The organism is Catellatospora paridis (genome assembly GCF_009720365.1).
Classification (GTDB): domain Bacteria; phylum Actinomycetota; class Actinomycetes; order Mycobacteriales; family Micromonosporaceae; genus Catellatospora; species Catellatospora paridis.
Map to the genome: position 1 here is coordinate 566,209 of NZ_ML769314.1, position 115,343 is coordinate 681,551.

The 115,343-nt window shown below is 71.8% G+C and carries 93 protein-coding genes, 1 tRNA gene and 2 pseudogenes (2 of these 96 only partly in view); 64 read left to right on the top strand and 32 right to left on the bottom strand.

Translation table 11 applies throughout. The annotated features are described in order from the left end of the window. The 3 genes from F9C41_RS11650 to F9C41_RS11660 all read left to right on the top strand — a co-directional run. Positions 1–7,051, top strand: the 3' portion of a protein-coding gene (locus F9C41_RS11650; RefSeq protein WP_196279719.1) for a toxin glutamine deamidase domain-containing protein. 1,289 nt of this gene lie to the left of the window's left edge; only the last 7,051 of its 8,340 coding nucleotides appear in the window; its start codon lies beyond the left edge, outside the window; it ends in the stop codon at positions 7,049–7,051. Then, positions 7,048–7,617: a hypothetical protein gene (locus tag F9C41_RS11655; RefSeq protein ID WP_155386695.1), complete on the top strand. Its 570-nt coding sequence runs from the start codon at positions 7,048–7,050 to the stop codon at positions 7,615–7,617. Before F9C41_RS11650 ends, F9C41_RS11655 begins: the two co-directional genes overlap by 4 nt. A 143-nt stretch (positions 7,618–7,760) precedes the next feature. Next, positions 7,761–9,014 carry an SUKH-3 domain-containing protein gene (locus F9C41_RS11660; protein WP_155386696.1) on the top strand — a complete coding sequence of 418 codons (1,254 nt, stop codon included), beginning with the start codon at positions 7,761–7,763 and terminating at the stop codon, positions 9,012–9,014. Here the strand turns inward: F9C41_RS11660 and F9C41_RS11665 are convergent, their stop codons facing one another. After that, positions 9,015–10,382 (bottom strand): SUKH-3 domain-containing protein, encoded by a 1,368-nt coding sequence (locus F9C41_RS11665; RefSeq protein ID WP_155386697.1) that lies wholly within the window; start codon positions 10,380–10,382, stop codon positions 9,015–9,017. It abuts the gene before it with no gap. A 123-nt stretch (positions 10,383–10,505) separates the two neighbouring features. Between F9C41_RS11665 and F9C41_RS11670 the strand changes: the two genes are divergently transcribed. After that, the gene (locus tag F9C41_RS11670; RefSeq protein ID WP_155386698.1) at positions 10,506–11,171 is read left to right on the top strand and encodes a DUF2567 domain-containing protein; all 666 of its coding nucleotides are present in this window, start codon (positions 10,506–10,508) and stop codon (positions 11,169–11,171) included. Here the strand turns inward: F9C41_RS11670 and F9C41_RS11675 are convergent. Further along, complete coding sequence (locus F9C41_RS11675) at positions 11,141–11,824, bottom strand: LON peptidase substrate-binding domain-containing protein (RefSeq protein WP_155386699.1); 684 nt, start codon at positions 11,822–11,824, stop codon at positions 11,141–11,143. The genes F9C41_RS11670 and F9C41_RS11675 overlap by 31 nt on opposite strands. A gap of 142 nt (positions 11,825–11,966) precedes the next feature. On the opposite strand from F9C41_RS11675, the gene hisD reads away from it, so the two are divergent. From hisD to priA, 6 genes are all read left to right on the top strand, one after another. Then, positions 11,967–13,307, top strand: coding sequence for a histidinol dehydrogenase (gene hisD / locus F9C41_RS11680; protein ID WP_155386700.1), 1,341 nt, complete (start codon positions 11,967–11,969; stop codon positions 13,305–13,307). A 64-nt stretch (positions 13,308–13,371) separates the two neighbouring features. Further along, positions 13,372–14,448 carry a histidinol-phosphate transaminase gene (locus F9C41_RS11685; protein ID WP_155386701.1) on the top strand — a complete coding sequence of 359 codons (1,077 nt, stop codon included), beginning with the start codon at positions 13,372–13,374 and terminating at the stop codon, positions 14,446–14,448. A gap of 61 nt (positions 14,449–14,509) precedes the next feature. Beyond that, the gene (gene hisB / locus F9C41_RS11690) at positions 14,510–15,136 is read left to right on the top strand and encodes an imidazoleglycerol-phosphate dehydratase HisB (RefSeq protein WP_155386702.1); all 627 of its coding nucleotides are present in this window, start codon (positions 14,510–14,512) and stop codon (positions 15,134–15,136) included. A gap of 67 nt (positions 15,137–15,203) precedes the next feature. Continuing rightward, a complete protein-coding gene (gene hisH / locus F9C41_RS11695; protein ID WP_155386703.1) occupies positions 15,204–15,827 on the top strand; it encodes an imidazole glycerol phosphate synthase subunit HisH in 624 nt (207 codons plus the stop codon). A 119-nt stretch (positions 15,828–15,946) separates the two neighbouring features. Continuing rightward, positions 15,947–16,279, top strand: coding sequence for a hypothetical protein (locus tag F9C41_RS11700; RefSeq protein WP_155386704.1), 333 nt, complete (start codon positions 15,947–15,949; stop codon positions 16,277–16,279). Next, positions 16,279–17,004 (top strand): bifunctional 1-(5-phosphoribosyl)-5-((5-phosphoribosylamino)methylideneamino)imidazole-4-carboxamide isomerase/phosphoribosylanthranilate isomerase PriA, encoded by a 726-nt coding sequence (gene priA, locus F9C41_RS11705; protein WP_155386705.1) that lies wholly within the window; start codon positions 16,279–16,281, stop codon positions 17,002–17,004. The genes F9C41_RS11700 and priA overlap by 1 nt, the downstream gene beginning before the upstream one ends. 105 nt (positions 17,005–17,109) lie before the next feature. On the opposite strand, the gene F9C41_RS11710 is transcribed toward priA, so the two are convergent. Then, positions 17,110–18,018, bottom strand: a complete 909-nt coding sequence (locus F9C41_RS11710; RefSeq protein ID WP_155386706.1) for a LysR family transcriptional regulator — start codon at positions 18,016–18,018, stop codon at positions 17,110–17,112. Between the two features lie 72 nt (positions 18,019–18,090). On the opposite strand from F9C41_RS11710, the gene F9C41_RS11715 reads away from it, so the two are divergent. Both F9C41_RS11715 and hisF read left to right on the top strand, forming a co-directional pair. Further along, positions 18,091–19,047: an EamA family transporter gene (locus F9C41_RS11715; protein WP_155386707.1), complete on the top strand. Its 957-nt coding sequence runs from the start codon at positions 18,091–18,093 to the stop codon at positions 19,045–19,047. Continuing rightward, positions 19,044–19,802: an imidazole glycerol phosphate synthase subunit HisF gene (gene hisF, locus F9C41_RS11720; RefSeq protein ID WP_155386708.1), complete on the top strand. Its 759-nt coding sequence runs from the start codon at positions 19,044–19,046 to the stop codon at positions 19,800–19,802. The genes F9C41_RS11715 and hisF overlap by 4 nt, the downstream gene beginning before the upstream one ends. A gap of 42 nt (positions 19,803–19,844) precedes the next feature. On the opposite strand, the gene F9C41_RS11725 is transcribed toward hisF, so the two are convergent. Next, positions 19,845–20,567: a Bax inhibitor-1/YccA family protein gene (locus F9C41_RS11725; protein ID WP_155386962.1), complete on the bottom strand. Its 723-nt coding sequence runs from the start codon at positions 20,565–20,567 to the stop codon at positions 19,845–19,847. A 234-nt stretch (positions 20,568–20,801) separates the two neighbouring features. Here F9C41_RS11725 and F9C41_RS11730 point away from each other — a divergent pair, with 234 nt between their 5' ends. The 5 genes from F9C41_RS11730 to F9C41_RS11750 all read left to right on the top strand — a co-directional run bounded on the left by F9C41_RS11730 (position 20,802) and on the right by F9C41_RS11750 (position 29,923). Further along, positions 20,802–23,942, top strand: coding sequence for an efflux RND transporter permease subunit (locus F9C41_RS11730; protein ID WP_155386709.1), 3,141 nt, complete (start codon positions 20,802–20,804; stop codon positions 23,940–23,942). 7 nt (positions 23,943–23,949) lie between these two features. Next, positions 23,950–24,411 (top strand): efflux RND transporter periplasmic adaptor subunit, encoded by a 462-nt coding sequence (locus F9C41_RS11735; protein ID WP_230689501.1) that lies wholly within the window; start codon positions 23,950–23,952, stop codon positions 24,409–24,411. A 16-nt stretch (positions 24,412–24,427) separates the two neighbouring features. Then, positions 24,428–27,790 carry an efflux RND transporter permease subunit gene (locus F9C41_RS11740; RefSeq protein WP_196279720.1) on the top strand — a complete coding sequence of 1,121 codons (3,363 nt, stop codon included), beginning with the start codon at positions 24,428–24,430 and terminating at the stop codon, positions 27,788–27,790. Further along, positions 27,783–28,457: a phosphatase PAP2 family protein gene (locus F9C41_RS11745; RefSeq protein ID WP_155386710.1), complete on the top strand. Its 675-nt coding sequence runs from the start codon at positions 27,783–27,785 to the stop codon at positions 28,455–28,457. The genes F9C41_RS11740 and F9C41_RS11745 overlap by 8 nt, the downstream gene beginning before the upstream one ends. Before the next feature lie 182 nt (positions 28,458–28,639). Next, the gene (locus F9C41_RS11750; protein WP_155386711.1) at positions 28,640–29,923 is read left to right on the top strand and encodes an alpha/beta hydrolase family protein; all 1,284 of its coding nucleotides are present in this window, start codon (positions 28,640–28,642) and stop codon (positions 29,921–29,923) included. A gap of 83 nt (positions 29,924–30,006) precedes the next feature. Here F9C41_RS11750 and F9C41_RS11755 read toward each other — a convergent pair whose 3' ends face one another. From F9C41_RS11755 to F9C41_RS11770, 4 genes are all read right to left on the bottom strand, one after another. Continuing rightward, positions 30,007–31,950, bottom strand: coding sequence for a multicopper oxidase family protein (locus F9C41_RS11755; RefSeq protein WP_155386712.1), 1,944 nt, complete (start codon positions 31,948–31,950; stop codon positions 30,007–30,009). A 222-nt stretch (positions 31,951–32,172) separates the two neighbouring features. Beyond that, the gene (locus F9C41_RS11760) at positions 32,173–33,414 is read right to left on the bottom strand and encodes a ketosynthase chain-length factor (RefSeq protein WP_155386713.1); all 1,242 of its coding nucleotides are present in this window, start codon (positions 33,412–33,414) and stop codon (positions 32,173–32,175) included. Further along, the gene (locus F9C41_RS11765; protein ID WP_155386714.1) at positions 33,411–34,679 is read right to left on the bottom strand and encodes a beta-ketoacyl-[acyl-carrier-protein] synthase family protein; all 1,269 of its coding nucleotides are present in this window, start codon (positions 34,677–34,679) and stop codon (positions 33,411–33,413) included. The genes F9C41_RS11760 and F9C41_RS11765 overlap by 4 nt, the downstream gene beginning before the upstream one ends. 80 nt (positions 34,680–34,759) lie before the next feature. After that, positions 34,760–35,572: an AfsR/SARP family transcriptional regulator gene (locus F9C41_RS11770; RefSeq protein ID WP_230689502.1), complete on the bottom strand. Its 813-nt coding sequence runs from the start codon at positions 35,570–35,572 to the stop codon at positions 34,760–34,762. A gap of 352 nt (positions 35,573–35,924) precedes the next feature. Here F9C41_RS11770 and F9C41_RS11775 point away from each other — a divergent pair, with 352 nt between their 5' ends. The 9 genes from F9C41_RS11775 to F9C41_RS11815 all read left to right on the top strand — a co-directional run bounded on the left by F9C41_RS11775 (position 35,925) and on the right by F9C41_RS11815 (position 45,541). Then, positions 35,925–36,857: an SRPBCC family protein gene (locus F9C41_RS11775; RefSeq protein ID WP_155386716.1), complete on the top strand. Its 933-nt coding sequence runs from the start codon at positions 35,925–35,927 to the stop codon at positions 36,855–36,857. Beyond that, on the top strand, positions 36,847–38,778 hold the full coding sequence (locus F9C41_RS11780) for an AMP-binding protein (RefSeq protein WP_230689503.1): 1,932 nt from the start codon (positions 36,847–36,849) through the stop codon (positions 38,776–38,778). Before F9C41_RS11775 ends, F9C41_RS11780 begins: the two co-directional genes overlap by 11 nt. 36 nt (positions 38,779–38,814) lie before the next feature. Next, positions 38,815–39,075, top strand: coding sequence for an acyl carrier protein (locus F9C41_RS11785; RefSeq protein ID WP_155386717.1), 261 nt, complete (start codon positions 38,815–38,817; stop codon positions 39,073–39,075). Positions 39,076–39,142: 67 nt separating this feature from the next. Further along, positions 39,143–40,882, top strand: coding sequence for an acetyl-CoA carboxylase carboxyl transferase subunit alpha (gene accA / locus F9C41_RS11790; protein WP_155386718.1), 1,740 nt, complete (start codon positions 39,143–39,145; stop codon positions 40,880–40,882). After that, positions 40,879–41,475, top strand: a complete 597-nt coding sequence (locus tag F9C41_RS11795; RefSeq protein WP_155386719.1) for an acetyl-CoA carboxylase biotin carboxyl carrier protein — start codon at positions 40,879–40,881, stop codon at positions 41,473–41,475. The genes accA and F9C41_RS11795 overlap by 4 nt, the downstream gene beginning before the upstream one ends. A 9-nt stretch (positions 41,476–41,484) precedes the next feature. Further along, entirely contained in the window at positions 41,485–42,870 is a 1,386-nt protein-coding gene (locus F9C41_RS11800; protein ID WP_155386720.1) for an acetyl-CoA carboxylase biotin carboxylase subunit, read from the top strand. Next, the gene (locus F9C41_RS11805) at positions 42,863–44,131 is read left to right on the top strand and encodes an FAD-dependent oxidoreductase (RefSeq protein WP_155386721.1); all 1,269 of its coding nucleotides are present in this window, start codon (positions 42,863–42,865) and stop codon (positions 44,129–44,131) included. Before F9C41_RS11800 ends, F9C41_RS11805 begins: the two co-directional genes overlap by 8 nt. A 122-nt stretch (positions 44,132–44,253) precedes the next feature. Then, a complete protein-coding gene (locus F9C41_RS11810) occupies positions 44,254–45,021 on the top strand; it encodes a cyclase family protein (protein ID WP_155386722.1) in 768 nt (255 codons plus the stop codon). Positions 45,022–45,076: 55 nt separating this feature from the next. Beyond that, positions 45,077–45,541 carry a nuclear transport factor 2 family protein gene (locus F9C41_RS11815; protein WP_230689504.1) on the top strand — a complete coding sequence of 155 codons (465 nt, stop codon included), beginning with the start codon at positions 45,077–45,079 and terminating at the stop codon, positions 45,539–45,541. Positions 45,542–45,645: 104 nt separating this feature from the next. Here F9C41_RS11815 and F9C41_RS11820 read toward each other — a convergent pair whose 3' ends face one another. Both F9C41_RS11820 and yczE read right to left on the bottom strand, forming a co-directional pair. Further along, entirely contained in the window at positions 45,646–46,794 is a 1,149-nt protein-coding gene (locus F9C41_RS11820; RefSeq protein WP_230689505.1) for a ScyD/ScyE family protein, read from the bottom strand. A gap of 180 nt (positions 46,795–46,974) precedes the next feature. Then, positions 46,975–47,652 (bottom strand): membrane protein YczE, encoded by a 678-nt coding sequence (gene yczE / locus F9C41_RS11825; RefSeq protein ID WP_155386971.1) that lies wholly within the window; start codon positions 47,650–47,652, stop codon positions 46,975–46,977. A gap of 169 nt (positions 47,653–47,821) precedes the next feature. Between yczE and yczR the strand changes: the two genes are divergently transcribed. After that, entirely contained in the window at positions 47,822–49,273 is a 1,452-nt protein-coding gene (yczR, locus tag F9C41_RS11830; protein WP_155386724.1) for a MocR-like transcription factor YczR, read from the top strand. 19 nt (positions 49,274–49,292) lie between these two features. After that, on the top strand, positions 49,293–49,895 hold the full coding sequence (locus tag F9C41_RS11835) for a DUF1349 domain-containing protein (protein WP_155386725.1): 603 nt from the start codon (positions 49,293–49,295) through the stop codon (positions 49,893–49,895). A gap of 76 nt (positions 49,896–49,971) precedes the next feature. Here F9C41_RS11835 and F9C41_RS11840 read toward each other — a convergent pair whose 3' ends face one another. Further along, the gene (locus F9C41_RS11840) at positions 49,972–51,795 is read right to left on the bottom strand and encodes an AMP-dependent synthetase/ligase (RefSeq protein WP_155386726.1); all 1,824 of its coding nucleotides are present in this window, start codon (positions 51,793–51,795) and stop codon (positions 49,972–49,974) included. Positions 51,796–51,955: 160 nt separating this feature from the next. Further along, positions 51,956–52,588: a TIGR03085 family metal-binding protein gene (locus F9C41_RS11845; RefSeq protein ID WP_155386727.1), complete on the bottom strand. Its 633-nt coding sequence runs from the start codon at positions 52,586–52,588 to the stop codon at positions 51,956–51,958. 213 nt (positions 52,589–52,801) lie between these two features. Here F9C41_RS11845 and F9C41_RS11850 point away from each other — a divergent pair, with 213 nt between their 5' ends. Beyond that, complete coding sequence (locus F9C41_RS11850) at positions 52,802–54,589, top strand: ABC transporter ATP-binding protein (RefSeq protein WP_196279737.1); 1,788 nt, start codon at positions 52,802–52,804, stop codon at positions 54,587–54,589. Positions 54,590–54,656: 67 nt separating this feature from the next. Then, positions 54,657–56,459, top strand: coding sequence for an ABC transporter ATP-binding protein (locus F9C41_RS11855; RefSeq protein ID WP_230689506.1), 1,803 nt, complete (start codon positions 54,657–54,659; stop codon positions 56,457–56,459). A gap of 66 nt (positions 56,460–56,525) precedes the next feature. Here F9C41_RS11855 and rpsD read toward each other — a convergent pair whose 3' ends face one another. Beyond that, entirely contained in the window at positions 56,526–57,134 is a 609-nt protein-coding gene (gene rpsD / locus F9C41_RS11860) for a 30S ribosomal protein S4 (RefSeq protein WP_155386728.1), read from the bottom strand. A gap of 79 nt (positions 57,135–57,213) precedes the next feature. Between rpsD and F9C41_RS11865 the strand changes: the two genes are divergently transcribed. Next, positions 57,214–57,675, top strand: a complete 462-nt coding sequence (locus F9C41_RS11865; protein ID WP_155386729.1) for a hypothetical protein — start codon at positions 57,214–57,216, stop codon at positions 57,673–57,675. On the opposite strand, the gene F9C41_RS11870 is transcribed toward F9C41_RS11865, so the two are convergent. From F9C41_RS11870 to F9C41_RS11885, 4 genes are all read right to left on the bottom strand, one after another. Then, positions 57,639–58,304, bottom strand: coding sequence for a TetR/AcrR family transcriptional regulator (locus F9C41_RS11870; RefSeq protein ID WP_155386730.1), 666 nt, complete (start codon positions 58,302–58,304; stop codon positions 57,639–57,641). The genes F9C41_RS11865 and F9C41_RS11870 overlap by 37 nt on opposite strands. Positions 58,305–58,423: 119 nt before the next feature. Next, positions 58,424–59,152 carry an ABC transporter permease gene (locus F9C41_RS11875; protein ID WP_155386731.1) on the bottom strand — a complete coding sequence of 243 codons (729 nt, stop codon included), beginning with the start codon at positions 59,150–59,152 and terminating at the stop codon, positions 58,424–58,426. Further along, positions 59,149–59,910 (bottom strand): ABC transporter ATP-binding protein, encoded by a 762-nt coding sequence (locus F9C41_RS11880; protein ID WP_155386732.1) that lies wholly within the window; start codon positions 59,908–59,910, stop codon positions 59,149–59,151. Before F9C41_RS11880 ends, F9C41_RS11875 begins: the two co-directional genes overlap by 4 nt. 123 nt (positions 59,911–60,033) lie before the next feature. After that, complete coding sequence (locus F9C41_RS11885; protein ID WP_155386733.1) at positions 60,034–61,488, bottom strand: putative sodium/potassium/calcium exchanger; 1,455 nt, start codon at positions 61,486–61,488, stop codon at positions 60,034–60,036. Positions 61,489–61,763: 275 nt separating this feature from the next. Here F9C41_RS11885 and hisI point away from each other — a divergent pair, with 275 nt between their 5' ends. The 9 genes from hisI to F9C41_RS11930 all read left to right on the top strand — a co-directional run bounded on the left by hisI (position 61,764) and on the right by F9C41_RS11930 (position 71,044). Next, positions 61,764–62,144, top strand: a complete 381-nt coding sequence (hisI, locus tag F9C41_RS11890; protein ID WP_230689507.1) for a phosphoribosyl-AMP cyclohydrolase — start codon at positions 61,764–61,766, stop codon at positions 62,142–62,144. 203 nt (positions 62,145–62,347) lie between these two features. Beyond that, entirely contained in the window at positions 62,348–63,904 is a 1,557-nt protein-coding gene (locus F9C41_RS11895; RefSeq protein WP_155386735.1) for an anthranilate synthase component I, read from the top strand. Next, a complete protein-coding gene (locus F9C41_RS11900) occupies positions 63,901–64,224 on the top strand; it encodes a Trp biosynthesis-associated membrane protein (RefSeq protein WP_155386736.1) in 324 nt (107 codons plus the stop codon). The genes F9C41_RS11895 and F9C41_RS11900 overlap by 4 nt, the downstream gene beginning before the upstream one ends. Continuing rightward, a complete protein-coding gene (locus tag F9C41_RS11905) occupies positions 64,208–65,005 on the top strand; it encodes a spermidine synthase (protein WP_155386737.1) in 798 nt (265 codons plus the stop codon). Before F9C41_RS11900 ends, F9C41_RS11905 begins: the two co-directional genes overlap by 17 nt. A 329-nt stretch (positions 65,006–65,334) precedes the next feature. Further along, complete coding sequence (trpC, locus tag F9C41_RS11910; protein ID WP_155386976.1) at positions 65,335–66,192, top strand: indole-3-glycerol phosphate synthase TrpC; 858 nt, start codon at positions 65,335–65,337, stop codon at positions 66,190–66,192. A gap of 59 nt (positions 66,193–66,251) precedes the next feature. Next, entirely contained in the window at positions 66,252–67,469 is a 1,218-nt protein-coding gene (gene trpB / locus F9C41_RS11915) for a tryptophan synthase subunit beta (RefSeq protein WP_155386738.1), read from the top strand. Positions 67,470–67,548: 79 nt separating this feature from the next. Beyond that, the gene (trpA, locus tag F9C41_RS11920; protein WP_155386739.1) at positions 67,549–68,328 is read left to right on the top strand and encodes a tryptophan synthase subunit alpha; all 780 of its coding nucleotides are present in this window, start codon (positions 67,549–67,551) and stop codon (positions 68,326–68,328) included. 429 nt (positions 68,329–68,757) lie between these two features. Then, on the top strand, positions 68,758–69,837 hold the full coding sequence (gene lgt, locus F9C41_RS11925; protein ID WP_196279722.1) for a prolipoprotein diacylglyceryl transferase: 1,080 nt from the start codon (positions 68,758–68,760) through the stop codon (positions 69,835–69,837). 4 nt (positions 69,838–69,841) lie between these two features. Then, positions 69,842–71,044: an FAD-dependent oxidoreductase gene (locus F9C41_RS11930; RefSeq protein ID WP_155386740.1), complete on the top strand. Its 1,203-nt coding sequence runs from the start codon at positions 69,842–69,844 to the stop codon at positions 71,042–71,044. Positions 71,045–71,234: 190 nt separating this feature from the next. On the opposite strand, the gene F9C41_RS11935 is transcribed toward F9C41_RS11930, so the two are convergent. Continuing rightward, positions 71,235–72,089 (bottom strand): mechanosensitive ion channel family protein, encoded by an 855-nt coding sequence (locus tag F9C41_RS11935; protein ID WP_230689508.1) that lies wholly within the window; start codon positions 72,087–72,089, stop codon positions 71,235–71,237. Between the two features lie 717 nt (positions 72,090–72,806). Here F9C41_RS11935 and gltB point away from each other — a divergent pair. Both gltB and F9C41_RS11945 read left to right on the top strand, forming a co-directional pair. After that, positions 72,807–77,396 carry a glutamate synthase large subunit gene (gene gltB / locus F9C41_RS11940; protein ID WP_155386980.1) on the top strand — a complete coding sequence of 1,530 codons (4,590 nt, stop codon included), beginning with the start codon at positions 72,807–72,809 and terminating at the stop codon, positions 77,394–77,396. Then, positions 77,389–78,858, top strand: a complete 1,470-nt coding sequence (locus F9C41_RS11945; RefSeq protein WP_155386741.1) for a glutamate synthase subunit beta — start codon at positions 77,389–77,391, stop codon at positions 78,856–78,858. Before gltB ends, F9C41_RS11945 begins: the two co-directional genes overlap by 8 nt. Positions 78,859–78,930: 72 nt before the next feature. Here the strand turns inward: F9C41_RS11945 and F9C41_RS11950 are convergent, their stop codons facing one another. The 6 genes and pseudogenes from F9C41_RS11950 to F9C41_RS11975 form a co-directional block, all read right to left on the bottom strand. Further along, a complete protein-coding gene (locus tag F9C41_RS11950; RefSeq protein ID WP_155386742.1) occupies positions 78,931–79,476 on the bottom strand; it encodes a DUF6239 family natural product biosynthesis protein in 546 nt (181 codons plus the stop codon). Positions 79,477–79,871: 395 nt separating this feature from the next. Further along, positions 79,872–80,015, bottom strand: a complete 144-nt coding sequence (locus tag F9C41_RS11955; protein ID WP_155386743.1) for a hypothetical protein — start codon at positions 80,013–80,015, stop codon at positions 79,872–79,874. Positions 80,016–80,027: 12 nt separating this feature from the next. Next, on the bottom strand, positions 80,028–80,366 hold the full coding sequence (locus F9C41_RS42005; RefSeq protein WP_330164753.1) for a helix-turn-helix domain-containing protein: 339 nt from the start codon (positions 80,364–80,366) through the stop codon (positions 80,028–80,030). Beyond that, positions 80,359–80,664 carry a hypothetical protein gene (locus tag F9C41_RS11965; RefSeq protein ID WP_155386744.1) on the bottom strand — a complete coding sequence of 102 codons (306 nt, stop codon included), beginning with the start codon at positions 80,662–80,664 and terminating at the stop codon, positions 80,359–80,361. Before F9C41_RS11965 ends, F9C41_RS42005 begins: the two co-directional genes overlap by 8 nt. Further along, positions 80,664–81,143, bottom strand: a complete 480-nt coding sequence (locus F9C41_RS11970) for a hypothetical protein (RefSeq protein WP_155386745.1) — start codon at positions 81,141–81,143, stop codon at positions 80,664–80,666. The genes F9C41_RS11965 and F9C41_RS11970 overlap by 1 nt, the downstream gene beginning before the upstream one ends. Further along, a pseudogene (locus F9C41_RS11975) lies at positions 81,140–81,697 on the bottom strand (sigma-70 family RNA polymerase sigma factor); the annotation flags it as partial. The pseudogene F9C41_RS11975 and the gene F9C41_RS11970, both read right to left, overlap by 4 nt. 538 nt (positions 81,698–82,235) lie before the next feature. On the opposite strand from F9C41_RS11975, the gene F9C41_RS11980 reads away from it, so the two are divergent. The 6 genes from F9C41_RS11980 (at position 82,236) to F9C41_RS12005 (ending at position 87,828) form a co-directional block, all read left to right on the top strand. After that, positions 82,236–82,658, top strand: coding sequence for a helix-turn-helix domain-containing protein (locus tag F9C41_RS11980; RefSeq protein ID WP_155386747.1), 423 nt, complete (start codon positions 82,236–82,238; stop codon positions 82,656–82,658). 133 nt (positions 82,659–82,791) lie between these two features. Beyond that, a complete protein-coding gene (locus F9C41_RS11985; protein ID WP_155386748.1) occupies positions 82,792–83,682 on the top strand; it encodes an LLM class flavin-dependent oxidoreductase in 891 nt (296 codons plus the stop codon). Between the two features lie 130 nt (positions 83,683–83,812). Then, on the top strand, positions 83,813–85,270 hold the full coding sequence (gene pyk, locus F9C41_RS11990) for a pyruvate kinase (RefSeq protein ID WP_155386749.1): 1,458 nt from the start codon (positions 83,813–83,815) through the stop codon (positions 85,268–85,270). 48 nt (positions 85,271–85,318) lie between these two features. After that, positions 85,319–86,197 (top strand): acyl-CoA thioesterase, encoded by an 879-nt coding sequence (locus F9C41_RS11995; RefSeq protein ID WP_155386750.1) that lies wholly within the window; start codon positions 85,319–85,321, stop codon positions 86,195–86,197. Positions 86,198–86,368: 171 nt separating this feature from the next. Next, the gene (locus F9C41_RS12000) at positions 86,369–86,806 is read left to right on the top strand and encodes an RrF2 family transcriptional regulator (RefSeq protein WP_120316041.1); all 438 of its coding nucleotides are present in this window, start codon (positions 86,369–86,371) and stop codon (positions 86,804–86,806) included. 119 nt (positions 86,807–86,925) lie between these two features. Next, positions 86,926–87,828, top strand: a complete 903-nt coding sequence (locus F9C41_RS12005; protein WP_155386751.1) for a sulfite exporter TauE/SafE family protein — start codon at positions 86,926–86,928, stop codon at positions 87,826–87,828. Between the two features lie 127 nt (positions 87,829–87,955). Here F9C41_RS12005 and F9C41_RS12010 read toward each other — a convergent pair whose 3' ends face one another. Together F9C41_RS12010 and F9C41_RS12015 are read right to left on the bottom strand one after the other, a co-directional pair. Further along, a complete protein-coding gene (locus F9C41_RS12010; RefSeq protein ID WP_230689509.1) occupies positions 87,956–88,600 on the bottom strand; it encodes a transcriptional regulator in 645 nt (214 codons plus the stop codon). Positions 88,601–88,730: 130 nt separating this feature from the next. Next, positions 88,731–88,817 (bottom strand) — tRNA-Leu (locus F9C41_RS12015). Positions 88,818–88,891: 74 nt separating this feature from the next. Here F9C41_RS12015 and F9C41_RS12020 point away from each other — a divergent pair. From F9C41_RS12020 to polA, 12 genes are all read left to right on the top strand, one after another. Beyond that, positions 88,892–89,503, top strand: coding sequence for an ANTAR domain-containing response regulator (locus F9C41_RS12020; RefSeq protein WP_155374664.1), 612 nt, complete (start codon positions 88,892–88,894; stop codon positions 89,501–89,503). A gap of 66 nt (positions 89,504–89,569) precedes the next feature. Continuing rightward, positions 89,570–90,739 carry a hypothetical protein gene (locus F9C41_RS12025; protein ID WP_155386753.1) on the top strand — a complete coding sequence of 390 codons (1,170 nt, stop codon included), beginning with the start codon at positions 89,570–89,572 and terminating at the stop codon, positions 90,737–90,739. Between the two features lie 200 nt (positions 90,740–90,939). Continuing rightward, positions 90,940–92,103, top strand: a complete 1,164-nt coding sequence (locus tag F9C41_RS12030) for a branched-chain amino acid ABC transporter substrate-binding protein (protein ID WP_120316036.1) — start codon at positions 90,940–90,942, stop codon at positions 92,101–92,103. Between the two features lie 101 nt (positions 92,104–92,204). Beyond that, the gene (locus F9C41_RS12035) at positions 92,205–93,155 is read left to right on the top strand and encodes a branched-chain amino acid ABC transporter permease (protein ID WP_120316035.1); all 951 of its coding nucleotides are present in this window, start codon (positions 92,205–92,207) and stop codon (positions 93,153–93,155) included. Continuing rightward, positions 93,152–94,354 (top strand): branched-chain amino acid ABC transporter permease, encoded by a 1,203-nt coding sequence (locus F9C41_RS12040; RefSeq protein WP_155386754.1) that lies wholly within the window; start codon positions 93,152–93,154, stop codon positions 94,352–94,354. Before F9C41_RS12035 ends, F9C41_RS12040 begins: the two co-directional genes overlap by 4 nt. After that, entirely contained in the window at positions 94,347–95,126 is a 780-nt protein-coding gene (locus F9C41_RS12045; protein ID WP_230689510.1) for an ABC transporter ATP-binding protein, read from the top strand. Before F9C41_RS12040 ends, F9C41_RS12045 begins: the two co-directional genes overlap by 8 nt. Then, positions 95,116–95,826, top strand: coding sequence for an ABC transporter ATP-binding protein (locus tag F9C41_RS12050; RefSeq protein WP_155386756.1), 711 nt, complete (start codon positions 95,116–95,118; stop codon positions 95,824–95,826). The genes F9C41_RS12045 and F9C41_RS12050 overlap by 11 nt, the downstream gene beginning before the upstream one ends. Before the next feature lie 166 nt (positions 95,827–95,992). Then, positions 95,993–96,880, top strand: a complete 888-nt coding sequence (locus F9C41_RS12055; RefSeq protein WP_155386757.1) for an ABC transporter substrate-binding protein — start codon at positions 95,993–95,995, stop codon at positions 96,878–96,880. Between the two features lie 3 nt (positions 96,881–96,883). Continuing rightward, a complete protein-coding gene (locus F9C41_RS12060) occupies positions 96,884–97,861 on the top strand; it encodes an amino acid ABC transporter permease (protein ID WP_155386758.1) in 978 nt (325 codons plus the stop codon). A 22-nt stretch (positions 97,862–97,883) separates the two neighbouring features. After that, the gene (locus F9C41_RS12065; RefSeq protein ID WP_330164754.1) at positions 97,884–98,696 is read left to right on the top strand and encodes an amino acid ABC transporter ATP-binding protein; all 813 of its coding nucleotides are present in this window, start codon (positions 97,884–97,886) and stop codon (positions 98,694–98,696) included. Positions 98,697–98,844: 148 nt separating this feature from the next. Beyond that, positions 98,845–99,237 (top strand): PPOX class F420-dependent oxidoreductase, encoded by a 393-nt coding sequence (locus F9C41_RS12070; protein ID WP_155386759.1) that lies wholly within the window; start codon positions 98,845–98,847, stop codon positions 99,235–99,237. A 149-nt stretch (positions 99,238–99,386) separates the two neighbouring features. Beyond that, positions 99,387–102,053, top strand: a complete 2,667-nt coding sequence (polA, locus tag F9C41_RS12075; RefSeq protein WP_155386760.1) for a DNA polymerase I — start codon at positions 99,387–99,389, stop codon at positions 102,051–102,053. A 181-nt stretch (positions 102,054–102,234) separates the two neighbouring features. Here polA and F9C41_RS12080 read toward each other — a convergent pair whose 3' ends face one another. From F9C41_RS12080 to F9C41_RS12095, 4 genes are all read right to left on the bottom strand, one after another. Beyond that, complete coding sequence (locus F9C41_RS12080) at positions 102,235–102,741, bottom strand: gluconokinase (RefSeq protein WP_230689512.1); 507 nt, start codon at positions 102,739–102,741, stop codon at positions 102,235–102,237. Between the two features lie 134 nt (positions 102,742–102,875). After that, on the bottom strand, positions 102,876–104,084 hold the full coding sequence (locus tag F9C41_RS12085; RefSeq protein WP_155386761.1) for a S8 family peptidase: 1,209 nt from the start codon (positions 104,082–104,084) through the stop codon (positions 102,876–102,878). Between the two features lie 156 nt (positions 104,085–104,240). Beyond that, positions 104,241–105,704 (bottom strand): amino acid permease, encoded by a 1,464-nt coding sequence (locus F9C41_RS12090; protein WP_230689513.1) that lies wholly within the window; start codon positions 105,702–105,704, stop codon positions 104,241–104,243. Between the two features lie 106 nt (positions 105,705–105,810). Next, a complete protein-coding gene (locus F9C41_RS12095) occupies positions 105,811–106,599 on the bottom strand; it encodes a class I SAM-dependent methyltransferase (protein ID WP_230689541.1) in 789 nt (262 codons plus the stop codon). 379 nt (positions 106,600–106,978) lie between these two features. Here F9C41_RS12095 and rpsA point away from each other — a divergent pair, with 379 nt between their 5' ends. Next, a complete protein-coding gene (gene rpsA, locus F9C41_RS12100; RefSeq protein WP_155386764.1) occupies positions 106,979–108,460 on the top strand; it encodes a 30S ribosomal protein S1 in 1,482 nt (493 codons plus the stop codon). 162 nt (positions 108,461–108,622) lie between these two features. Further along, positions 108,623–109,210, top strand: a pseudogene (gene coaE / locus F9C41_RS12105) (dephospho-CoA kinase); the annotation flags it as partial. Positions 109,211–109,307: 97 nt separating this feature from the next. Here the strand turns inward: coaE and F9C41_RS12110 are convergent. Then, positions 109,308–111,047: a hypothetical protein gene (locus F9C41_RS12110; RefSeq protein ID WP_155386766.1), complete on the bottom strand. Its 1,740-nt coding sequence runs from the start codon at positions 111,045–111,047 to the stop codon at positions 109,308–109,310. A 390-nt stretch (positions 111,048–111,437) separates the two neighbouring features. Here F9C41_RS12110 and uvrB point away from each other — a divergent pair, with 390 nt between their 5' ends. Next, the gene (gene uvrB, locus F9C41_RS12115) at positions 111,438–113,594 is read left to right on the top strand and encodes an excinuclease ABC subunit UvrB (protein ID WP_155386767.1); all 2,157 of its coding nucleotides are present in this window, start codon (positions 111,438–111,440) and stop codon (positions 113,592–113,594) included. 113 nt (positions 113,595–113,707) lie between these two features. Here the strand turns inward: uvrB and F9C41_RS12120 are convergent, their stop codons facing one another. Beyond that, complete coding sequence (locus tag F9C41_RS12120) at positions 113,708–114,352, bottom strand: hemerythrin domain-containing protein (RefSeq protein WP_155386768.1); 645 nt, start codon at positions 114,350–114,352, stop codon at positions 113,708–113,710. A 189-nt stretch (positions 114,353–114,541) separates the two neighbouring features. Here F9C41_RS12120 and F9C41_RS12125 point away from each other — a divergent pair, with 189 nt between their 5' ends. Next, positions 114,542–115,343 carry the beginning of an endo-1,4-beta-xylanase gene (locus F9C41_RS12125; protein WP_230689514.1) on the top strand. Its footprint extends 1,301 nt past the window's final position, so 802 of the gene's 2,103 nt are visible here — the first part of the coding sequence; the start codon lies at positions 114,542–114,544; the stop codon falls past the right edge of the window.

Here is a 115,343-nt window from a genome sequence, read left to right on the forward strand (position 1 = left end):
CAACAACACCGTGATCGCACCGGCGGTCGCGGCAGCGCCGCAGAGCATGGCCGCACCGGCCGCCGCCGCGCCCGCGGCGATGGCCCCGGCGTCGGGCCTGGCCGGGACGTCGGTTCCGTCCGTCGCGCCGTCGGCGGGCGCGTCCACCTCGGTCTCATCCGGGTCCGGCGGCCTGTCCGGCTCGGCCTCCGGCAGCGGTTCGACCTCGGCCGGCGCAAGCCCGGCGAGCACGGGCTCCGCCACCAGCGGCACCGGCTCGGGCGGCCCGTCCGGGTCCACGTCCACCTCGGGTTCGGGCACGGCCTCCGGCTCGACGTCCACCTCGGGCTCGGGCACCGCCTCCGGGTCCGGCACGTCCAGCTCGACCAGTGCCAACCCGGCCACCGGCGCGCGGCCCACCGCGGGCACCAGCGCAACCGGTCCCACGTCGCAGGCCGGGCTGGCCGCGCAGACCGGCACGCCGACCCAGGCCGGACCGTCCGTCCAGGCCAGCGCCTCGACGACCACCCCGTCTGCGCAGACTAACGCCTCGGTGACGACGCCGTCCTCCCAGGCGAACGCCTCCACGACCGCGCCGTCCTCCCAGCCGAACGCCTCCACGACCGCCCCGTCTGGACAGACGAACACCTCGACTACCGGGCCGTCCGTGCAGGCGAGCACCAACGCGCAGACCGGCCCGGCGAACCAGGGCGGCACCACCGCCACCGCCCCGCAGGGCACGACGACGCCGTCGACCAGCACGCAGAACCCGGCGACGACGTCGCAGAACCCGGCGTCGCAGAACCCGGCCAACGCGCAGAACCCGGCCGCCCAGCAGGGTCCGGCCACGTCGCCGCAGAGCCCGTCCACCAACCCGCAGACGGCGACTCCGACCCAGCAGACGCCGGGCGACCCGGCCCGCCCGCAGCCGGTCCCGGCCCAGCAGACCGACCCGGCGACGCCCGTGGTCGCCGTCGTGCCCGGCGCGGACACACGCGGCCCCGGCCCGGACGCCGACACCCGACCCCCGGCCGCCGACGGTCGCCGCGACGGCGAACGCAGCCGGACTGAGGCGCGGCGCTGGAGCGACGCGTACCACGGCGGGCTGCGCGCGCAGCGGCGCGAGATCCTGGCCTCGATGGGCAGGCCCGGCGCGCTCGCCGCGGCCGCCTGGGATGCGTTGAACCGCCACGACGGCGCGGACTTCACCCGCGGCGGCGTCACCACCGACGACGTGTCGGCGCTGACCGGCACCGACCAGCCGCCGTCGGTCGACGCCACCCGCCGCTACGACCAGCGCGGCGGCTACCGGCCGGTGCTCACCCAGCACCAGCTCGACCTCGAGAACGCGGTGCCGCGTGACGAGAACGGCCGCCCGCTGCAGTTCCCGCCGCTGCGCTCCGGCTGGCTGCGCTTCGCCAACGACGGCGGCCCGCAGGCCGACCCGACCCGCGCGGTGAACTGCGTCGACGTGCTGCTGTCGGTGGCCGACACCTGGCTGCACGGACGTCCGCGCTGCGCCGCCGCGCGTACCCTCGACGGTTTTGCCTCCGGCAACCCGGACCAGCCCGCCGGCCCGGAGCCGCGCGGCCCGCACCGCATCGAGGACTTCTTCGGCGGCCGGCTGCAGCAGCTGTGCCCGGACACCCGCGGCCTCGACCGCCAGGCGGCCCGGCAGACCGTGGACGCGTCCTACGCCCGCCTGGCCGACCAGCTGCGCCAGGCCGGTCCGGGCGCGATGGCCGTGGTCATCCACCACTCGTCCGACGGCACCGCGCACACCTGGCCGGTCTTCAACGACGGCGGCGTCATCATGTACGCCGACCCGCAGCAGCCGCCCGGCACGCCGACCACGAACCCGCCCTACACCGACGGCATCGTCCAGATGGACGCCATGGTGATCGGGCCCGATGGCGAGCAGTCCCTGATGGACGGCGCACCGACCGGGGCGTGGTCGCAGTATCAGGGCCAGCCGGACCCGGCAGCCGCCCCGGCCGGGGTGCACGCCACCCAGCTCGACGCGGACATGCAGCGCCCGCTCACCGACGAGGAGATGGCCGACCTCGGCGTCGGCGAGGCGACCCTGGCCGACCTGGGCTTCCCGGACCCGTCGGTGCTCAGCGACGCCGAGCGGGTCCGGCTGGAGGCGCTGCTGCCGCAGACGGCGGTGGTATCCACCCAGGACGTCCGCTTCACGCAGCGCTCGGTCAGCCCGACCAGCGGTGACCTGACCATGGACCAGTTCACGGCGCGGATGGCGCAGACCGGGTGGCAGGGCGGCCCGGCGCACGTCGTCGCCTGGGGTGACGGCTCGCTGTCCAGCATGGACAACCGCCGGATGCGGGCGGCGAACCTGGCCGGACTCGATACCGTGCCGGTCTGCGTGCACCGCCCGGACGAGCCGCTGACCAGCCTGCCCGATGGGGAGGATCCGGACCGCACGAAATACCGGCGGCCGCTGCAGACCGAGATCCGGATGGTCGACGGCCGGCTGGTCGTCGGTGGCGACCGGGGCGAGGTCGTGCACGCCAGGGGCACGGTGCCGACCACGTTCGGCGAGGCCGCCCTGTTCCGTGCGGCGGAGCAGCGCAGCCTGCTGCCCGGTCGGCTGTACGGCGCGGACACGGTCCCGGTGACCATCGGCAAGCCGCCGGAGCCGGACGTGGTCGTCGACGACCTGGAGCTGGACGAGCGCGAGATGCTCACCGGCCTGCACGACGCTGCGGCGGCGAACGCCGACGGGATCCGCGACGACATCGCCCAGCTCGTCTCGGCCTACAACCTCAGCCCGGGCACCGACGGCATCCTGCAGATGCCCGGCATCGACCACCGGGTCAAAGAGCTCGCCTCGCTGGTCCGCAAGTACCTGGTCGAGGGCCGGTTCTTCGGTGTCGAAGGATTCCCTGAGCGGGCCAACGACGCGGTGCGGTTCATGGTTCGCCTACCGGATGGTGAGGGCTACCGGCCGGCCTTCGACGCGGTGCGCAGCGGTCTGGAGGCGCAGGGTTACCAGCTCACCGACATCAAGAACTTCTTCGCGTCCGGCAACCGCTTCCTGGGCCTCAACGTCACCTTCACCAGCCCGACCGGGCAGCTCTTCGAGGTGCAGTTCCCGACCGAGAACTCCGAACGTGCCTGGATTCTCACCCACGACGCGTACGAGGTGCTGCGCCGGGAAGGCAGCCTGGACGACAACGGGGACCGGCAGAACGCCGAGTTGCCGGCGCGGCGGGTCCATGCGTTGCTGTCCATGCTCGCGGTCAACGCGGAGCTGAGCGTCAACGACGTGCCTCCGGGCATCGACACGATCGTGGGACCGCCCCCGGAGTCGGCCCCGGCCGGCGCCAAGGCCACCAACCTGGCGGTCTGGATCACGAAGAACGCACAGATCTGGCAGCAGTACCGGGCATGGTTGGATGATCAGCAGGAGTCCTTCGCGGACTTTGCCGACATCCTCGCCGAGTTCGGCATCGACCCGGCCGACGTGCCGGTCACACCGGAAGTCGCGGAGAAACTGGAGCGGATCGATGGTGAGCTACTACGCGCTCTACGCGGTGAACAAGTCGAAGCCTCCGGCGACGGGGATCGTCGTGACTCACGGCGGGGTGGACGCGATGCTGTGGGACCACCGGCAGAAGGCGTGGGTGTACGACCCGACGACGGTGGCATACGTGATGGATCACCACGAGTACGTGGACCGCACGGAGGAGATCACCAGGGAGCAGGCCGAGGAACTGACCCTGCAGATCACGAAGGGGACCGAACCGCTCCCCGACGAGGAGACGATCCTCTGGATCTTCCAGTGGAAGGGAGCCCCGCCCCAGGACGAGGACTGACGGATCAGGCCGATCCCGAGTCCCCGGCCGACCCGGCCGGGCCGGGGCAGCCTCCGTCGCCGCCGGAGCCTGGCGGCAGGTTCTTCGAGCCGCGCCCGGAAGCCGAGCTGTCGGCGTACGAGACCGCGATGCTCGACGACGTCTACGAGCGCGCGCTGGCGGCCTCCGAGACCGCGCTGACCGACCTGCGCCGGGTGACCGCCTCGGTCGAGCAGGGGCTGGGGCTGCCCGAGGGTTCGCTGCCATTGCGCGACCCCGAGCACCGCGCCAAGAGCCGTGAGTCGCTGCAGCGCAAGTACCTGGCCGAGGGCCGGATCGGTGGGCCGGAGCAGTTCGCCGCGACGGTGAACGACTCCGTGCGCTTCTCGGTCCAGCTGCCCGACGGCGCTGCGTACCGGCCCGCGCTGGATGCGGTGATCGCGCAGCTGGAAGCGGCGGGCTACGAGATGGAGGGCACGCCGAAGAACTTCTGGCGGGCCGGCAACCGCTTCTACGGCACCAACACGACGTTCCGCGCCCCCGACGGCACCCTGGTCGAGGTGCAGTTCCCGACCCAGCTGTCGTACGAGCTCTGGCACGCCACGCACGTCGAGTACGAGGTGATGCGTGACGTCGACGCCGAGCCCGAGCAGCGCATCCGGGCGCTGCTCCGCATGCTGGAGGTCAACCGCGCGGCAGGCATGCTCGACGCGATCCCGCCCGGCATGGTCGGCGACGACGCCAAGGACGCGAGCCTCGCGAAGTGGATCAGCGACAACCCGGAGGTCTGGCGCGCGTTCACCCAGCAGCTGGAGGCGCAGGGCCTGACGCCCGGCGACGTGATCGCCGAATACGATCTGACGCCTGACGACTTCCCGGTCACCCCGAAGGTCGCCGCCCGCCTGGAGGAGCTCGATGTTGTACTACAAGGCCATCTACCGCAAGGACATCGAGGACTTCCCGGACCAGGAACCGACGGGCCTGATCATCTCGGGGCAGGGGTACCGGGAGCACATGATCTGGGACCATCGGGCCCGGAGCTGGCGGTACGACCCGCAGACGGCGGGGTACATCCTGGGCCGGGAGGACTACGACTTCCGACGCAGGCCGGTGACCCGAGCGGAAGCCGAGCGGATCGCGACGCTGATCACGAAGGGGACCGACCCGCTGCCGAGCGAGGAGGAGATCCTCGAGGCGTTCCGGGAGTCCCACCGTCGCCGCGCAGCGGGGACGCTGGACTAGACCCGGCCGGGCCGGACCTGTCCGGCGACGCCGAACCGGCGAGCCCGACGGACCCCGACACCCCGCCGATGCCGGGCAGCACGCCGCCCGGCCCGGTCGGCATGGACCCGGCCGACCCTAACCACCCGCAGTGGCCGTACCGGGCGGGCTTGCAGACCCGGCGCATGTCGCTGGAGTTGCAGCGGCGTCAGCAGGAGGCGGACGCGCTGGCGGCCGAGGCGGCCAAGCACCTCGCCGAGATGCACAAGTACCGGTCGTGGGCGCAGTTCTACTCCGCGCAGCAGCCCGACGCCGAGCAGGCGAAGCTGTGCCAGGAGTGGGCCGACAAGCACCAGCAGTGGGCCGCCGAGTGGGGCACGTTGTCCAAGGCCGCCTACAACGGGACGTACACGGCCAACCAGACGACGACCGTGGACAACGACACGGCCTGGGTCGCGGTCAACACCGACGACGGCGAGCTGCTGGTCAACGTGCCCGCGGCCGACGGGCGGCCCTACCTGTACCGGGGCGGTCTGCGCCCGCCGTTGCAGCAGCACCAGGACGATCTGGCGGCGGCGCTGCCGCGTACGCCCGGCGGGCATCTGGTCATGAACCCGGACCCGCGCGAGGGCACCTGGTTCGGGCTGGCCAACGACGGCGGGCCGGAGCTGGACCCGAGCCGCGGCATCAACTGCGTCGACTGCATGATCTCCGCGTGGCGGACCTGGCGGGGCCGCCCGCAGGTGTCCGCGCCGCGCACCTTCGACGGGTACGCCGGGACGAACGTCAACGCGGTCACGGGCGGTGAGGCGGGCGGCATGGCGCGCGTCGCCGCGGCGGTCGGCGGGGCCTGGCAGACGGTGTTCCCGAACATGTCGCAGAGCCCGGCCGCGCAGGCTCAGCAGTGGTCGGACTGGGGCTTCGCGTCGATCACGCACGAGCTGACCGAGGCCGGCCACGGCGCGGCGATGTTCATCGTCACCGAGTGGCAGGCCGGCACGTCGCACGCCTGGCTCGCGGTCAACCAGAACGGCACCATCCTGTTCCTGGACCCGCAGACGCGCCAGATCAGCGAGAACGTGTCGATGTACGGGCACACCGGCGACCCGTCGAACAACGGCAACGTCGTCGGCATGTACGCGATGATGCTGGACGCCCAGGGCGACCCGCAGCCGATGGGTTCCCTCGCGCAGACCTCCTGGGGCAAGGCGGAACTGGCCCAGCAGCAGCCGTCACCGGCTCCCGAGCCGGACCCGCAGCCCGAGCCCCAGCCGGATCTTCAGCTGGCCCCTGAGCCCAGCCCCGAGCCGGATCTTCAGCACGCGACCGACCCGCAGCCCGCGCCGGAGCCCGAACCCGCGCCGCAACCGGCTCCGCAGCCCGGTCCGGTGGCCGAGAGCGGGCCTTCGGCGCTGCCCGATCCCGGCGGGCGGCCGACCCTGCCCAACCCGCCGCCGGGCAGCGAAGGTCACCACATCGGTGGCGACCAGAACGAGGGCGAAGCGGTGGCGCTGTACGCCGACATCCGCCGCCTGACCGACGACGTGCAGCGCATCGCGGCCAACCAGGGCATTCCGGAGGACGTGGTCGCGCGTGCCCGGCGCAATCTGTTCCTCCAGGTCCACCAGGACGTCGCGACCGGCACCGACCAGCTGGAAACCGGCCTGTTCACGGCGATCCTGAACATCGGCCTCGACTGGCAGGCCGCCTACGAGGGGCCGCTGTCCGGGGCCGACCTGGAGCGGTTCCGGCGCACGCTGGCGCACGAGTACGTCGAGTCGGTGCTGATGGAGCGCCATGGCATGGCCTACCGGCCGTCGGACTTCGACTACTGGGAGAACAACGAGTGGGAGTACCCGACCGCGACGCCGGAGCACTTCGCGGCGCATGACGTGGCTCCCTCGCAGGGGCGGCGCTGGCCGTTCGGCCACTACCATGACATGGGCCTGGAGGAGCCGGACGTCGAGATCGCGCCGGACCTGAGCAACCTGGAACACGTCGTCGACGAGATCATGCGGAGGTTGAGGCACGAATGAGTGCGGACGAACGGACACGCGCGCTCGCGGATCGCCTCGCCCGGGTCGAGTGGCTCGACGACGACCAGCGCGCGCCGTCGCGGGCGAGGCTGATGTCGGAGTACCTGCGCCGGTCGGCGCTGTGGGCGCAGCGACTGGACGCCGCCCGGCTCTGGCCGTTCTTCGACATCGCGCAGCTGGTCGACCCGGGCACGCGGGCCGACCCTGAGCTGGTCGGCGAGGTGTACGCGCAGGTCGCCGAGCGCGGGGCCAACCACCTCGACCGGCGGCTGTGCGAGTACGCCCTGCACTTCGCGGCGCTGGCCGAGCCGGGGTCCGAGCTGCCGGACCCGTTCGCGCCGCTGATCGAGCTGTTCGAGCGCGGCGGGCAGTTCCAGCAGGAGGCGGGCCTGATCTACTTCGGCCCGATGGGCGTGAAGCTCGGCTCGATGGCCGACCACCTGGCCGCGGAACCGGTCGCCGGCACCGACCCGGCGGCCCTGGACGCGCTGGACGCGGCGTGGCAGGCCCGGCGGGAGGAGATGCGGCGGCGGGTCCGCGCCGGCCGCCCGCAGCGCGACGGCTGACGCCGGTGACGGGGCGGGCCGGACTGCGCCATAGGATCACCGGTCTACATTGGACATGTTTTCGGGGATCGCCCCTGGCCGTGGCAGGGTGAAACCCGGTCCGCGCCAGGGCGTGGGCCGGATCAGGCAGGAAGGGAACTCCGATGACCGTCACCGCTCAGGACGCGCAGCGAGTAGCCGAGCAGTTGGCCCGCGGGGCGGGCGGCACGCACCGGCCGTACGTCGCCGAGTTCCCGGAGTGCTTCATCGTCTGGACGCTGCCCGACAGTGCCGGCCCGCCGGAGCCCGGCGCGGGCGCGCGGCTGGTCATCGACCGGCAGGATGCGCGGGTCAGCACGTACCCGTCGGTGCCGCTGGAGCACGTACGCCGCCTGCACCGGCAGCACCGCGCTGCGCAGGAGCCGGCTGCGCAGGTCACCGCGGATCCGGCGGCGGCGCTGCGCCGGCTGGGCGGCGGGTTCGCGCCCGGCGTCGCGGTGCGGCTGGTGCCCGGCGACGGCCTGCCGCGCGAGACCACCGGGGCCAAGGGCGACCAGGTGCTCCACCACCACCCGCTGGTGGTCAAGTGGCTGGCGATGCAGTCGCCGGGTTCGCTGGTGCGCGGCACCCGGCGGCACGCGGAGCTGATCGTGCTGTCGGACTGGCTGCACGAGCTGGAGCAGGCGGCGGTGTCGCGCGGCGAGCCCGGCCTCGGCATCGCGCAGGTGCGGACCGCCGCGCAGCAGGTGCAGGAGCTGCGGCTGACCCTGGTACGCGATCCGGGTGATCCGCTGGCGGGCACGCCGGCCGGGCCGTGCGACACCTGCCTGGCCGCCTGGATCCACTTCGGGCTCGCGCCCGCTTCCGCCGCGGTCGGGCCGGTCGAACCGGTCGCGCCGCCGACGGGCATCCCGGGGCCGCTGGCGAACCTGTCCCCGGACGTCGCGGCGACGCTGGCCGCGGGTGGTTGGGACGTGCCGCTGCGGCTGGACGGGCGGATCGTGTCCGCGACCGAGTGGGCCGAGCTGTCGGTGCGGGCGCTGGGGGAGTACGGCCACCCGCCGCTGGAGCCGCTGCGGGCGGCGATCGAGAAGTTCCCGTACCTGGTCTCGGTGCGCCGCGGACCGGGGGTGGCGCACTGGGTGCGCCCGTTCGAGCTGGGCGGCGACCTGGTCGGCGCGACGGCCGCCTCGCTGGCCGACTTCGGCCGGGTGATCGGCACGGAACTGGCCCCGATCGGCGCCGAGCAGGCCGGCGACGCGATCATCGCCGTGGACGCGAACGGCCAGGTCTGGGTCCTCGACCAGGCCGGAGAGTGGTACGCCGGCCCCGACCTGGACACCGCCTTCGTCGTGCTGCTCCAGGGCCACCCGATGCCCCGCGTACGGGACGACGGCACCCTGGAACCGCCCGCCTGATCACCAGGTGCCGGTGGCCCGCACCCGTGGGGTGGAGCGGCCGATGAGCAGGGTCTGCACGGCGTCGTCGAGGGTGGGGCCGAGGAACCAGGCCCCGGCGTGGTCGACGGCGAAGACGCGGTGGCGCTCGTCGACGGCGAGGATGGAGTGCAGGCCGCCCGCCTCGCCGCCGATCGGGAACAGCGGTGCGCCGAGGCGTCCGGCGAGATCGCCGAGGGTGTCGGCGGTCTGCTCGCGGGTCCAGACGTCCAGCGTGAACGACTCCACGCGCTGCGCCGCGCCGGGCTGGCTCTGCAGCACGGGGTGGAACGGGGCGTACGGCTCCAGCAGGTCGATCAGGAACGGCAGCGTGGGCAGGCGGTGGCGGACGCCGGGCACGGCGATCGTGGCGGCCACGGCCTCGGCGGTGATCGCCCGCAGCGCCGCCCGTCCGGCCACGCCCCGCTGCGGCGGCTCCGGGCGGACCAGGTCGCGGGGCAGTTCGCCCGGCAGGCCCAGGGAGACCAGCACGGTGCCGCAGGTGTGGCAGGTGGCGGCGGGCGCGGGATTGTCGGGGGCGGTGCCCTCGCGCAGCAGGTGCAGCCGCAGCGTGGCCCCGGCGAGCTGCCGGGCGGCCCAGGCGGTGTCCGCGTGCTCGGCGCCGCCGAGTTCGGACAGGGCCTTGGACACGACGATCAGGTCGGGGTGCCGGTGCGCGCCGCGGGTGCGGCTGCCGGGCGGGATCGCGGCCAGCGCCTGCATGACGGCGGGGTGATGGACGGGCTCGGCGTCGACGGTGTGCCCGAGTGCCTGGAACGTCCGGCCGACCACCTCGAGGGTGGCCACCACCTGCGGGAGCGCGGACGCGGACGGGCCGCCGCCGAGCCGGGCGAGCTGCGCCGCGAGCGCGTTCGCGCGCCGGTCCTGCTCGTCGGCGGGCAGCCGGGGCGGGCCGAACGGGGAGGACGCCAGGGCGGCGTTCGGCGGGGGCGGGCCGGGGGTCAGCGCGAGCGGGTCGGCCGCGCCGGAGGTCGTGGGCGGCAGCGGGGGCATCGGCGGCGGCATCGTGCGGACGGCGCCGGGCGGCGGGGTGGGCAGCGGCAGCGCGGGGTATGCGGAATGGGCCGTCGCGGCGGGGCCGGTGTACCGGCTCATGGCGACCTGGGGCGGCAGGCCGGGCACGACGGTCAGCGCGCCGGTCTCCCGATCGATGATCACGGTCTCGCCGCTGCCGGGCTCGGGCACCGTCGCGTCCGCCGGGCGCGGCGACCAGACCACCCAGCCGCCGGGGAACTCGGTGAGCCGGGGCTCGCACTCGTAGCCGCGGCGCAGAGTCTCGGCGACGGCCCAGTGCCGCGCGATCTCCTGCAGCCGTTCCTGTGAAATCATTGCGGCTCCCGCGTTCGGCGATCGGTCTGGACAACTTATCGCAGCAGGGCACGAAGGGAGGTATCCCGCCCATCCGTGCCCGGGCGCGGACCCGGCCACAGCTGAGGGGACTACGGTTCGAACATGCTTTCCGACGACACATCCCAGTACCACGGCCCGATCGAGCCGGGCCGGCCCGCGTCGGCGCCGGGCGGCGGCCGCGGCGCGGACGTGCTCTGGGCGCTGGCGCTGGCGGTCGTGATCGCCGTGCTGGGGCTGGGGCTGGGGCTGCTGTGGCACGCGGTCGCGCCGACCCTGCCACTGCGCATCGTCGAGGAGGGCGCGGTCTACACCTCCCCGGAGCCGGAGGAACTGGCGGCCGCGGAGGGCTGGTTCGTGCTGCTCGGCCTCGGCTTCGGCCTGCTGTGCGCGATCGCGGCCTGGGTGCTGCTGCCCGCCCGCCGGGGGCCGATCCAGCTGGCCGGGCTGCTGCTGGGCACCCTGATCGCAGGCTGGGCGGCGTGGTGGCTCGGCCACGACATCGGGCTGGCCGCCTACCAGGACAAGCTGCACAATGCGCCGGTGGACACGATCATCCAGCGGCCGGTGGACCTGCGCGCGGTGAAGAACCTGACCTTCTTCCCGTACGCGATCGGCGGTGTCCTGCTCATCCCGGCGCTCGGCGCGGTGGTCACCTACGCGCTGGCGGCGGCCTGGTCGCGGTGGCCCTCGCTGCGACGCCACGAGGACGAGCAGGAGTGGGCCGCCTACGACGACGATCAGTTCATCACGGGCGCCGGGCCGAGCTGAGACAGCTGCGCCGGCACCGCCCGTACCTCGCGCAGCAGCGCGGTCTCCCGGGCCAGCATGGTCAGCTCATGGCGCAGCCTGGTCGCCGGGTCCGGCGCGCTGAGCAGCTGCTGGCGGTCGCCGACGGTCAGTGACGCGCTGGCCGCGACCAGGTTCGACAGCACCGTCGGGTCGTCGGGCAGCTGGTCGTCCGGCCCGCCGCGCAGCACGCTGAGGTATTCCCGAAACGCGGCCAGCACCCGCGGGGCGAGCTGGTCGGCCAGCTCGTCGGGGGCGGGGTCGGGCAGCCACTCCACGCCGACCACCGGGTAGGGGTGCGGGCTGGGCACGAAACCGGTGATGCGGAACCGGCGTGCGCCGACGGTGACGATGTCGAACTTGCCGTCGGGCCGCTCGGTGATCTTGCGTAGCTGCGCCACGCAGCCGACCTCGTGCACCACGACCTCGGAGGTGGCGACGCCGTCGTGCGGCGGGGGCATGACCTCCAGGCCGCGTTCGATCGCGACCACGCCGAACTCGCGCGGGGTGCCGTCGGGCAGCTCCATCAGGTTGCGCATCAGCGTGCGCCAGCGCTCCTCGAAGATGTGCAGCGGCAGCACCAGGCCCGGGAAGAGCACCGTGCCCAGCGGGAACAGCGGCAGCGTCCCGGTCATCAGGTGAGCCTAACGCCGGAGTGTGTCAACGGGCAGAGTCCGCCCGCGGTAGCCGGCGGCCATGTTGCAGTGGTCCGGGTCACTGTCCCAGTGCCTGGGCGCATGCACCGGCCCGCGTACGTGCGCCAGTAGACTTTGGGAGGTGTTGACCCGTATCGACCTGCGTGGACGTGACATCGATCCGCGCAACCTGCTGCCCCGTGCCCAGATCGACGTCAGCCAGGCGGTGGAGCAGATCCGCCCGCTGGTCGACGGGGTGCGCGAGCACGGTGTCGAGGCGGTCAAGGAAGCCACCCATCGGCTCGACGGGGTGGACCTGGCCGCGTTGCGGGTGCCGGCGGAAGCGATCAAGGAAGCCGAGCAGGCCCTCGAACCGGAGGTCCGGGCCGCCCTGCTGGAGGTGATCGCGCGCACCCGCAAGGTGCACGCCGACCAGCGCCGCACCGACCACACCACCCAGGTGGTGCCCGGTGGCACGGTCACCGAGCGCTGGTTGCCGGTGGCCCGGGTCGGCCTCTACGTGCCCGGCGGCCTGGCCGTCTACCCGTCGACCGTGGTCATGAACGTGGTCCCCGCGCAGGCCGCGGGCGTGCCGAGCCTGGTGATCGCCAGCCCGCCGCAGAAGGCGACCGGGCTGCCCGACGCGCGGGTGCTGGCCGCCTGCGCGCTGCTCGGCGTCGACGAGGTGTACGCGGTGGGCGGCGCGCAGGCCGTGGCGATGCTCGCCTACGGCACCCGCGGCACCGCGGATCCGGAGCGCGAGCTGCCCGCCCACGACGACTGCGCGCCGGTCGACCTGATCACCGGCCCGGGCAACCTGTGGGTCACCGCGGCCAAGCGCCTGGTGCGCGGGGTGGTGGGCATCGACGCCGAGGCCGGGCCGACCGAGATCGCGATCCTGGCCGACGACACCGCCGACCCGGCGCACGTCGCGGCCGACCTGATCAGCCAGGCCGAGCACGACCCGATGGCGGCCAGCGTGCTGGTCACCGACTCGCCCGCGCTGGCCGACGCGGTCGACGCGGAGCTGGCCGTGCGGGTGGCCCGCACCAAGCACAGCGAGCGGGTGACGATCGCGCTGGGCGGGCGGCAGTCGGCGACCGTGCTGGTCGACGACCTGGCGCAGGGGCTGCGGGTGGTGGACGCGTACGCCGCGGAGCACCTGGAGATCCAGACCCGCGACGCGCGGGAGTGGGCGATGCGGGTGCGCAACGCGGGGGCGATCTTCGTCGGGGCGTACGCGCCGGTGTCGCTGGGCGACTACTGCGCCGGTTCCAACCACGTGCTGCCCACCGCGGGCTGCGCCCGGCACAGCTCGGGCCTGTCCGTGCAGTCGTTCCTGCGCGGCATCCACGTCGTGGAGTACACACAGGACGCGCTGCGCGACGTCGCGCACCACGTGGTGGCGCTGGCCAACGCCGAGGACCTGCCCGCGCACGGCGAGGCCGTGGCCGCCCGCTTCGAGAAGGACGGTGCGGCATGAGCGAGCGCAGCGAGCGAATCATGATGCTGGGAGATGCCGGCAACGAGCGAAGCGAGGCGCCGGCATGAGCGAGTGGGTGCAGGAGCTGCTGCGGGAGGACCTGCGCGGGCTCAGCGCGTACGGCGCGCCGCAGCTGGACGTGCCGGTGCGGCTGAACACCAACGAGAACTCGTACCCGCTGCCCGACGAGGTGGTGCGGGCGGTGAGCCGGGCGATCACCGGCGAGATCGCGGACCTGAACCGCTACCCCGATCGCGACGCCGTGAAGCTGCGCGCCGACCTGGCCGCCTACTGCGGGCACGGGCTGACCGCCGAGCAGCTGTGGGCCGCCAACGGCTCCAACGAGGTGCAGCAGCAGCTGTTCCAGGCGTTCGCGGGGCCGGGGCGCACCGCGCTGGGCTTCGGTCCGGCGTACTCGATGCATCCGCTGCTGGCCGTCGGCACCGCCACCACCTGGGTCGACGGCCGCCGCGACGCGGACTTCGGGCTGACCGCCGAGCACGCGGTCGCCCAGGTCCGGGCACACCGCCCCGCGCTGACGCTGCTGTGCTCGCCGAACAACCCGACCGGCACCGCGCTCGACTTCGCCGTGATCGAGGCGGTGCTCGCCGAGACGAGTGGCCTGGTCGTGGTCGACGAGGCGTACGCCGAGTTCCGGCGGCCCGGCACGCCCAGCGCGCTGGAGCTGCTGGACTCCCACCCGCGGCTGGTGGTCAGCCGCACCATGAGCAAGGCGTTCGCCTTCGCCGGGGCACGGGTCGGCTACCTCGCCGCGCACCCGGCGGTGATCGAGGCGGTCCAGCTGGTACGCCTGCCTTACCACCTCTCGGCGCTCACCCAGGCCGCCGCCCGTGCCGCGCTGGCGCACGCGGACGTGCTGCTGGGCACCGTCGAGGCGATCAAGGCGCAGCGCGACCGCATCGTCGCGGAGCTGCGCGAAAGCGGCTGGACCGTGGCCGACTCGGACGCCAACTTCGTCCTGTTCGGACGGTTCGACGACCAGAAGGCGGCCTGGCAGACTCTGCTCGACCAGGGCGTGCTGGTCCGCGACGTCGGGCTGCCGGGCTGGCTGCGGGTGACCGCGGGCACCGAGCAGGAGACGACCGCGTTCCTGAACGCGATGAAGGAGCTGCGGCCATGAGCGCGCGGCCGATGGGCAATCCCCGCGCGCTGGCCGGGGACGAGCGAAGCGAGGCAGGGGCATGACCAGGACCGGACGCGTCGAGCGGGTCACCAAGGAGACCAAGGTCCTCGTCGAGATCGACCTCGACGGCACGGGCCGGGCCGAGATCGCCACCGGGGTCGGCTTCTTCGACCACATGCTGAACCAGATCGCCCGGCACGGCGGCTTCGACCTCACCGTGCGGACCGAGGGCGACCTGGAGATCGACGCGCACCACACCATGGAGGACACCGCGCTCGCCCTCGGCGAGGCCTTCGCGCAGGCACTGGGCGACAAGGCGGGCATCCGCCGGTACGGCGACGCGGTGGTGCCGATGGACGAGGTGCTGGTGCAGGCCGCGGTCGACCTGTCGGGGCGGCCCTACGTGGTGCACGACGAGCCGGAGAACATCGCCGACTACATCAACCCGGGCAGCGGGCCCGTCTACCCGACCTCGATGACGCGGCACATCTTCGAGTCGTTCGGGCAGACCGCGCGGATCACCCTGCACGTGTCGGTGCTGCGCGCCTCGCGCCCGGGGCAGAAGCCGGATGCGCACCACGTCATCGAGGGCCAGTTCAAGGCGCTGGCCCGAGCCCTGCGCACCGCCGTGGAGATCGACCCGCGCAGCGCGGGCACGGTCCCGAGCACGAAGGGCGTGCTGTGAGCGAGCGCAGCGAGCTCATCCGACGGGCACGGATTCATGCCGCCGACGAGCGCAGCGAGGAGAAGGCATGAGCCCGAAGGTGACGGTGCTCGACTACGGGTCGGGCAACCTGCGTTCGGCGCAGCGGGCGCTGGAGGCGGCGGGCGCGGACGTGGTCGTGACCGCCGACCTGGCCGCTGCGGAGCGGGCCGACGGACTGGTGGTGCCGGGCGTGGGCGCGTTCGCCGCGTGCATGGCGGGCATCGAGGCCGCGCAGGCCGGGCCGGTGATCGCCGACCGGGTGATGGCCGGGCGGCCGGTGCTGGGCATCTGTGTCGGGGCGCAGATCATGTTCGACTCCGGCGACGAGCACGGCGTGGTCACCAAGGGGCTGGGCCTGCTGCCCGGCGCGGTGACCCGGCTGGCCGCGCGCCGGGTGCCGCACATGGGGTGGAACCTGCTCGACGCGCCTTCGGGCTCGACGCTGTTCACCGGGGTCGAGGCGGACGCGCGCTGCTACTTCGTGCACTCGTACGCCGCGCCGCCGAATGCCGAGCTGGACGCGGTCGCGCTGGTCACCACGTCGACCCATGAGCGCGCGACGTTCGTCGCCGCGGCGGAGCGGGGGCCGCTGGCGGTCGCCCAGTTCCACCCGGAGAAGTCCGGCGCGGTCGGCGCGCGCGTGCTGCGGAACTGGATCGCCACGTTGTGAGACCGCTCGTTAGGCTCGCCCCCGACGTCGAGGGCGATGGAGTGGCGCATGAGCGAGCGTCAGCGAGCGAATCCGGGGACTACAGCCCATGCCTTCGACGAGCGTAGCGAGGAGAAGGCATGAGTAAGGAACGCAAGCTCCGCAGGGAAGCGCGCGAGGAGGCGGCCCGCAAGGCCGTGGCGGTCGAGGAGCGCCGGGCGGCCCGCCGTATGGCGCGTCGCGCCGCGTGGCGCCGGATCAGCCTGTATGAACTGCGCAAGCGCCGTACCGGCCGGTTGTCGGCGCGGCGCAGCGCGGCCGAGCGGGCCGGGGTCGCCATCGTGGTCGCCCTGGCGCTGTTCGTGATCTGGACGCTGGTGCCGTCGACGGCGCTGGCCCTGGCGCTGACCCTGCTGCTGGCGCTGACCGTGCCGGTGTTCGTGATCGTCGCTTTCGACCGAAGGAGTTCCTGATGACCCTGGATCTGCTGCCCGCCGTGGACGTCGTCGGGGGGCAGGCGGTGCGCCTGCAGCAGGGTGCCGCCGGCAGCGAGACGTCGTACGGCGACCCGCTGTCCGCTGCGCTGGACTTCCAGGCGGCCGGGGCGCAGTGGATCCACGTGGTCGACCTCGACGCCGCCTTCGGCCGGGGCTCCAACGCGGCGCTGCTGGCCGAGCTGGTCGGGCGGGTGGACATCAAGGTCGAGCTGTCCGGCGGTATCCGGGACGACGCGTCGCTGACCGCCGCCCTGGCCACCGGCGCGGCCCGGGTCAACATCGGCACCGCGGCGCTGGAGGACCCGGCGTGGTGCGACCGGGTCGTCGCCGAGTACGGCGACCGGGTCGCCGTCGGCCTGGACGTACGCGGGCGCGTGCTGTCCTCGCGCGGCTGGACCTCCGACGGCGGCGACCTGTTCGAGGTGCTGGCCCGGCTCGACAAGGCCGGCTGTGCCCGCTACGTGGTCACCGACATCCTCAAGGACGGCATGCTCCAGGGCCCGAACCTGCAGCTCTACCGCGACATCTGCGCCGCGACCCCCGCTCCCGTCATCGCCTCCGGCGGCGTGTCCACCCTGGACGACCTGCGCGCCCTGGCAACCCTGGAGCCGATCGGCGTCGAAGGCGTCATCACCGGCAAGGCCGTCTACTCCGGCGCCTTCACCATCCCCGAAGCCCTCGCCGCCCTCACCCACCCCTGACCCACCCCACCCAGCCGGCGATCTTGCGCGAACTGTGGGTGCGACACGCTCATAACGCCCAAAAAGGCAACAGTTCACGCAAGATTGTCGCGATCTTGGGGTGGGTCAGGAGCCGGTGCGGGCGGTGGTGCGGGTGGACCAGGCGTTGGTGATGGCGTCGATGACGGCTTTGACGGCGGGGCGCTGGTAGTGGGGGGTGCGCCAGGTGACGCTGACGCGGCGGGTGGGGACCGGGTCGACGGGGACCACCACGGTGCCGGGGGCGGTGGACAGGCGGGCCAGGCGGGGGAGCAGGGCGACGCCCAGGCCCGCGGCGACCAGCGCCTGCTGGGTCTCGAACTCGCCCACCAGGTAGGCCGGGCGCAGGCCGGGCAGCGCGCGGACCAGCCAGTCGTGGCAGATGGTGCCCTCGGGCGAGGCGATCCAGCGTTCGTCCGCGGCGCGGTCCAGCGGTCCCGGACCGGCCGTGGCGAGCGGGTGGTCGGCGGGCACGACCAGGTCGGCGGTGTCCTCGCCGAGCACGGTCGACGAGACGCCCGCGGGCAGGTGCAGGCGCACCTCGCGCCAGTCGTCGATCACGGCGACGTCCACCCGGCCGCGGTCGAGTTCGTGCAGCGCCTCGTAGGGGTTGGTCTCCACGACGCGGGGGCGCAGGCGCGGATACGACGAGGTCAGCGCGGACAGGGCGGGTGGCAGCAGGCCCCGGCAGGCGGTGGCGAAGCAGGCGACGGTGACCTCGCCGGCCACCTCGCCGCGGTAGGCGTCGAGCGCGGCCGCGGCGGTGTCGGCGGCCGCGAGCACCAGCGCGGCGTGCTCGGCCAGCAGCCGCCCGGCGTCGGACAGCCGCAGCCCGCGGCCGTCCTTGTGGCACAGCACCGTGCCGGTCTCCCGCTCCAGCTTCGCCAGCTGCTGTGACACCGCGGAAGGTGTGCAGTGCAGGGCGGCCGCGGCGGCGTGCACGGTGCCGTGGCGGGAGAGGGCGTCGATGGCGCGCAGGCGTCCCAGGTCGAGCATGAAGCGATTCTAAACGAATACTGAAGAACTATTCGCTGGTGCTGCACGGTTGTCCGGGCCGATGCTCGGCGTATGAAACCCAGGGACATCATGCTGGCCGTAGCCGTCGCCGCCGCGTGGGGCTGCAACTTCGTGGCGATCGAGGTCGGCCTGGACCGGATGCCGCCGCTGCTGTTCGGCGCGCTGCGCTTCGCGCTGGCCGCGTTCCCGGCGGTGCTGCTGATCGGCGGTCCGCGTACGCCCTGGCGGTGGGTCCTCGGGATCGGCCTGGTGCTGGGCGTGGTCAAGTTCTCGCTGCTGTTCGCGGGCATGGCCGCCGGGCTGCCGGCCGGGCTGTCCTCGCTGCTGCTGCAGAGTCAGGCGATCTTCACGACGGTGTTCGCGGTCGCGCTGCTGCGCGAGCGGCCCGGGCGGCGCCAGTGGGCCGGGCTCGCGGTGGCCGTGGCGGGCGTCGGGCTGGTCGCCGCCCGGCTCGGCGCGGACCGCCCGGTCGAGGGCTTCGTGCTGGTGCTGGCCGCCGCGGTGGCGTGGAGCGTCGCCAACATCATGATGCGCCGGGCCGCCCCGCCGGACATGCTGCGCTTCATGGTCTGGGTGTCGGCGGTGGCCACGCTGCCGCTGTTCGCGCTGTCGCTGCTGTTCGAGGGACCGGCCCGGATCGGCGCGGCACTGTCCGGGCTGGACCTGTCGGGCCTGGGCGCGCTGGCCTACATCGCGGGCATCTCCACGCTGGCCGGGTTCGCCGGGTGGGGCGCGCTGATCAAGCGGTACGGCGCGTCGACGGTGGCCCCGTTCTCGATGCTCGTCCCGTTCTTCGGGATGAGTTCGGCGGCCCTGTTCCTGGGCGAGCCGCTGCGGGCGGGCGACGTGATCGCCGGGGCGCTGGTGATCGGGGGAGTGCTGCTCGGGGCGAGCGGCGGCGGCCGGGCGGCGGCCCCCGCGCTGGGCGGCCCGGCGCGCCACACCGCGTCCCACGAGCCGGACCAGCGGGTCGTCGTGGCGGGCCGGCAGGTAGCGTCGAGCGCATGAGTGTCGCGGTGCGGGTCATCCCCTGTCTGGACGTGGACGCCGGGCGGGTGGTGAAGGGGGTCAACTTCGTCGACCTGCGCGACGCCGGGGACCCGGTGGAGCTGGCGGCGGCGTACGACGCGGCCGGCGCCGACGAGATCACCTTCCTCGACGTGTCCGCCTCCGTCGAGGGGCGCGGCACGATGCTCGAGGTGGTGCGGCGCACCGCGGAGACGGTCTTCATCCCGCTCACCGTCGGCGGCGGGGTGCGCTCGGTCGAGGACGTGGACGTGCTGCTGCGCGCGGGCGCGGACAAGGTCGGCGTCAACACCGCCGCCATCCACCGGCCCGAGCTGATCACCGAGATCGCCCGCCGCTTCGGCAACCAGGTGCTGGTGCTGTCGCTGGACGTGCGGCGGCTCAAGGACGGTAGCGGGTTCGAGGTGACCACGCACGGCGGCCGCAAGTCGGCCGGGCTGGACGCGATCGAGTGGGCCCGCCGCGTCGCCGACCTGGGCGCGGGGGAGATCCTGCTGAACTCCATGGACGCCGACGGCACCAAGGAGGGCTTCGACCTCGAACTGATCAAGGAGGTCCGGGCCGTGGTCGACATCCCGGTGATCGCCTCCGGCGGCGCGGGCAAGGCCGCCGACTTCCCGCCGGCCGTGGACGCCGGGGCCGACGCCGTGCTCGCCGCCAGCGTCTTCCACTTCGGCGAGGTGGCGATCGGCGAGGTCAAGACCGCCCTGCGCACCGCCGGCCACCCGGTCCGCTGATTCTGCGGCGCTGAGGGGGGCCGGGAAGAAGGTGGTCTTCCTTCAGCGGCGGAGGAAGCTGAGGAGGCGGAGGATCTGCCAGTAGAGGAAGATCAGGCCGACCAGCATGCCGAAGGCCAGGTACCAGCCGTAGCGGGGTGGCAGGCCGCCGGCGACGGCGCGCTCGACCTGGTCGAAGTCGATGACGAAGGTCAGCGCGCCGACGATGATGCAGAGCACGGCGAAGAGCACGCCCAGGGTGCCGGCCTGGTAGATCGGCAGGCCGCGGCCGAAGAAGCGCAGGGCCAGGTCGACGAGGCTGAGCAGCAGGATGCCGAGTAGCGCGCCGGTGACGACCTGGGTGAACCGCTTGGTGGCGCGCAGGATCCGGGCGCGGTAGAGCGCGGCCATGGCGAAGAAGACACCGAAGGTGCCGATGACGGCCTGCACGACGATGCCGGGGAACTGCTGCTCCAGTTCCCGGCTGACCACCCCCAGGAAGACTCCTTGCAGCACGGCGTAGCCGCTGATCACCAGCGGATTGGTGATCTGCTTGAAGGTGATCACCAAGGCGAGCACGAGCGTCGCCAGCGTCGAGCCGAGCACGGCGAATCCGGTCCAGGCCGGAGCCTGCAGCAGGTTCCACGCCGCGGCCGCGGCGGCCACGGTGACGGCGATGAGCACCAGCGTGCGCCCGCACACTCCGTCCAGGGTCAGGCCGCGCCGCTGGTCGAGCACCACCGGCGCTTCGATCGGACGGGTGAGCACGGGATTGGAGCTCTGCATCACCACGGACGTCCTCCGCTGACGACGTGAACGGCACTCTCAACCGGACATTAGTCGTCTAAATGCTCTCAGTCTGGGCGTTTACTGGGATATCTCTGAAATACGAATGTGCTTCTCAAATCGGGCAGATGCGGATTACGGTCAGCTTATGCGTGTTGGGCGAACGCTCGTTCGCACCCCATCGGACGGATTCACCTTCCGGTCCGCCGGTCGCTGGAGGAGAGGTCCACGACCATGATCCGCTGGATCGTCGGCACCAGCCTCAAGTTCCGCCTGCTGACCCTGCCGCTGGCCGCGGCCCTGCTGATCCTGGGCGCGGTGCGGCTCGACAGCGCGCCGGTGGACGTGCTGCCCGAGTTCAGCGCCCCCCGCGTGGAGGTGCAGACCGAGGCGCTCGGCCTGTCCGCGGAGGAGGTTGAGCAGCTCATCACCGTGCCGCTGGAGTCCGACCTGCTCAACGGCGTCGCCTGGCTCGACCACATCAACTCCGAGTCGGTGCCCGGACTCTCCTCAGTGGAACTGATCTTCGAGCCCGGCACCGACGTGTACCGGGCCCGCCAGATGGTGCAGGAGCGGCTGACCCAGGCCGGCGCGCTGCCGAACGTGTCCAGCCCGCCGGTGATGCTGCAGCCGCTGTCCTCGACCAACCGGGTCATGATGGTCGGCCTGACCTCGAAGGACGTCCCGCTCACCGAGATGTCGGTGCTGGCCCGCTGGGTCATCAAGCCGCGTCTGATCGGTGTGCCCGGCGTGGCCAACGTGGCGGTCTGGGGCAACCGTGAACGGCAGCTGCAGGTGCAGGTGGACCCGGCGAAGCTGCAGCAGAACGACGTGACGCTCAACCAGGTCATCTCGACCACCGGCAACGCGCTGTGGGTCTCCCCGCTCACCTTCCTGGAGGCGTCGACCCCGGGCACCGGCGGCTTCATCGACACGCCCAACCAGCGCCTGGGCATCCAGCACATCCTGCCCATCCGCACCCCGCAGGACCTGTCCCAGGTGACCATCGAGAGCCAGGAGGGCGACAAGCGCCTGCGCCTGGGCGACGTGGCCACGGTGGTCGAGGACCACCAGCCGCTCATCGGCGACGCGCTCGTGGAGAGCGGTCCGGGCCTGATGCTGGTGATCGAGAAGCTGCCCGGCGCGAACACCATGCAGGTGACCAAGGACGTACAGGCCGCGCTGAGCGCGATGAAGCCCGGCCTGACCGGCATCGAGATGAACACCGACGTGTACCAGCCGGCCGCCTTCATCGACCAGGCGCTGGACAGCTCAGCCCTGGTCGCGCTGCTCGGCCTGCTGCTGCTCGCCCTGGTGCTGGCGCTGTGCTTCTGGGAGTGGCGCACCGCGCTCACCGCGTTCCTGGCGGTCGTGGTGTCGGTGGCGCTGGCCTGGGTGGTGCTGAGCTTCGCCGGGTACGGCGTGAACCTGATGCTGGTGGCCGGCCTCGTGCTGGGGGTGGTGTTCGCGATCGCCGACGCGGTCGGCGACGTCCGGCACATCGCGGGCCGGCTGCGCGAACGCCGGCTGTCGGGCAGCGAGGAGCCGGTGGGGCGGGCCATCTTCCACGCGGCGCTCGAGGTGCGCAAGCCGATGGCGTACGCCACCGTCATCGCCCTGGTGGCGGCCGCACCGGTGCTGCTGCTGCCGGAGCTCACCGGGCTGTTCTTCCGCCCGCTGGCGCTCGGGTTCATCGCCGTCGTGCTGGCCTCGACCGTGGTGGCGCTGACCTTCATCCCGGCGATGTCGCTGGTGCTGCTGCGCAACGCGGCCCTGGAACGGCACTCCTCGCCGCTGATGCGCCTGGCGCAGCGCTGGTACCCGAAGTCGCTGTCGCCCGTGCTGCGCACGCCCGCCATCGCGTACGGGCTGGCCGGGCTGGTGGCGCTGGGCGGTGTGCTGGCCCTGGCCCAGCCGCTGGCCCAGACGGTGATGCCGTCGCTGCGCGAGCGCAGTCTGCTGGTGCACTGGGACACCACACCCGGCACCTCCGGCATCGAGATGACCCGGATCACCGAGAAGGTGAGCAAGGACCTGCAGGCGCTGCCGGGGGTACGGGCCGTCGGCGCGCACCTGGGCCGGGCGATCACGTCCGATCAGGTGGTGAACGTCAACTCCGGTGAGCTGTGGGTCAACATCGATCCGGCCGCCGACTACGGCGCGACCCGTGCCGCCATCGCCTCGCTGGTGCAGAGCTATCCGGGGCTGGACACCGACGTGGTGACCTACCCGGAGGAGCGGATCACCCAGCTGCTCGGCGGCGCCGAGGAAGCAGTGGTGGTGCGGGTGTACGGCCAGGACCTCGACGTGCTGCGGTCCAAGGCGGCCGAGGTGCAGCAGATGCTGGGCTCGATCGACGGCGTGGTCAACCCGACCGCGGACCTGCCGGTGGAGGAGCCGACGGTGCGGGTCAAGGTGGACCTGGCCAAGGCGCAGCAGGCCGGGATCAAGCCCGGTGACGTGCGGCGGGCCGCCGCCGCGATGCTGTCCGGCATCCAGGTCGGCAACCTCTTCGAGGACCAGAAGGTCTTCGAGGTCGTGGTCTGGGGCGCGCCGGCGGTGCGCAACAGCCTGTCCAGCATCCAGGACCTCAGAATCAACACGCCATCGGGGCAGCAGATCCGCCTGGGTGACGTGGCCGACGTGACGATCGCGCCGAGCCCGACCGTCATCGAGCGCGACTCGGTGTTCCGGTACGTCGACGTGAGTGCGGGCATCAAGGGGCGTGACTACCGGGCCGTGGTCGGCGACGTCGAGTCCAAGTTGGGCGCCATCCCGTTCCCGCTGGAGCACCACGCGGAGCTGCTGGGCGCCTACGAGCACCAGCAGGAGAACCAGAACCGGCTGCTGCTGGTCGGCATCGCCGCGCTCATCGCGATCTTCCTGCTGATGCAGGCGGCGATCGGCAGCTGGAAGCTCACCGCGCTGGCGTTCCTGGCGCTGCCGGTGGCGATGGCCGGTGGGCTGGTCATCGGGCTGATCAGCGGCCTGTCGGCGATCACGACACTGACCGCGCTGGTCGCCGTGGCCGCGCTCACGGCCCGGTTCGTGCTCCAGATGATCGGCCACATGCAGGCCCTCGAGCGGCAGGGCACGGAGCCGTTCGGCCCCGGCCTGGTGACGCGGGCGGCCCGGGAGCAGGCCGGCTCGATCCTGGTCACCGCGGTGTGCGCGATCGCCCTGCTGCTGCCGCTGCTGCTGCTCGGTGGCCGGGCCGGCATGGAGCTGCTGCGGCCGATCGTGCTGGTCGTGCTGGGCGGCCTGGTGGTGGCCGTGCTGCTCAGCCTTTTCGCCGTACCCGCGCTCTACCTGCGCTTCGGGGCCGGCTCGCAGCGCGAGGACCTCGCGCTCTACACCGATCCACGGTTGGGGTGACACGACGATGAAGCACCATTTCGGCGAGAGGCTCGACCGGTGGACGGTCGGCGGCCTGCTGGTCGGCCTGCTGGTCGTCGCCGCGCTGGGCGTCGCCGCAGCCAAGGGGTTGCCCACGAGCACCTCGACGCCGGCCAAGCCGGCCAAGGTGGAGGCGATCGAAGGCAGCAAGGTCAAGAAGGTCACGCTCACCGCGGAGGGAGTGGGCCGGCTGGGCCTGACCACGGTGCCGATGGCCGAGGCGGCCGGAGTCAAGACCATCCCCTACTCCGCGCTGATCTACCTGCCGGACGGCACCACGTGGACGTACGTCGAGACGGCGCCGCTGAGCTACCAGCGGGAGCCGATCACCGTCACCAAGATCGAGGGTGACCAGGTCAGGCTGTCCCAGGGACCGGCGGCGGGCGCCAAGGTGGTGTCGGTCGGCGCGGCGGAGCTGTACGGCGCAGAGACCGGCATCGGCAAGTGACGGGGGCGGCGCGGCCATGATGCGGTGGATCGTCGGATCGAGCCTGAAGTTCCGGGCGCTGGTGGTGGCGATCGCCTGCGGCATGATGTTCTTCGGCGCCGGCCAGCTGCGAGACATGCCGGTGGACGTGTTCCCGGAGTTCGCCCCGCCGCGCGTCGAGGTGCAGACACCCAGCCTGGGCCTGTCCGCCGCGGAGGTCGAGGCGCTGGTCACGGTGCCGCTGGAGCAGGCGCTCAACGGCGTGGAGGGCCTCGCCGACATCCGGTCCAAGTCGGTGCCGCAGCTGTCGTCGATCGTGCTCATCTTCAAGCCGGGCACCGATCTGCTCAAGGCGCGCCAGCTGGTGTCCGAGCGGCTCAACGAGGCGTCGGCGATGCTGCCGACCTGGGCCAGCCCGCCGGTCATGCTGCAGCCGCTGTCCTCGACCAGCCGGGTCATGAAGATCGGGCTGTCCTCGGACAGCCGGTCCGTGATGGAGATGTCGATGGTCTCCTACTGGACCATTCGCAACCGGCTGCTGCGCGTGCCCGGGGTGGCCAACGTGGCCATCTGGGGCGAGCGGCTGCAGATGATGCAGGTGCAGGCCGACCCGGCCCGGATGAAGGCGCACGACGTGTCGCTGGACGAGGTCATGGAGGTCACCGCCGACGCGCTCGACGCGGGCCTGCTGCGCTACTCCGACGGCGCGGTGATCGGCACCGGCGGCTTCCTGGAGACGCCGAACCAGCGTATGGCGATCCAGCACGTGCTGCCGATCGTGACGCCGCAGGACCTGGCGCAGGTGCCGGTGGCCGAGCGCGACGGCAAGAAGGTGCTGCTGGGCGACGTGGCCACGGTCAAGGAGGACCACCAGCCGCTGATCGGCGACGCGGTGATCAACGGTGGGCCCGGCATCATGCTCATCGTCGAGAAGCTGCCCTGGGGCAACACGCTGGAGGTGACCGAGGGCGTCGAGGCGGCGATGAAGGAACTCTCGCCCGGCCTGAACGGCATCTCCGTCGACACGACCATCTTCCGGCCGGCCACCTTCGTGGAGACCGCCATCCACAACCTGGGCCGGGCCCTGCTGCTGGGCTGCCTGCTGGTGGTGCTGGTGCTGGCGCTGTTCCTGTTCGAGTGGCGCACCGCGCTGATCAGCGTGGTGGCCATCCCGCTGTCGCTGGTGGGCGCGGGCCTGGTGCTGCACGCGTTCGGGTACGGCATCAACACCATGATCCTGGCCGGGCTGGTGATCGCCGTCGGCGTGGTGGTGGACGACGCCATCATCGACATCGAGAACATAGTCAGACGGCTGCGCCAGGCGCGGCGGGCTGGTGCGGACGACTCCGTGCCCACGACCGCCAAGCTGGTGCTCGACGCCTCGCTGGAGGTCCGGGGGCCGATCGTCTACGCCACGCTGATCATCATCGCGTCGGCTGTGCCGATCTTCTTCCTGGAGGGCCTGACCGGGGCGTTCTTCCGGCCGCTGGCCCTGGCCTACATGCTGGCCGTGCTGGTGTCCATGGTGGTCGCGCTGACCGTCACCCCGGCCCTGGCGCTGATCCTGCTGCGCAAGGCGCCGCTGGAGCGGCGGGAGTCGCCGCTGGTGCGCTGGCTGCAACGGGGTTACCAGTCGGTGCTGGGCCGTATCACCAAGCGGCCGGTGCGGGCGTACGCGATGGTCGCGGTCATGACGCTGGCCGGCATCGCGGTGCTGCCGGGCCTGGGCCAGGCGCTGCTGCCCTCGTTCAAGGAGCGCGACTTCCTGATGCACTGGGTCACCGAGCCCGGCGCGTCGCACCCGGAGGAGGTGCGCATCACCGAGCAGGCCAGCAAGGACCTCATGGCCATCCCGGGGGTGCGCAACTTCGGCGCGCACATCGGACAGGCGCTCATCGCCGACGAGGTGGTAGGCGTCAACTTCGGCGAGAACTGGATCAGCATCGACCCGGACGCCGACTACGACGCGACGCACAAGAAGATCGAAGCGGTCGTGAACAGCTACCCGGGCCTGGTCCGCGACGTGCAGACCTACCTCAAGGAGCGCATCCGCGAGGTGCTCACCGGGTCCGGCAACGCGATCGTGGTGCGCATCTACGGCGAGGACCTGAAGGTCATGCACGAGCAGGCCGACAAGGTGCTCGCGGCGATGGACGGCATCGACGGCGTGATCGACGAGCACATCTCGCTGCAGAAGGAGGTGCCGCAGGTCCAGATCGAGGTCGATCTCGCCAAAGCGCAGCAGTTGGGCATCAAGCCCGGTGACGTGCGCCGCGCGGCCGCCACGCTGATGGCAGGCGAGGAGGTCGGCGACGTCTTCCGCGACGGCAAGTCCTACGACGTGCAGGTCTGGAGCACGCCCGAGACGCGGGCCAACGTCACCGCGATCCGGCAGCTGCCGATCGACGTGCCCGCGGGCGGCACCGTGCCGCTGGGCGAGGTGGCCGACGTGCGCATCGCGGCGACGCCGAACCAGATCGAGCACGACGGCACCCTGCGCAAGATCGACGTCACGGCCAACGTGCAGGGCCGCGACCTCGGCTCGGTCGTCGGCGAGCTCGACGAGAAGATGGCCGGCATCGAGTTCCCGCGCGGCTACTACGCGCAGACCCTGGGCGAGTACGCCGAGCGCCAGGCCGCCGACCGGCGGCTGCTGGTGTACGCCGTGATCGCCGCCGTCGCCATCTTCTTCCTGCTGCAGGCGTGCTACGGCAGCTGGCGGCTGGCGGCGCTGTCCTTCCTCACCCTGCCCGCGGCCCTGGTCGGCGGCGTGCTGGCGGCGTTCCTGAGCGGCCGGGTGATCTCGCTCGGCTCGCTGGTCGGCTTCTTCACGGTGCTGGGCATCGCGGCCCGCAACGGCATCCTGATGATCAATCACTTCCAGCACCTGGAACGCGAGGAGGGCGAGCCGTTCGGGCTCGAACTGGTGCTGCGCGGCGCGCGCGAGCGGCTGTCGCCGATCCTGATGACCACGCTGGCCACCGCGCTGGCACTGGTGCCGCTGGTGGTGCTGGGCAACCTGCCGGGTCACGAGATCGAATACCCGATGGCCGTGGTGATCCTCGGCGGCCTGGTCACCTCGACCCTGCTGAACCTGTTCGTGCTGCCCGCGCTGTACCTGAAGTTCGGCCGTGGCCGCCGCGACGACGCGCTCGACGGGGGACCGACCCCGCCCACCACGCCGTCCGGCCCCCGGCACGCCGGGACCGACCCGCAGCCGGGAACCGGCCCGCAGACCGGGCTCTCGCCGAACCTGGCGATGGACCGCCGCGCCGCGTTTCCCGGCGGCCCGTCACCGGGCGAGGCGACGGCCCGCGCGGCCGCCCGCGGCGGTGTGAGGGCAGGTCCCGCGGCGGCCGCTCGCGTCCGCACGATCAGGGTGAGGCTGCGCGTTGCCTGATCGCGCGTTGCGGGGGTGGCTGGCCTTCGGCGCGGGGGCGACGCTGGTCGGGTTGTGGGTGCTCGCCGGCATCACCGACGACGTGGTCGCGCAGGAGGAGCTGAGCAGGGGTGATCCGCCGGTCGCGAGTTGGCTGGCGGATCACCGCACGCCCTGGCTGACCCGGTGCATGCAGGCCGTGACCTGGCTGGGCAGCGGCTGGGTCACGGTGCCGCTGCTCGTGCTGGCGGCGCTGCTGCTGCCGGTGTGGCGCGACCGGCGGCGCACCGTGGCGCTGGTGCTGGCCGTCTCCCTGGGCAGCGCCCTGCTGGTCACCGTCGGCAAGCTGCTCACGGTGCGGCCGCGGCCCGTCGTCGGCGAGGTGCTGACCACCGCGACCGGGTACGCGTTCCCGTCCGGCCACAGCGCCCAGGCCGCGGCCGCGTACGGGGTGCTGGCCCTGCTGGTCAGCGTCCGCGTCGGGCGCGCGGCGAAGCCGCTGGTCTGGCTGGCGGCCACGACAGTGGTGCTGCTGGTCGGCTTCTCCCGGATGTACCTCGGCGTGCACTGGCTCACCGACGTACTGGCCGGCTACGCCCTGGGCGCGTGCTGGCTCGCCGTCGTGGTGGCGGCCGCGGTGGTGCACGACCGCCTGCGCGCCGCCTCCCGCCCTCGGGTGAACGTCTGACCTGGACTGATTCGGTCTCACGGAGCTCGGCGGTGTGCCAGGGTGCTTACGGGGACGGTGCCGCCTGGCTTCGCGGCGGACACCGTCGGGCAGCCCTGCGGCGCCGCTGCGCGCCATCGGGACGGTGGGCCGGCGTGCTGCGCGCCGGCCGGCGACGGTGTCGCGCGACAAAGGAGATCGTCATGGAGCAGGTCACATCTCGTACGGACACCCGGCCGGCCGCCGCCGCGCCACCGGGCCCCGAGCGGCCCGTCCGGAGCACCCGGCGCTGGCTCGCCGAACGCGACCGGCTGGAGGCGGCGATCGCCGAGACGGGAGTGGACTTCGACCAGCCCCGCTCCATCTACTGGAACGCCGCCTGCGGCGTGGAGGCCGGGGCCGACTTCGCCACCGTGCGCGCCCGGGTGCGCCGGTATGCCGACTTCGCGCCCACCTTCGAAGCGGTGGCCCGCCGCCGCGAGGCCCGGGCGGAGGCGGCCGCCGCGGACGGCCACCAGATCACCGCGCGGGACAACTACTTCATGGCGGCCGTGCACTGGGGCGCGGCGCAGTGGCCCATCCACACCGACGACGAGGTCAACCGCTTCTACCACCGGCGCAAGCGGGCCTGCTACGCGCACTACGCCGAGCTGGCCGACCACCGCATCGAGGCGGTCAGCATCCCGTTCGCGGGCGGCTCGCTGCCGGCCTGGTTCCACCTGCCGCCCGGTTACCACGGCGGGCGGGTGCCGACCGTGATCGCGGTGCCCGGCATGGACAGCTTCAAGGAGGCCACCGTCGCGCTGCACGGCGACCGGTTCCTGGCCCGCGGCTTCGCGGTGCTCGCGATCGAAGGGCCGGGGCAGTACGAGGCCGCCATGATGGGCATCCACACCACCGTGCCCGCCTGGGCGCGTACCGGCACCGCGTGCGTGGACTGGCTGTCCCAACGCGAGGAGGTCGACGCGCAGCGGATCGTGCTCAGCGGCATCAGCTTCGGCTCGTTCGCCGGGACCATCGCCGCCGCGCACGAACCCCGGCTGAAGGCCTGTGCGGTGATGAACACCTGCCACCAGCCGGGCTGGTCGGCGGCGTTCGAGCAGGCCTGGCCGACCTACAAGATGCGCTTCATGTACATGTCGGGGCACACCGACGAGGACGCGTTCGACGACTTCGCCCGGACGCTGACCTGGGAGGGCCACGCCGAGCAGCTGTGCATGCCGTACCTGGTGCTGGCCGGCGACCGCGACGAGCTGAGCCCCCTGGAGTGCACCGAGGCGCTGCTGGCGACCGTGGGCGGGCCGAAGCAGCTGGTGGTGTACCAGGACTCGCGGCACTCCATCGGCGGCGTGCCCGCGGCGAACCTGGGCCCGTTCGCGCCGACGCTGGCCGCGGACTGGCTCGCCGACCGGCTGCGCGGGGTGCCGCTGACCAGCGAGCGCTGGTACGTCGACCACGGCGGCAAGGTGACGAAGACGCCACTCTGACATCGCCGCTCAGCGCCCATAGGACGGAAAGGAAGGGCGCCTTCCACATCGCTCCGCGATGTGGAAGGCGCCCTTCCTTTCACTCACGCGACGAGGATGGGGCGCATCATCTCGTTGTCCTCGTGTTCGAGCATGTGGCAGTGCCAGACGAAGCGGCCGGGGCGGTCGAAGACGGCCTTGACCCGGGTCACCTCGCCGGAGTGGGTGAGCACGGTGTCCTTGCGGCCGGACTCCCAGGCCTCCGCGGGGCGGGGCTTGGGAGGGATGCCGAAGGGCTGCCGGCTGACCACCTCGAACTGCACCTGGTGCAGGTGCACCGTGTGCGAGTGGTCGGTGAAGTTGAGGATCTCCCAGGTCTCGCTGCGGCCCAGCACCGGCTTCTCGGTCGGGGCGTCATGCCAGCGCAGCGGGGTCTGGGTGCGGTCCGGCGCGACCGTGCCGAGCGTCGCGACGCGGTGGTTCACGCCGGTCAGCGTCGCCGACGGCAGGTCGTCGAGCAGCACCCGCCAGGCCGCCGCCGAGTCGGGCAGCTTCGGCGCGGCGGGCAGGGTCAGGTGCTCGGGCGGCACGCTGGTGTCCTGGCCGCGCAGCGGGATGACCAGCAGCTTCATCACCTGGCCGGTGGTGGCGAGGTTCGCCGGCTGGTAGTCGGTGCCGAGCACCCCGGCGGCGTACGGCACGTCGGGGGCCTCATTGATGACGAACAGTTCGGTGCCCTCGGCCAGCCCGGTGAGGTCGACGATCACGTCGGCCCGCTCGCCCGGTCCGATCAGCAGCTGCTCCAGCTTCACCGGCTCGCGCAGCCAGCCGCCGTCGGAGCCGATCTGCCAGAACGGTGCCACCGCGGCGGCCGGGCGCGGCGCGGTCGCGCTGGCCGCGATCTTCAGGATCAGGGAGCGGGAGTTGCTGCCGTTGAGCAGCCGGAACCGGTAGCGGCGGGGCTCCACGGTCAGCTGCGGCCAGGTGCGGCCGTTCACCACGATCGTGTCGGCCATGTAGGCCGGGTTCCAGATCGGGGCGATGTCGCTGGCCGGCACGTACGGTCCGGCGAACGCGTCGTGGAACTGGCTGCGGCTGTCCGGGTAGTACAGCGAGCCGTCGGTGCGGAACGAGCGGTCCTGGATGACCAGCGGGATCTCGTAGTACCGGGTGTTCTCCGGGTCGTCGGGGCCCGGCGCGGGGCCGGGCAGCGTGCCCGCGGGCAGGTCCTGCTCGCCGCCGCGGATCAGGTAGAAGCCGACCGGGCCCGCGTACACGTTGAGCCGGGTGAGGCCGAGGGCGTGGTCGTGATACCACAGCGTGCCCGGAGCCTGGTCGTTGTCGTAGCGGAACACGGCCTGGCCGGGCTTCCAGCGCGGGCCGTAGCTCTCCGCCTTCTCCCGCATCGCGGCGAAGTCCGAGCCGGTGGCGGCGAAGCCGCGCGGCAGCGGGGCGTCGGGCAGGTACCAGGCCGTCGGGTAGCCGTCGGCCTCCTCGGCGGCGTGCGCGCCGTGCACGTGCGTCACGATCGGCACCGGGCCGGTGTAAGGCGCGGGCGGGCCGGTGAAGTGGGCGGGCATGTCCTGGTGCCCGGCGCCGCCGGCCGGGTTGGCCCAGTGCAGGGTCGGGTCGACCGGCAGCAGGTGCGGCCGGGCCCGGCCCCTGGCGTCGACCAGGCCGTTGATCCAGGTGACCTCGACCGGGCGGTCGGCCGTGGCCTCGATGGTGCGGGCCGGGTAGCCGAACGTCTTCGGGTGGGCGGCGGACCCGTATCCCCAGACGGCGGTCTGCGGCATGCCCGGCGGCAGGACCTGCTGGCGGAACTGGCGCACCTCGACGGCGTACCGGTCGGTCTTGCCGTTGGTGGAGATCGCCGGCATGGAAGCCGGGATCGGCAGCCGGGTCTTGTACTTGTGGATCTTCGAGGCGTCGAGCCTGCCGGCGGCGCCCGCCGCGGACGCGGGCCGGGCCGCGCCCGCCGGGGAAGGTAGGAAGACTGCCGCGCCGGACAGCAGTCCGGTGCTCAGAAGTTGTCGTCGGGAAGGCATCGCTGCACCCTTCGGTCGCCGATGTCGGAGGACCTGGCGAGCGGCGCAGAGGCCCGGTTGGACGATTTGTCCAAAATGCCAGGAACTCCGCCAACCTAACCGCCGACCACCACCTGGGCAAACAGGCGCACCGGCCGTCCCGCACACACGAAGATCGCCGTCTGGTGCCGGAACCTCTGGTGTGACCTCGGGTTCTGGCGCCAAACGGCGATCTTCTACCGGCTACGGGGCGGTGACCACGACGGCGGCGTTGAAGCCGCCGATCCCTCGCGCCAGCACCAGCGCGCGGCGCAGCGGCGCGGGGCGGGCGGCATCGCGCACCAGGTCCAGCTCGCCGCAGCCGTCGGCGAGCGGGCCGACGTTGACGGTCGGCGGGATGACCTGGTCGCGCAGGGACAGCAGGGCGGTGGCGACGTCGAGCCCGCCGGCCCCGGCCGCGAGCCGCCCGGTCATCGTCTTGGGCGCGGTGACGGGCACCCGGCCCGCGCCGAACACCCCGGTCAGCGCCCTGGCCTCGGCGAGGTCCAGTTCGGGCACACCCGCGGCGTCGGCGAACACCACGTCGATCTCCGCCGCCGGGCAGCCGGCGTCGGCCAGGGCCAGCTCGATCGCGCGGCGCAGGCCCGGCGGGCGGTCGCGGTCCGGGGCCGGGTCGAAGGTGGCGGCGTAGCCGCTGATCTCGCCGTACACCCGGGGCGCGGCCCGGCGCAGGGCGGCCTCGCGCTGCTCGACGACGAGGATCGCCCCGCCCTCGCCCGGCACGAACCCGTTCGCGTCCCGGTCGAACGGCAGGTATGCGCGCGCCGGGTCGTCGGACTCGCTGATCCGTCCGGTCGCGAGCTGGCCGATCCAGCCCCACGGGCACAGCGAGCCGTCGACGCCGCCGGTGATCGCCAGCGCGGTGCCCGCGCGCAGGTGGCGGCGCGCCTGGCCGATCGCGTCGAGCCCGCCGGCCTGGTCCGTGACCAGCACCCCACTGGGGCCGCGCATGCCGTGCCGGATGGAGATCTGCCCCGTGTTGACCGCGTAGAACCAGGCGAACGACTGGTACGCGCTGACGTGGTCGCCGCCCTTGGACCACAGCTTCTCCAGCTCCTTCTGCCCGAACTCGAACCCCCCGGCCGAGCTGGCGGTCACCACGCCCATGTCGTAGTCGCCCAGCGCCGCCGGGTCGACGGCCGCGTCCGCGAGGGCCTGCGCCGCCGCGGTCAGCGAGAACCGGGTCACGTGGTCGGTCTGGGCCAGCAGCCGGTCAGGCAGGTGGGCGGCGGGGTCGAAGTCACGGATCTCGCCGGCCAGCCGCGACGGATACTGTGCCGGGTCGAAGCGGGCGATGCGGCCGATGCCGCTGCGCCCGTCCAGCGTGGCCTTCCAGTACGTCTCGGCGTCCAGCCCGGTCGCGGCGACCACGCCCAGGCCGGTGACCACGGGCGCATCGGCCTTCTGCCCACCGCGCTCGCTCATCGGGCGTCTCCTTCCGGGCGGGCCAGCAGCATCGCGCTCTGGAAGCCGCCGAACCCGCTGCCTACCGACAGCACCGCGTCCAGCCGCCGGTCACGGGCTTCCAGCGGCACGTAGTCCAGGTCGCATTCGGGATCGGGCTCGTGCAGGTTGGCCGTGGGCGGCACCACGCCGTTCGTGATGGCCAGCGCGCAGGCGGCCACCTCGATCGCGCCGATCGCGCCGAGCGAGTGCCCGACCATCGACTTGATCGAGCTCATCGGGGTGGCGTACGCGTGCTCGCGCAGCGCCAGCTTCACCGCGGCCGTCTCGTGGCGGTCGTTCTGCTTGGTGCCCGAGCCGTGCGCGTTGACGTAGCCGATCGCGGTCGGGTCCATCCGAGCCGTGTCCAGGGCGTTGCGGATCGCCTCGGCCATCTCCCGGCCGTCGGGGCGCAGCCCGGTCATGTGGAAGGCGTTGCAGCGCGAGGCGAAGCCGACGATCTCGGCGTACACCGGCGCGCCGCGGCGGCGGGCCCGTTCCAGGTCCTCCAGCACGAACATGGCCGAGCCCTCGCCGAGCACGAAACCGTTGCGGCTGTTGTCGAAGGGCCGGGACGCGTGCGCGGGATCGTCGTTGCGCGGCGTGGTCGCCTTGATGGCGTCGAAGCAGGCCACCGTGATCGGGGAGATGGGCGCGTCGCTGGCCCCGCCGACCACCACGTCGGCGCTGCCCTCACGGATCAGCTCGGCCGCGTACGCCACGGCGTCCAACCCGGACGTGCAGCCGGTGGAGACCACCGCGGCCGGGCCCTCCGCGCCGATGGACCAGGCCACCTCGGCCGCGAACGAGCCGGGCACGTAGTAGTCGTACAGGTGCGGCGAGGTGCGGGCGTTGTCGACCAGCCAGCGCCGGCCGTGCTCGGAGGCGATGACGTACTCGCGCTCCAGGCTCATGGTCGCGCCGACCGCGCTGCCCACCACCGTGCCGACCCGGTACGGGTCCAGCTCGGCGAGTTCCAGGCCGGCGTCGGAGACGGCCTCGGCGGCGGCGACGACGGCGAACTGGGCCGCGCGGTCCATCCGGATCGTCTGGGCGGGAGTGAGGCCGTGCGCGGCAGGGTCGAAGTCGCACTCGGCGGCGACCTGGGAGCGGAACGGCGAGGGGTCGAAGAAGCTGATGGTGCGGGTCGCGGTGCGTCCTGAGGTCAGCAGCTCCCAGAACGCCTTGGCGCCGATACCGCCCGGCGCCACCACGCCCAATCCGGTGATCACGACACGTCGATGCATGGACGCCTCCTGCGGGGTCGGTGGACCTTCGTCGAGCGTCCCCCGCGCCGACTTGAGCCCTGCTTGAGAAATCGGCCGGATCAGTGCAGGCCGCGGCCGGCGGCGACCAGCTCGGCCCTGGCGGGGCCGGACTCCCACGTCCAGGCCGTGTCCAGGGCGGATGCCGTGTCCAGCACCGGGTCGGCGGTGAGGATGGCGTGCTGCACGCGCTGGATGCGCCGGGAGGGCTCGAGGCCGAGTTCGCCGATGAGCACCTCGCGCAGGCGGCGGAAGGCGTCCAGGGCGTCGGTGCGCCGGCCGGCGCGGTACAGCGCGATCATGAACTGGGCCTGCAGGTCCTCGTGCAGCGGATGACGGGCGGCCAGGCAGCCCAGCTCGCCCAGGATCTCGCGGTGGCGGCCCAGCTCCAGATCGGCGTCGATGCGCTGCTTCCAGGTGGCCAGCCGCGCCTCCTCCAGGCGCTGCGCCTCGACCCGCAGCACGGGTCCGAGCCGGACGTCGACCAGGGCCGTGCCACGCCACACGGCCAGGGCCGCGCCGAGCAGCCGGGACGCGTGTGCGTGGTCGCCGCAGAGCTGGGCCAGCCGGCCCTGGTCGGCGAGGCGCTCGTAGTCGTGCAGGTCCAGGGCCGCGCCGTCCAGGTGCAGCTGGTAGCCGTCGGCGTGGGTGACCAGCAGCTCGCGGGCCACCCGGGCCGGGTCCATGGCGCAGGTGCGGGCCAGCATCCGCCGGATCTGCAGGATGTAGGTCTGCAGCGTGGTCAGCGCGCTCGCGGGCGGCTCGTCGTCCCACAGCTCGGTGGTGAGCAGGTCGATCGGCACCACCCGGTCGGCGTGGACCAGCAGCAGCGCCAGCACCTTGCGCGGCTTGGGCGCGGTCAGGTCACCCGACACCCCGCCGCAGCGTAGGTCCAGCGGGCCGAGAACTCGACATTGCATGTCCACCCCCGAATGGCTCGTCGCGCTCGCAATGTGCGAAAGCCGCCTCCACCACTATTAGTGCTCGCGAGGGGCGATCTGTCCCATTCGCCGGAACTGGTGACGATCTTTCTAATCCGGTCGGCGGCCTGCCCGTGATCGGGTGCCGGCGACCCGCGGTGATCGCGGCGTGGTGGCTTGACCTGGGCATTCAAGCCGATTTCCACCGGTCCTCAAGTGGCCGGCTGCGACGGTTCATGGCAGACCGGTTCGCCGCGGATGACCGCGTGCGGCCGAAATCCCCATCCCGGCCCGTAGAGGAGCGCCGATGTCCAAGAACAAGGTGTACACCGAGACCCAGCGCGCGGAGATCGCCGCGCCGGCCGCGGTCGCCTTCGAGATCATCAACGACCTGCGGCACTGGCCGCAGTTCTTCCCGGACGGCGTGCACGCCGAGCCGGACGCCGACGGCGCGAACGTGCGCTGGTGGGCGCTGGACGGCGACGCCGTACGCCAGTGGAGCACCACCCGCACGGTCGACAAGGCCGGTCTGCGGGTCGTCACGGAACAGGCCGCCTGCGCCGCGCCCCTGGTGTCGGTGCGTACGGAGTGGACGTTCGCGCCGCAGGGCGGGCAGGCCTGCGAGGCCGAGCTGACGGTGACGGTGACCGCCGCGCCGGGTGAGCAGGGCGCGGACGCCGCCGCCGCGCAACTCGAGGGCGCCGAGGAGATCGTCGCCCGGGTCAAGGGCCTGGCCGAGCGCTGGGACGAGCTGGAGCAGCTGGTCATCTCCTTCGAGGACCCGCTGTTCATCGCCGGGCAGCCGCAGCAGGTCTACGAGTTCCTGTACGCGGCCGACAAGTGGCCCGAGCGGGTCCCGCACGTCACCGCGCTGTCGATGACCGAGGACCAGCCCGGCGTGCAGTTCTTCGACATGGACACGGTCACCCCGGAGGGCCGCGCGCACACCACCCGCTCGGTTCGCGTCTGCCTGCCCCACAAAATCATCTACAAGCAGATCGGCCTGCCGAAGCTGCTCGACGCGCACACCGGGCACTGGCACTTCGTGGAGACGCCCGAGGGCGTCACCGTGCACGCCCGGCACACGGCCACCATCAAGCCGTCGGCGCTGAACCTGCTCGGCGAGGACACCACGGTCGCCGACGCGCGGCGCTACCTGCGCCGGGTGCTCAGCACCAACTCGCTGCAGACGCTGCGCCACGCGCAGGCGTACGCCGAGGAGCCGGCCCGTGCCCAGTAGCACCGAGGCCGACACCGTCGCCGCCGAGCGGGCACTGGCCGACATGCTGGCCCGTTCCGGCGGCACCCTCGACGGGCTGCTGCGCCGAGCGGCGGTGAGCGCCCCGCACCGGATCGCGGTGCAGACCGGGTCCCGCGCGATGACGTTCGCGGAGCTCGACGCGGCCGCCGACGGCTTCGCCGCCAAGCTCACCGGGCTGCTCCCGCGGGACGCGGGGCCATCGCGGCCGGGCCTGCCGGGCGCCGTCGTCGGCGTCGCCGCCGCACTGCACCCGGCCTTCGCCGTCGCCTACTACGGCACGGTGCGGGCGGGCCACGTGTGCGCCGTGATCAACCCGCTGCAGGGCGAGGAGGAGCTGGCGTACGCGCTGGAGTCGGCCGGGGTGCAGGTGCTCGTCGGCGTCGCCGACATGGCCGACAAGCTGCAGCGCATCCGGCTCGACCTGCCGCGCCTGGCGCACGTGTTCTACCTGGACCGTCCGGGGGAGCACTGTGTGCCGGCCGCGGGCGCCCCGGCGGGTCGCGCCGCCCGATTCGACTCGCCGGTCGACGACCCGGACGAGGTGGCGGTGCTGCAGTTCACCAGCGGCACCACCGGGCGGCCCAAGGCGGTCCTGCTCTCCCATCGCAACCTGGTCTACAACGCGGCCCAGGTGGCGGGAGTGCACGGGCTCGGGCCGGACACGATCACGCTCAACCACCTGCCGACCTACCACCCGATGCACCTGAACTCGGCGGTCAGCGCCGGGACGACCCAGGTGCTGTGCCCCGACGCCGACCCGACGCAGGCCGTCGCGACGGCGGCCCGCACCGGCGCGACGCACTTCTACAGCCTTCCGGTGCGGCTGGCCCGGATGGCCGCCGACCCGCGGCTGCCCACCTGGCGCATGCCGGGGGTGCGGGCCATCCTCTCCGGAGGGTCCGCGCTGGCCCCGGCCGCCGCGGCCCGGCTCTGCGCCGGGCTGGGCGTCCCGGTTATCCAGGGGTACGGCCTGGCCGAGACCGCGCCGCTGACCCACTGCGACCGGATCGACCGGCCGTCGGCGGGTTCGGTGGGCCGGCCGGTCGTCGGCACCGAGTGCCGGGTCGTCGACCTGGACACCCGGCAGCCACTGCCCGCCGGCACACCCGGCGAGGTGCAGGTGCGCGGCCCGCAGCTGATGGCGGGCTACCTCACCCCGGACGGGGTGCAGCGCCCGTTCGACGCCGAGGGCTGGTTCGACACCGGCGACGTGGGCCGGCTCGACGACGACGGGACGCTGTTCCTGGTCGACCGGCTCAAGGACGTCTTCAAGTGCGACAACTGGCTGGTCTCACCCGTGGAGCTGGAACGGGTGATCATGCGCCATCCGGCGGTGACCGACTGCATGGTCGTCGACATGCCGCACGAATACCGCGGCGCGGTCGCGTACGCCCTGGTCGTCACCGACGACGAGCAGGTCGGCCCGGACGAGGTCGTCGCGTTCGTCAACGCGGGCCTGCCCGAATACCAGCACCTGCACGGCATCGAGCTCGTGCGGGAGATCCCGCGCTCGCCCAACGGCAAAGCCCGCCGCCGGGACGTGCGCACCCATGTACACGCGCGGCACGGCGCCGCGCACACCAGAAGGAGCGACCACATGGTCACGTTCATCAACAAGATCACTGTCAACGGCGACATCGCGCGGTTCGAGCAGGTGCTCGACGAGATCTCGGAGTACATGGGCGGGCAGCCCGGCTTCATCGGCCGCCAGCTCTACCGCTCGCGCCGCCAGCCCGAGGTCTTCATCGAGACCGTGCAGTGGGCCGACGCGGCGGCGCACGCCAAGGCCGTGCAGACCCCCGGTTTCCGGGAGCAGGTCATGAAGCTGGCCGGGCTGGCCGTGCCGGAGCACGACCTGTACGACGCGGTCGACGAGCACGCCCCGCTCGCCGCTCGCTGAGCAGCACGCCGATGCCGAAACGGAAGGGAGCGCGTCATGAACGACTTCACCATCGAGGACGTGCGGCGCATCCTGCGCGATGTCGCAGGGGCGGACGAGAGAGTGGACCTGGACGGGGACATCGCCGACACCAACTTCGCCGACCTGGGGTATGACTCCCTGGCGCTGCTGGAGACCACCGCGCGGCTGCAGCGTGACCTCAGCATCCGGCTGCCCGACGACGCGGTGCTGGCGGTGAGCACGCCTGGACAGCTGATCGACCTGGTCAGCTCCACCCGGACAGGGGTCCTGTCATGAGCGGGCGCAGCGAGCGAATCATGCGGACGGCGCGCCACGACGCTCGCTCGCGAAGCGAGTGTGCGTCGTGACCGGAGACGCGGCCGGACCGGGCAGTTCGCCCGGTCCGGCCGGACCGGCCGCGGAGTGGGTCTCCTGCAGCCGCTGCCAGGCCGTCGTCTACGGCAAGCGGCTGGCCCGCAGCAGTGGCATCTGCCCGCAGTGCGGGCACTGCCGCCCCCTGGCCGCCTGGGATCGGATCGCCCTGCTGGCCGACCCCGGCTCGGTCGAGCCGCTCGATCTCGTCGCCGACGCCGCGGATCCGCTGCGCTTCGTCGACGACAAGCCGTATCCGCAGCGCATCGCCGACGCCCGGCGGACGACCGGGCTGGCCGAGGCGGTGGTGTGCTGCCGGCTGCGGATGGCCGGCACGCCCGCGATCGCCGCGGTGATGGACTTCCGCTTCATGGGCGGCAGCCTGTCCGGCGCGGTGGGCGAGCTGATCACCGGCGCGGCGGAGACGGCGCTGGCGCAACGGCTGCCGCTGCTGCTGGTCACCGCGTCCGGCGGGGTGCGCATGCAGGAGGGCGTCATCGGCCTGATGCAGATGGCGAAGACCGCGCAGGCGCTGCACCAGCTCGACGAGGCAGGGCTGCCCACGGTCTGTCTGATCACCGACCCGACCTACGGCGGGGTGGCCGCCTCGTTCGCGATGCTCGGCGACGTCGTGGTCGCCGAACCCGGCGCGCGGCTCGGCTTCGCCGGGCCCCGGGTCATCGCCCAGACCATCAAACAGGAGCTGCCGGCAGGTTTCCAGACCGCGGAGTTCCTGCTGGCGCGCGGCTTCCTGGATCTGATCTGCCCGCGTCCGGCGCTGCGCCACCGCATCGGCCGGCTGCTGGCCGTCGGCACCCGCCGCGACGCCGTGCCACCCGCGCCGGTCGAGGGCGGCGCGACGACGGTGGTCCGCGATCCCGGGCTGCTGCCCGAGCGGCGGGCCTGGGAGGCGGTCCGCCGGGCGCGAAACATCGCCCGGCCCACCACCTCCGACTACTTCAGCATGATCCTCGACGACTTCGAGGAGCTGCACGGCGACCGGCTGGGCGGCGACTGCCCGGCGATCATCGGCGGGGTCGGTCGGCTGGGCGGCACGCCGCTGGTCGTGATCGGCCACGAGAAGGGCCACACCACCCGCGAGCTGGCCCGCCGCAACTACGGCATGCCGGGACCGGCGGGCTACCGCAAGGCCGCCCGGCTGTTGCGGCTGGCCGCCAAGTGGGGCCTGCCCGTGGTCACGCTGGTGGACACGCCCGGGGCGCACCCCGGGGTGGACGCCGAGGAGCACGGCCAGGCCACCGCCATCGCGGAGAACCTGCGCCTGATGGGCTCGCTGCCCGTCCCGGTGGTCACCGTGATCACCGGTGAGGGGTGCAGCGGCGGGGCACTCGGCATCGCCGTCGCCGACCGCGTACTGATCATGGAGAACGCGGTGTACACCGTGATCAGCCCCGAGGGCTGCGCGGCGATCCTGTGGCACGACTCCGCCGCGGCGCCCGCGGCCGCCCAGGCACTGCGCGTGGACGCCCGTTCCCTGCTCGAACTCGGCGTGGTGGAAGGGGTCATCCCGGAACCGCCGGGGGGCGCCGAGGCCGACCACGCCGCCGCGGCCGCCGCGCTGCGCGCCGCCGTCCATGCCGAGCTGGCCGATCTCGCGGGGCTCGACCAGACCCGCCTCGTCGCGCAGCGGCGTGCCCGCTTCCGGCGCTTCGGCAGCTCGCGCCGGCCCGATGAGGCCGTACTGATCCCGACCGAAGGGAGTTCGTGGTGACCGGTCTGCTGGATCCTTCCCTGCGCGTGCCACCCATTCCGGTGGACACCGCGGATGTCTGCTCGATGCACGGCTCGCTGCCCGACACCGCCCGTACCGTCGCCGACGACCTCGACGACGTGCGCCGCAGCGCCCAGCAACTGCTGTCCGGGGTGGACAGGCAGCCCAGCGCGCTGCGCATCCGGGCCGGCGACGTGCTCGTCGAGCTGGAGTGGGCCGACGAGAACGCCGTCCTGCCGACCGAACCCGCGCCGGTCGCGGCGGCCGCACGGGCGGCGACGTCCGGCGCGGTCGCGGTCGCCACCGCGGCGCCCGCGCCCGCTCCGGCTCCGGCGGCCGACGGTTTCGCCGACATCTGCGCGAACACGGTGGGCACGTTCTACCGCGCGGCGGAGCCGGGCACGGCCCCGTTCGTCAGCGAGGGCGACCACGTCCGGCGCGGCCAGCAGGTCGCGATCATCGAGGTGATGAAGCTGATGATCCCCGTCGAGGCCGAACGCGACGGGCAGATCGTGGCCGTGCACGTCCCCGACGGCACGTCCGTGGAGTACGGCGACCGGCTGCTCACCATCGCCCCGGCGACCGGGCGCTAGGGGGCCGCCGTGTTCACCACCGTGCTCATCGCCAACCGGGGCGAGATCGCCCTGCGCGTCGCCCGCACCTGCCGCGAGCTGGGGCTGCGCGTGGTCGCGGTCTACTCCACCGAGGACCGCGACGCCGCGGTGGTGGACCTCGCGGACGAGGCCGTCTGCATCGGCCCCGGCCCGGCGCGCGCCAGCTACCTGAACATGTCCGCGATCCTGGAGGCCGCCCGGCGTACCGGCGCGGACGCGGTCCACCCCGGATACGGGTTCCTGTCCGAGGTGCCCGACTTCGCGGAGGCCTGCGAGGCCTGCGGCATCACCTTCGTCGGCCCACCGGCGGCGGTGATCGAACGGCTGGGCGACAAGGCCGCCGCCCGCGCCGCGATGGCCGACGCCGGGCTGCCCATGCTGCCCGGCAGCGACGGCCCGGTGCAGTGCCCGGACCTCGCGGTACAGGTCGCCGCCCGGATCGGCTACCCGATCATCGTCAAGGCGGTGGCCGGGGGCGGCGGGCGCGGCATGCAGGTCGTGCGCGAGCCGTCCGACCTGGTCCGGCAGTTCCGGGAGGTGAAGTCGGCGGCGCAGTCGCTGTTCGGCGACGACCGGCTCTACCTGGAGCGCTACCTGCCCGCGGCCCGCCACGTCGAGGTGCAGATCCTCTGCGACCAGTACGGCAACGGCGTCTACCTGGGCCTGCGCGACTGCTCGGCGCAGCGGCGGCGGCAGAAGATCATCGAGGAGACGCCACCGCCGGGCCTGCCCGCCGAACTCGTCCGGCGGATGGGCGAGGCGGCGCTGCGCGGGGCGCTGGCCACCGGCTACGTCGGCGCGGGCACCTTCGAGTTCCTCGTCGACCACGACGGCGGCTTCCACTTCATGGAGGTCAACTGCCGCATCCAGGTCGAGCACCCGGTCACCGAGCTGACCCACGGCATCGACCTGGTACGCGAGCAGCTGCTGATCGCCGCGGGGGAACGGCTGACCCTGCGCCAGGACGACCTGGCGCCCCGCGGCGCGGCCATGGAGTGCCGCATCAACGCCGAGGACCCGTCCCGCGACTTCGTGCCCTCTCCCGGGCGGCTGGCCGAACTGCGGCTGCCCGCGGGCCCGTTCGTGCGCGTCGACACCGACGCCTACCCGGGCGGCCGGGTGTCCCCGGCCTACGACCCGCTGCTGGCCAAGGTCGTGGTGTGGGCGCCGGACCGGCCGCAGGCGCTGCTGCGTATGCGGCGGGCGCTGGGCGAGTTCCACGCCGCCGGGCCGGGCCTGGCCACCAACCGCGACTTCCTGCTCGCGGTGCTCGACCATCCGCAGTTCATCGAGGGAACCCACGACACCTCGCTGGTCGCCGGCATCACGTGCGGCGCGGCGCGGGGTCTGACCGAGGAGGCATCCATTGGCTGACAGGGACAGTGACGTCCTCACCGATGTCTGTGTGATCGGCGGCGGGCCGGCCGGGCTGGTGCTCGCGCTGCTGCTGGCCCGATCCGGGGTCGAGGTCACGGTGGTGGAGAAGTCGTCCAGCTTCGAACGGGCCTACCGCGGGGAGATCCTGCAGCCTGGCGGGCTGGCCGTGCTGGCGGAACTGGGGGTGCTGGCCGCGGCCCGCAACCGCGGCAGCCACGTGCACGACCGCTTCCAGCTGGTGAACAAGGGCAAGGCGGTGCTCGGGGTGGACTACCGGGACCTGCCAGGGCCGTACAACTACATGCTCAGCGTGCCGCAGCAGTACATCCTGGAGGAGCTGCTGGCGGCCTGCCGCCGGGAGCCGACGTTCCGCTACCTGGCCGGGACCCGGATCACCGACCTGGTGCGCGACGGCGGCGCGGTGCGCGGCGCGGTCGTGGCCGGTCCGCGCGGTCAGCGCACCATCCGGTCGCGCTGCGTCGTCGGCGCGGACGGGCGGTACTCCAAGACGCGGCAGCTGTCCGGCATTCCGTACGACCGCCGCGACATGTTCAGCTTCGACCTGCTGTGGTTCAAGCTGCCCGCGGCGGGCGAATCGGTGCGCGACGTGACCATCCGCGGGGGCGGCGGCCGGATGCTGCTGAGCTACAGCAGCTACCCGGAGGGCATCCAGCTGGGCTGGGCGCTGCCGCACGGCGGCTACCGGCAGTTCGCGGCGCGGCCGTTCACCGAGTTCCGTGACGAGCTGTGCCGGGCCGTGCCGGAATACGCCGGGCGGGTGTACGAGAAGGTGCGCGGCCTGGCCGATCTCAGCCTGCTCGACGTGTTCGCCGGGACCGCCCGCGAGTGGGCGCGCGACGGCCTGCTGCTGATCGGCGACGCGGCGCACACGCACAGCCCGCTCGGCGCGCAGGGCCTCAACCTGGCCCTGCAGGACGCGGTGCTGGCCCATCCGGTGCTGGTCGCGGCGCTGCGCAAGACCGGCCCGGTGGACGCGGCGGCGCTGTCGGGGTACACCACCGCGCGTAACGCCGACATCAACAAGGTGCTGAAGTTCCAGCACCTGCAGGCCAAGGGGATGCTGGGCAGCCGCAGCCGGGCCCTGGAGGTCGGCCGGCAGGCGGTGGCCTCGATCGTGCACCGCACCCCGATCGGCCACAAGCTCACCCGGATGGTCGCCTTCGGCAACCCGCGCTGCCGGGTGCGCACCGACCTCTACGCCACCGCGACCGGCACCAGCCCTGCTTCGCCGGGCTGACCGCCATCCGCGACCGGCGCCGCTCGCCTCGGCGGGCTGCCACCCGGTCGGAGGGCGCCGAGGTTCCTGCGCGCGTTCCGCCCGGCCGTTTCGATCCGCCCTTTCCAGCAAGGAGTCCGATCATGCCCATCATCGACCTGTCCACGGCCGTGGACGCCGCGGCCTGGGAGCCCGAGCCGGTCATCCACGACGTCATGACGCCCGCGCAGGGCGCGGTGCACATGGCCGAGGAGATGGCGCTGCACTTCGGCGTCGACTTCGACCCGTCCGTGCTGCCCGACGGCGAGCTGCTGTCGGTCGACACGCTCAAGCTCACCACGCACACCGGTACGCACATCGACGCGCCGTCGCACTACGGCAGCAAGGCCAGCTACGGGGTGCCGCGTCACATCGACGAGATGCCGCTGGACTGGTTCCACCGGCCCGCGTTCCGCCTGGATCTGCGCTCGGCGCCGGGGCCGACCGTCGACGCGGACTTCCTCGACAAGGAGCTGGCCCGCATCGGCTACCAGCCGCAGCCGCTGGACATCGTGCTGCTGCACACCGGCGCGTCGGCCTGGGCGGGCACGCCGCGCTACTTCACCGAGTTCACCGGCCTGGACGCCGGCGCGACGAACTTCCTGCTGGACAAGGGCATCCGGGTCATCGGCACGGACGCGTTCAGCCTGGACGCCCCGTTCGGCGCGATGCTCAAGCGCTTCAACGAGACCGGCGACCGCGGCGTGCTGTGGCCGGCTCACTTCACCGGCCGCGACCGCGAGTTCTGCCAGATCGAACGCCTGGCCAACCTGGACGCCCTGCCGCAGCCGTACGGCTTCACCGTCTCCTGCCTCCCCATCAAGATCAAGGGAGCCGGCGCCGGCTGGACCCGCGCCGTCGCCATCCTCTGATCCCGCCGAGTACACCGACCACCCGCAGTTTCCGCATCACCGAAGGAGAAACACCATGGCGATGACCGCCCTGCCCGAGGTCACGGACACCTCGGCGACGTACCTGTCCGTCCAGCAGTTCTACGCCCGCCACATGCACCTGCTCGACTCCGGCCGCGCCCGCGAGTGGGCCGACACGTTCGCCCCGGACGGCACCTTCACCGCCCCCGGCCTGGACGCCCCGGTACGCGGCCGCGAAGCCCTCGCCGCCGCCGTCGAACAGACCCACGCCCGCCTCGCCGCCACCGGCGAAACCCACCGCCACTGGCACGGCATGGTCTGGGTCACCCCCGCCGCCGACGGCCGCGCCCACGTCCGCTGCTACGGCATGGTCATCGCCGTCACCGCCGACGGCACCCCCCGCATGCACCGCCACTGCATCTGCGAAGACGTCCTCGTCCCCGCCCCCGCCGAACCCGAAGGCTGGCTGGTCCAATCCCGCCACGTCACCCCCGACGCCGCCCCACCCGCCGCCAACTGAAAAGCGACGATCTTGCGCGGACTGTGGGTACGACACGCCCTTGACGGGCATATCGGCAACAGTTCGCGCAAGATCGTCGCGATCTTGGTGCGGTGGGTCGAGCGTCAGGCGGGGAGGCGGAGTTTCATGACGCTTCCCGTGGTGGCGCAGACGGAGCAGGTGGTGATGTAGGCGTTGCGGTTGCGGATGGCGATGCCGCCGGGGTGGTCGACCTTGTCGAGGACCAGTTCGGGGGTTTTGCCCTCGCCGCGGATGCGCATCAGGGCGCCGACGCCTCGGCTGGGGCCGAACATCGAGGTGTGGGTGAACTCCAGGGCGTACAGGGAGCCGTCGGGGCCGAAGGCGATGTCGACGACCGTGGTCAGGCCCTCGGCGTACACCGTGGGTTCCTGGCCCGGCACGACCTTGAAGATGCGGGCCGACCCGGTGGTGAACGGGCGTCCGGTCAGCTCGGCGACGTAGTACGCGCCGTCCTTGTAGACCACGCCCATCGGCACCGACTGCATCGGCAGCATGGTGCCGGGCGGCATGTTGAACGCGGGCGGCGCGGGCATCTGCCGCTCGGGGAACACCGCCAGGGTGCTCACCTGGCCCGCGGGCGTGACGAACAGCAGCGAGTTCGCGCCCGCGTCGACGACCGCGGCCCCGCCCGGCCCGAACGCCACCGACTGCGCGTTGGAGTCCAGCTCACCGCCGTCGGGGTTGTTCGCGGCCTCGTGGCCGGCGATGTCGGCGATGCGCTGGGTGGCCAGGTGCTGCGAGAACCAGTCGCCCGACCAGTCCCGGCGCACCGACACCAGCCGGCCCATCTGGCTGCCCGGCTCGGGCAGCCCGTCCCGGGTGGCCGGGGCCTCGCTCAGGCCCACCGTGAGCAGGGCGCGGTCGAAGCGGTTGAACGCGATGTCGTCGGGCCCGATCGCCTCGGTGCCGTCGGGGCCTGCCAGCGAGGGCAGGCCGGTCAGCACCCGGGTCACGGTGCCGTCGCGGTCGAGGCGGGCCAGCGCGCCGGTGGCGCCCAGGCAGCCGATGCCCTGGGGACGCGGCAGGCAGGTCGGGTTGGCGGCGCCGTCGGCGCCCCGGCCGGCCTCGGTGACGTAGAGGGTGCCGTCGCGGTCGAAGGCGAGGCCGCGTGGGTTGCTCAACCCCGTGGCCAGGACGGTCACGTTCGGCGCCGCCGTGGCGGGCACGCCCTGGGCGACGGCGGACAGGATCACGGCCGACGCGATGGCCAGCCGTTTCATGGATACGAACACGAAGTTGCCTCCGGCGGGCAGGGTCAGGTGTCCGTACCAATAAAACCTATATCGCCCCATTTACCCTGCGTGACGCGCCAACCACGCTGTGCCATCTCGCCCGGACCCCGCTCTCACCCACCCGCCACGCGGCGGCCCCGGCGGCCCGGTGGGCGGGGCGGGGGTGGACCGGGAGGTGGGTCAGCAGGGGGCCGGTTCGGTGGCCGGGGTGGCGGACGGGGCTGGGGTGGGCGGCACCGGGTCGGCGGCCGGAGCCGTGGCGGCCTGGCGGCTGCGGACGGTGAGCATCGGCAGGAAGAACTGGGCCAGCGGGCCGATGGCCAGCGCGTACAGGACGGTGCCGAGCCCGGCCTTGCCGCCCAGCAGGAAGCCCACGGCCACCACGGCGATCTCCAACACGGTGCGCCAGCCGCGCAGCGACCAGGTGCGGGCGGCCAGTCCGGTCATCAGCCCGTCGCGTGGCCCCGGACCGAGATTGGCCCCGATGTAGAGGCCACTCGCGAAGCCGCACAGCACGATGCCGCCGATCATGAAAGCCCAGCGCATGAGCACGTGCGACGGCTCGGGCAGCACCTGGTTGGCGACGTCCACGACCAGGCCGATGACGACGATGTTGGCGATGGTGCCGATGCCGGGGCGCTGGCGCAGCGGGATCCAGCACAGCAGGACGGCCGCGCCGACGATGATCAGCACGGTGCCGACGCTGAGCCCGGCGCGCAGGGCGATGCCCTGGTGGAGCACGTCCCAGGGCTGGTTGCCCAGGTGCGCGTGCAGCATCAGGCTGATGCTGACGCCATACCCGACGAGGCCGGCGAGCAGCTGGAACAGGCGGCGGGGGAGGCGCTCGCGCAGGGGCATGGGCGTGGGGCGGCGGGTGGTCGGGGCGGCGGAGACCCGGCGCTGGGTCGCTCGAAGTGGCATGTGCAGTGGCTTGCGTGCGCCTGTCATGTCTGCCAGTCTGGAGGCCAATCGAAAAGCCAGAAAGGGCCAATCCGGGGGGACTGGCCTTACAACGGGGGGAATGGCGATGACCGTCTCCGTACGCGGTGTGCAGCTGGCCAGACTGCTCGGGCGGTGGCACGCGCTGCCCGCCCGGCGGCGCAGCCCCGACTACGCGGCCCTCGCCTCGTCGGTGCGCGGCCTGCTCGCCGACGGCCGGCTGGCCCTCGGGGTGCGCCTGCCCGCCGAGCGCGAACTCGCCGAGGCCCTGGAGATCTCCCGCACCACGGTCAGCGCGGCCTACCGCGAGCTGCGCGATTCGGGCCACCTGACCAGCCGCCGCGGCGCGGGCAGCTGGACCACCCTGCCCAGCGGGCACCGGGTGGCCAGCAGCGGGCTGTGGATGCCGGATGACGAGCTCGACCTCATCGACCTGAGCTGCGCCGCGCTGCCGGCACCCGAGCCGCTCATGGCCGCAGCCCGCGAGGCCGTCGAGGAGCTGCCGAACTACCTGGGCGGGGCCGGCTACCACCCGAGCGGCATCACCGAGCTGCGTGAGGCCGTGGCCGACCAGTACACCGAGCGCGGCCTGCCGACCAGCCCCGAACAGATCATGATCACGAACGGGGTGCTGCACGCGCTCGACCTGATCCTGCGGCTGCAGGTGCCGGTGGGCGCGTCCGTGCTGGTCGAGTCGCCGACCTACCCGAACGCGCTGGCCGCGTTCGCCGGCCGCCGGGCCCGGATCAGCACGCACGGCCTGGACGAGGGGGGCTGGGACGCCGAGCTGCTGCTCGGCGCGCTGCGCCAGACCCGGCCGAGCCTGGCCTACCTGATCCCGGAGTTCCACAACCCGACCGGCCACGTCATGCCCACCGCGCTGCGCGAGCAGCTCGTCGCCACCGCCCAGCGCACCGGCACCGACCTGGTGATCGACGAGTCCTTCGTGGACCTGCCGCTGGACGGGCAGCCGATGCCGCCCGCGGTCGCCTCCTTCGACCGGCACGGGCGGGTGCTCACCATCGGCGGCATGAGCAAGCCGTTCTGGGGCGGGCTGCGCGTCGGCTGGATCCGTGCCTCCGCGCCGATCGTGCAGCGCCTGGCCGCGGTCCGGGTCGGCGTGGACACCGCCGGGCCGGTGCTGGACCAGCTGGTCGCGGTCCGCCTGCTGACCCGCGCGGCCGAGGTCATCCCGCAGCGCCGGGCGCTGCTGGCCGCGCAGCGCGACGCGCTGGTCGCCGCGGTGCGCGAACACCTGCCCAGCTGGCGGGTGACCGTGCCGTCGGGCGGGGTCACCCTGTGGGCCGAGCTGGACGGGCCGGTCTCCAGCGCGCTGGCGCGCGCGGTGGAACCCCTGGGCGTACGCCTCGCGCCCGGCCCCCGGTTCGGCGTGGACGGCACCCTGGAGCGCTTCATCCGGCTGCCCTTCACCCAGCCCGTCCCCGAACTGGTCGACGGCGTGCGCCGGATCGCCGCGGCCCGCTACGACCTCGACCGCACCGGCCGTCCTCAGTGGAGCGAGCCCGCCCTGATCGCGTGACCCGTGGCAGAATGCGCCGATGGACTCCAAGCTCGGCGGGCTGACCCTGCGCTGGCAACCGGAACCCGCCTCCTGGCACCTGGCGGGCGGCGTGCTCTCCGTCGCGGCCGGGCCGCAGACCGACATGTTCGTCGACCCGGGCGACCCGGCCGCGCCGCCGGTGCTCAACGCGCCCCGCGCGCTGGCCGCGGTGCCCGAGGGCGACTTCCAGTTCGCGCTGCGGGCCCGGGTGGACTTCGGCGAGAAGTACGACGCCGGGGTGATCCTGGTCTGGGCCGGTGAGCGGCACTGGGCCAAGCTGTGCTTCGAGCGCTCCCCGGCGGGCGAGAACACCATCGTCACCGTCATCACCCGCGGCGACTCCGACGACGCCAACGCCTGGCCGGTCGCCGGGGACACGGTCTGGCTGCGGGCCAGCCGCCTCGGCCCGGCCTGGGCCTTCCACAGCAGCCCCGACGGGCAGTCCTGGCAACTGGTCCGCTACTTCAGCCTCGGCCCCGACGCAGGCCCGCCCATGATCGGCGTCGAGGCGCAGTCCCCGGTCGGCGCTGGCTGCACCGTCGTCTTCGACCACGCCCGCCTGACCCCGACCCGCCTGTCCGACCTCCGCGACGGCAGCTGACCGGCACAAAAACGTAGGGGCGGCTTGTGGCCGCCCCTACGTACCTCACTGCGTGGGAAAGTAAGTCCCCGCCGGATCAGATTTCGACGAGGGAGCCCTCGTACATCTTCTCGATATCCGACGCGAAATTGGTCTCCACCGTGCGTCGCTTCAGCTTCATCGAGGGGGTGATCTCCCCGTGCTCAATGGTCAGGTCGCGCGGCAGAATGGTGAACTTCTTGATGGTCTCCCAGCGGTTGAGCTTCGCGTTCAGCTCGTCGATGTGCCCGCTGACCATGGCCTTCGCCTCGTCCGAGGTCACGATCTCCTCGTACGACTTCCCTTCGAGCGGCGTGCCGGCCGCCCAGCCGGTGATCGCCTCGGGGTCGAGGGTGACCAGCATCGAGCAGTAGTTGCGCGAGTTGCCGATCACGAGCACCTGCGAGGTGTACGTGCACAGCGCCTTGAACAGGCCCTCGATGTGGCTCGGCGCGATGTACTTGCCGCCTGACGTCTTGACCAGGTCCTTCTTGCGGTCCGTGATCTTCAGGAAGCCGTCGCCGTCCAGCTCGCCGATGTCGCCGGTGCGGAAGAAGCCGTCCTCGGTGAACACGGCGGCGGTCTCCGCGGGCAGGTTGTGGTACCCGCGCATGATCGGCGCGCCGCGCAGCAGGATCTCGCCGTCGGCGTCGATCCGGATCTCCAGGTCGCCGAGCGGCTGGCCGACCGAGCCGATCTTCAGCGCGCCGGGCCGGTTGACGAACGCGCCCGCGCAGTTCTCGGTGAGGCCGTAGCCCTCGCTGATGGGCAGGCCGGCGGCGGCGAAGAACTCCGCGATCGGCACCGACAGCGCGGCCGAGCCGGACACCATGTAGCGGATGTTGCCGCCCAGCCGGGCGTGCAGCTTGCTGAAGACCAGCTTGTGCGCGATGCCGTACTTGCGCATCAGGCCACCGGGGACCGGCTTGCCGGCCTGCTCCAGCGCGACCCGCTCGCGCCCGACGCGCACCGCCCAGCCGAAGATCTTCGCCTTGAGCCCGCCGGCCTCGGTGGCCTGGCCGACGACCCGGTTGTAGACCTTCTCGAAGATGCGCGGCGCGGCGCACATCAGCGTCGGCTTGATCAGGCCCAGGTTGTCGATGATCTTGTCGACCCGGCCGTCCACGTACGTCGGCACGCCGACGTGGATGATGCCGCAGATGAGGGTCTTGCCGAACGAGTGCGACAGCGGCAGCCAGAGGAACTGCACGTCGGTGGGGAGCAGCACGCCGACGTCCGACTGCGCCACGCCCTCCCAGGTCCAGCCCCGGTGCAGCAGCTCGACGCCCTTCGGGCGGCCGGTGGTGCCGGAGGTGTAGATCAGGGTCGCCAGGTTGTCCGGGCCGATGCCGGCGATCAGGTCGTCGACCAGGCTCGGGTTGGCGGCCAGTGCCTCGGCGCCGCGGCGCTCCAGGTCGGCCAGCGTGAGCTGGGGGAACGCGGCGGCCGGGTCGGCCGCGCCGTCGATCAGCACGATGTGGGTGAGCGTGGGCACCGCGTCCCGGCTCATCTTGGCGGCCTGCGCCGGGTTCTCCGCGATCAGCACCTTGGATCCGGAGTCGGCGACGATGAAGCAGGCCTCCTCCGGCTCGGTGGTCGGGTAGACCGTGGTCGTCGCGGCACTGGAGCACATGATGCCGAGGTCGGCGACGATCCAGTCGAGCCGGGTGTTGGCCAGGATCGCGACGCGATCCTCCTTGCCGATGCCGAGCGTGGTCAGACCGGCGGCGATCGCCTTGGCGCGTTCCGCGATCTGGGCCCAGGTGTACCAGACCGGCGCGTTGTCCGCGTCCGGGCCGCCGAAGGCGCGGGCGTCGGGGGACGCCGCCACTCGCTGCAGGAACATGTCCGGAATAGACCGGTAAGGCACATCAATGGTCATGAGTCGGGGCCGCCTCTGGTAGGCAAGAGTGACGGGGGACACGTTAACTTGGTGTTACCGAAGGGTAATGCTGAGCTGGGGTTGGGGGAACCCCTCGGGAAGATCTTTTCTGCGGGTCAGCAGGCCGCCACCGGCGCGCCGGCTGCTCGCGGGGCCGCACTCAGATGCCCAGCCGTACGCCGCGCAGCCGGCTCGTCTGCTCGGGCGGGCCGTCCAGGCTGGCCCGCGCGTGCCCCTGCCGGCCGGACAGGAACATCAGCAGCTCGCTGGGGGTGCCGGTGAGGTTGAGCGGATGGGTGCCGGGCCGCCCGGTGGTCACCGTGCCATGGCCGGGAGAGATCACCCGCACCTGCACCGGGTAGCGGCGCAGCGCCAGCGACGCGCGCCGCCGGGCCTGCCCCCACAGCGCCTGGGAGAGCCCGGGCTCCAGCTTGCGCGGCGTCCAGTCGGCGACCGCCCGGCGGATGTCCTCGTGGTGGATGAACATCTCGGCCAGGTTGACCAGCTCGTCCAGGGCCCCGAGCCCGGCGGGGCTCCACCGCGGCGGGTGCCGCAGCTCGGTCAGCAGGGTGTCGAAGTCGCGGGCGGCGAAACGCTGCTGCACGGTCGCGGTGCGCCCGGCCAAACGCTTGATCAGGATGCCCGCGGCCGCGTCGGGACGCCGTTCCCGCAGCAGCAGGTGCGCCAGGAGATCGCGCACGGTCCAGTCCCCGCAGAGGGTGGGGGCGCCTGGTCCTACCTCGGCCATCAGGTCGGCCAGAGCTAGCCTTTCAGCGAAGGCGTACCGGGTCATGTCGGCGATCCTACGTACCCTGGAGGCGGTGTGACGCCCCGCACAGGCCATACCCGCTCGCCTGGAGCAGCGGCGTCGGTAAGGATAGGAAGCCAAGCTAATTACTTACCGACCTTGACGACGGGGATACCAGTGGCAGGGCAGACAGCCGGCGCCGAGCCGAAGAGACCGGATATCACCGGGCGTGATGTGCTCGCCCGCGGGGCGCGGGTGATGTGGCGCGGGATCCGGGACGAGCCGCGCCGGTTCACGACCGCCGTGCTGGGCAGCTGCCTGTTCGGCGCGCTGGTCATCGGGCAGGCGATAGTCGTCGGCTGGCTGGTCGACGAGCTCATCGAGCCCGCCACCACCGGGGGCGACGTCCGCGCGGGTGCGATGGCGCTGGGCGCGACGGTGCTGATCGCGATGGGGCTGGGCCGGGTCGCCGGCATCTTCGGCCGCCGGCTGGGCGCGGGCTTCATGCAGTTCGCCCTGCAGGCGAAGTACCGCCACGAGGTGACGCGCCGCTACCTGCAACTGCCCGTCTCCTGGCACCAGCGCCACGCCACCGGCACGCTGCTGTCCAACGCCAACTCCGACGTCGAGGCCGCCTGGTTCCCGGTCGCGCCGCTGCCGTTCGCGGTCGGCACCATGTTCATGCTGGTCGTCGCGGTGGCCGTGCTGTTCGCGGTGGACTGGGCGCTGGCCCTGGTCGGCCTGGTGGTCTTCCCGGTGCTGTTCGTGATGAACGTGGTGTTCTCCCGGCGGATGGCCCCGCGCCAGGCCCGCGCCCAGCACCTGCGCGCCGAGGTCGCCGCGATCGCGCACGAGAGCTTCGACGGCGCACTGGTGGTAAAGACCATGGGCCGGGAGGACCTGGAGACCCGCCGCTTCGCGGCGCGGGCCGGCGAGCTGCGCGACGCGCTGATCAGCGTCGGCCGGCTGCGCGGCCTGTTCGATCCGCTGATGGAGTCGCTGCCGTTCCTCGGCACGCTGCTGGCGCTGCTGGTCGGCGCGTGGCGGATGGACCAGGGCGCGATCGGGCTCAACGAGGTGGTGCAGGTGACCTTCCTGTTCACCGTGCTGGCGTTCCCGGTGCGGGCCATCGGCTGGGTGCTCGGCGACCTGCCGCGCTCGGTCGCGGGCTGGGACCGGGTGGAGCACGTGCTCGAGTCGACCGGGCAGATGCCGTACGGCGCACAGGCCCTGCCGGGTTCCGGCGCTGCCGAGCTGAGCTTCCGCAACGTCGACTTCGCGTACGAGCCCGCGCAGCCCGTGCTGCGCGACGTCACCTTCACCGTGCCCGCCGGGCGCACGGTCGCCCTGGTCGGCCCGACCGGGTCCGGCAAGTCGACCATCGCCACCCTGGCTGCCCGCCTGCTCGACCCCGAACAGGGGCAGGTCGCCCTCGACGGGACCGACGCGCGCGGGCTCAGCTCTGCCTCGCTGGCGCACACCGTGGCGCTGGTGCCGCAGATCGCGTTCGTCTTCGACGACACCGTGCGCGGCAACGTCGCGCTGGACCGGCCCGGCATCGACGACGACCGGGTGCACGAGGCGCTGGCCACCGCGCAGGCCGACACGTTCATCGCGCGGCTGCCCGAGCACCTGGACACCCAGCTCGGCGAGCGGGGCACGTCGCTGTCGGGCGGCCAGCGCCAGCGGGTGACCCTGGCCCGCGCGCTGGCCGGGCAGCCGCGGCTGCTCATCCTCGACGACGCGACCAGCGCCGTCGACCCGCGGGTGGAGGCCCGCATCCTCGCCTCGCTGCGCGGGTCCGCGCAGACCACGACGATCCTGGTCGTCGCGTACCGCCGGGCCACCATCGCGCTGGCCGACGAGGTCGTCTACATCGAGTCCGGCCGCGTGGTCGCCACCGGCACCCACGAGCGGCTGCTGGCCACCGTCAGCGGGTACGCCGACCTGGTCACCGCGTACGAGAAGGCCGAGGAGGAGCGTGAACGCGAGCGGCTCTACGACGACGCCTCCGCTGTCGAGCAGGAAGAGGAGGTCGCCGCGTGAGCGAGCGGAGCGAGCGAACCATGATGCAGATTTTTCACGCCATCGACGAGCGCAGCGAGGAGAAGGCGTGAGCGCGTCCGCAGTCACCGATACGGGCCGCGCCGAGTCGGCCTGGGCCACCTTCCGCCGGGGCGTTTCGCTGTCGCCCGAGCTCAAGGCGGGCCTGGCGGGCACGCTGGGGCTGGCCCTGATCGCGATGATCGGCCGCGCGGCGGTGCCGGTCGCGGTGCAGCAGGGCATCGACCGCGGGCTCGGGGTGGAGACCGGCCACCTGGACATGGGCGTGATCGCCACCATCGTCGCCGTCACCGCGCTGATCCTGGTGGTCACCACGGCCTGCGGCTACTTCATGATGCGGCGGCTGTTCACGGTCAGCGAGACCGCGCTGGCCAACATCCGGGTGCGCACGTTCCGGCACATCCACGATCTGTCCATGCTGCACCAGCAGTCCGAGCGCCGGGGCACCATGGTCTCCCGGGTGACCAGCGACGTCGACTCGATCACGCAGTTCATCCAGTGGGGCGGCGTGATCCTCATGGTCAACGGCGGCCAGCTGGTGGTCACCACGATCGTCATGGCGTTCTACTCGTGGCAGCTCACCCTGGTGGTGCTGGCCGCGTTCCTGCCCGCGGTGGTCGTCATCAAGGCGTTCCAGAAGCGGCTGTCCGGGGCGTACGCCGAGAACCGCCGTCGGATCGGCGTCATGCTCGGCGCGATCTCGGAGTCCGTGGTCGGCGCGTCGGTGATCCGGGCGTACGGCGTCTCCGAGCGCAGCGGCGCGAAGCTGTCCGGGACCATCGACGACTACCAGCAGGCGCAGCGACGGGCCATGCGCATCAGCGTGACCAGTTTCTCCGTCGGTGAGATCGCGGCCGCGGTGGCGCTGGCGTCGGTGGTGCTGGTCGGGGTGCGGATGGGGCTCGCGAACGAGATCACGTTCGGCGAGATGACCGCGTTCCTGTTCCTGGTCACGCTGTTCATCCAGCCCGTCCAGATCGCCACCGAGGTGCTCAACGAGGCGCAGAACGCGGTCGCGGGCTGGCGGCGGCTGCTCGACATCGTCGACCTGGAGCCCGATGTGGCCGACCCCGGCGAGCAGGGCGTGCACCTGCCGGACGGCCCGCTGGACATCAGCTTCGAGCGGGTCAGCTTCAGCTACCCGGTCGACGGCGAGCCCGGCCCGCGGGTGCTGCACGAGGTGCACCTGGACATCGCCGCGAAGACCCGGGTGGCCGTCGTCGGGGAGACCGGCAGTGGCAAGACCACGTTCGCCAAGCTGCTCACCCGCCTGATGGACCCGAGCGAGGGCCGGGTGCTGCTGTCCGGCACGCCGCTGACCGACGTGCGGTTCGCCTCGCTGCGCAGCCGCGTCGTGATGGTCCCCCAGGACGGCTTCCTGTTCGACGCGACGGTCGCCGAGAACGTGCGCTTCGCCCGCCCCGACCTCACCGACGCCGAGCTTGAGCAGGCCTTCACCGACCTCGGTCTGCTCGACTGGGTCCAGGGCCTCGCCCACGGCCTCGACACCCCCGTGGGTGAACGCGGCGAAGCCCTCAGCGTCGGCGAGCGCCAACTGGTCGCCCTGGCCCGCGCCTACGTGGCCGACCCCGACCTGCTGGTCCTCGACGAAGCCACCAGCGCCGTGGACCCCGCCACCGAGGTACGCCTGCAGCGCACCCTCGACGCGGTGACCCGCGGCCGCACCACGGTGGCCATCGCCCACCGCCTCTCCACGGCCCAGTCCGCCGACGAGGTGATCGTCGTGGACAAGGGTGTGGTGATCCAGCGAGGCCCGCACGAGGAGCTGCTCACCGTCACCGACTCCGTCTACGCCAAGCTCTACGCCTCCTGGCTCGAACAGACCCGCTGACACGAAGCACGCGACGACCTGCGCGGCCGGTGGCCACGCAGGGTCGTCGCGCTTTTCGGGTATGGGTCAGCGCGAGTAGAACTCGACGACCAGCTGCTCGTCGCAGATCACGGGGATCTCGGTGCGCAGCGGTTCGCGAGTCAGGGTGGCACGCAGGTCGATGAGGCTGACCTCGAGGTACGGAGCGGTGGGCCCGTCGAGGTGGGCGCCGGCCGCGGCGATCTGGAACGGCGGCTTGGTGCGGCTGCGCTCCCGGACGGTGATGGTCTGCCAGGGCTTCACGCGGTAGGACGGGCGGTCCACCTTCTGGCCGTCCACGGCGATGTGACCGTGGCCGACGGCCTGGCGGGCCTGGTAGATGGTGCGGGCGAAGCCGGCCCGCAGCACCAGCGCGTCCAGCCGGCACTCCAGCGAGACCAGCAGGGTCTCACCGGTCTTGCCTGCGCTGCGGGCGGCCTTGTCGAACTGGTTGCGCAGCTGCGTCTCGCTGATGAAGTACTGGTGGCGCAGGCGCTGCTTCTCCAGCAGCCGGACCTGGTAGTCGGAGGGCTTCTTGCGGGCCCGCCCGTGCACGCCCGGCGGGAACGGGCGCCGCTCGAAGTACTTGACGCACTTGCGGGTCAGCGGGATGCCGAGAGCCCGGGACAGCTTCGCCTTGGGCCGCGCTTGGTTCACGAGGGTGCCTCCAACTTCCGGATGTCATAGGTTAGGCTCGCCTAACGTAGGTAAGCCTAACCGATGTTGGAGGACCGCCGTGCCGCACCCCGCCGAGATCGCCCGCTCCCTGACCGCAGGCCGCCTGCCCGGCGTGGCGCAGGTTCCGTTCCACGCCAGCCCTTACCGGGTGCGCCACGCCACCGACCACGAAGGACGCCCGCTGCTGCTGTGCCGCGAGGGCGGGCAGCTCGACAGCGCGCTGCGCCCGCGGGACGGGGAAGGCGACGACACCGCCGTCGTGCTCGCGGTGGGGGAGTCCCGCGGGGCGCGGGTGTGGGTGTCGGGCTGGGCCAGCGCGCTGGAGGGCATCGAGGCCCGCGCCGCCGCGCTCGAGTTCGCCGCCGTGAACCCGGTCAGCGACCTGCTCGACGTGGACCGCGGCTACCGGCTGTACCGGATGGACGTCGCCGAGGTGCGGCTGGAGTGCCCGACCGGGCACCTGACCGAGATCGACGTCGAGGACTACGCGGCGGCCGAGCCCGCGGCGTCCGTGGCCTGAGCGGCCTGACCGCCGGAACCGGTGACCTCCGTCGGGCCGAGGTCGCCGGTGATGTAGTGCTGCAGGTTCGGCGCGACCGCGGCGACCACCTGGTCGGCGGGCAGCGAGGCCAGCGGTTCGAGCTTCATGATGTATCGCATCAGCGCCAGCCCGCTGATCTGGCTGGCCACCAGCGATGCGCGCAGCGGGGCGTCGGCCGCGTCGAGCTTCAGCTCGGTCTGCACGCGGCGCAGGATCTGCGTGATCAGGAACTCGCGCAGCAGGCGCATTGTCCACTCGTTGCTCATCGCGGACCGCACCAGCGACGCGCCGATCGCCCCGAGCGGCGAGTCCCAGATCGTCACGAAGACCCGCGCCAGGCGTACCCCCGCCTCGTCCTTGCCCCCCGCCACGACCTGGTCGATCAGCTCCCGCGGGTCCATCGGGAACTGCATGGTGGCGACGAAGAGCTGCTCCTTGGTGCCGAAGTAGTGGTGCACCAGGGCGGGGTCGACCTCGGCCGCGGCGGCGATGGCGCGCATCGTGGCGGCGTCGAAGCCCTTCTCCGCGAAGAGCTCGCGCGCCGCGGCGAGGATGGCCTCGCGGGTGTCGGGGTTGCCCGGCCGGCGCCCGGTGCGGCTGCGCTTCATCTGACCCTTCCTCGGTACGCGCGGCGCGTCCCCGGCGCGCTGCCACTACGGCGGCGCGCCGGGGACGTCCGTGCTCGTCGGTCCACGACGATTCTCCCGGATGGGGCCGGGTGTTTCGGTCAGGGGGTGCGGCGGCGCAGCGTGCCCGCCGCGGCGACCAGTGCCACCACCACCGCCCCGGCGACGATGCCGAAGTCACGCCACATGGTGCCGGTCGGCTCGGCGTGCGCGCCGACCTCCTGCAACGCCTCGACGGCGTACGTCAGCGGCAGCACGTCGCTGATCGCCTGCAGCCAGCCCGCCATCAGCTCGCGCGGCACGAACAGCCCGCACAGCAGCAGCTGCGGCACCGCCAGCACCGGCATGAACTGCACCGCTTGGAACTCCGTCTTGGCGAACGCGCTGGCCAGCAGGCCCAGCGCCATGCCCAGCACCGCATTCGCCACAGCGATCATGACGACGTAACCGGCCGCGCCCTGGGTGTCCAGGTCGAGCAGCAGGTAGGCCAGCGCGCTGGCGAAACCCGCCTGCACCGCCGCGGCCAGCCCGAACGCGAGGCCGTACCCGAACAGCAGGTCGGTCTTGCGCAGCGGGGTGGTGAGCAGCCGCTCCAGCGTGCCGGTGGTGCGCTCGCGGAGCATCGCGATGCTGGTGATCAGGAACATGATGATGAACGGGAAGACGCCCAGCATGATCAGTGCGATGTGGTCGAAGACGCCGGGCTGGCTGTCGTACATGAAGTAGAGCAGCGTCAGCAGCAGCGTCGGCACGGCCACCAGCATCGCCACGGTACGGCGGTCGTGGCGCAGCTGGCGCAGGATGCGGCCGGTGGTGTGCAGCAGGATCATGACGGGACCTCGCTCGTCTCGCCGGTGGCGCGCGGGGCGGGGACACCGGACCCCTGGCGCCGGATCAGGGTGAGGAAGGCCTGGTCGAGGTCCTCCGTGCCGGCGGACGCCTTGACCGCCGCGGGGGTGTCGTCGGCGATCAGCAGACCCTCGCGGATCAGCAGCAGCCGGTCGCAGCGGTTGGCCTCGTCCATCACGTGGCTGGACACGACCAGCGTCGAGCCGTGCTGGGCGAGCTCGCGGAACTGCGCCCACAGCTCGTCGCGCAGCACCGGGTCCTGTCCGACGGTGGGCTCGTCGAGGATCAGCACCTTCGGCTTGCTGACGATCGCGCAGGCCAGCGAGGCCCGGCTGCGCTGCCCGCCGGACAGGTTGCCGACCAGCTGCGACGCGGCCTCGGCCAGGCCGACGTCACGCACCGCGGCATCGGCCTCGGCCTGGCCGAGCCCGTAGAGCGCGGCGAAGTAGCGCGCGTTCTCGCGCACCGTCAGGTCGGCGTACACACTCGGCGCCTGCGTGAGGTAGCCGATCTGGCTGCGCAGCTTCGCGTCGCCAGCCGGGCGGCCCAGCACGGTGACCGTGCCCGAGCGCACCAGCTGGACGCCCACGATCGCGCGCATCAGCGTGGTCTTGCCACTGCCGGACGGGCCGAGCAGGCCGGTCACGCTGCCCTCCGGGATGGTGCAGCTCAGGCCGTGCAGCACAGGCCTGGCTCCCCGGTGTACGACGAGGTCGGCGACCTCGATCGCGGATGTCATGGGAGTCCTCCGTAGGAATTCACCGCTTGTTGAACTCAACGGTAGGTGAATTCTGCGCGCCTGGCAATCCGCCTATGTGGATCCCGGTCCCGGAGGGTCGCGCCTCCGGGACCGGGATTCAGCTCAGAGAGCCAGCACGCGGTCGAGGAAGTTCTTGTAACCGCGCATGGCGATGCGCATCGCCTCGGTGTCCGGCGCGGCACCCTGGCGCGGGTCCAGGTCGCCCTGCTCGGCCAGCAGCTGCTCGGCCAGCGCCGACACCGCCTCGCTGACCAGCGCCTGCGCGTCGTTCAGCGCCGACTCCGGCTCGTCCACGAACCGGGTCTGCACCTCGCGCCACGCGTCGCGGAAGCGCTGCGCCTGCTCCGCCTCCCACACCGCGATCGGCGTCTCGGTCACGTCACCCGGCCGCAGCGCGGTCGCGGTCGGCGCCACCTGCTCCACGTCCAGCACCTCGTCCTCGTCGTCGGCTTCGTCGGTCGCGGCGTCGATCCCACCGACCGGCGCCACCTCCTGCGCCTCTTCGTCGACCGCTGCCTCGTCCGCGGCGTCGACGATCTCGGCCGCGGGCGCGTCATCCGTGTCGGCGGCAGGCGCCCCCTCGACGTCTGCCTCCGCCACCTCCCCGGCCTGCTCCATCTCGGCGTCGACGACATCGGCCTCGGCGTCGGACGGCTCGACGTCGGCCTCTGCCGCGGCGTCCTCGGACTCCGCGGCCACGGCTGCGACCTCCACCGCCGCCTCGGTTTCCGCCTCCGGCGCGGCGTCCTCGTCGGCTTCCGCCTCCAGGATCGCGTCCTCGTCGGCTTCCGCCTCGGGGGTCTCGTCGGCGACCGCGTCAGCCGTCAGGTCGCCTTCGGGCGTCCCGTCGGCTTCCACCTCGGCGACGTCCTCCGCGTCAGACTCGTCCAGGCTCGCCTCCGCGGACTCCTCGACGTCGGCCTGCCCGTCGATCGCCTCCGCTTCTTCTTCATCTTCTTCATCATCATCGTCGTCGGCCTGTGCCTCCGGTGCGTCGTCGTCGGCCTCCGCCCCGGGGGCGTCTTCGGCTTCGATGTCGTCGTCGGCTTCCGCCTCGTCGGCCTCTTCGTCGTCGGCCAGGGCCTCGGGCTCCCCGCCGGTGTCGGCCTCCGTCTCGGTTTCGGCAGTGTCCGCCTCGGCCTCGGGCGACTCCTCGGTCTCGGCTTCTGCCTCGGGGGACTCGGCGTCGGCTTCCGTTTCAGGAGACTCGACGTCAGCTTCTGCGTCGGCTTCCGCTTCGGGCGACTCGACGTCGGCTGCTGCTTCGGGCGACTCGGCGTCCGCTTCCGCGTCCGGGGACTCGTCCGCGTCGGTCTGGGCGTCCGGGGTCTCGGCGGCGGCTTCAGCGCCTTCCGGGTCGTCTCCGGCCTGGTCGGCGGGCCGGACGAGGGTGGGCAGCTCGCTGGTGTGTTCCAGCAGCGCGGCCTGCTCGCGCGGGCTCAGCTGCAGGGTGGGCTCGAGCTCGTCGGCGGCCTCGGCCTCGGGCGCCGGCTGCTGGGCCGGTGGGATGAAGGTCGGGATGTGCGCCGGGAGCGGCGCGAAGTGGGGGTTGGTCATGCGATCCTCGGCTCTCGCGGTGGGGGAGAGCGCCCGCGGGCGCTGCGCGCAGATGCCCGTCAAGTTACCGCCGGGCTGCCCGTTCTCGCGTCATACCAGCGTCCATACCTGTGACCCGGGCCACCTCGATCAACCGACTTGCCCGGCAGTCGTGGGAAAACGCGGCCGAGATACGCACGAGTGCCGGGCACGTCGGACGATCTTGGGGCGGCAGCAGGTGAGACGTGGGCCGCACCGGCGCGGCGGTGTGATCGGCGGTGAGGGAGAATTTCGGTGTGTCAGGGACCGAGCAGCTGGATCCGCGGATCGCCGACCGTTTGAAGCGCGACCGCGACGGGCTCGTCGCCGCCGTGGTGCGCCAGCACGACACCGGTGAGGTGCTGATGCTGGCCTGGATGGACGACGAGGCACTGCGCCGCACGCTGTCCACCGGCCGGGCCACCTACTGGTCGCGCAGCCGCGGGGAGTACTGGGTGAAGGGCGCGACCTCGGGCCACCACCAGTTCGTCAAGGCCGTGGCGCTGGACTGCGACGGCGACGCGCTGCTGGTCAGCGTGGACCAGGTCGGCCCGGCGTGCCACACCGGCACCCGCACCTGCTTCTCCGACGAGCTGCCGGTCGAGTCCGGCGAGGTCTTCGAGGAGTCGCACCCGTGACCGGGCAGACGATGGACGGCACGACGGCGCACGCCGCCGGGAAGCGCCGCGAGGAGATGGCATGAGCGAGCATCGCGAGCGAATCAAGAGGACGGCGACTCATGCCGGAGCCGAGCGTAGCGAGGTGAGTGCATGAGCGAGCATCGCGAGCGAATCAAGAGGACGGCGACTCATGCCGGAGCCGAGCGTAGCGAGGTGAGTGCATGAGCAGCAGTGCCGCGAGCAGCGGGGCGGTCAGCCCCGACCTGGCCGGGTTCCGGGCCCGGGCCGCGCGCCGCCGGGTGGTGCCGGTGACCCGCCGGCTGCTGGCCGACGCGGAGACGCCGGTCGGGGTGTACCGCAAGGTGGCCGGCGGCCCGGGGACCTTCCTGCTGGAGTCGGCCGAGCAGGGTGCGGGCGCGGCGGGCACGGCCTGGTCGCGGTACTCCTTCATCGGGGTGCGCAGCCTGGCGACGCTGACCGAGCGCCACGGGCAGGCGCACTGGCTGGGCAGCCCGCCCGACGGGGTGCCGGTCAAGGGTGATCCGGTCGCCGTGCTGCGGGCCACGGTCGCGGCACTGACCGGCCCGGACGACGAGGACGAGGGCCTGCCCCCGCTGACCGGCGGCCTGGTCGGCTTCCTGGCGTACGACCTGGTGCGCCGGTTCGAGCGGCTGCCGCAACTGGCCGACGACGACCTGCACGTGCCGGAGCTGGGCCTGTTCCTCGCCACCGACCTGGTGGTGCTGGACCACTACCTGGGCCAGGCCGTCGTGGTCGCCAACGCGGTGCTGCCCGAGCAGGCCGACGACGACCAGGTCGCGGCGGCCTACCACCACGCGATCGGCCGCCTGGACGCGATGACCACGGCGCTGTCCCGGCCCACCCCGCCGATGATCTCGACGGTGTCCGCGGTGCGCCCCGCGGAGCTGGTGTCGCGCACGCCGTCCGGGGAGTTCGGCAAGGCGGTGGAGGTCGCCAAGGAGGCGATCCGGGCGGGGGACTGCTTCCAGATCGTGGTGTCGCAGCGCTTCGAGACGCGCACCGAGGCCGACCCGCTCGACATCTACCGGGTGCTGCGGGCCACCAACCCCAGCCCGTACATGTACCTGCTGCGCTTCGACGACTTCGACATCGTCGGTTCGTCCCCCGAGGCCCACGTGAAGATCACCAAGGGCGACGACGGCGTACGCCGCGCCCTGCTCCACCCGATCGCGGGCACCCGGCCGCGGGGCGAGTCCCCCGAGGCGGACGCCGCGCTGGCCGCGGAGCTGATCGCGGACCCGAAGGAGCGCTCCGAGCACGTCATGCTCGTCGACCTGGGCCGCAACGACCTGGGGCGGGTGTCGCGGGCGGGCACCGTCGAGGTGCCGGAGTTCGCCATGGTCGAGAGGTACAGCCACGTCATGCACATCGTCTCGACCGTCGTCGGCGAACTGCGCGAGGGCGTCTCGCCGCTGGACGCGCTGGCCGCCACGTTCCCGGCGGGCACGCTGTCCGGGGCGCCGAAGGTGCGCGCCATGGAGATCATCGAGGAGCTGGAGCCGACCCGGCGCGGCCTGTACGGCGGCACGGTCGGCTACTTCGGCTTCGGCGGCGACCTGGACATGGCGATCGCGATCCGCACCGCGCTGCTGCGCGACGGCGTGGCGTACGTGCAGGCCGGGGCCGGGGTGGTCGCCGACTCGGACCCGGCGCTGGAAGAGCTGGAGACCCAGAACAAGGCCATGGCCGTGCTCGCCGCCATCGCCACCGCGCAGACCCTGCAGGCCGCCCGATGACCGCCGGCGAGCAGGTGGAAGGCATGGCGGCCGAGGACGGCGCGGCCGGCGGACGCGCCCGCTCCCGGCGTACCCGCATGATCGTGCTCGGGGTGCTCGCGGCCCTGGTGGTGCTGTGGTTCGTGCCCGGCGGCGCGGTGTCGTGGGTGCGCCCCGCGCTGCTTGCGCTCGCCGCGGGCGTGGTCGCGGTCTGGTACTGGCGGCGCTCCGGCAGCCACGCCCGGCGTGCCGTGCCGGAAGCGCCGCGCGCCGAGGACACCCGTGACGTCTGGGACGCACTCGACCGGGGCGAGGACCTCACCGATGAAACGCGTGTCTGACCGGGCGCTCGTCGTCCGCGTCGACACCGGCACCGCCGAGCTGATCCCCGACCCGGACCTGCCCGACTCGTGGCTGCTGCGGCTCAACGGCACCGCCCAGTCGCACGTCAACCTCAACGACCCGACGCTGATCGCATTCGACTACATCCGCCGCTTCGCCGACGTCATCGACGCGGTCTGCCCGCCCGGCCCACTGGACGTGCTGCACCTGGGCGGCGGAGCGATGACCCTGCCGCGCTGCCTGTCGGCGATGCGCCCCGGCAGCGGCCAGCGCGTCGTCGAACTGGACCGCGCCCTGGCCGACCTGGTCACCACCCGGCTGCCCCTCGACGACCCGGACATCGAGGTGATCATCGCTGACGCCCGCGCCGCCCTGGAAGCCGCCGACCCCGCCTCCGCCGACGTGATCGTCGCCGACATCTTCACCGGCAACAAGGTCCCGCCACACGTCAGCACGGTCGAGTTCGCCCAGGCCGCGCACCGTGTGCTGCGCCCCGGCGGCTGGTACCTCGCCAACATCATGGACGTGGCCCCCCTGACCGTCGCCCGCCGCCAGGCCGCCACCCTGCGCGAAGCCTTCACCCAGGTGGCAGTCGTCGCCGACGCCGCCCTCCTGCGCGGCCGAGGCACCGGCAACCTCCTCATGGTGGCCGGCGACGACCCCGAGGGCATCCGTCGCCTCACCCGCCGCATAGCCGCCGACCCCACCCGCGCCCGCGTCGAACACGGCCCCCGCCTGGCGGAGTTCATCCGCACCGCCCAACCCCAACGCGACGAGTGACCCCAGCGCCGCCCAAGACGGCGCGACAGGTGGCGGCTCCGCAGCCGCGGGGAAACTGCATGAATCGGGCCCGTCATCGCCGCACTTTCCCCGAAACTGCGGACCCCGAGTCGCGCGTGATCACGTGAGTACCCACTGGCGTCGCGGTAGGGACCCCGCCCACCGCCCCGCGATCGGCTGAGAGGCCGATCGCCGCGTCCGCCGGAGGCGGACGCCAGAAGCAGAGCATTATGCACTAGCCCATCAGGTGAGGCACGCCATACCCCGTTCACCTTGCGCAATGGGGCAGTGCCTAGAGTCTGCCCATGGCATCCGACGAGCTGAGCAGCATGGAGCCTGGCGAACCGGCCCCGAGCGCATCGATGCGAGACAGCGGCGGCAGCGTGCTCGACGAGATCATCGCGGGGGTCCGTGAGGATGTCGAGGCGCGCCAGAACCAGGTCTCCATGGACGAGATCAAGAAGCGCGCGGCGGCTGCTGCGCCACCCCTGGACGCGTACGCGGCGCTGCGCCGCTCCGGCGTCGGTGTGATCGCCGAGGTGAAGCGCTCGTCGCCCTCGAAGGGCGCGCTGGCGGAGATCCCGGACCCGGCCGAGCTGGCCGCGGAGTACGAGGCCGGCGGCGCCCGCGCGGTCAGTGTGCTGACCGAGGGCCGCTGGTTCGGTGGTTCGCTGGACGACCTGGCCGCGGTCCGGGCCCGGATCGGCATCCCGGTGCTGCGCAAGGACTTCGTGTGCTCGGCGTACCAGGTGCACGAGGCGCGCGCGTACGGCGCGGACCTGGTGCTGCTGATCGTCGCGGCGCTGGAGCAGAAGGTGCTGACCGGCCTGCTCGACCGCATCGAGTCGCTGGGCATGACCCCGCTGGTCGAGGTGCACACCGAGGAGGAGGCCGACCGTGCTCTGGAGGCGGGCGCCCGCGTCATCGGCGTGAACGCTCGCAACCTGCGCACACTTGAGGTGGACCGGTCGGTGTTCGAGCGGATCGCGCCCGGCCTGCCGAACAGCGTCCTCAAGATCGCCGAGTCGGGGGTGCGGGGGCCGCTCGACCTGATCAAGTACGCCTCGGCGGGTGCCGACGCGGTGCTGGTCGGCGAGGGCCTGGTGACCCAGAAGAGCCCGCGCGACGCGGTCGCCGAGCTCGTCAACGCCGGCAACCACCCCGCGACGCCGCGGCCGACCCGCTGACGCTTCCCCCGCGCTGGACCGCCCTCGTCTGAGGGCGGCTTACGCCGAAGGAGGGGCACATGTTGCCCGACGACAGGGGCCACTTCGGCCCGTACGGCGGCCGCTTCGTCCCGGAGGCGCTGATCGCGGCCCTGGACGAGCTGGACGCGCACTACCGCAAGGCGATGGCGGATCCCGAGTTCACCGGCGAATTCGAGCGGATGCTGCGCGACTACGCGGGCACCCCGTCCCTGCTGTACGACGCCACCCACCTGTCGGCCCACGTCGGCGGCGCGCGCATCCTGCTCAAGCGTGAGGACCTCAACCACACCGGCGCGCACAAGGTGCGCAACGTGCTCGGCCAGGCCCTGCTGACCAAGCGCATGGGCAAGGGCCGGGTCATCGCCGAGACCGGCGCGGGGCAGCACGGCGTCGCCAGCGCCACCGCCGCGGCATACCTCGACCTCGAGTGCGTGGTCTACATGGGCGAGGTCGACACCAAGCGGCAGGCCCTCAACGTGGCCCGGATGAAGATGCTCGGGGCGACGGTCATCCCGGTGACGACCGGCTCGCGCACCCTCAAGGACGCCATCAACGAGGCGCTGCGCGACTGGGTCACCAACGTCGACGACACCCACTACCTGCTCGGCACCGCGGCCGGGCCGCACCCGTTCCCGGCCATGGTGCGCGACTTCGTGCGCGGCATCGGCGTCGAGGCGCGGGCGCAGTGCCTGGCGCTGACCGGCGCGCTGCCGGACGCGGTCGCGGCGTGCGTGGGCGGAGGCTCCAACGCCATCGGCATCTTCCACGCCTTCGTGCCCGACGCCGATGTGCGGCTCTACGGCTTCGAGGCAGGCGGCGACGGCATCGAGACCGGGCGGCACGCGGCGAGCATCACCGGCGGCAGCCACGGCGTGCTGCACGGCTCCCGGTCCTACCTGCTGCAGGACGAGGACGGGCAGACCATCGAGTCGCACTCGATCTCGGCCGGCCTGGACTACCCGTCGGTCGGCCCCGAGCACGCCTGGCTGCACGACCAGGGCCGGGCCCGCTACCAGCCGGTCACCGATGCCGAGGCGATGGACGCGTTCGCGCTGCTGTGCCGCACCGAGGGCATCATCCCGGCGATCGAGAGCGCGCACGCGCTGGCCGGGGCGCTGCGGGTGCTCCCGGCGCTGCGCGAGGAGCTGGGCCACGAGCCGACGGTCATCGTGAACCTGTCCGGCCGCGGCGACAAGGACATGCACACCGCGGGCGAGTACTTCGGCCTGTTCGACAGCGGGGAAGTGATCGGGTGAGCGCGAACAGCGTTTCCGGCTCGGCCTCCGGCCGAGGTGAGCGCGACGAGCCCCGCAGTCGCGAACGAAAGGTGGCACAGTGAGCGCGAGCGTCGCTTTCGAGAAGGCGCGGGCCGAGGGGCGGGCCGCGCTGGTCGGCTACCTGCCTGCCGGGTTCCCGTCGGTGGCCGAGGGCATCGGCGCGGTCAAGGCCATGATCGAGTCCGGGGTCGACCTGGTGGAGATCGGCCTGCCGTACTCCGACCCGGTCATGGACGGCCCGGTCATCCAGCGGGCCACCGAGCAGGCGCTGGCCGGGGGTGTGCGCACCCGTGACGTGCTGCACACCGTCGAGGCGGTCGCCGGCGCAGGCGTCCCGGTGCTGATCATGAGCTACTGGAACCCCGTCGAGAAGTACGGCGTCGACGCGTTCGCCCGGGACCTCGCCGCGGCCGGCGGCGCCGGTCTGATCACCCCGGACCTGATCCCGGACGAGGCGCAGGAGTGGCTGGCCGCCTCCGACGCGCACAAGCTGGACCGGATCTTCCTGGTCTCGCCGTCGTCGACCGACGAGCGCATCGCGATGACCGTGGCGCACTGCCGCGGCTTCGTGTACGCCACCGCGGTCATGGGCGTCACCGGCGCCCGCGACAGCACCTCCAGCGCCGCCCCGACCCTGGTCGCCCGGGTCAAGGCCGCCGCGGGCAACCTGCCCGTCGGCGTCGGCCTCGGCGTCCGCAGCGGCGCCCAGGCCGCCGAGGTCGGCGCGTACGCCGACGGCGTCATCGTCGGCAGCGCCCTGGTCTCCGCCCTCGCCGACGGCGGCCTCCCCGCCCTGCGCACCCTCACCCAGGACCTCCGCTCCGGCCTCACCCCCTAGCGCGTCGATCATGAACTTATGGCACGGCTCGGCGGCGAGTCGCGGCCACAAGTTCATGATCGATTTTGCGCGCGTGTGCTTGCTCGCCCGGTGAGCACACGTGCGGCAGCGAGGTGTGCCGCTTCGCGCGCTGGTTCCTCGGCTGGGCCGAGGACGTCGCCGATCGCGCGTACCACGAGCGCACGGCCCGGCAGAAGCTGCGCGACGCCCTCGCCGTCGCCCGTCGGCCCCCGTGCGACCCGACCTCGACGTGTTGCCCTTCCGGCACCGCCGCAACGCCTACGAGCGGTTCCCACCCGGTTTCAGTGGGTGATCACGCGGTCAGGGTGGGACAGCCCGCCCACCGGGTCGAGAAGTTCGTGATCAACAGGAAATCCGAGGCGGGCAGGGGTGTGGTGTTGGGGGGTGGGGGCGGTAGTGTTCTGGCCCGTGAACCTCGCCTCCATCCCGTCCCCGTCCACGGCGGTCTGGCAACTCGGACCAGTGCCGCTGCGGGCGTACGCGCTGTGCATCATCGCGGGCATCGTGCTCGCCTGCATCGTCACCGACCGGCGGATGCGCAGCCGGGGAGCCCCGCCGTGGGCCGTGCTCGACATCGCCGTGTGGGCGGTGCCGTTCGGCATCGTCGGCGCCCGGATCTACCACGTGCTGACCTCGCCCGAGGCGTACTTCGGGCAGGGCGGTGACCTGGTCAAGGCGCTCTACATCTGGGAGGGCGGCCTCGGCATCTGGGGCGGCGTCGCGGGTGGCGCGGTCGGCGCCTGGCTGGCCTGCCGCCAGCTCGGCATGTCGTTCAGCTTCGTGGCCGACTGCATCGCCGTCGGCCTGCCGCTGGCGCAGGCCGTGGGCCGGCTCGGCAACTGGTTCAACAACGAGCTGTACGGCGGCAAGACCGACCTGCCGTGGGGCCTGCAGGTGCACGTCATGTCCGACACCCAGCCCGGCCAGGCCATGCTCGGCCCGGACGGCCAACCGGAACTGCGCGAGGGCCTCTACCACCCGACGTTCCTGTACGAGCTGGTGTGGAACCTCGGCGTCGCAGGCGTGGTGTACGCGCTGGACAAGCGCTTCAAGTTCGGCCGCGGCCGCGCCTTCGCGCTCTACGTGATGCTGTACACGCTGGGCCGCGGCTGGATCGAGGCGATGCGCACCGACACCGCCACCATGATCGGCGGCATGCGCCTCAACGTCTGGACCTCGATCATCGTCTTCCTGGGTGCGGCGGCGTTCTTCTTCCTCCGCAAGGGCCCGCAGGAGTTCCTGATCCCCAACATCGACGCCGACGGCGAGCCCGCCAAGGGCTTCACCACCGTCACCGAGGCGCAGTACCAGGCCTTCCTGGCCGACGGCACCCGCCCGGACGCCGCCGCTGCCGAGGACGGTGACGGTGACGGTGACGGCGACGGAGCCGGCGACGACACGCCCCGGGCGGTGACGGACGAGTTCGACGACCCCTCCGACGAGGGTTCGGACCTGTCCGCGCAGAAGACCGCCTCGACGAAGGACTGAGGCGATGCGCAGCGCGGTGGTGGTCGGTGCGGGCGTCGGCGGCCTCGCCACGGCGGGCGCGCTCGCGCGCACCGGCTGGCGGGTCACCCTGCTGGAGCGGGCGGACCGGCTGCGTGCCGACCCCGCCGCGCTGCTGCTGTGGCCCAACGCCGTCGCCGCGCTGCGCTCCCTCGGCCTCGGCGCGGGGCTGACCGCCATCGGGACCAGGGTGCCGATGGGCGGCCTACGCCGTGCCGACGGCCAGTGGCTGGCCCAGCCCTCGCCGACCGCGGCGCTGGCCGCGCCCGTCGTGGTGCACGCCGAGGACCTGCACGACACGTTCATCGCCGGGCTCGGCGACCAGATCGAGATCCGCACCGGGATCACCGTGCGCAGCATGCACGCGCGGCCCGGTGACCGGCCCGCGGTCGGCGACGGTCGGCACACCTGGGAAGCCGACGTCATCATCGCCGCCGACGGGGCCGACAGCACACTGCGGGCCCGGCTCGCGCCGCAGTCGATCGCGGTCAGCTCCGGCTACGCCGCCTGGCGCGCGGTCATCCCCTGGTATCGCGCCCCGAAGCTGCCCGACGACCTGGTGCTGGCCGGGGAGACGCTGGGTGGCGGCTACCGCTTCCTGGCCGCCTCGCTCGGCGACCGGGGCAGCTCCGGCGCGTCCAGCCGCGGCGGCATCTACTGGACCGCCACCGTCGCGGGTGCGGCCCGGCCGGAGTCGAAGGCGACCCAGCTGACGCTGCTCAAGCGCTGGTTCGCCGGCTGGCACGCGCCGATCGCCGACCTGCTGGCCGCGACCGAGCCCGACGACCTCGTGCAGCAGGACGGCCGCCAGCTGCGCCCGCTGCCCAACGAGCTGGCCTTCCCGATGGGCACCGGCGGATTCGCGCTGGTCGGCGACGCCGCCCATGCCATGCCGCACCACCTCGCCCAGGGCGCCGGGCTGGCCCTGGAGGACGCGGCCACGCTGCGCTCCCTGCTGCTGCCGGCGATCCCGGGACCGACGTGCAACGCCGCGCTCGCCGCGTATTCGGCTGCCCGCCGAGCCCGCGCGGCGCAGGTGGTCCGACAGACGCAGCGCGTCGGCGCGGTGCTGGCCCCGCGCGGCAACCTGGTCACCAAGGCCCGCGACCGCGCCTTCGGCGCGCTGGCCCCCCGGGTCCTGGACCGAGCCGCCACCGTCGCCGCCGACTGGCAACCCCCCGCCGCCTGACCACCCCGCGCCTGCCCGCCCCACCCCACCTCGTTGATCATGAACTTATGGCACGGTTCGACGGCGCGTCATGTCCACAACCTCATGATCACCTGACGTCCGGCTGGCAGCCGTAATCGATCATGAGGTTATGGCGCCGACACGCCGCTGACCCGTGCCATAGGTTCATGATCAACGCGAAGGCGGGTGGTCAGAGTTCCGGGCCGGATTTCATGTCGTTGCGGAGGGCGGCGGCCTTTTCGGTGAGTTTGTCGGCGGACTCCTTGGCCGACGGCTTGACGTCGGAGGGCTTCTCGCCGGGGTACTTGGCCTGGACCATGGTGTCGCCGCGGTCCTTGGTCAGGCCGGCGGCCTCGGCGGCGCGCTGCTCGGCGGCGCGGGTCTTGAGGTGCTCGGTGACCCGCGTGCTCTCCTCCTCGACCTTGTTCAGCGCGCGCTCCCACCGCTCGCGCATGGGGGCGATGAGGCCGCCGCCGACGCCGACGATGAGGATGCCGGCGATCGTGGCGAGGATGGCGATCAGCACCGGCATGGTGATGGTGGTGGCCACGCCGATCTGGTTGAGCGCGGCGATCGCGCCGAACGCGATGATCACGACCTGGGCGATGCGCCCGATGGCGCGGCCGTACGAGAAGTGCGACAGCGCGTTGGTGATGACGTCGAACACGGCGTTGGCGATGGCGACCGCGACCACCAGGATCACGCAGGCCACGATGAGCCGCGGCAGCCAGCTGATCACGGTGTCGATCAGGTTGCTGATGGGGTTGGGCCCGAACACGCTGAATGCGAGCTGGAACGTGAACAGCAGCAGCGCGTAGTAGACCAGTTTGCCCACCAGGCCGCTGGGTGTGTAGCGGCCGGTCCACCGGTCCATGCCGGTGCGCTGGGCCAGGTGGTTGAACCTGGCCTTGGCCAGGCCCTTGTCGACCAGGCTGCCGATCGCCTTGGCGATGATCCAGCCGATGACCAGGATGGCGGCGCAGGCGAGCACCTTGAGACCGATGTACGCCAGCGCGCTGAACAGGACCTGCAGGGTCGGATTCACTGTCGTCCACCTTCCGCCTGTGCGGAGCCGGTCGTGCTCGCCCCGTTTCGCTCGTCGGACGAGGGGTCGTGCCCCGCGTGCGCGGCCCGCTGACGCGGACCTCCAGCCGCAGACTAAGCCCGATAAGTGCGCTGATCAGCCGAAATGTCGAATCGCTCCGCCCATGCTGGCCGGTGGAGAGGGCAGTGTCGATGGCCCGCGTGGTCGGCGTCGATGTCTCGGCGCGGCGGTCCGCGGCGGGCGGTCGATCCGGCGGCGCCGCGTTAACGTAGGCGACGCGCCCGACACGCGCGGGAAACATGCTCGCCACGGGCGTGAAGACGGGCCGGGCAGGACTCCTGCCGAATTCTCGCTTACTTACTAACTGGGAAGTAGCTTCCCAACATATGGACGTGTGATCAATCTGTGTCTGGTGGACACCCAGGGCGTTTAACGTAGACTCAACACTCACAGACTCGTCCCCATACTCGTGCGACCGCGCGAGGGAGTCCGTGTACCGATGAACCTGCGGGTTCACTCAGGGCCGACGTCGTCCCGCTCGGATAGGCACCGCTAACGAACCCGGCATAGCCCCCGCGCCATCGCTGTCGCGGCATCCAGGCATCCCATCGCGTTCGTGGCCGATACCGATGTTCATTCCCCGTGACGACAGGAGGCCCGGTGGCATCGCCGTACCCGCACCCCCTGCAGCCTGGTGATTCGGCCGCTCCGGCCGCGATGCAGCCTGGTAAGGCGGCCGCACCGGCCGCGACCCGCACCGGCACCTCGGCCGCCCCGGCCGCGGTCGGTCTGTACGACCCGGCCTTCGAGCACGACTCCTGTGGCGTCGCCTTCGTCGCCGACGTGCACGGCCGTCGCAGCCATGACGTGGTGGCCCGCGGCCTGTCCGCGCTGTGCCGCCTCGATCACCGCGGCGCGCGTGGCGCCGAGACCACCACCGGTGACGGCGCGGGCATCCTGCTGCAGGTGCCCGACGCGTTCCTGCGCGAGGTGGTCGACTTCCCGCTGCCACCCGCCGGCCAGTACGTGACCGGTCTGGTCTTCCTGCCGGTCAACGGCGCCGACGAGGCCCGCGCGCTGACCGTGCTGGAGAAGTACGCCCTGGTGGAGGGCGCGCAGATCCTCGGCTGGCGCGACGTGCCGGTGGACGCCGAGGGGCTGGGCGCGACCGCCGACGCCGCGCGCCCGCGCATCCGCCAGGTGTTCCTCAGCGCGCACAGCATCAGCGCGTACCGCTACGGCGAGGCTCTGACCGGCCTGGAGCTGGAGCGCGTGGCCTACTGCGTGCGCAAGCAGACCGAGCGGGAGACCCGCGAGCGCGGCGTCCCGCTGTACTTCCCGTCGCTGTCCGGCCGGACCATCACCTACAAGGGCATGCTCACGCCCGACCAGCTGGCGTCGTTCTTCCCGGACCTGTCCGACGAGCGCGTGGACAGCGCGATCGCGCTGGTGCACTCGCGGTTCTCCACGAACACCTTCCCGAGCTGGCCGCTGGCCCACCCGTACCGGTTCATCGCGCACAACGGCGAGATCAACACGATCCGCGGCAACAAGAACTGGATGCAGGCCCGCGAGGCGCTGCTGTCCAGTCCGCTGTTGCCGGGCAACCTGCGCCGCCTGTTCCCGATCTGCACGCCGGAGGCGTCCGACTCGGCGAACTTCGACGAGGTGCTGGAGCTGCTGCACCTGACCGGGCGCAGCCTGCCGCACGCGATGCTGATGATGATCCCCGAGGCGTGGGAGAACGACCCGGTGATGGACCCCGCGAAGCGGGCGTTCTACCAGTTCCACGCCAGCCTCATGGAGCCGTGGGACGGCCCGGCCAGCGTCGCGTTCACCGACGGCACGGTCGTCGGCGCGGTGCTGGACCGCAACGGCCTGCGCCCGGGGCGCTGGTGGCGCACCGAGGACGGCCTGGTCGTGCTGGGCAGCGAGGCGGGCATGCTCGACCTCGACCCGGCGACCGTGGTGGCCAAGGGCCGGCTGGAGCCGGGCCGGATGTTCCTGGTCGACACCGAGCAGGGCCGGGTCATCTCCGACGAGGAGCTCAAGAGCGACCTCGCCGCGGCGGAGCCGTACACCGAGTGGCTGCACGGCGGGCTGATGCACCTGGAGGGCCTGCCCGAGCGCGAGCACATCGTCTACACCCACGACTCGGTGCAGCGCCGCCAGCAGACCTTCGGCTACTCCGAGGAGGAGCTGAAGATCCTGCTGGCGCCGATGGCGCGGGTCGGCGGGGAGCCGCTGGGCTCGATGGGCACCGACACCCCGATCTCGCCGCTGTCGAGCCGGCCGCGGCTGCTCTACGACTACTTCCACCAGATCTTCGCGCAGGTCACCAACCCGCCGCTGGACGCTATCCGGGAGGAGATGGTCACCAGCCTGGCGTCGACCATCGGCCCGGAGGGCAACCTGCTGGACCCGGGCCCGACCAGCTGCCGGCAGATCGTGCTGCCGCACCCGATCATCGACAACGACGAGCTGGCGAAGATCCTCTCCATCGACGAGGACGGCAACCTGCCCGGGTTCAAGGCGGTGCGGGTCTCCGGCCTGTACCCGCTGCGCGACGGCGCGACCGGCCTGCGGGCCCGGCTGACCGAGATCTGCCGGCACGTGTCCGAGGCGATCGAGGACGGCGTGCGCATCCTGGTGCTGTCGGACCGCGACTCCACCGCCGACCTGGCCCCGATCCCGTCGCTGCTGCTCACCGCGGCGGTGCACCAGCACCTGGTGCGGGAGCAGACGCGCACCCAGGTCGCGCTGATCGTCGAGTCCGGCGACTGCCGCGAGGTGCACCACGCCGCCGTGCTCGTCGGCTACGGCGCGGCCGCGATCAACCCGTACCTGGCCTTCGAGAGCGTCGAAGACCTGATCACCACGGGCATCCTGCCGAACATCGCGCCCGAGAAGGCCGTGCGCAACGTCGTCAAGGCGCTGGGCAAGGGCATCCAGAAGATCATGTCCAAGATGGGCATCTCGACGGTGTCGTCGTACTGCGGCGCGCAGGTGTTCGAGGCGGTCGGCCTGTCGTCGGCGCTGGTGGAGCGCTACTTCACCGGCACGCCCAGCCGCATCCAGGGCATCGGCCTGAACGAGATCCACGCCGAGGTCGCGGCCCGGCACGCGGTGGCGTACCCGACCAACCCGGCGGAGCAGTCGCACCGGCGGCTGGAGGTCGGCGGCGAGTACCAGTGGCGCCGCGAGGGCGAGGTGCACCTGTTCAACCCGGAGACGGTCTTCCTGCTCCAGCACGCCACCCGATCCGGCCAGTACGACGTGTTCCAGCGCTACACCGAGAAGGTCGACGGCCTGGCCGCCGCGGCGGGCTCGCTGCGCGGGCTGTTCCGGTTCAAGGACACGGCGTCGATCCCGATCGAGGAGGTCGAGTCCGCGGCGGAGATCGTCAAGCGGTTCGCCACCGGCGCGATGTCGTACGGCTCGATCTCGGCCGAGGCGCACGAGACCCTCGCCATTGCCATGAACCGGATCGGCGGCAAGTCCAACACCGGCGAGGGCGGCGAGGACGTCGACCGGCTTTACGACCCGGCGCGGCGCTCGGCGGTCAAGCAGGTGGCCTCCGGCCGCTTCGGCGTGACCACCGAGTACCTGGTGCACGCCGACGACATCCAGATCAAGATGGCGCAGGGCGCGAAGCCCGGCGAGGGCGGGCAGCTGCCCGGCAACAAGGTGTGGCCGTGGATCGCCAAGACCCGGCACGCCACGCCGGGCGTCGGCCTGATCTCGCCGCCGCCGCACCACGACATCTACTCGATCGAGGACCTGGCACAGCTGGTGTTCGACGTCAAGTGCGTCAACCCGGGCGCGCGGGTGCACGTCAAGCTGGTCAGCGAGGTCGGCGTCGGCACGGTGGCGGCGGGTGTGGCCAAGCTGAAGGCCGACGTCATCCTGATCTCCGGCCACGACGGCGGCACCGGCGCGTCCCCGCTGAACTCGCTCAAGCACGCGGGCACCCCGTGGGAGCTGGGCCTGGCCGAGACGCAGCAGACGCTGCTGCTCAACGGGCTGCGCGACCGGGTCACCGTGCAGGTCGACGGCCAGCTCAAGACCGGCCGCGACGTGATCGTGGCGGCGCTGCTGGGCGCGGAGGAGTTCGGCTTCGCGACCGCGCCGCTGATCGTCGAGGGCTGCATCATGATGCGGGTCTGCCACCTCGACACCTGCCCGGTCGGCATCGCCACCCAGAACCCGGTGCTGCGCGAGCGCTTCACCGGCAAGCCGGAGTTCGTGGAGAACTTCTTCTGGTTCCTCGCCGAGCAGGTGCGCGAGCAGCTGGCGGCGCTGGGCCTGCGCAGCATCGACGAGGCCGTCGGCCGCGCCGACCTGCTCGACCTGGCCCCGGCGACCGAGCACTGGAAGGCGCACGGGCTGGACCTGTCGCCGGTGCTGACCGTGCCGACCTCGCCCTACGGCGACGCGCCCCGCAAGGTGCGCGATCAGGACCACGGGCTGGAGAAGTCGCTGGACAACACGCTGCTGCGGCACGCCGAGCCGGCGCTGCTGACCGGCGCGCCGGTGCGCTTCGACGTGTCGGTGCGCAACGAGCACCGCAGCGTGGGCGCGATGCTGGGCGGTGAGGTCGTGCGGCGTGCGGGCGGGGCGGGCCTGCCCGACGGCACCATCGACGTGACCCTGCACGGCACGGCCGGGCAGTCGTTCGGCGCGTTCGTGCCGCGCGGCGTGACGCTGCGGCTGCTGGGCGACGCCAACGACTACGCGGGCAAGGGCCTGTCCGGCGGGCGGCTGATCGTGCGCCCGGACGCGCGCAGCCAGTTCGCCGCCGAGGACCAGATCATCGCCGGCAACACCCTGCTGTACGGGGCCACCTCCGGTGAGGTGTACCTGCGCGGCCGGGTCGGCCAGCGCTTCGCGGTGCGCAACTCCGGCGCGACCGCGGTGGTCGAGGGCGTGGGCGACCACGGCTGCGAGTACATGACCGGCGGCACCGTGGTGGTGCTCGGCCCGACCGGGCGCAACTTCGCCGCGGGCATGTCCGGCGGTGCGGCGTTCGTGCTCGACCTGGACCCGCTGCTGGTCAACCGGGAGCTGGTGGACCTCGGCCCGGTCGGCGAGGTCGAGGCGGAGGGCCTGCTGGAGATCGTCGAGCGGCACTTCCAGGAGACGGGGTCGGCGGTGGCGGAGAAGCTGCTGGCCGACTGGGCGGGCAGCGTGGAACGCTTCACCGCCGTGATCCCGCGCGACTACAAGCGCGTGATCGAAGCCATGCGGGCCGCCGAGGCTGCCGGCCGCGACATCGACGCCGCGGTCATGGAGGTGGCACGTGCCTGATCCCAATGGTTTCCTGCGCTTCGGCCGGCGGCTGCCGGCCCGCCGGCCGGTGCCGGTGCGCATCATGGACTGGCGCGAGGTGTACCCCTCCGCCGACGACGAGCTGATCCGCGAGCAGGCGGGCCGCTGCATGGACTGCGGCATCCCGTTCTGCCACGAGGGCTGCCCGCTCGGCAACCGCATCCCGGACTGGAACGACCTGGTCCGCACCGGCAACTGGAACGCCGCGATCCAGTCGCTGCACAGCACGAACAACTTCCCGGAGTTCACCGGGCGGCTGTGCCCGGCGCCGTGCGAGGCCTCCTGCGTGCTGGCCATCGGCGACGATGCGGTCACCATCAAGCAGGTCGAGGTCGAGATCATCAACCGGGCGTACGAGAACGGCCGGGTCCGCCCGCAGCCGGCCGCCGCCCCGTCCGGCAAGACGGTGGCCGTGGTCGGGTCCGGCCCGGCCGGGCTGGCCGCCGCGCAGCAGCTGGCTCGCGCCGGTCACGCGGTCACCGTGTACGAGCGCGACGACGCCATCGGCGGCCTGCTGCGCTACGGCATCCCGGACTTCAAGCTGGAGAAGCAGCACATCGACGCGCGCGTCGAGCAGCTGCTGGCCGAGGGCGTGGCCTTCCGCACCGGCGTGAACGTCGGCGTGGACGTGTCCGCCGCGCAGCTGCGTGCCGAGCACGACGCGGTGCTGCTGGCCACCGGAGCGCTCGCCGGACGCGAGACGGACACCCCGGGCCGTGAGCTGGCCGGCGTCCACCAGGCGATGGCACACCTGGCCGAGGCCAATGTGGCCGTGGCCGGCGGACCCCAGCCGCAGATCACCGCGGCCGGCAAGCACGTGATCATCATTGGCGGCGGCGACACGGGCGCGGACTGCCTGGGCGTGGCCCACCGGCAGGGCGCGGCGTCGGTGACCCAGCTGGACCGGTACCCGCAGCCGCCGGACGCCCGCGACGAGGGCCGGGACCCGTGGCCGACCTGGCCGTGGATCCTGCGCAACTACGCCGCGCACGAGGAGGGCGGCGACCGGGTCTTCTCGGTGGCCGTGCAGCGTTTCGTGGGTGACGAGCAGGGCCGTGTCCGCGCGATCGTGCTGATCGACGTGATCGTCGAGCGGGTCGACGGCCGCGGCGTGGTCACCGAGGTCGCCGGCACCGAGCGGGAGATCCCGGCCGACCTGGTGCTGCTGGCCATCGGCTTCGAGGGCACCGACGCCGCCGATGCGCTGGCGCAGCTCGGCCTGTCCCGCAGCCCGCGGGGCACCGTCGAGTGCGGACCCGACTGGCAGACCCCCACCGACGGTGTCTTCGTCGCGGGCGACGCGCACAAGGGCGCGTCCCTGATCGTCTGGGCGATCGCCGAGGGCCGCAGCGCCGCCGCCGCCATCCACCGCTACCTCGGTGGCGCGGGCAGCCTCCCCGCCCCCGTCGCACCCTCGTCCCGTCCCCTCATCCCCGCCTGACGAAAGAAGGGCACCTTCTACCACGCTAGCGTGGTAGAAGGTGCCCTTCTTATCGCTCCAGGCCGGTCGGCCTCAGCGGCTGGCGGGTCCGCGGCTCTTCGGGTCGCCGCCGCGCCGCACCGGCAGGACGGTGACGTTGTCGGCCTGCATGCGGGTGACCACTTCGAACAGCTCCTCCTGGTCCTCGCGCAGCAGCTCCACCATCGCGCTGAGCTTGCCGAGGTCCTCGCGCACGTGCAGCTGCGGGGTCTCCACCCCGACGGCCCGTCCGGCCGCCTCCTCCAGCGTCTTGCTGTACTGGGCGAGCTGCTGGACGATGTCGCTCAGTGCGGTGATCACGATGCGCATGTGCTCGCCGCGCTGGTGGTCGCGGGCCAGCTGCCGGGTCTCCGCCTCGTGCAGCCGGTTGACGAGGTGTTCGTTGGACAGCGCCACGGCGCCGGCCAGCATGAGCACCACGCCGATCGCGGTCGCGGCGATCACTCTGGCCAGCACACTCGTCTCCCTGGTCACCTCCTGGCCGGACGGCCAGATGACGAGATATGCCGCCAGTACCAGGACCAGGGCGAGGCCGACGATGGAGAGCCAGAACGCCCCGCTTTTGACTTTGACGATCACCTGTCTTCCCTTCCGGGACCGCTGGGCGTCCGGGCGCACACGCCGAATGAACGAACACTCAGCGTGCCTCCAGTGACGCCGACGCGCTAGTAACACAGAGCGAATTCACTTATGACGCCGAATTGTGGACTGCAGGTCAGCCCGCCATCATCCGGTCGTACTGACTCCGGGCGCTGAGGACATCACCGATTCAAAGAAGACGCATGTTGCAATTCGCACGTGCACGGTACGTCTAAAAATGCCGATATCGCAACGTATGAACGGATGATAAGTGCGTCACCGTGAGTGACTGCGATGGGTGGACATCGATGCACATTAACGAGGTGTTACATCGAATCGGGCAGTTGCCTTCAAAGGCAAGCTACGCAGAGTAGTACTCGATCACTCTGTGCTGATCAATGAACCAGGGTGAGCATGGTGGTGAACACTCCGAAGGAGACGAACACCCCCAGCCCGAAGATCACACCCTCGGTGAACAGCAGCAGCAACCCCCGCAGCCGGGCGCTGCCGTGCCTGCGTCGGTAGAGCTCCGAAGCCATCGACCCACTCCTTCAGCGTGGCACCCAGCCGTGCTTGACCAGCAGGGCGGCGACGTCCTCGCGCAGGTACCGGCGGTGCCCGCCGGCGGTGCGGGTGACGCGCAGCAGGCCGCGGTCGGCCCAGCGCTTGACGGTCTTGCGGTCCACCGGCAGCAGCGCGAGCACCTCGGCCGGGGTCATCATGTCGCGGCGGCCGGCGCGCACGCCGGCCCCGTCGCGCAGCCCCGCGGCGTAGACGGCGGCCAGCGCCGTCACCAGCCGTGGGGTCAGCGCATCGCCTTCGCAGGCGCGCACGGCGACCTCGCGTACGTGCGCGGGCAGCCGGGGGACGGGCGTGGGGAGGTCAGACACCGGCGTGCTCCCTCGTGTCCGGGGTGGGCAGTGCGCGTTGGTCGCTCGTCCAGAACGGCCACCCGTTCGAGCCACCGTCGATGAGGTCGCGTACCGCGGCCAGCTCGGCGTGCAGCGCGACCGCCTCAACGCGGTAGCGGTCGCGCTCCCGGCAGGCCCGGCGGGCCAGTTCCTCGGCCCGCCGGGCGAGCACGCTCTCGGCGACCAGCGCCGTACGCAGCGCACTGACCTCCACCCCGGCCCGCATGGCCTCCCGGTCGCACAGCCGGGCCAGCCACCGCCGCCACGCCCGTCGCATCACAGGAATGCCTGCCGGGTCGAGGGGACCTGCGGGTAGGCCCCGGTCGCGGTGTGCCGACCGTGGTAGTCCACGGCCGGATACGGCGGCACCACGTCGATGTACGCGGTGACCTCCGCATCGGCCTCCGGTCGGCGCACCGCCGAGGCCGGACCGACCGCCGAGGCCTGCCCGACCGCGGTCGGCCGGGTCGCGGTGGCGGGGTCGCCGGTCGGTCCGGCGGGTCGCCGCCGGGATCCATCCGACCGGCGCCGGTCCAGGGCGCGCCGCCAGAACGCCACCACCGCGCGCCGACGCGCGGGCTGCGGGCCGTCCTCGACGCCCCACCACTGCCCGTCGGCGTCGTCGACCCGGTCCAGGATCAGCTTCGCCTCCTCGACCAGCGACAGCCGGTCGCGCATCAGGAACAGGGTCGCGGAGAAGCTCACCGCGGCCACCGCCGCCGTGTAGAGCGAGATGAAGGTGGTGGACAGGGTCATGACCTGCCCTCCTCGAACCCGTCCGGCAGCAGGCGGCCGAGCATCCGCACCGCGCGGCACTGCAGCGCCTTGACCGCGCCCTCGCTCTTGCCCATCGACTGCGCCGTCTCCGCGGTGGACAGTCCCACCAGGAAGCGCAGCGCGATGCAGCGCTGCTGCGACGGGTTGAGCTTCTTGACCGCCGCGAGCAGCGCGAGGTTGTTCACATGGTCCATGGCGACCCGGTCCGGAGCGCCGTCGAGGCTGAACTCCTCCTGGTCGAAGTCGAGGACCTCGCCGCTGATCTCGAAGCGGTAGCGGCCCGACTTGTAGTAGTCGGCCACGATGTGGCGCGCGATGGTGATCAGCCAGGCCGCGAAGTCGCGGCCCTGCCAGCGCACGCTGCCGATGCGCTTGAGGGCGCGCAGGAAGGTGTCGGACGTCAGGTCCTCGGCGGTGGGGCTGTGCCGGACCCGGAAGTAGATGAAGCGGAAGACCGCGGGGGCGTACTGCGCGTAGATCTTCCCGAACGCCTCGGTGTCGCCCTGCTGCGCTCGTTCGACCAGGTTCCATACGTACGACTGCTCCTCGGGCACCGACCCGGCGAGGCTGGTGCGGGCTTCCGGCGTGACTGCGGTCTGGCTCATCCGCGCGACACCCGGCCCTTGCGTGACATGAGCACGTAGGTTGCTCCTCTTCTGGCGGGGGGATCCTCGTTCGAGGGCCCGCCGGACCGGGGTTCACGATCCGGCGGGCCCGGGTGTGGCCGCCCAGTGCCTTGGGCGGCCACACCGCGAGGGGGGAGCAGCGGCGTACCGCTGCGGCGCCGGCCGGCCGATCCCGAGACGATGACGCGGTCCGGGCGCGGACCACGTTGTTTGCGGGCGACGCACCGTCATCTGGATCTGTCGGTCTGGCGCTGGACGTCACGATAACCGTCGTCCATACACGACGCAAGCAACGACGTATGGAAACGACTAATACCCCCTAACGGGTGACCGTCAACCGGCTCATCACGCTTCCCACGTCTAGGCCATTACCGGAAGGTGCGTCGCTTGTTAACGACGTGTGGGTGATGGAAGCGCATCGGACGTGCCGGGTAGCCTGTTAGGTATGGGCGACGTATCGGCGGCAGCGGGGGACAGGACGCAGCCGGACACCGAGTGGGGCCGGTATCTGCGCCGCATGACGCGCCGCCCCGGCTGGTCGGTGGCGAAGCTCGCGCGCGACTCGGGCATCGCCCGGCAGACGATCTTCGACTGGATCCGGGACGGCGGCGAATCGGTGACCGTCGGCTCGGTGCGCCGGGTCGCCGAGGCGCTCGGCGACGACGTGGTCAACGCCCTGACGGCGGCGGCCAACGTGGCACACCGCGAGGCCGACGAGGAGATCACGCCGATCCTGCAGTCCGACCTCGACCCGCAGGCCAAGGCCGACCTGGTCGAATACCTCACCGGGCTGCGCGAGGCCCAGCGCCACGCCCGGCGCACCGAGATCACGGCGATGCTCAACCGCCCCCGTCGCGCGGCTGCATAGCTGGCGCCCGCCTTCGCGGGCGCGGGGTTCGGCCTCTCAGCCTCCCTTACCCGCCGGTCGCTCGTCCGCTGCGCGGACTTCCGCTCCTGGTGGATGCGGCCGGCGGCCGAACCCGACTGCTACCGTCGGTGCAATGCGAGTCTCCGCCTTGATCCTGCCTGTGTACCCCTGGCGCGAAGGCCGCCACATCTGGCGGGAGGCCGAGGACCTCGGATTCCACGCCGCCTACACCTATGACCACCTGTCCTGGCGTACGTTTCGCGACGGCCCCTGGTTCGGCGCGGTGCCGACGCTCACCGCGGCGGCCGGTGTCACCGAGCGGCTGCGGCTGGGCACCATGGTCACCTCGCCGAACTTCCGGCACCCGGTCACCCTCGCCAAGGACGTGATGACCCTCGACGACGTGTCCGACGGGCGCATCACGATCGGCATCGGCGCGGGCGGGATCGGGTTCGACGCGTCGGTGCTGGGCCAGGCGCCGTGGTCCACCGCGGAGCGCACCGAGCGCTTCGAGGAGTTCGTGCCGCTGCTCGACCGGCTGCTCACCGACGGCGACACCACCCACCACGGCAAGCACTACTCGGCGTACGAGGCCCGCATGCTGCCCGGCTGCGTCCAGCGGCCGCGGGTGCCGCTCGCGGTCGCCGCCACCGGCCCGCGGGGGCTCGCGCTGGCGGCCCGGCACGGGCAGGCCTGGATCACCACCGGCCCGGCCCGCAAGGGCGACGAGACCGACCCTGAGCTGCTGCCGGGCATCATCGCAGGCCAGCTCGACGGGCTGGCCAGAGCGTGCGCCACGGAGGGCCGTGACCCGGCGGAGCTGTCGCATGTCCTGCTCACCGGATTCACCCAGGAGCAGCCGCTGGCCTCGGTGCAGGCATTCGTCGACTTCGCGGCACGCTACGCCGCGCTCGGCATCGACGAGATCGTCGTGCACCGCCCCGTCCCGGGCACCTGTTTCGACCCTGGCCAGGGCGTTTACGAGCAGCTGCCGGCCGCGGTGGCGGCGGCGTTCGGCGGCTGACGCGGCGCGACGAACGTCCCGTTTCCGCCCACTGAACGATCGGTCAGTCTCTCCCGTGTATCCGGGATTTGTCGAGACGGTGACGCCCCGTTGCAACCTAGGTCACATCAGAGGACTAGGCTTGCCCGTCGTGACACGCCGCGCAAAGATCGTCTGTACTCTCGGCCCAGCCACCTGGTCCCCCGAGCGCCTCCGCGGGCTCGTCGAGGCCGGGATGGACGTCGCCCGCATGAACTTCAGCCACGGCTCCCACGCCGACCACGAGCAGGCCTACCTGCGGGTCCGTGAGGTGTCGGCCGCCACCGGCAAGGCTGTGGCGACGCTGGCCGACCTGCAGGGTCCGAAGATCAGACTTGGTAAGTTCGCGGACGGCCCCCACGAGTGGCGTACCGGTGACAGTGTTGTCATCACCAGCGACGACATCCTTGGCACGGCCGACCGGGTCTCCTGCACCTATCGGAAGCTGCCGGCCGAGGTAAAGGCCGGCGACCGCCTGCTCATCGACGACGGCAAGGTCGCCGTCGAGGTGACGGCCGTGACCGGACCGGACATCCGCTGCCTCGTCATCGAGGGCGGGCCGGTCTCCAACAACAAGGGCGTCTCGCTGCCGAACGTGGCCGTGTCGGTGCCCGCCATGTCCGAGAAGGACGCCGAGGACCTGCGCTTCGCGCTGGCGCTCGGGGTCGACCTCATCGCGCTGTCGTTCGTGCGCTCGCCCGAGGACATCAAGCTGGTCCACGCGATCATGCACGAGGTGGGCGTCGTCCGCCCGGTCATCGCGAAGATCGAGAAGCCCGAGGCGGTCGACAACCTCGAGGCCATCACGGACGCCTTCGACGGCCTCATGGTCGCCCGCGGCGACCTCGGCGTCGAGCTCCCCCTCGACCAGGTCCCCCTGGTGCAGAAGCGGGCCGTCCAGCTCGGTCGGGAGTACGCCAAGCCGGTCATCGTGGCCACGCAGATGCTCGACTCCATGATCGAGAACTCGCGGCCCACCCGCGCAGAAGCCTCCGACGTCGCCAACGCCGTCCTCGACGGCGCGGACGCCGTGATGCTCTCGGGCGAGACCAGCGTCGGCAAGTACCCGGTGCTGACCGTCAGCACCATGGCGAAGATCATCACGACCACCGAGGCCGGGCAGATCGCCGTGCCGCGCCTGCAGCACGACCCGCGGACCCGCGGCGGCGCGCTCACCGTGGCGGCCTCGCAGATCGCCCGCGCCGTCGGCGCCAAGGCGCTGGTCGCGTTCACCGTCACCGGTGACACCGTGCACCGGCTCGCCCGGCTGCACTGCGACCTGCCGCTGCTGGCCTTCACCCCCGAGCCCGCGGTCCGCGACCAGCTCGCGCTCGCCTGGGGCGTGGAGACCTTCCTGATGCCGTTCGTGCACCACACCGACGACATGTTCCGCCAGGTCGACGAGCGCCTGCTCAGCCTCGGCCGGGCCAACGTCGGCGACTACGTGGTGGTCGTCGCGGGCAGCCCGCCCGGCACCCCCGGCTCCACCAACACCCTGCGCGTACACCAGCTCGGCTCGCTGGCCATGCCGCAGACCCTGGCCCAGGCCGCCACGCCGGCCCAGAGCTAGGGTGAGCGCGACGCCGAGCGACGCTCGGCCCGCGCGAACGGAAGTGACATGAGCGAGCCCATCACCGGCCAGGCCGCCGTGGACAGCCTGGTCGAGCTGCTGGACCTGGCCCCGGTCGACGATCTCGTCTTCCGGGGCCAGAACCCGCCGATCGGGCCGCCGCGCGTGTACGGCGGACAGGTCGCCGCGCAGGCCCTGGTGGCCGGCGGGCGCACCGTCGACCCGTCGCGGACCGTGCACTCACTGCACGGCTACTTCGTCCGCGCCGGGAACATGGCCGAGCCGATCGACTACCACGTGGAGAAGATCCGCGACGGGCGCTCGTTCTCGGTGCGCCGCTCGGTGGCGATGCAGCGGGGCAAGCCGATCTTCCTGATGTCGGCCTCGTTCCAGGTGCGCGAGGAAGGGCTGGACCACCACGACCCGGCCCCGGTGGACGTGCCCGGCCCCGACGAGCTGCCGACCATGAGCGACCGGCTGGCGCCGTACCCGGAGCGGCTGGGCATCTGGAAGATCCTGCCCCGCCCCATGGACGTGCGCTACGTCAACGAGCCCGGCTGGGTGCGCCCCGGCAAGCGGGTCGCCAACGACCTGCAGCGGGTGTGGATGCGCCTGGACGGCAAGCTGCCCGACGACCCGCTCCTGCACGCCTGCGCGCTTACCTACCTGTCCGACCTGACCCTGCTCGACGCGGTCCTGTCGGTGCACGGCGAGGTCTGGGGCCCCGGCGGCGTCATCGGCGCCAGCCTCGACCACGCCCTCTGGTTCCACCGCCCGTTCCGCGCCGACGAGTGGTTCCTCTACGACTGCTCCAGCCCGTCGGCCTCTGGCTCCCGCGGCCTCGCCACCGGCCGCATGTTCACCCGCGACGGCCGCCACATAGCCACGGCCTCCCAAGAGGGCCTCCTCCGCCCCGTCGGCGCCTGACCCCTACCCTTACTTCCTCGCGGCGATCTTGCGTGAACTGTGGGTACGACACGCCCAAAACGGGCGAAAGGTCAACAGTTCGCGCAAGATCGTGGTGATCATGGGTGGGGTGGGTCACGGGGTGGGGTCGGTTCGGGTGGGGGAGTGATCAGTTAGGGCGATAATCGGTTCATGCGACTCTCCGCCCGTGTCGATTACGCGCTGCGCGCGGTGATCGAGCTCGCCTCCGGGGGCGACGGCCCGGTCACCTCGGAGCGGATCGCCCGCGCGCAGGAGATCCCGCCGAAGTTCTGCGAGAGCATCCTGCTGCAGCTGCGCCGCGGCGGCATCGTGTTCGCCCAGCGCGGGCCGGAGGGCGGCTACTGGCTGGCCCGGCCGGCCGAACAGATCTCCCTGGTCGAGGTCGTCGAGGTCATCGACGGGCCGCTCGGCTCGCCGCGGGCCGCGCAGGCCGACGTCCCGCTGGGCGCGGCGCAGGCGCTGCAGCAGGTGTGGACCGCGGTGGAGGAGTCGGAGCGGGCAATCCTGACCCAGGTCACCATCGCGCACGTCATCGCCGGGGTGCTGCCGGAGCCGGTCGCCGGTCGCCTGCCGCTGGCCGCCTCCTGACGGATTCCGGACAGGCCAGCTTCACCAACTTTTTCGACAACCGTGTCTTGCCTTCCCTACCTTTCCTATTAAACTGATCGGAAATACCAAGAAGCTGGGATCGGTAGGGGGCGACGGCCGTGCGAAAACTGCTGATCATGGCGTTGGTGGGGCTCGCCGCCCAGCTCGTCGACGGCTCCCTGGGCATGGCATACGGCGTCACGTCCAGCACCCTGCTCCTCATCGCCGGCATCTCCCCAGCCGCCGCGTCCGCCTCCGTGCACCTCGCCGAAGTCGGCACCACCCTCGCCTCAGGCATCTCCCACTGGCGCTTCGGCAATGTCGACTGGCGCGTCGTACGCAACATCGCGCTGCCCGGCGCCGTCGGCGCCTTCGCCGGAGCCACCGTCCTAAGCAGCATCTCCACCGAATCCGCCATCCCGTGGACGGCCGGCATCCTGCTCGCGCTCGGCGCATACCTGCTGTTCCGCTTCGCCCGCCCGCTGCGGCCCACCCGGCCCCGCAACCTGCCCCGCCGCTTCCTCGCCCCGCTCGGCCTGTTCGCCGGCTTCATCGACGCCACCGGCGGGGGAGGGTGGGGCCCGGTCGCCACGCCGACCCTGCTCGCCTCCGGCAGCATGGAACCCCGCAAGGTCATCGGCTCCGTCGGCACCTCCGAGTTCCTCGTCGCCGGCGCCGCCAGCATCGGCTTCCTGATCGGCCTCGGCTCCGAAGGCTTCGTGCTGCCGACCGTCGCCGCGCTGCTCGTCGGCGGCGTCATCGCCGCGCCGATCGCCGCCTGGCTGGTCCGCCACGTACCCGCACAGCTGCTCGGCGCGTTCGTGGGCGGTCTCATCGTGCTCGTCAACATGCGCAGCCTGCTGCGGGTGTTCAAGGTAGAGCCCGAGTTCGGGCCGTACGCCTACCCGCTCGCGGCGGTGCTCTGGGTCGTCGCCATCGGTTTCTCGGTACGGGCCTGGCGCCGCGCTCGCGCCGCGCAGCCCGCCGTCACCGCCGAGCCGGAGCTCGTGCCCGCGGCCTGAGCGGCGACGTCCAGCCCGCGACCGACCGTTGCTGCTGTCAGTTGTGGGCTGGATTCCTAGGACGATGTACGCGACGTGCCGGTGACCGTGGGCGACAGGGCGGCCCTGCGCGGCGGACCGGGAGCGGTCAGGACTTCGGGCCGACGTGCTCGTCGAGCATGGCGACGGCGTCGCGGCGGGCCACCGACAGCGAGTTGCGGCGGTTCAGCCGCCAGGCCACACCGAGCTGGTCCAGCGCCCAGCCGCACAGGGCGAGGATGTCCGCGGACTCGTTGGCGAACAGGTAGCGGGGATACTCGTAGGTCCGGCCTGCCTTGGTGACCCGGTTGAGCACGCGGCATCCGTCCGAGTGGAACAGTCCGCGGAGGAAGGTCCCGGGGTGGTCGGCGACGACAACGCGCTGCCAGGGTTCGAGATCGATCTTCCGCTCGTGCTTCTTGCCTGCGCCGGCCTGCGGGAAGAGGCACGGCCAGTGTTTCGAGTAGCTCTGCAGGCTCACGCATCCCTTCTGCCGGATGCGTTGGACGCGATTCGCCAGTGTGGCGAGCATCGCCGTTTCTGCCTGGTCCAGGAGGGCGGTGTAGGTCGCCGTGCAGTAGATCCGCAGCACCGGAACCTTCGCGGAGGTGACCAGGTGGCCGTCGCCGAGATAGAGGCCAAGCAGGTAGGAGTACTGCTCATGGTCTGCCGGCGCGGAGTCGCGGCATCGAAAGCACCGGTCCTCGGTGAACTGGCTGTCCGGTGCTCCATCGTCGCGGCACCACGTGCGCACCGTCTGATAGGGGAGGCCGAGGCGGGCGGCGATCGAGCTGATCGACGACCCGTTCCGGTGCTCGAGCCGAGCCTGATGGCGAATGGCGAGGGGGTGCACAGCGGTCGATTCTCGAACAGCTGTACGACATTGGTGCCGGGAACGGGATTCGAACCCGCATGCCCTTTCGGGCAATCGTGTTTGAGACGATCGCGTCAGCCTGTTGCGCCATCCCGGCGAGCTTGGGTCATGGTACCCGACTAGGCTGCCGGGTAGGCAAACGGCATTCGTGGTGTGGGGGTTGTGGTTCCGGTGACCGAGAAGCAGGCAGGCGTCGCGCGCAAGCGCGTGCTGATCGCGGAGGACGAGGCGCTGATCAGGCTGGACCTGGCCGAGATGCTCGGCGAGGAAGGCTACGACGTGGTCGGCGAGGCCGGTGACGGCGAGACCGCGGTGAAGCTGGCCGAGGAGCTGCACCCCGACCTGTGCATCCTGGACATCAAGATGCCGATCATGGATGGCCTGGCGGCCGCGGAGCGGATCGCCGGCGCGCGCATCGCCCCGGTGATCATCCTGACCGCGTTCAGCCAGCGCGACCTGGTCGAGCGGGCCCGCGCCGCGGGCGCGATGGCATACCTGGTCAAGCCGTTCCAGCAGAGTGACCTGGTGCCGGCCATCGAGATCGCGCTGTCCCGGTTCGCCGAGGTGGCGGCTCTGGAGGCCGAGGTCGCCGGGCTGAACGACCGGCTGGAGACCCGCAAGGCCGTGGAGCGGGCCAAGGGTGCGCTGATGACGCAGTACGGCATGAACGAGCCGCAGGCGTTCAAGTGGATCCAGCGCACCGCGATGGATCACCGCCTGACGATGCGCGAGGTCGCCGAGCGGATCATCGTCGAGGCGGCGGCCGCGGAGTCCGCCGAGTAAGCAGATCAGGGGCGTGCGCCGCGGCTGGGGTCAGCGCGGTCGCGGCGGCGCGCCTACCATCGGACCATGCTGTCCGGTCGCCGCACGGTCGCGCTGGTGCTCCTGGTCGCTCTGGCGGGCGGGTGCACCGCCGCCGCGCCGTCGCCGATGCCCGCGCCCGAGCTGCGCCCGTCGTGGCGCGAGCTGACGCTGCCGGCGCCGCCCGGTCCGGCGGGCCGGCTGGTGCTGGGTGATGCGACGGTCTGCGACGGCCGGTGGTATCTGTCGGGGGCGCTCGCCGATCCGGCCGGTGTCACCCGGCCCGTGGTGTGGACCAGCTCGGACGGGCAGACCTGGCGGTCGCTGGAGTTCCTGGGCACGAGCTATTACGGCGAGCGGGCCGCGATCTACGCGCTGGGCTGCCGCGGTGACCGGATCGCGATGCTGGGGGCGCGCAGCGGTGGCGCGCACGGCAATCCGCGGGTGACCCAGTGGTACGGCGGCCCGGACGGCCCGCTGCACGAGGTGATCGCCGGGTTCCAGCTGTACGGCGGTCCGGACGCGGTGAACACGGCCCGGCTCGCGGGCGGCCCGCGGGGCTGGGCGATCGCGGGTAACCGGCTGGCGGGGGCGGCGGTGTGGCTGTCGCCGGACGCGACCGGGTTCGCCATCCGGGAGGGTCTGCCGGAGCTGGCGGGCGATGCCCGTGGCGAGACGATGGCGTACGACGTGCTGCCGGTGCCCGACGGCTGGCTGATGGTCGGGGCGCTGAGTCCCGCGGATCGCATCGACCGCGACGCGCTGGCGTGGACCTCGCCGGACGGCGAGCGCTGGACCCGCCTGCCCGCCCCGGCCTCGCCGGAGTACGAGGAGTTCGACCGGGTGGCCGTGGTGGCCGGGACGCCTTATGCGGTGGGCCTGCGCGGGGACCGGTTCGGGGCGTGGCGGCTGGCGGACGGCGCATGGGCGGACGCGGGCGCGTTCGGTTCGACCCGGCCGGGGCCGGTGGCGTGGGTGGCTGGGCTGGCGGTGGCGGACGCGGGTCTGCTGGCTGCCGTCTCGGATGGCGAGATGTACCGGTTGTGGCTCATGTCACCCGATCGGGGCTGGGTGGCGGTGGCTTCGCCCGCTCCGCTGCGCGCGGCCGGGGTCTCCGCCGCGGGGGTCGCCGGGTCGGGCGGGCGGGTTCTGGTGATCGCCGACGACGGGTCCGGGGCGCACGTGTGGATCACGGACCTGCCGGCGAAGCATGGATGATACTCGCAGGTCACCGGGGGGTGCGCCCGAATGGCGCTGCTCACGTAACGGTTGGGTCAACCCTTAGGCGAGGTCTTACCGATCCGGGTGTGAGTGGGATAACGTCCCAGGCCAGATCGTGGTTCACGATCTGTTCCGGTCTTGCTGCACGCACAGTGGCGGCGGCGGGTCCGGATCTCGGATGGAGGAGGGTTCTAGCCTTGAGGCAACGACTCGCGCGGGTGCTCGGAGGCGTCGCCATTTTGGCGCTCGTCGCCGGTGGCGCCGCTGCATGCAAGAAGGAAGAGCCGGCGACCAATGGTGGCAGCACCGTTTCGGGTCTGAAGATCGGTTTCTTCGGCGCCCTCACCGGTGACGCCGCCGGTCTCGTGACGCCGGGCAAGAACGGCGCCGAGCTGGCTATCGCCGAGTACAACGCCGCCAACCCGGGCGCCAACGTCACCCTGGTGCCGTTCGACTCGCAGGGTTCCGGCGACAAGGCCGCCCCGCTGGCCACCGCCGCCGTCGCCGACGAGAAGATCATCGGTGTGGTCGGCCCGGCGTTCTCGGGTGAGTCCGAGGTCGCCAACCCGATCTTCGACAAGGCCGGCCTGCCGATCATCACGCAGTCCGCCACCCGCCCGAGCCTGAACAGCAAGGGCTGGAAGATCTTCCACCGCGGCGTCGGCAACGACCTGTCGCAGGGCCCGGCCATCGGCCGCTACCTGAAGGACGTCGCCAAGGCGGACAAGGTCTACCTCGTCGACGACCAGTCCGCGTACGGCACCGGCCTGCGTGACGAGGTCGAGAAGATCCTCGGCGCAGCCGTCGTCGGCAAGAACAAGGTCACCGAGAAGCAGGTCGAGTTCGGCCCGGTCGTGACGGCCGTCAAGAACAGCGGCGCGACCGCGGTGTTCTACGGTGGCTACACCCCGGAGGCGGCCCCGTTCCTGAAGCAGCTGCGTGCCGGCGGCTTCAAGGGCACCTTCATCGGTGGCGACGGCCTCTACGACGCCAACATGCTGAGCGTGACCGGCAAGGCTGACGTCGAGGGCGCGGTCGTGACCTGCCCGTGTGGCCCGGCCACCGCGGCCAAGGGCAACTTCGTGGCCGACTTCAAGGCCAAGTTCGGCACCGACCCGGGCGTGTACGCCGACGTGGCGTACGACCTGACGAAGGTCTTCCTGGAGGGCTTCAAGGCCGGCAAGACCACGCGTGCCGACATGCAGGCGTTCCTGGGCACCTACAACGGGGTCGGCACCGCCACCGGTGTGACCTACAAGTGGGAGGCCAACGGCGAGCTCGACCCGGCGCAGGTCTCGATCTGGGCGTTCGTCGCCAAGGACGGCGCCTGGGCGAACCCGACCCAGCTCCCGAAGAGCTGATCCTTCCCGATCGGCACGTGATTCGCAGTTGATACCCGGTGCGGCCGGAGGTTCCCCCTTCCGGCCGCACCCGGCTTTTCAGAAACCCTTCGGGAGCCCCCGTGAATTTCGATGACCTGATTCAGGGTTTCCCTGATCTGACCACCACCGGATTGGCCCAAGGGTCGATCTACGCGCTGGTGGCGCTCGGGTACACCCTGGTCTACGGCGTCTTGCGCCTGATCAACTTTGCCCACTCCGAGGTCTTCATGTTCGGCACCTTCGCCGCGCTGTGGACCTGGGGACTGATGGGTTACGACAGCAACTCGGCCCGCCCGGACCTGGGTACGGCACTGTTGCTGGTCCTCGTCTCGCTGGTGGTCGCCTCACTGTTCTCCGGTGGTGTGGCGATGGTCGTCGAGGCGGTGGCCTACCGGCCGCTGCGCAAGCGCAACGCTCCACCCCTCGTCTTCCTGATCAGCGCCATCGGCGCATCGTTCGTGCTGGCCGAGCTGATGGGCGCCTTCACCGAGCGCCGCCAGCAGGGCATTCCCGGCCTGCTGCCGGGTGAGCCGCTGTTCTCGGCCGGTGGCTGGACCGTCTACCCGCTGCAGTTGGCGACCGTCGTGGTCGCGCTCGCCGTGATGTTCGCCCTGGACTGGTTCGTGTCGAAGACCCGCTTCGGGCGCGGTATCCGCGCCGTGGCGCAGGACGCCGACACCGCCGCGCTGATGGGTGTGAACAAGGGCCGCGTGATCGCGCTCGTGTTCCTGCTCGGCGGCCTGCTGGCCGGCGTCGCCGCGGTCTTCTACAGCATGAAGCAGGGCAACACCCGGTTCAACGTGGGCTTCCTGATGGGCCTGAAGGCGTTCTCCGCCGCGGTGCTCGGCGGTATCGGCAACCTGCGCGGCGCGCTGGTCGGCGGCCTGCTGCTGGGTCTCGTCGAGTCCTACGGCGCGGCGCTGTTCGGCTCCAACTGGACCAACGTCATCGCCTTCGTGGTGCTGCTCGTCCTGCTGATGTTCCGCCCCACTGGTCTGCTGGGAGAATCGCTGGGGAGGGCCCGCGCATGACGACCGAGACTGTCAAGAAGCAGCGCTGGAAGCTGAACCTGCGGGACCGCTTCCAGGACATGCCCAAGCCGGCCCGGATCGCCGCCATGGTGGTCTTCGTGGTCCTGCTGTACCTGCTGCCGACGAAGGCGTTCTACGAGAACCTGGGCTTCCCGATCCCGATGGGCAGCGGCTACCTGCCGCTCTACACGACCGGTTCCGACATGGCCGGTGTGCTGTTCCAGTGCGGGTACTACATCCTGCTGGCGCTGGGCCTGAACGTGGTGCTCGGTTACGCCGGTCTGCTCGACCTCGGCTTCTTCGGCTTCTTCGCGGTCGGCGCGTACACCGTGGCGCTGCTGACGTCGCCGGAGAGCAAGCTGATCACCGAGTACAACTGGCTGGAGAGCCCGTGGCCGTGGCTGTTGACGGTGCCGATCGCGATCGCCCTGGCGATGCTGTCGGGTGTGCTGCTGGGCTGGCCGACGCTGCGGCTGCGCGGTGACTACCTGGCGATCGTGACGCTGGGCTTCGCCGAGATCATCCGTATCGTGGCGAAGAACCAGGACTGGATCCTCAACGGCGACCGGGGCATCCCGAGCGTCGGCCACCCGCCGGGCACGTGGCCGGACGGTGAGCCGATCTTCGAGCTCGAGTTCACGCCGTACTACTGGCTCGTGCTGACCGTGATCATCGGAGTCATCTTCCTGATCCGGAACCTGGCCAACAGCCGGGTGGGCCGGGCGTGGGTGGCCATTCGCGAGGACGAGGACGCGGCTGAGCTGATGGGCGTGCCCACGTTCAAGTTCAAGCTGTGGGCGTTCGCGATCGGCGCGGCGATCGGCGGCCTGTCCGGCTCGCTGTGGGCGGGCCAGGCGAACTTCGTCAACTCGGCGACGTTCAGCCTGGAGAACTCGATCCTGGTGCTGGCGGCGGTGCTGCTGGGCGGCGCGGGCAGCATCGGCGGCGCCATCCTGGGCGGCTTCCTGGTGATCTACCTGCCGGAGTGGCTGCGCTCGGTCGGTGACGTGTTCGGCTGGCCGACCCAGGTCCAGGTGGGCAACATCCACATCGACGTCAGCCCGACGTCGCTGCGGTTCGTCATCTTCGGTGCGCTGCTCATCGTCGTGATGATCTACCGCCCTCAGGGCCTGTGGCCCAACCGCCGCCGTGCGGCGGAGCTCAAGGACCGGCAGAAGGAGGTGGCCCCCGTTGAGTGAGCGTAAAGCTCTGCTGGAGGTCGACAACGTCACGCTGCGCTTCGGCGGCGTGGTCGCGCTGAACCAGGTCGACTTCACCCTCTACGAGGGCGAGATCCTCGGTCTGATCGGCCCGAACGGCGCCGGCAAGACCACCTGCTTCAACGCGATGACGGGCGTGTACCTGCCGACCGAGGGCCAGATCCGGTTCAAGGGCGAGCAGGTCAGTGGCAAGAAGCGCAACCAGATCACGAAGATGGGCATGGCCCGGACGTTCCAGAACATCCGTCTCTTCCCGGAGATGACGGCGCTGGAGAACGTCCTGGTCGGCACGGACGCACACAACACCACCAGCGTGCCGACGGCGCTGCTGCGGCTGCCCAAGCACTGGCGCGAGGAGCGCCAGAGCAAGGCACGGGCGCTGGAGCTGCTGTCCTTCGTGGGCATCACGGGTCGCAGCGACGACCTGGCCCGCAACCTGTCCTACGGTGACCAGCGGCGGTTGGAGATCGCCCGTGCGCTGGCCACCAACCCCTCGCTGCTGTGCCTGGACGAGCCGGCTGCCGGCTTCAACCCGGCCGAGAAGGTGGCGCTGCTCGAGCTGATCAAGAAGATCCGCGACTCGGGCGTGACCGTGCTGCTCATCGAGCACGACATGCGACTGGTCATGGGTGTGACGGACCGGATCGTCGTGCTCGAGTTCGGCAGGAAGATCGCTGAGGGGACTCCCGAGGAAGTGCGGGACAATCCGAAGGTGGTCGCGGCGTACCTGGGGGTTCCCGATGCTGCTTGAGATCGATGACATCACGCTGCACTACGGGCGGATCCAGGCGCTGCACGGCATCAGCCTGCACGTCAACGAGGGTGAGGTCGTCGCGCTGATCGGCGCCAACGGCGCCGGCAAGTCGACGATCATGCGGGCAATCTCGGGCCTGCGGGCGGTGTCCTCCGGGGCGATCCGCTTCAACGGCGAGGACATCAGCAAGGTCCGGGCGGACCTGCGGGTGGCCCGCGGCATCTGCCAGGCGCCGGAGGGCCGGGGCGTGTTCCCGGGTATGTCGGTGCAGGAGAACCTGGAGATGGGCGCGTACATCCGGCGCGACAGCGCCGCGATCGCGCAGGACATGGAGCGGGTGTTCGGCCTGTTCCCGCGTCTGCTCGAGCGCCGCAAGCAGGCCGGTGGCACGCTGTCCGGCGGTGAGCAGCAGATGCTCGCGGTGGGCCGGGCGCTGATGGCGCGGCCGAAGCTGCTGCTGCTCGACGAGCCGTCGATGGGTCTCGCTCCGATGATCATCCAGCAGATCTTCACGATCATCACGGAGATCAACCAGCAGGGCACCACGGTGCTGCTGGTGGAGCAGAACGCCCAGCAGGCCCTGTCCCGGGCGCACCGGGCGTACGTGCTGGAGACCGGCAACATCGTCAAGGAGGGCACAGGCGCGGACCTGCTGCACGACCCGGCGGTGAAGGCGGCCTACCTCGGCGTGGCCTGATCGCCGATCGGCTGACGGGCGGCCCGTCGCACGCGTCCTGCGGGGCGTGGGCGGCGGGCCGCCCGCATTCGTGCCGAACGGTGCTCGCGGGGCGATATGGCCGGGTTCAGACCAGGATGTGGCTCACTTTGCGTTACCGTAAATCATCACACGGTACGCAAAGGGGATGGATGTGCTCAAGAGACTGATTCCGGTCGGGGCGTTCGCGCTCGCGCTGGCCGCGGGCGGTTGTGGCGGCGGCGGCGAGCCGTCCGGATCCCCGAGCGCCGGACCCAGCGTGTCGGTCAACCCGACGCTGGCGGCGATGGTGCCCGACGCCGTCAAGTCGGACGGCAAGATCCTGGTGGGCGTCGACGCGACGTACGCCCCGAACGAGTTCCTCGCCCCCGACGGCTCGACCGTGGTCGGCTTCGACGTCGACCTGTTCAAGGCCGTCGCGCAGACCCTCGGGCTGACCGCCGAGTTCCAGCCGTCCACCTTCGGTGACATCATCCCGGGCGTGATGTCCGGCAAGTACGAGGTCGGCGTCTCCTCGTTCACCGTCAACGACGAGCGCAAGAAGCAGGCGCAGATGGTGACCTACTACAGCGCCGGCACGCAGTGGGCGACCAAGACGGGCAACCCGGCCGGGGTCAACCCCGACGAGCCGTGCGGCAAGCGCATCGCGGTGCAGAAGGACACGGTGCAGTTCGAGGACATCACCAAGCGCTCCGAGGCGTGTGTCGCCGGGGGCAAGCCCGCCGTGACCATCCAGCCCTACGCGGGTCAGGACCAGGTCGCCACCTCCGTGGTGTCCGGCAAGGACGACGCCATGCTGGCCGACTCGCCCATCACGGCGTACGCGGTGAAGCAGTCCAACGGCCAGCTGGAGCTGCTCGGCGGCGTCTACGACTCGGCTCCCTACGGTTACGTGGTCGCCAAGGACCAGGTCGAGATGGCCAAGGCGCTGCAGGCCGCGGTCGATGAGCTGATCAAGAACGGCGCGTACGAGCAGATCCTGAGCAACTGGGGCGTGCAGGCGGGCGCCGTGCCCAGCGCGCAGATCAACCCGTAGGCCATGACCATCCCGGACACGTCGGCCACCCCGGTGCCGCGGGACGCCGAACCGATCAAGGCGATCCCGGTCCGGCACCCGGGACGGTGGGTCGCCGTCGCCGTGATCGCGGTGCTGGTGGCGATGTTCGTGCACCTGCTGCTCACGAACGACGCCTTCCACTGGGAATTCATGTTCCGCAACATGTTCACGCCGCCGGTGCTGCGCGGCGTCGCCGGCACGGTCGTGATCACGATTCTGTCGATGATCATCGGTGTGCTGCTGGGCATCGTCGTCGCCGTCGCACGGCTGTCGAACAACCCGATCCTGCGTGGCGTGGCCTGGGCCTACACCTGGTTCTTCCGGGCCGTGCCCCGGTACGTGCTGCTCATCGTCATGGGCAACCTGGGCATCCTGTGGTCGCGGCTGGAGGTCGGCGTTCCGTTCGACACCTATCTCGGCCGCCTGTTCGGCGTCGAGGACGCGCAGTGGCGGCTGTTCGGGCTCGACACCCGCGACCTGCTCAGCGGGTTCACGGTCGGCGTGCTGGGTCTGGCGCTGTCGGAGGCGGCGTACATGGCCGAGATCGTGCGGGCCGGCATGCTCTCGGTCGACCCGGGCCAGGACGAGGCGGCCACCGCGCTCGGCATGAGCCGCGGCCAGGCGCTGCGCCGCGTGGTGCTGCCGCAGGCGATGCGGGTCATCATCCCGCCCACCGGCAACGAGTCCATCGCCATGCTCAAGGACACCTCGCTGCTCATCGCGGTGCCGGTCACCGACGAACTGTTCTTCCAGCTCTCCGCCATCGGCAACCGGTACTTCCTGATCTTCCCGATGCTGGTCGCGGCGATGCTGTGGTACCTGTTCCTGGTCAGCATCCTGCTGGTCGGTCAATACTTCCTGGAGAAGCGCTTCTCCCGCGGCTACGGCCGCGCCGACAAGGCGAAGATGAAGCTCGAAGGCCTGGCCGCCGAGCACGGAGCGAACCCGGAGCTGCCATGAGCGAGCGCAGCGAGGAGAAGGCATGAGCACACCCGCGCGCCATCGCGCTCCGGACGACGAGCCGTCCGCGGACGCCGGGCCCATGGTCCGGGCCGAGAACGTGCACAAGGCGTTCGGCCACGTCAAGGTGCTGCGCGGCATCGACGTGACGGTGCCGCGCGGCAACGTGTGCGTGGTGCTGGGCCCGTCCGGCTCCGGCAAGTCGACGTTCCTGCGCTGCATCAACCACCTGGAGAAGATCGACGCCGGCCGGATCTGGGTGGACGGGAAACTCGTCGGATACCAGCAGAAGGGCGACAAGCTCCACGAGCTGCACGACAAGGCGGTCGCCGCGCAGCGCCGCGAGATCGGCATGGTGTTCCAGCGGTTCAACCTGTTCCCGCACATGTGCGCGCTGGAGAACGTGATGGAGGCCCCGACGCTGGTCAAGGGGCAGAGCAAGGCGCAGGCGCGGCGGCGCGGCATCGAGCTGCTCGACCGGGTCGGCCTGGCCGAGAAGGCGGGCAACTACCCGTCGCAGCTGTCCGGGGGACAGCAGCAGCGCGTGGCCATCGCCCGCGCCCTGGCGATGGACCCCAAACTGATGCTCTTCGACGAGCCCACCAGCGCCCTGGACCCGGAACTGGTCGGCGACGTCCTGGACGCCATGAAGGACCTGGCCCGCTCCGGCATGACCATGGTCGTGGTCACCCACGAGATCGGCTTCGCCCGCGAGGTCGGCGACCAGCTCATCTTCATGGACGAGGGGGTCGTCGTCGAATCCGGCGCCCCCCGCGAAGTCCTCGCCAACCCCCAACACCCCCGCACCCGCGACTTCCTCAGCAAAGTCCTCTGACCCACCCGCCTCTCATGCGTTGATCATGAACTTATGGCACGGCTCGACGGTGTGTCGTGCCCACAACTTCATGATCGACTGGGTGTGGGCCGGCAGGGGTGCGGGTTGCTGGTCGAGTGCCGGGGGCCGCGGCAATTAGGGTGGGCGCATGGCTACCGTCGCGGATCTCGAGTTCGGGAACTATCTGCTGGTCACCACGTTTCGTAAGGACGGGCGGGCGGTGCCGACGCCGGTCTGGGCGGTGCGCGACGGGGCCGGGATCTATGTGTGGACCGTCGCCGACAGCGGCAAGGTGAAGCGGCTGCGGCGCAGCAGCAAGGTCACCATCAGCGACTGCGACCTGCGCGGCAAGGTCACCGGCCCGACCATCCCGGCCCGCGCGAAGCTGCTCGGCGCGGCGGAGACCGAGGCGGTGCGCCACCTGCTGGCCAAGAAGTACGGCATCCTCGGCCGCATCACCCTCTGGGGCAGCCGCATCCGCCGCGGCGCGAACGGCACCGTCGGCGTACGCATCACCGAGCCGGCCGCCCCGAAGGCCTGACCTCGACGTCGGTGATCATGAAGTTGTGGTCGCGACACACCGTCGAGCCGTGCCATAAGTTCATGATCAACGCGGCGCAGGGCGGCGCAGGGGTGGGGGTGCGGCGGCGGGTGGGACGGGGCGTCGGGGGGAGGGCATAAGCTCTTCGGGTGACTGAGACGCTGCTGCTGCTTGACGGGCATTCGCTGGCTTACCGGGCGTTCTTCGCGCTGCCGGTGGAGAACTTCTCGACGTCGACGGGGCAGCCCACCAACGCCGTGTACGGCTTCACCTCGATGCTGATCAACGTGCTGCGCGACGAGAAGCCCACCCACATCGCGGTGGCGTTCGACGTGTCGCGGCATTCGTTCCGCACCGATCAGTACGCCGAGTACAAGGCGGGCCGGTCGGAGACGCCGACGGACTTCAAGGGGCAGGTCAGCCTGGTCCAGGAGGTGCTGGACGCACTGCAGGTCAAGCACGTGGAGCTGGCGGGCTACGAGGCCGACGACATCATCGCCACGCTCGCCCGGCAGGGCCGCGAGGCCGGCATGCGGGTGCTGATCTGCACCGGCGACCGCGACGCGTACCAGCTGGTCACCAAGGACGTCACGGTGCTGTACCCGCGCAAGGGCGTGTCCGACCTGGCCCGCATGGACCCGGCGGCGGTGCTGGAGAAGTACGGCGTCGGCCCCGAGCGCTACCGCGACCTGGCCGCGCTGGTCGGCGAGTCCAGCGACAACCTGCCCGGCGTGCCGGGCGTGGGCCCGAAGACCGCCGCCAAGTGGATCAATCAGTACGACGGCCTCGAAGGCGTCATCGCCCGGGTCGACGAGATCAAGGGCAAGGCGGGGGAGAGCCTGCGCGAGCACCTGGCCGGGGTGATGCGCAACCAGCAGATCAACCTGCTGCGCGACGACCTCGACCTGCCGCTGGAGCTGCCCGCCACGCACTGGACCACCTGGGACCGCGAGGCGGTGCACCAGGTCTTCGACACGCTGCAGTTCCGCGTGCTGCGCGACCGGCTGTACCAGTACCTCGACACCGCCGAGCCGGAGGCTGAGGCCGGCTTCGACATCGACGGCACCGTGCTCACCGAGCCCGGCGCGCTGGCGGCCTGGCTCAGTGAGCAGGTGACGGGCCCGGTCGGCATCGCCGTGGCCGGCACCTTCGGCCGGGGCACGGGCACGCTGACGGGGCTGGCGCTGGCCGCCGACCACGCCGCCGTGTGGGTCGACCCGACCGAGCTGGAACCGGCCGACGACGCGGCGCTGGCGGCCTGGCTGGCCGACCCGGCCAAGCCGAAGGTGCTGCACGACGCCAAGCCCGCGCTGCTGGCCCTGCAGGCCCGCGGCTGGGACCTCAACGGCCTGACCCACGACACCGCGCTCGCGGCCTACCTGGCCCGTCCCGACCAGCGCTCCTACGACCTGGCCGACCTGGCGGTGCGCTACCTGCACCGGGAGCTGCGGGCGGAGGCGAACGACACCGGCCAGCTCGCGCTGGACTTCGGTGACGGCACCGCCGACCACGCCGCCGAGGAGGCGCTGATGCTGCGCGCCCGGGCGACGCTCGACCTGGTCGACGCGCTGGGCGGGGAGCTGGACCGCGGCGACGGCGAGCGGCTGCTGGCCGACGTGGAGCTGCCGCTGGTGCCGGTGCTGGCCGCGATGGAGCGGGTCGGCATCGCCGCCGACACCGACTACCTCACCGAGCTGGAGGCGCAGTTCGCCGGCGAGGTGAAGGCGGCGGCGCAGGCCGCGTACGGTGACGTGGGCCGCGAGTTCAACCTCGGTTCGCCCAAGCAGCTGCAGGAGATCCTGTTCGGCGAGCTGAACCTGCCCAAGACCAAGAAGATCAAGACGGGGTACACCACCGACGCCGACGCGCTGCAGTGGCTGTTCGCGCAGACCGGGCACCCGGTGCTGGAGCACCTGCTGCGCCACCGCGACGTCGCCAAGCTGAAGTCCACGGTCGACGGCCTGCTCAAGTCGGTCAGCGACGACGGCCGCATCCACACCACGTTCTTCCAGACCGTGGCTGCGACCGGCCGGCTGTCCAGCACCGACCCGAACCTGCAGAACGTGCCGATCCGCACCGAGGAGGGCCGGCGCATCCGCCGCGCCTTCGTGGTCGGGCCGGGCTACGAGTCGCTGCTGACGGCCGACTACAGCCAGATCGAGATGCGCATCATGGCGCACCTGTCCCAGGACGCGGGCCTGATCGAGGCCTTCGCCACCGGCGAGGACCTGCACACCACGGTCGCGTCGAAGGTCTTCGCCACCGACCAGGTGTCCGCCGAGCAACGGCGCAGGATCAAGGCCATGTCGTACGGGCTGGCGTACGGCCTGTCCGCGTACGGGCTGTCGCAGCAGCTGGGCATCTCCACCGCCGAGGCGACCGGGCTCATGGAGGACTACTTCGCCCGCTTCGGCGGCGTGCGCGACTACCTGCACGCGGTCGTCGACCAGGCGCGCAAGGACGGTTACACGGCCACCATCCTGGGCCGCCGCCGCTTCCTGCCCGACCTGGTCAGCGACAACCGGCAGCGGCGCGAGATGGCCGAGCGCATGGCGCTCAACGCCCCGATCCAGGGCTCGGCCGCCGATGTCATCAAGCTGGCCATGCTGCGGGTCGACCGGGCGCTGCGGGCCGAGGGGCTGACCTCGCGGATGCTGCTGCAGGTCCACGACGAGCTCGTGTTCGAGGTCGCCGCCGGCGAGCGGGAGACCCTGGAGGCGCTGGTCCGCCGCGAGATGGGCGGTGCCGTCGACCTGTCCGTGCCGCTGGAGGTCTCCGTCGGCGTCGGCCACGACTGGAACGAAGCCGACCACTGACCACCCGCGGGGCCGGCCCTGCCGGCCCCGCCCATCCGCGATGATCATGAACCTATGGCACGGCTCGGCGGCGTGTCGGCGGCACAACCTCATGATCGAGATGGCCGTGCGCGGCCGGGTCGGCGCGGCACGGCCTGAGCCGATCCGGATCGCTGCCCGGCGTGGTGGGCCGGGGCGGGGATCAGGCTCGGGCCAGCGCGGCCACGGCCTGATCGATGATCTCGTCCGGGGCCAGCGTGATCGGGATGACGATCGCCGCCTCGTCGCCGCCGGGCTTCTCCAGGTCGGCGAGCTGGGAGTCGAGCAGGCGCGGGTTGAAGAAGTGCCCGGGGCGGTTCGACAGGCGCGAGGCCAGCAGCTCGCGGGGGCCGTCCAGGTACACGACGGCCAGGCCGGGTGCGGCCTCGCGCAGCAGGTCGCGATAGGAGCGCTTGAGCGCGGAGCAGGCCAGCACCGCGGGGATGCCCTCGTCCTGCTGCTCGGCCAGCCACTGGGCGCACAGCCGCAGCCAGGGTGCACGGTCTTCGTCGGTCAGCGGGATGCCGGCCGACATCTTCATCACGTTGGCCTGCGGGTGCAGGTCGTCGCCGTCGGCGAAGATCGCGCCGAGGCGTTTGGCCAGCTGCGTGCCGATGGTGCTCTTGCCGCTGCCGGAGACTCCCATGACGAGTACGGTCGAGGCGCTCACGATCGTGACACTAGCTCAGCGCGCCGCCGTCGGTCGGCGGACACGGGTGGAGCGCCGCTCCGGCGCGCGGCGGGACCCGCGGCCGGAGCGGCGCGCACCGGGCGGTGGAGGCACACCCGGTGCGCGCGGACCCTTTACAGGGTCCGCTTGTTCAGCAGGCGGTTCGGCGTGCCGGAGAGGCTGCCGGTGACGACGCCCGTGGTGGCGTTGTTGACGACCCAGGCGTGGATGGTCGCCTGGCTGGCGTCGCCGTACGTCGCCTTGTAGAGCACGGCGATGCCGGCGGCGTGCGGGGTGGACATCGAGGTGCCGTTGTAGCTGCCGGTGGTGTTGCCGGGCAGGGTGGACACGATGGCCGAGCCGGGTCCGTAGACGTCGACGCAGGAGCCGGTGGAGGAGTAGCTGGCGCGGGCGTCGGTGGACGTGGTGGCCGCGACCACCAACGCGGCGGTCAGGTTGCGGGGCAGCCGGTCGCACGAGTTGCCGCCGGTGTTGCCGGCCGAGGTGGCCAGGAACACGCCGGCGTTCATCAGGTTGGTCAGCGCGGTGGCCAGCGTCGCGCTGTACGTCATGTTCCACGAGGTGTTGGCCACGGCCGGCTTGACGTGGTTGGTGCGCACCCAGTTGACCGCGGCGACGGCCCCGGACGTGGTGCCGCTGCCGGCGCAGTTGAGCCACTTCACGCCGTGCAGCGTCGCGGACTTCGCCACGCCGTACGAGGTGGAGCCGATGGTGCCCGCCACGTGCGTGCCGTGGCCGTTGCAGTCGGTGTTGTTGCTGTCGATCGCGTTGTAGTTGAACTGGGCGCGGCCGCCGAAGTTCGGGTGGGCGGCGTCGACGCCCGAGTCGATGATGTACGCGTGCACGCCCGCGCCGGTCGCGGTGTACGTGTAGCCGGCCGACAGCGGCAGCGCGTTCTGGTCGATGCGGTCGATGCCCCACGCGGGCGGGTTGGTCTGCGTGGTGTCGAGCACGTGGTGGTGCCAGGCGTCGCGCTCGATGGCCAGCACGTCGGCGCTGTGCGACAGCTCGCGCACCTGGGCGGCGGTCAGCTCGGCGGCGAAGCCGTTGACGGTGGCCCCGAAGTCGAGGCGGGCCGTGGTCTTCAGCGCCCGCAGCGCGACCCCGCGGTCCGCGCCCGCGCGGAAGGTGACCAGGTAGGCGCCGGGGATGACGGTGGTGTCCGCGGCGGCGGCGGGGGCGGTGATCGGGACTGGGGCGGCCCGGTAGGGCGCGCCGGCGGCGAGTGCGGGTGACGGCAGGGCCACGACGGTGGCCAGGGTGGTGGCGGTGATCGCGGCGAATGCCAGCAGGCGGGCACGCCAGGTCCGGTTGGTCGGCACGTGTTCCTCCCCAGAACCGAATGCCGTCCTGTTTGGACGGCAGCTGGCTCGGAGAGTACATAGACATTGTTACAAGAATCAATGTCAGGCGCGCATCGCGGACGCAAAAAGCAGGTGCCGCCCGTATCGGGCGGCACCTGAGGTGCGGTGCGGGTGCTATTCGGCCTTGGGCGGCACGTACGTCTCCTTGGCACGCTCCCGGTCGTACTGCATACCGGGCCGCTCGCGGCTGTGGTGGTAGCTATACACGAAGTAGATGACGAAGCCGATGACCATCCAGATCGCGAAGCGGACCCAGGTGTCGACGGGCAGGTTGAGCATCAGCCACAGGCTGGCCAGTGCGGCCAGGATCGGCACCAGCGGCACCCACGGCACCCGGAACGGGCGCGGCAGGTCGGGCCGGGTCTTGCGCAGCACGATCACGCCGAGCGCGACCACGAAGAAGGCGAACAGCGTGCCGATGCTGACCAGCTCGGACAGCTTCTCCAACGGGATGAACGCGGCCATCAGGGCGACGATGACGCCGACCCCCACGGTGATCAGGTACGGGGTGCCGTAGGTCCGGTGCACCCTGGCCATGCCGACCGGCAGCAGCCCGTCGCGGGACATCGCGAACAGCACGCGGACCTGGCCGAGCAGCAGCACCAGGACCACGGTGGTGATGCCGCAGATCGCGCCCAGCGAGATGAGCTTGGCGACCCAGGGCTGGCCGACCACGTCGAAGGCGTGCGCCAGCGGCGCGTCGACGGCCAGCTCGGTGTAGTGCACCATGCCGGTGATGACCAGGGAGACCAGCACGTAGAGCAGGGTGCAGATGACCAGCGAGCCGATGATGCCGCGGGGCATGTCCCGCTGCGGGTTGCGCACCTCCTCGGCCGTGGTCGCCACGATGTCGAAGCCGATGTAGGCGAAGAAGACGATCGCGGCGGCGGCCAGGATGCCGGGGATGCCGAAGTGCACCGGCTCGATGCCGAGCAGCAGTTGGGACAGCGGGGTGTGCCACACCCCGGCCCCGGTCTGCGCGGCCGGCTCGGCGGGCGGGATGAACGGCTTGTAGTTCGCCATCTTGATGAAGAAGGCGCCCACGACGATCACCAGCACCACCACGGCCAGCTTGACGGCGACCAGCACGCCGGAGACCCGGCTGGACAGCTTCGTGCCGAGCACGCCCACGATGGTGCAGACCGCCACGATGAAGATCGCCCCGAAGTCGGGGATCGCCTTCTCGCCGGCCACCCAGGCGGGCAGGCTGAGCAGGTTCGCCAGGTACGCCGACCAGCCGCGCGCCACCACCGCGGCGCCCAGGCCGAGTTCGAGCACCAGGTCCCAGCCGATGATCCAGGCGACGATCTCGCCCAGGGTCGCGTAGGAGTAGGTGTAGGCCGAGCCGGCCACCGGCACGGTCGAGGCGAACTCGGCGTAGCAGAGCGCCGCCAGGGCGCAGACGATGCCGGCCACCACGAACGAGATCACGATCGCGGGCCCGGCGTTGACCGCGGCCTGACGGCCGGTCAGCACGAAGATGCCGGTGCCGATGATCACGGCGACGCCGAAGATGATCAGGTCGAGGGTGGACAGGTTCTTCTTGAGTCTGTGTTCAGGCTCCACCGTCTCGGCCATCTCGGCTTCGATGCGCTTTGTCCTGAATATCCCCATTGCCACGCCCTGATCATCCGCCCGGCGCAACCCAGTCCGCGCGGTTTCGCGAAAAGTGCAATTGCGGCGGTCAGGCGGCCGGCTTCGCGGCTACGAAGATGGCGGTGCCGGGGAAGAGGCGCCCGCGCAGCGGGGACCACTGGCCCCAGATCTGCTCGTGGCCCTCGGGCCACTCCGGCTCGATCAGGTCGACCAGGGTGAAGCCCGCACCGAGCAGCTCACGCAGCCGGTCGCCCATGGTCCGGTGGTGCTCGACGTAGGTCGCCGCGCCGTGCTCGTCGTACTCGACGTAGGGCCGGCGGTCGAAGTAGGAGTGCACCGCCCGCAGGCCCCCCTCGGTGGGGTCGTCGAGGAAGATCCAGCGCATCGGGTGGGTGACCGAGAAGACCCAGCGCCCGCCCGGCTTGAGCACCCGGTACACCTCGCGCATGACCAGCGCCGAGTCGTCGACGAACGGCACCGCGCCGAACGCGGTGCAGGCGACGTCGAAGGCCCCGTCGGCGAAGGGCAGCGCGCTCGCGTCGGCCTGCACCAGCGGCACCGTGAGGCCGGTGCGGGCGGCGGCCTGCTCGGCATGGCGCAGCATGCCCGCGGACAGGTCCATCGCCACCACCTCGGCGCCCTGCGCGGCCAGCCAGCGGGCCGCGGCCGCCGCGCCGCAGCCCAGCTCCAGCACCCGGCGGCCGGCGACGTCGCCGAGCAGCTTCGCGTCGGCCTCGCGCAGCCCCTCCGGGCACCACACGAAGTCGGCCTCGCCGAGGAACTCGCCGTGCTCGGACTGGTAGTTGTCGGCGTCGGCGTCCCACCAGCCGCGGGAGGCGCGCAGGTTCTCCGCGGCGGTGACCGGGCGGCGGGTCACCCCGGGTCCGGACGCGACGACGTCGGGGTCGTCGTGCTCGAGGTCAAGATCGTCGTCACCGGCAGAATGGATCTCCACCCGGACAGCGTACGAGCCGGTCGTCCGGGGGCGACTCACCGGGTGTGACGCACGGAACAATTCGCCCGCAATCCCCGTGGAGTCCCCCGAATCAGGAAGAGGGGAGCGTCACGGGAGGGGTGGGGTTGCGTCGTGTGGTAATGGGCACGGTAAGCTGTTCGATGCACTCGCACGTCCGCGGTTCTCGGCATGGAGCAGACCCGTAGCGCGCCGGAACTGACCGGAGCGTAGGCGAGCGGGAGCGGCAGTGGAACACCCACTGGGTCACACTGAACATCCATCCGACGGAGCAACAGTCCACATGACGAGCAGCATCGAGGCCACCTCGAGCGCCAACAGGGTCACCATCGACGATCTCGGCTCTGAGGAGGCATTCCTCGCCGCGATTGACGAGACCATCAAGTACTTCAACGACGGCGACATTGTCGAAGGCACCGTCGTCAAGGTCGACCGGGACGAGGTCCTGCTCGACATCGGCTACAAGACCGAGGGCGTCATCCCCTCGCGCGAGTTGTCGATCAAGCACGATGTGGACCCTGCTGAGGTCGTCTCCGTCGGAGATCACATCGAGGCCCTGGTTCTCCAGAAGGAGGACAAGGAGGGGCGTCTGATCCTCTCCAAGAAGCGCGCGCAGTACGAGCGTGCGTGGGGCACCATCGAGAAGATCAAGGAAGACGACGGCGTCGTCCGTGGCTCCGTCATCGAGGTGGTCAAGGGTGGCCTCATCCTCGACATCGGCCTGCGGGGCTTCCTGCCGGCCTCGCTCGTCGAGATGCGCCGCGTCCGTGACCTGCAGCCGTACGTCGGCCGCGAGCTCGAGGCGAAGATCATCGAGCTGGACAAGAACCGCAACAACGTGGTCCTGTCCCGCCGGGCCTACCTCGAGCAGACCCAGTCCGAGGTGCGCACCGAGTTCCTGAACAAGCTCCAGAAGGGCCAGGTCCGCAAGGGCGTCGTGTCCTCGATCGTCAACTTCGGCGCCTTCGTGGACCTGGGCGGCGTGGACGGCCTGGTGCACGTGTCGGAGCTGTCCTGGAAGCACATCGACCACCCGTCCGAGGTCGTCGAGGTCGGCACCGAGGTCGAGGTCGAGGTTCTCGACGTGGACCTGGACCGCGAGCGCGTCTCCCTGTCGCTCAAGGCGACCCAGGAGGACCCGTGGCGTCAGTTCGCCCGTACCCACGCGATCACGCAGATCGTGCCGGGTAAGGTCACCAAGCTGGTGCCGTTCGGTGCGTTCGTCCGGGTCGAGGACGGCATCGAGGGCCTGGTGCACATCTCCGAGCTGGCCGAGCGCCACGTGGAGATCCCGGAGCAGGTCGTTCAGGTCGGCTCCGACGTGATGGTCAAGGTCATCGACATCGACCTCGAGCGTCGCCGCATCTCGCTGTCGCTCAAGCAGGCCAACGAGGGCTTCGTCGAGGGCGAGGAGCACTTCGACCCGACCCTCTACGGCATGGCCGCGACGTACGACAACGAGGGCAACTACATCTACCCCGAGGGCTTCGACCCGGAGACGGGTGAGTGGCTCGAGGGCTACGACAAGCAGCGCGAGGTGTGGGAGGCTCAGTACGCTGACGCCCGCGCGCGCTGGGAGGCGCACACCAAGCAGGTCGTGACCTCGCGGGCGGCCGACGCCGCTGCCGCGTCCGAGGTTCCGTCCGGCAACGTGTCGACCTCGACCCCGGCCCCGGCCAAGGCGGCGGAGGAGCCCAGCGGCACCCTCGCCACCGACGAGGCCCTGGCCGCGCTTCGCGAGAAGCTCGCGGGCGGCAAGGCCTGAGGTTCGCCTCACGCCTGAGTAGCACGCAGGGCGGCCCCCGACTCCGTGGAGTCGGGGGCCGCCCTCTTCGCGTACCCCCGGCATCTGCCAGGCAAGTCGAACGATCTTGGCGGGTGCCGGCCCGGCGCGGCGGGGCGCGCCAGCGGGTGCGAGCATGGGGCGGTGCGATGGGTGGGGCTGACCGGCGGGATCGGATCCGGTAAGAGTGCGGTGGCGGCGCGGCTGGCCGAGCTGGGCGCGGTGGTGATCGACTCCGACCGGCTGGCCCGGGAGGCCGTCGCGCCGGGCACGGACGGGCTGGCCGAGGTGGTCGCGCGGTTCGGGCCGCAGGTGCTCGGGCCGGACGGCGCGCTCGACCGGCCCGTGCTGGGCAAGCTCGTCTTCGGCGACGAGGCGGCCCGCCGTGACCTGGAGGCGATCATCCACCCGCGCGTACGGGCCCGCACCGCCGAGCTCGCCACCGCCGCACCGCCCGGCACGGTGGTCGTCAACGACGTGCCGCTGCTGATCGAAGCGGGCCTGGCCGGGCAGTACGAACTGGTGATCGTGGTCTTCGCGGACGAGGCGATCCGGGTGGCCCGGCTGGTGCGCGACCGCGGCATGACCGAGGCAGAGGCGTACGCGCGCATCGCGGCGCAGGCCACCGACGAGCAGCGCCGGGCCGCCGCCGACGTGGCGATCGTCAACGAGGGCACCCTGGCCGACCTGCGCGCCGCCGTCGACGAGGTCTGGCAGACCCGCCTGCTCCCCTGACCCGGCCCCGGCGAACGACGCCGCCCGCGCCACGCCGCACGGAAGAGGCCCGCGCCGCAGCGGCGGCACGGGCCTCGAGGAGCCGGGGGACCGGCTATTTGACCTTCATCGGCAGGTTCGGCGGCTTCTCGCTCAGGTCCAGGTCGAGCTGGGCGAAACCACCCGTGGCGGTACGCAGCTCCAGCCGCTGGAGCACACCGGCGTTGTCGACCCAGTAGCGCATCCGGGCCTGCCCCGCGGGCACGTTGGTCTCGACCGCACTGGGCAGCTCGAACACGCCCACCGGCACCTTGTTCAGCACGTCGACGCGCAGCCGGCGGCCGTGCTTCTGAATGTGATCGGCGTCGTCCGGGACGTTCGCGGCCAGCGACAGCGCCTCGTAGATCAGGTAGTCCATGTCCGTGATCTCGCCGGAGCTGCCCAGCACCACCCACTCGGCCCGCTCCCACTTGCCCGTCGGCGCGGGCAGCGGCGGCAGCTCGGGTACGCGCTTGCCGGGCTTGCGGATGGCGATGCCGGTGCGGTCGGCGTGCAACAGCACGTCGTAGCTCTCATCGTCGACGTCGCGCACCGCCAGGTAAGCCAGCCGCTTCTGCCAGTCCAGCCAGCCCTTGCCGGTCCGCAGCGCGCCGGGCAGGACCGGCATGGTCACGGTGACCGCGCCACCCCGGACCTTCAGGTTGCGCTGGCGCAGCTGCGACAGCACCTTCGCCTCGGCCTTGGTGATCTCGGTCGGCTTGTGGTCGCGCCCGCCGAGCGCCATCGTGCGCACGAACTCCTGCTGCTGACCGCGCTGCAGATCGAGCACGGACGGCAGGCCGTCGCCGAGCACCGTCTCCAGGCGTACCAGCGAGCCTTTGGCGTCCAGCCAGTAGCCGACCGCGCCGCCGTTGGCCTCCAGGGACTTCGGGTCGGGGGCGGGGGACGGGCTGCCGCTGGCGTTGGCGGGCTGGTCCGTGCCAGCCGAGGCGTCGCTCCCAGGGGAGGCGGCGGGAGACTCGTCGCCCGGGGACGGCGCTGCGGTCGCCTCCGTGCGCGGCGCGGTCGCCGCGGAGGCGGACACCCCGGCCGAGGCGACCGCGGAGGGGGAGGACACGGCGGAGGGGGACGGCGCCGCGCTGGGCGCGGCCTGCGGCAGCAGCGCCGGGCCGAGCAGGACGTCCACCGGGGCGCCCTCGAACGTGTCGCGGCGGACCCACTCGTTGCGCAGCTCGCCGAGTGGACCGGTCGGGTCGGCCTCCTGCTTGGCCAGCAGGAACAGGAAGGCGACCAAGTTGTCGATCGGCCGCTCCTCGTCGCCGCCGAGCTGCAGCGGGCGCACCCGCCAGCCGTCCTCCGGCGCGGTCAGCGGCGGCTTTCCGGCGGGGACCGCGGCCGCGGCGGCGGTTGACGCCACGGCGGCGGGCGAGGCGGACTCGCGGGCCGACTCCGTTGCGGGACCCGATGCCGCGGGCGCGGGCAGCGCGCCGGGGCGCATCGCCACCACCCCGGGCGTGGCCTGGATCAGCACCGTGCTCGCCCCGGCTCCGGTCCCGGACACGGACAGGTAGACCAGCTGGCGTTTCCAGTCGACCCAGCCGTCGACCTTGGTCTGGCGGCTGCCCGGCCCGATGGTGCCGCGCACGCCGACCCGGCCGTCGGCGAAGTTGCGCGCGCGCATGCCGGCCAGGCGCTCGAGTTCGCCCTTGTTCAGCGGGCGGCTGGCCTCCGCGGCGGGTTTGCCCGCCGAGCAGGAGGCCAGGCCACCGGTCAGGGTCGCGGTGAGGCCCAGCAGGAGCCCGCCCGCGGCGAGGAGATGGAGGATCCGGCGTCGTCCGTTGGTCGAGGTTCCCACGGCAAATGCAACGGGCCGACGGGGGTGAGGTGACGTGCCAAACCGGTCAGGGTTGCCGTCGGGTGCCCGGGCCTGGGCGGATACGTCAAGACCGCCCGCGGCGGCCGGTCGGCGCACACAGTGTGCGCGACCGCAGCGGTGCGCTCATCGATCCTGCGGTGGGGCGGATCGAGGCTGCTACCGGTGCGCCAGAGGTGACGACCGGCCGGTGTGGAGGTCCGGTCTCCCTGGGACGGCCGCCGCGAACGGCCTACCACACGACGGTATCGCGGTGATTGATGACACACAATCGCAATATTGGAGCCGGTCACTCACCTACCGTCACACTAGCCCCGCGTACCTGCACATCGGCTCGCGCGAGTGTCACACGCCGGGCGTAGGTTGGGTCACATGAGTGAGACCGTTGCCGCCACGATCCCCCGCCTGGACGGGACGTTCCAGGTCATCAGCGACTATGTGCCCGCCGGTGACCAGCCCGCCGCCATCGAGGAGCTCGCCAGGCGGGTGCGCCGCGGCGACAAGCACTCGGTGCTGCTGGGCGCGACCGGCACGGGCAAGTCGGCGACCACGGCCTGGCTCATCGAGAAGCTGCAGCGCCCGGCGCTGGTGATGGCCCCGAACAAGACCCTGGCCGCGCAGCTGGCCAAGGAGTTCCGCGAACTGATGCCCAACAACGCGGTGGAGTACTTCGTCAGCTACTACGACTACTACCAGCCCGAGGCGTACATCCCGCAGACGGACACCTACATCGAGAAGGACTCCTCGATCAACGAGGAGGTCGAGCGGCTGCGCCACTCGGCGACGATGTCCCTGCTGACCCGCCGCGACGTCATCGTGGTCGCCACGGTCTCCGCGATCTACGGCCTGGGCACCCCGCAGGAATACCTGGAGCGCGCGGTCAAGGTCAAGGTCGGCGAGGAGATCGACCGGGACAAGCTGCTGCGCCGCCTGGTCGAGATCCAGTACGCGCGCAACGACATGGCGTTCAACCGGGGCACCTTCCGGGTCCGCGGCGACACCCTGGAGATCATTCCCGCGTACGAAGAACTCGCGCTGCGCATCGAGTTCTTCGGCGACGAGATCGAGCGGCTGTCCTACCTGCACCCGCTCACCGGCGACGTGATCAAGGACGTCGACCAGATGATGATCTTCCCGGCGACGCACTACGCGGCCGGGCCCGAGCGCATGGAGCGGGCGATCACCGGCATCGAGGCCGAGCTGGAGGAGCGCCTGGCCGAGCTCGACCAGCAGGGCAAGCTGCTGGAGGCGCAGCGCCTGCGCATGCGCACCACGTACGACCTGGAGATGATGCGCCAGGTCGGCTTCTGCAACGGCATCGAGAACTACTCGCGCCACATCGACGGCCGCGAGCAGGGCAGCCCCCCGCACGCTCTGCTCGACTACTTCCCGGACGACTTCGTGACCGTCATCGACGAGTCGCACGTGACCATCCCGCAGATCGGCGGCATGTACGAGGGCGACGCCTCCCGCAAGCGGGTGCTGGTCGAGCACGGCTTCCGGCTGCCCAGCGCGCAGGACAACCGGCCGCTGCGCTTCGACGAGTTCCTGGAGCGGGTGGGCCAGATGGTCTTCCTGTCCGCTACCCCGGGGCCGTGGGAGCTCAAGCAGGCCCAGGGCGAGTTCGTCGAGCAGGTGATCCGCCCGACCGGCCTGGTCGACCCGCAGGTGGTGGTGAAGCCGACCAAGGGCCAGATCGACGACCTGATGCACGAGATCCGGGTGCGCACCGAGCGCGACGAGCGGGTGCTGGTCACCACGCTGACCAAGAAGATGTCCGAAGACCTCACCGACTACCTGCTGGAGAACGGCATCCGGGTGCGCTACCTGCACTCCGAGGTGGACACGCTGCGCCGGGTGGAGCTGCTCAAGGAGCTGCGCATCGGCGAGTTCGACGTGCTGGTCGGCATCAACCTGCTGCGCGAGGGCCTGGACCTGCCCGAGGTGTCGCTGGTGGCGATCCTCGACGCGGACAAGGAGGGCTTCCTGCGCAGCGGCACCTCGCTGATCCAGACCATCGGCCGTGCCGCGCGCAACGTGTCCGGCGAGGTCCACATGTACGCCGACAAGATCACTCCGTCGATGGCGTCGGCGATCGACGAGACGAACCGGCGGCGTGCCAAGCAGGTGGCCCACAACGAGGCCCACGGCGTGGACCCGCAGCCGCTGCGCAAGCGCATCCACGACATCCTCGACGACATCTACCGCGAGGCCGAGGACACCGAGAACGCGCTGGCCGGGCACGGGCCGGGCGGGCACATCATCGGCGGCTCGGGTCGGCAGATGTCGCGCGGCAAGGCCCCGACGCCGGGCACGCGCTCGAAGGCGCGCACCACCTCGGAGAAGCGCGGCGCGGTGGTCGTCGCGAGCGAGGGCATGGCCCGCGTCGAGCTGGCCAAGCTGATCACGGAGCTGACCGACCAGATGCTGGCATCCGCGGCCGAGCTGCAGTTCGAGCTGGCCGCCCGCATCCGCGACGAGATCACCGAACTGAAGAAGGAACTCCGCCAGATGGACGCGGGCGCCTGACCGGCCCCCTGGCAAAGCGAAGATCGCTGTTTCAGGTCGATTTCTGCGGCTCAGCCGCACTTTCTGACCTGAAACAGCGATCTTCGCGGTAAACGGCGGGGGTGGGGCGGGGCTCACTTCGGGTCGAGCTGGTCGGGGTAGGTGGGGCGGCCGGTGACGGCGTCGCGGAGTTTGTCGGCGACGCCGAGCATCGGGTCGACGACCTTGTTCCAGGGCGGGGTGCTGGGGGACTTGGGGTGGGGGCGGGTGCCCGCCGCCTCCTCGGCGATCGCGGCCCGGTTGCCCAGGCGGATCAGCTCGTCGTCGTCGGCGAGTTCCTTCAGCCGACCGTGGATGCGGCGGTCGGCGGTGTGCTTGTGGCGGCGCAGGTGGGCGTCGACCTCCAGGACGAGGTTCTGGAAGCCCTCGTCCTCGGTCGGCATGACCGACAGCGTCTGCAGCACCTGGCGGATCGCGCCGTCCTCGGCGAGCTCCCGGGAGACCAAGTCGTCGCCGTCGGGGAACAGGTGCTTCACGGTCGGCAGCAGATACTGCTCCTCGGCGGCGAGGTGCCGGCTGACGACCGCGGTCACCACCTCGGCGACCTGGCGCCGCCGGGCCGGTGATGCGGTCGGGGCCTCGGTGGCCAGCTCCGCCGACAGGCGGGTGATCTGCCGGTGCTCGTCGGCCAGCATGTCGACGATGCTCTGCCCGGCGGGGGTGTACTGGGCCTCGGCTTCGGGGGACAACGGCGGTAGTGGTGGCAGCTCAGCGCTCATGTCGCGGTGCTACCCGCGGGCGAGGAAAGGCAAACCTCGGTCGATTGACGGGGCCCGCCGGACCTCATAGCATCGACGCCGATCGCCCCCGGGCTCCGGCGATCCTTCTCGGCGTGGTCGGTCCGGCCACCAAGGGCAGTGGTGTGCGTCCCGTTCGCGCATGACTCCTCCCGGAACAGGATCCCCACCGTGCCCACACTCTCCTCCAGAGCAGGGCGTGCCACGCTCGCCCTGCTCATGCTGACCCTCTCCGCGCTCGCGATCGTGGTCGCGAGCATTCCCACCCCCGGCCGCGCCGCCGACCCGGTGACCGTGCTGACCAGCGACTTCGAAGACGGAACCGGCCAGAGCTGGGCCCGGCGCGGCACCGTCGAGGTCGTCGAGAACAGCACCGCCGTCGCGCACGCGGGCAGCCGCAGCCTGCTGACCTCGGGGCGCACCGCGTCCTGGAACGGCCCCAGCCGGGACCTGCTGTCCACCGTCACCCGCGGCACCCGCTACACGTACTCGGTCTGGGCGCGCGCCGCCGCGGGCGCGGGCAGCGTGCAGCTGCGGATGAGCGTCGAACGCCGCTGGCAGGGCACCGCCAGCTACGAGCAGGTCGTCAACAGCACCACCGTGACCGACGGCGGCTGGACCCAGCTGACCGGCGGCTACACGCTGGCCAACGACGCCGACTTCTTCGCCGTGTACGTCGAGACGGTCAGCGGCACGGCGTCGTTCCACATCGACGACTTCAGCCTGTCGTACCTGCCGCCGAGCCCGATCCAGACCGACATCCCGTCGCTGAAGACGGTGTTCGCCGGCGACTTTCCGATCGGCGCGGCGGTCGGCCGCCCGCAGCTGCTCGCCGAGCGCGGCCAGCTGCTGGCCAAGCACTTCAACTCGGTGACCGCGGGCAACGCGATGAAGTGGGACGCGACCGAGCCCACCGAAGGGGTGTTCACCTACACCGACGCGGACGCGATCGTGGCGTTCGCGCGGGCGAACG

Coding starts and splice junctions, on each gene's coding strand:
- F9C41_RS11895 (WP_155386735.1), top strand. CDS start 62,348: ATGAGCAGCAGTGCCGCGAGCAGCGGGGCGGTCAGCCCCGACCTGGCC.
- F9C41_RS11765 (WP_155386714.1), bottom strand. CDS start 34,679: ATGCATCGACGTGTCGTGATCACCGGATTGGGCGTGGTGGCGCCGGGC.
- F9C41_RS11955 (WP_155386743.1), bottom strand. CDS start 80,015: ATGGCTTCGGAGCTCTACCGACGCAGGCACGGCAGCGCCCGGCTGCGG.
- F9C41_RS11900 (WP_155386736.1), top strand. CDS start 63,901: ATGACCGCCGGCGAGCAGGTGGAAGGCATGGCGGCCGAGGACGGCGCG.
- F9C41_RS11685 (WP_155386701.1), top strand. CDS start 13,372: ATGAGCGAGTGGGTGCAGGAGCTGCTGCGGGAGGACCTGCGCGGGCTC.
- F9C41_RS11850 (WP_196279737.1), top strand. CDS start 52,802: ATGTGGCGCGGGATCCGGGACGAGCCGCGCCGGTTCACGACCGCCGTG.
- trpB (WP_155386738.1), top strand. CDS start 66,252: ATGTTGCCCGACGACAGGGGCCACTTCGGCCCGTACGGCGGCCGCTTC.
- priA (WP_155386705.1), top strand. CDS start 16,279: ATGACCCTGGATCTGCTGCCCGCCGTGGACGTCGTCGGGGGGCAGGCG.
- hisB (WP_155386702.1), top strand. CDS start 14,510: ATGACCAGGACCGGACGCGTCGAGCGGGTCACCAAGGAGACCAAGGTC.
- F9C41_RS11980 (WP_155386747.1), top strand. CDS start 82,236: ATGGGCGACGTATCGGCGGCAGCGGGGGACAGGACGCAGCCGGACACC.
- F9C41_RS11670 (WP_155386698.1), top strand. CDS start 10,506: ATGCTTTCCGACGACACATCCCAGTACCACGGCCCGATCGAGCCGGGC.
- F9C41_RS11930 (WP_155386740.1), top strand. CDS start 69,842: ATGCGCAGCGCGGTGGTGGTCGGTGCGGGCGTCGGCGGCCTCGCCACG.
- F9C41_RS11775 (WP_155386716.1), top strand. CDS start 35,925: ATGTCCAAGAACAAGGTGTACACCGAGACCCAGCGCGCGGAGATCGCC.
- F9C41_RS11735 (WP_230689501.1), top strand. CDS start 23,950: ATGAAGCACCATTTCGGCGAGAGGCTCGACCGGTGGACGGTCGGCGGC.
- hisH (WP_155386703.1), top strand. CDS start 15,204: ATGAGCCCGAAGGTGACGGTGCTCGACTACGGGTCGGGCAACCTGCGT.
- F9C41_RS11665 (WP_155386697.1), bottom strand. CDS start 10,382: ATGATTTCACAGGAACGGCTGCAGGAGATCGCGCGGCACTGGGCCGTC.
- gltB (WP_155386980.1), top strand. CDS start 72,807: ATGCAGCCTGGTAAGGCGGCCGCACCGGCCGCGACCCGCACCGGCACC.
- F9C41_RS11965 (WP_155386744.1), bottom strand. CDS start 80,664: ATGCGACGGGCGTGGCGGCGGTGGCTGGCCCGGCTGTGCGACCGGGAG.
- trpC (WP_155386976.1), top strand. CDS start 65,335: ATGGAGCCTGGCGAACCGGCCCCGAGCGCATCGATGCGAGACAGCGGC.
- F9C41_RS11880 (WP_155386732.1), bottom strand. CDS start 59,910: ATGACATCCGCGATCGAGGTCGCCGACCTCGTCGTACACCGGGGAGCC.
- F9C41_RS11985 (WP_155386748.1), top strand. CDS start 82,792: ATGCGAGTCTCCGCCTTGATCCTGCCTGTGTACCCCTGGCGCGAAGGC.
- F9C41_RS11840 (WP_155386726.1), bottom strand. CDS start 51,795: ATGACCATTGATGTGCCTTACCGGTCTATTCCGGACATGTTCCTGCAG.
- F9C41_RS12060 (WP_155386758.1), top strand. CDS start 96,884: ATGACCATCCCGGACACGTCGGCCACCCCGGTGCCGCGGGACGCCGAA.
- F9C41_RS12090 (WP_230689513.1), bottom strand. CDS start 105,704: ATGGCCGAGACGGTGGAGCCTGAACACAGACTCAAGAAGAACCTGTCC.
- F9C41_RS12040 (WP_155386754.1), top strand. CDS start 93,152: ATGACGACCGAGACTGTCAAGAAGCAGCGCTGGAAGCTGAACCTGCGG.
- F9C41_RS12000 (WP_120316041.1), top strand. CDS start 86,369: ATGCGACTCTCCGCCCGTGTCGATTACGCGCTGCGCGCGGTGATCGAG.
- F9C41_RS11810 (WP_155386722.1), top strand. CDS start 44,254: ATGCCCATCATCGACCTGTCCACGGCCGTGGACGCCGCGGCCTGGGAG.
- F9C41_RS11760 (WP_155386713.1), bottom strand. CDS start 33,414: ATGAGCGAGCGCGGTGGGCAGAAGGCCGATGCGCCCGTGGTCACCGGC.
- F9C41_RS11715 (WP_155386707.1), top strand. CDS start 18,091: ATGAAACCCAGGGACATCATGCTGGCCGTAGCCGTCGCCGCCGCGTGG.
- F9C41_RS11660 (WP_155386696.1), top strand. CDS start 7,761: ATGACCGTCACCGCTCAGGACGCGCAGCGAGTAGCCGAGCAGTTGGCC.
- F9C41_RS11675 (WP_155386699.1), bottom strand. CDS start 11,824: ATGACCGGGACGCTGCCGCTGTTCCCGCTGGGCACGGTGCTCTTCCCG.
- F9C41_RS12055 (WP_155386757.1), top strand. CDS start 95,993: ATGGATGTGCTCAAGAGACTGATTCCGGTCGGGGCGTTCGCGCTCGCG.
- F9C41_RS11815 (WP_230689504.1), top strand. CDS start 45,077: ATGGCGATGACCGCCCTGCCCGAGGTCACGGACACCTCGGCGACGTAC.
- F9C41_RS11750 (WP_155386711.1), top strand. CDS start 28,640: ATGGAGCAGGTCACATCTCGTACGGACACCCGGCCGGCCGCCGCCGCG.
- F9C41_RS11730 (WP_155386709.1), top strand. CDS start 20,802: ATGATCCGCTGGATCGTCGGCACCAGCCTCAAGTTCCGCCTGCTGACC.
- F9C41_RS11835 (WP_155386725.1), top strand. CDS start 49,293: ATGGACTCCAAGCTCGGCGGGCTGACCCTGCGCTGGCAACCGGAACCC.
- rpsA (WP_155386764.1), top strand. CDS start 106,979: ATGACGAGCAGCATCGAGGCCACCTCGAGCGCCAACAGGGTCACCATC.
- F9C41_RS11885 (WP_155386733.1), bottom strand. CDS start 61,488: ATGACCAACCCCCACTTCGCGCCGCTCCCGGCGCACATCCCGACCTTC.
- F9C41_RS11755 (WP_155386712.1), bottom strand. CDS start 31,950: ATGCCTTCCCGACGACAACTTCTGAGCACCGGACTGCTGTCCGGCGCG.
- F9C41_RS11700 (WP_155386704.1), top strand. CDS start 15,947: ATGAGTAAGGAACGCAAGCTCCGCAGGGAAGCGCGCGAGGAGGCGGCC.
- F9C41_RS11870 (WP_155386730.1), bottom strand. CDS start 58,304: ATGAAGCGCAGCCGCACCGGGCGCCGGCCGGGCAACCCCGACACCCGC.
- F9C41_RS11655 (WP_155386695.1), top strand. CDS start 7,048: ATGAGTGCGGACGAACGGACACGCGCGCTCGCGGATCGCCTCGCCCGG.
- F9C41_RS11725 (WP_155386962.1), bottom strand. CDS start 20,567: ATGCAGAGCTCCAATCCCGTGCTCACCCGTCCGATCGAAGCGCCGGTG.
- yczE (WP_155386971.1), bottom strand. CDS start 47,652: ATGCCCCTGCGCGAGCGCCTCCCCCGCCGCCTGTTCCAGCTGCTCGCC.
- F9C41_RS11875 (WP_155386731.1), bottom strand. CDS start 59,152: ATGATCCTGCTGCACACCACCGGCCGCATCCTGCGCCAGCTGCGCCAC.
- F9C41_RS11710 (WP_155386706.1), bottom strand. CDS start 18,018: ATGCTCGACCTGGGACGCCTGCGCGCCATCGACGCCCTCTCCCGCCAC.
- uvrB (WP_155386767.1), top strand. CDS start 111,438: ATGAGTGAGACCGTTGCCGCCACGATCCCCCGCCTGGACGGGACGTTC.
- F9C41_RS11845 (WP_155386727.1), bottom strand. CDS start 52,588: ATGACCCGGTACGCCTTCGCTGAAAGGCTAGCTCTGGCCGACCTGATG.
- F9C41_RS11785 (WP_155386717.1), top strand. CDS start 38,815: ATGAACGACTTCACCATCGAGGACGTGCGGCGCATCCTGCGCGATGTC.
- F9C41_RS11970 (WP_155386745.1), bottom strand. CDS start 81,143: ATGACCCTGTCCACCACCTTCATCTCGCTCTACACGGCGGCGGTGGCC.
- F9C41_RS11905 (WP_155386737.1), top strand. CDS start 64,208: ATGAAACGCGTGTCTGACCGGGCGCTCGTCGTCCGCGTCGACACCGGC.
- F9C41_RS12050 (WP_155386756.1), top strand. CDS start 95,116: ATGCTGCTTGAGATCGATGACATCACGCTGCACTACGGGCGGATCCAG.
- F9C41_RS12025 (WP_155386753.1), top strand. CDS start 89,570: ATGCTGTCCGGTCGCCGCACGGTCGCGCTGGTGCTCCTGGTCGCTCTG.
- F9C41_RS12120 (WP_155386768.1), bottom strand. CDS start 114,352: ATGAGCGCTGAGCTGCCACCACTACCGCCGTTGTCCCCCGAAGCCGAG.
- yczR (WP_155386724.1), top strand. CDS start 47,822: ATGACCGTCTCCGTACGCGGTGTGCAGCTGGCCAGACTGCTCGGGCGG.
- F9C41_RS12070 (WP_155386759.1), top strand. CDS start 98,845: ATGGCTACCGTCGCGGATCTCGAGTTCGGGAACTATCTGCTGGTCACC.
- F9C41_RS11740 (WP_196279720.1), top strand. CDS start 24,428: ATGATGCGGTGGATCGTCGGATCGAGCCTGAAGTTCCGGGCGCTGGTG.
- F9C41_RS11995 (WP_155386750.1), top strand. CDS start 85,319: ATGAGCGAGCCCATCACCGGCCAGGCCGCCGTGGACAGCCTGGTCGAG.
- F9C41_RS12065 (WP_330164754.1), top strand. CDS start 97,884: ATGAGCACACCCGCGCGCCATCGCGCTCCGGACGACGAGCCGTCCGCG.
- hisF (WP_155386708.1), top strand. CDS start 19,044: ATGAGTGTCGCGGTGCGGGTCATCCCCTGTCTGGACGTGGACGCCGGG.